Consider the following 112,013-nt stretch of genomic DNA (forward strand, 5'->3'; position numbering starts at 1 on the left):
TCAGCGCGTGCTTTTGCAGCAGCCGGTAAAACTCGGTGCGATTGCGCTGCGCCAGGCGCGCGGCATCGGCCACGTTGCCATCGGTCATCTTCAGCAGGCCCACCAGATACTCGCGCTCAAAGCGCTGGCGGGCCTCGGCAAAGCTCAGCACCTGGGCCGATGGAATGCGCAGGGCCCGCTGCACCATCGACAGCGGCACCAGCGGTGTGGTGGACAGGGCGCACACCTGCTCGACCACGTTGTAGAGCTGGCGCACATTGCCGGGCCAGGCGGCGGCCGTGAGCGCCTTGAGCGCTTCGGGCGCAAAGCCCGACAGGCGCTTGTCGTACTTGCGGGCCAGCTTGTCCAGAAAGTGGTTGGCCAGCAGCGCAATGTCTTCGCGCCGCTCGCCCAGCGTGGGCAGCTGCAGCGTCACCACGTTCAGGCGGTAGTACAGGTCTTCGCGGAACTGGCCTGCAGCCATGGCCACCTCCAGGTTGCGGTGCGTGGCCGAGACGATGCGCACGTTGATCTGGATGGACTGGCTCGCGCCCACGGGCCGCACGGCGCGTTCTTGCAGCACGCGCAGCAGCTTGACCTGCAGGGCGGGCGGCATGTCGCCTATCTCGTCCAGCAGCAGCGTGCCGCCCTCGGCCGCCTGGAACAGCCCCTTGTGGTTGCTCACGGCGTCGGTGAACGCGCCTTTGACGTGGCCGAACAGCTCGGATTCGAGCAGCGCCTCGGGGATGGCGCCGCAGTTCACCGCCACAAAGGGCTTGCCCGCACGGGGGCTGGCGCGGTGGATGGCCTGGGCCAGCAGCTCTTTGCCCGCGCCGCTGTCGCCCAGCAGCAGCACGCTGGCGTCCGATTGGGCCACTAGGTAGGCCTCAGCGAGCAGGTCGGTCATGCGGGCCGATCGGCTCACGATGTCGGCCCGCCAGGCCTCGTTGGCGTGGGCCTGGTGCACGGCGGGGGCGCTCAGGGCCAGGGCCTGGGCGACTTTCTCCAGCAGCTCTTTGCCGTCGTAGGGCTTGGTCAGGTAGGTGAAGACGCCGCGCGATGTGGCCTCGACCGCGTCGGGGATGGTGCCGTGCGCCGTGAGCAGAATTACTGGCAGCGAGGGGTGGCGTGCGTGCACCTCGTCAAACAGCGCCAGGCCATCCTTGCCGGGCAGGCGCACATCGCTCAGTACCAGCTGGGGGCGGGCCACGTCCAGCTGCGCCAGCGCGGCCTCGGCCGAGCCCACGGCCACCACCTCGTGCCCGGCGGCTTTGAGGCGCAGGGACAGCAGGCGCAGCATGTCGGCATCGTCGTCCACCACCAGGATGCGGTGGGCGGGGCTGTGGGCGGCGCTATGGGCGGTTGCAGGGCGCGTGGATGCGGTCATGGCGTGGTGCCTCAGGGTTTGGCGTTGCTGCTGCCCACGCCACTGGCAGCAGCGCCGGGGGGGCTTGTGGCCGGTGCTGTGGCGGCTGGGGCGGGGCGCGTGGTCAGGCTGCGTTCAATGGCGCGCACGGCCTCCAGGCGCTCGCTCAGCTGGTCGTTTCGGCGCTGGGCTTCGCGCAGTTGCTGGGCCTGGCGGTCCAGTTGGTCTTCCAGGCGGCGCTGCTGGGTCAGGCGCGCCTCCAGCAGGCGGGCCAGCGGGTGCAGCTCTTGGGCGGCAGGGTTGGCCAGGGTGCGCTGCACCAGGCCCAGGGCGCGGGCCGTGTCCACGGGCTGGCGGGTTTGGGCCAGCACCAGTGCCAGGCGCAGCGCACGCGAGGGCTTGCTCTCGTCCACGTCCGACAGCCGGGCCGTCTCACGCGCCAGGTCGGTGGTGCTGGCGCCCAGGGTGCGGTCGGCATAGGCCAGGGTGTCGCGCAGCAGGTCTTTGGGCGCCGTGGTGGGCTCGTCGCTTTCGGCGGCCAGTGGCTCGGGCAAGGCCGTGGCGGGCTCTGCGGCGGCCTCTACCGCGTGGGCCGCAGTCGCCGGGGCCGCATTGGGCGGTGTGGGGGCTGTGGCGCAGCCTGCCAGCCAGGCCGCGCACAGGTATGTGGCGGCAAGGCCCCAGCGGGCAGCCCAGTGCGCAGGGCGGAGGGTCGGCAGGGCTTGCGGTTCAGGAAGCATCGGGCAATTCGATTCGGAAAAAAGAGCGGGGGGCGTCGCCCGGCATCTGCAGCACCTGCACCCGCCCACCGTGGGCGTGGATGTATTCCTGCACGATGGACAGCCCGATGCCGGTGCCACGCACCGCGTTCTCAGGCTGGCGCTCGCCCCGGTAAAAGGGTTCAAACACATGGGCCCGGTCGGCAGGGGCCACGCCGGGGCCGTCGTCGGTCACATCCACCAGCACCTGGCCGGGCGCGCGCGACACAGCCAGGCGCACGGTGCCTTGATCGGGCGAGAAGCGGATGGCGTTGGACAGCAGGTTGCCCATGGCCGAGGTGATTTTCTCCGCATCCAGCAGCAGAACGGTGCGCTCGCCGCTCACCTCCACCCGCAGGCTGCGGGCCTGCCATTGCAGGCGCTGGGCCTCCACCAGGTCTTCCAGCAGGGCGATCAGATCGGTCTCGCGCCGCTGCAGCTGGCGGGCTTCAAAGGCGGCGGCGTTAAAGCGCAGCAGCGCCTCGATCTCGCTTTGCAGCACCAGGGTGTTCTGGTGCAGGATCTGCGTCACTTCTTTCTGGCCTTCGCTCAGCTCTCCGGTCACGCCGTCCTGCAGCAGGGCCACGCCTTCGCGCAGCGCGGCCAGCGGGGTTTTGAGTTCGTGCGAGACATGGCGCAAAAAGCGCGCCTTGTCGGCGTCCAGCTCCAGCAGCCGCAGGCGCAGCCACTCCAGTTGCTGGCCCACGCGGCGCACGTCGGCGGGGCCGGTGATGGCCACGGGTTGCTCCAGCTGGTTCTCGCCCAGGCGGCGGATGGCGCGCTCCAGCCGCTTGAAGGGGCGCGCCAGCCAGATGCCCAGCCACAGCGCCAGCACCAGTGCCAGCACAATTGCGCCCACCAGTTGGTGCATTACGGTGCGGCGGCTGGCGTCTACCCGCGCTTGCAGTTCGCTGGCCTGGCGGGCATTGAGTTCTTGCACCGATTGCGTGATGGCCGCGTGCAAGGTGTCGAGCGCTACAAACTCTTCGGCCACGCTGCGTTCGTTCTCCAGCGACTGCCAGGGCGGTGCGCGCAGCAAATTGCGCACGGTTTGCATGCTGGCCTGCCACTGCTGGGCTTGGGCGGGCGGCAGGCCCGCGTCGCTCAGCTGGCGCACGATGCCCTGGGCATCGGCCGCCATGTCATCAAAGCTTTGGCGCAGCAGGGGGTCGTTCAGCACCAGCGATTGCCGGGCCGAGCGTTCCATGGCTTGGCCGCGCTGGTTCAGAGCCTGGGCCGCCACGTTCAGCGCGGCCGCCTGGGCGGCGCTGGCCTGGCTTTGGCCCATCAGCGCTTCCAGCGTGAACACCGCCCGCAGGGCGCTGGCGCCCAGCACCCCCGCAATCAGCAAGAAGGCGAGCAGCAGCAGTTGCTGAAACGAGGGGCCGTGCGGGCGAGCCTGCGGGGGGCTCGTGGGGTGTGGGGCCATGCGCTGGGGTGGGGGTCAGGCGGTGAGGGCGGCGCCCTCGCGCACCAGCACTTCACCCCGCAAGGTGTAGGCCTTGGCCTCGGTGATGGTCACATCCACCATTTGCCCCACCAGGCGGGGCTGGCCCACAAAGTTGACCACGCGGTTGCATTCGGTACGGCCCATCAGCTCGGTGGCGTCGCGCTTGGAGGCGCCTTCCACCAGAATGCGTTGCACCGTGCCCACGCGGCTTTCGCTGATGGACTTGATGTTGGCGTTGATCACGCCTTGCAGGTGCTGCAGGCGGCGCAGCTTCACGTCGTGCGGCGTGTCGTCGTGCAGGCCTGCTGCGGGTGTGCCGGGGCGGGGGCTGAAGATAAAGCTGAAGCTGTTGTCGAAGTGGATGTCGTCGATGAGCTTCATCATCTTGTTGAAGTCGTCTTCCGTCTCACCGGGGAAGCCCACGATGAAGTCGCTGCTCATGGCCAGGTCGGGGCGGATAGCGCGCAGCTTGCGCACCGTGCTCTTGTATTCCATGGCGGTGTAGCCGCGCTTCATGGCCATCAAAATGCGGTCGCTGCCGTGCTGCACGGGCAGGTGCAAGTGGCTGGCCAGCTTGGGCAGCTTGGCATAGGCCTCGATCAGCCGGGGCGTGAACTCGTTGGGGTGGCTGGTGGTGTAGCGGATGCGCTCAATGCCGGGGATGTCCGACACGTATTCGAGCAGCAGGGCAAAGTCGGCAATCTCGGCCGTGCCCCCCATCTTGCCCAGGTAGGCGTTCACGTTCTGGCCCAGCAGGGTGATTTCTTTCACGCCCTGGTCGGCCAGGCCCGCCACTTCCACCAGCACGTCGTCAAACGGGCGGCTCACTTCCTCGCCACGGGTGTAGGGCACCACGCAGTAGCTGCAGTATTTGCTGCAGCCTTCCATGATCGACACAAAGGCCGAGGCACCTTCGACGCGCGCGGGCGGCAGGTGGTCGAACTTCTCGATCTCGGGAAAGCTGATGTCCACCTGGGGCTTGTCCAGGCGCTCACGCTGGTTCAGCATCTCGGGCAGGCGGTGCAGGGTTTGCGGACCAAACACCACGTCCACATAGGGGGCGCGCTTGATGATCTCGGCGCCTTCCTGGCTGGCCACGCAGCCGCCCACGCCAATCTTCACGCCGCGTGCCTTCAGGTGCTTGATGCGGCCCAGGTCGCTGAAGACTTTCTCCTGCGCTTTTTCGCGCACCGAGCAGGTGTTGAAGAGGATGAGGTCGGCCTCGTCCACGTTTTGCGTGGGCTCGTAGCCTTGGGCGGCATTGAGCACGTCGGCCATCTTGTCCGAGTCGTACTCGTTCATCTGGCAGCCGAAGGTTTTGATAAAGACTTTTTTGGCCATGGCAATTTCGCAAATAGCAAGCAAACACCGCCGCCCTGGGGCGCGGTGACTGGGATGGGGAGGGGCTCTGGAGGGCTGCTTCCAGAGCCAAAGGCGCTGCCGCCGTGGCAGCGCCAGGGGCGTTATTTCAGGACGTTGCCTGTGGACACGTTGCCACTGCCCGAGTTGATGTTGGTGATGACCGTGTCGCTGCCCTTGAAGGGCTTGGCGGCTTCGGCCTCGCTCAAGATCCAGGCCGAGTGCAGCATGCCGCTGCTGGCTTCGATCACGTAGTTCACCTTGTAGGTCTGGCCGATCACGGTGTGGCGCTGCACCAGCGAGTTTTGGGGGCTGAACAGGCGCATGCCAGGGGCCATGCGGATGTCTTTGCTGTTGAGCTTGGCCTCTTGCACGCTCACGATGGTGAGTGTGCCGCGCAGGGCGGCTTCAGGGAAATTGCGCACGTTGCCCAGCGGGTTGACCACCTGGGCCTGCACGGGCTCAAGCGCCAAGGCGCCCAGCAGGCCGGTGAGGGCGACTGCGGCAAGCAGGGGACGCCACAGGCGCGGGGTGCCAGCCTTTGGAAGGTCGGTGGTGGCAGGGTGGGGCAGGGTGCTGGGGGATGTGGTCATGGGGCGTGTCAGCAATTCGTGGTGTTCATCCAGGGGCTGGGGTGGCGATTTTACGGCGTTGGCCCTGGCGGGGGCGTTGTTTCGCGGCACGCAGGGGCTTTGTGCGCCGCTCTACACCCGCCACGCGGGCAACTGCCAATTGCGCCACAAGGCCAGGCCGCGCAGCCCGGCCGTCACCAGCACACAGGCCAGCAGCGGGCTCACCACGGCGCCATCGGCCTGGCGCAGCGCCATGTCGGCCCAGCCCCCGGCAAAGGCGCACAGGGCGTAGGGGCGGTGGTCGCTGAAGGCCTGGGGCACCTCGTTGCACAGCACATCGCGCAGCACGCCGCCAAACACGCCGGTGGTCACGCCCATCATCACGGCAATCAGCGGGGGCATGCCCACGGCGGCGGCAATGTCCACCCCCACGGCGGCAAACAGGCCCAGGCCGATGGCGTCGGGCAGCAGCATGGCGCGCTCGGTGGGCTCAAAGTGGCGCTGGCGCATGAACAGCATGGCCGCCATGCTCAGCCCCAGAATGCCCCAGACAAACTCGGTGTGGCGCACCCAGAAGAAGGGGCGCTGGTCCAGCAGCAGGTCGCGCAGCGTGCCCCCGCCAAAGGCCGACACAAATGCCACCACGCACACGCCCACGGCGTCAAAGCGCTTGCGCGCCGCCATCATCACGCCCGACAGGGCAAAGGCCACGGTGGCAGCCACTTCCAGCGCCAGGCGCAACAGTTCAATCCAGGGGGCATCGGTCCATTTCATGCCCGCGATTGTCGTGCGTCGCTGTGCTGCGTGGGCCTACCTTGCGGGTGTGTGGGTGGTTTTGCTATTCAATTTATAGCTGCTTGCGCTTTTTGGATAAGCGCTAGGGGCTGATTTGGTTTGATGTTTGCTCCGCTCCCCACTGGTAGCAGAGTGGCGCCCAGCGCCACCACGCAGCCCTCCACACCTAGCCAGTCCGCCCAGCCGTTTGGCCCGCCTCGGATTTACCTCTGCCAGGTCGGCGGGCATGTGGGAACAGAGCGGACTGAAGTCGCTGGGCCTACCAGTTTCGGTAGCTGCGATATGTAAACGAACTGTTACCATTTGTAGGGCCCGTTGGCTCGGTGGAGTTGAAGCCCGGGGCGGTGGCATTTGCTCCTTGGCTATAGCCGGATGCCCCCCGATGGGAGCCAGGACAACTGTCAAACCAATCTAGAGAGGAACAGCAAATGGATGAGAAGGTCTTTTTTCAGCACGACGGCGTCAAAGTCACCAACGCCCGCTTTGTTGTGGACGCGCAAACTTTTGCCATGAGCAATGTCACGTCCATCAAGCCTGCAACAGAGGCACCTAGCCGACTGATGCTGATCGTCGTGTTGATTGTCGGTCTCATGATTGCTTTGAATTACCTCTGGTTCGGCATTGCTGTGGTCGCTGTCGCCGCGTTTCTGCTCTACAACCAAAAGACCTATTTCCACATCTTTTTGAACACCGCAGGGGGCGAAACCAAAGCGCTTTCCACCGTGGACAAGGAGTACTTCAACCAGGTGATTGCGGCACTGAACCAAGCCATCGTTCATCGGGGCTGACGCGCATGCTCAAACATACACTGATAGCTGCGGCGGTGTTGCTCTGTAGCCAGACATGGGCAGTCAACAAATGCACTGGAGCGGATGGGCGGCAGGTCTATCAAGACGCGCCCTGTGCAGGCCAGGGCACAAAAATGGACATCCGCCCCTCCACTGGCACGCCAGACCCATCTCAACAAGCGGATGCCCAGGCCAAGCGCGCAAAGCTCAAGCTCGACAACGAGATGGCCGAGGCGATCCGCGCAAAGCGGCCGATGGTGGGGATGACGAGTGCGCAACTCCAGGAGGCCATGGGCCAGCCTACCAAGGTCAATGCCAACAACTATGGCGGCACGCAAGCGGACCAGGTGATTTACGAGCGCTCAAACGAGACTTGGCTGGTGTACACGCGCAACGGCGTCGTGGAGTCGGTGCAGCACCGGCCTGGAGCACCCATCGGTTCGGCCCCTGCGCGTGTAAGCGGCCCTTGTCCCTCGCAACACGATATCAACAACGCTATCACGGCTGCATCCAGCATCTCGCTGTCAGAAGCGGAGCGAGCCGAACGTTGGAGAAGTATTCGAGTGATGCAAGCGTGCGGGAAGTGATCTTCCTCAAAGTCGGGGCTCCTGGTGGCGCGAATCGGAATCGCGCCAAATAAAGTGGCGCGAAAGGAGTTTGCGCGCCACTTTAGAACCTGTTCAAGATCTTTTTGGGGTCGCACAAGTGCTTTGCCGGGATGGGCTGCTAGGCGCAGCGCGCCGCCAATAGCCCGTGCTATTGGCAAGCGGTGCAACAACGCAGACCGCCCGGCAAGGCACTTGCCCGAAGGGTTGGAGTGAAATCGGGCGATTGAATGTCCCGGCTGCTTGCATGGGCACGAGCCCATGCGGCACATCCGAGGCATCCACTCATCCCGATTGCACTCCAATGCGATCCTCCAAAAAGATTTGGAACAGGTTCTTAGGAGCCTACTTTCTCTGTACATGCATTGGCCAGGGCACGACAGCGCGGTCTGGGGTTTTGGGTTGCTATGAAATAAATAGCTGTTTGCGCTTGTTTTACAAGGCTTTCAAGCCAATAGGTAGCAGCGCGGCGCCCAGTGCTACCACGCAGCCCGCCACCCCCTGCCAGCCTAGCCGTGGGGCCCACAGGCGGGTGGCTGCGGGCCACTGGTTCATGGTCAGCACCAGGGCGCCGCCCAGCACCATCCAGGCGGCTGCGACCAGGGCGAGGGCATCCACCCACTGCCCCGTGGCCAGGGCGGTGCAGCCTTGGAGCAGCAGGGTGGCCAGCACCACGGCGCGGTGAAGGTGGCGGTTGCCGCGTGGGGCACCGGCAGGTTCGCCCCACGCCCGGGTCGGTGTGGCGCGCGCCCAGGCTGACAGCCCCAGCAGCGATGCCAGCACGGCACTCAGGTGTGCAAAGTCGGCCAGGGTCATGCGGTGCTTTCGGTGCCGGGGCTGGGGTTGGGCGCTGTGCCTCTCTGAAATGCGGCGCCAAAGCGTGCCCGCACAGCACCCATCGCCCACATGGGTTGCCACAGGCACAGCACGGCAGCCACCGCCCATTGCGGCAGGCCTGATTTGTGGGCCAGGCCCGCACAGGCAGCGCCAGCCAGCAGCCACAGCGCGGCGGCCCAACGGGGCCACCAGTGCCGCAGCGTGGCCGCTGGCAGTGCGAGGAAAAAGGCAATGAGCAAGCCTGCCATGCCTGAAGGCCGTGCCGCCCCGGTGGCCACGACATGCCCCAGCCGGAAGGATTCCAGCGCTACGGCAGCCACCACCACAAAAGGCCAGTGGGGCCAGCCAGCCATGCGCTGCCACCACGGGGCGCGCATGGGGGTGGCTGTCACTGCGCCTGCTACTGCGCGCACCGCTTTGCCTGCAGCCCGAGGCGCCTGAATGCGCGCCGGGGCCATCACCGCCGCCAGCCCCGCGCAGGCCAGCGCACAGGCGGCCAAGCCCGTCAGCAACGATCCCGCCAGCGAAGTACCCAGCGCCCACCCGCCCAGCCCCAGGGCCAGCAACGCGGCCCCTGCGGCCCCCATGGCCACGCGCCACAGGCCCAGTGGGCGCAGTGCCACCCCGGCGGCAGACAGTGCCAGCCACAGGCCTATCAAAACCCACACCGTCCAGACGGGGCGCTGCGCAAGGGCGGGCCAGTGTGCCGGGATGGGCCCCAGGTGCAGCGCCATGGCCCCCACCAACGCGGCGGCCAGGGTGGCGTGCAGTGCCAGGTAAAAGCGGGTGGGTCGGTTCATGGGGCCGTGTGCAGGGGCGATGTGTCAGGCGATGGATGGTCAGGGCGCGGCAGCGTCTGCCGTGGCACGCCCAGCGGTCCGTGCCGTGTGCGCAGGCACGGCGGTGCGGCGGCGCTGCTGGCGTGAATCCAGCCAGATCAGGGTGCCAGAGATGGACAAAAACGCGGGCGTCATGCCCAGCACAAAGTAGAGCCACTTCAGCGTGAGCCCGCCAAAGTCACCAAAGTGCAGGGGCTCCATCAAGCCATTGAACTGCGACCAGAACCCCTGGGTGCGCGGGTCGTGCACGCGGGTGATGGCGCCGGTGGCGGCATTGGCCTCTACCCTGGCCGTGCTCAGCAAATGCCCTTGCAGGCTGCCGGTGAAGGCCACGCTGGCGCTGGCAGTGCCCCAGCGCTGCAGCGATGCATAGCGCGCTTGCAAACCCGGGGCCGCTTGCTGCGCGGCGGCGTACAGCGCATCCAGCGACAGCATGGGCGCCGGGGCTGCCGCTGCGGCTTTGCGAGAGGCCGCTGCGCCGTCGGCCGTTGCCAGCGGTGTGGATGCGGGTGCGGTCAGGTACTTGAAGCTCTGCTCAAACAGTGGCGCCAGCCCCATCCAGGCGCCCGTGCCCGCAATCAGGATGTGAAAGCCCAGGCCCCAGATGCCCACGCATTTGTGCAGGTCCGACATCACCACGCGCAGGCTGCGGCCCCAGCGCTGGGTGAACAGCTCGGCCAGGATCTTGCGGTGGATGACGATGCCGGTGGCAATCAACACCAGCATGGCCGCCCCCAGAAACCCCACGATCCACCGGGGCCCGAAGAACAGGAACACATGCAGCATGCGCAGGTACTGGCCGAGCTGGCTGTCCACCGGGCCCACCACCGCGCCGGTGTCAGCGCGCAGCGCGACCTTGGTGCGGGTGGTGGCCGGTGCTCCAGGCTCGCGCACAAAGGCGAAGTAATGGGGGTTGATGGCATCGGGCAGCGCAATCGTCTCCACCATGGCGCCGGGGTAGCGGGCCTGCAGCTGCGCCAGCACGGTGTCCAGCGGGGCGGGCGTTTCAGCACGCGGCAGCTGCGCCAGCGAGGGGTTGGCCCACAGATCGATCTCGTTCTTGAACACCACCACCGCACCCGAGAAGCACACGATGAACATCAGCAACCCCGTGACGATGCCCGCCCAGGAGTGCAGGACAAAAAGGCGGTTCAGGGTGCGCTGGCTGGTCATGGGCGGCTTGCGGGCAGGGTCGGTCGCGGGCAGGGTCAGAAGAAGTACGTCAGCCCCACGCTGAAGTTGCGCGGCAGCGAGGGCGAGACCACGTTGGCGTTGATGGCGCCGTCGTAGTACGCCTTGTCGAACAGGTTCTTCACACCGGCTGTGATGCGATAGTTTTCGCCCACGTAGCTGACGGACAGGTCGGCCACAAAGTACGACGGCAGCGTGAAGGGGTAGGAGCCGATCTGCTCGCTCACATACCGCCCGCCCATGCCCAGCGTCACACGCGGGGCCTGCGGCAGCTTGTAGGTGGCCCAGGCGGTGAGCGTGTGGCGCGGCGTGAGGTTCAGCGGCAGGCCGACGATGGCAGCGTTGTTGTCGCGTGTGACCTTGGTCTGCGTGTAGGTGTAGGCGCTGGTGAGCTTCCAGCCGTTCTTCAGGTCGGCGCCCAGTTCGGCCTCCAGGCCGCGTGCTCGCTGCTGGCCCGTGGCCACGCTGAAGCCGGTGTTCACCAGGTCGGCCGTGGTCACGTTGTTGCGCACCAGGTCAAACACGGCGAGCGCGCCGGTGAGCTGGCCACCGGGCGCCTCGTACTTCACCCCGGCCTCCCACTGCTTGCCTGTCTCTGGCACAAACGGCGTGCCGCCAAACGTGAGGCCCGACACCGGAAGGAACGATTCACCATAGCTGCCATACGCCGACCAGCCGGGCTTGAACTCATACACCAGGCCCGCAGACAGCGTGGTGGCGCTGTCCTTTTGGCTGGTTTGTTTGGCGGCCACCCGGTCATCGATGTCGTTGGTCGACCAATCGCGGCGCAGGCCCACCAAAGCCGTCCAGCCCTGGCCGAACTTGATCTGGTCTTGCGCATACAGGCCCATCACGTTGAGCTTTTCGGGCGCATCGCTGGTCAGGTTGACGGGGCAGGTAGCGGCCACGCCGTAGACCGGGTTGAACAGGTCGAGCGCACCAATGGTGCAGCGGCGCTGCGCTTGGTAAGAGTGGCCGGATCGCACGTCCAGCCCCGTCACCAGCTGGTGCTTTACGCCCAGCGCGTCAAAGTGCGACAGCAGCGAGGTGTCGGTAGCCAGCAGGTCGTAGTCCAGGTACTGGCGCGTCGCCTGGCGGTTTTGCAGCCGCTGGTTGGCCTGCAGCGCCAGGTTCGAGACAAAGTTGCCCGTGCCCTTCTCGCTCTCGTAGCGCACGTTTTGGCGAAAGGTCATGGTGTCCGACAGCTTGTGCTCCAGCGCATAGCCCACGGTTTTGCTCTCCACGTCGTACCCGCCAAAGCTCGGGTCGCCCGTGAACAGGGTGCGAGACAGGGTGCCGTTGCGGTTGGGCAGCACAGTGCCGTAGGGCGAGATGCCCTGCTGGCGCATCCACTGGCTTTGGCTGTAGGTGGCGAACAACACCAGGTCGGTCTGCGCGCCCAGGTCGACGGAGAGCGACGGCGCAAACCACCGGTCCTTGCGGTAGACGAACTGCGTGGGGTCGTCGGCATTCGAGACTTGCGCATTGATGCGCAGCGCCGTCTTGCCCGATTCAGACAGCGGCCGGTTGATGTCGGCCTGCAGCGTGCGCTGGCCAAAGCTGCCCACCTCCACGCCCACTTCGCTCAGCGCCTCTTTCTTGGGCCGTTTGCTCACCGCGTTGACGATGCCGCCCGGCTGCACTTGGCCGTAGAGCACCGACGCAGAGCCCTTGAGCACCTCAAAACGCTCGTACCCATAAGGCTGCAATTTGGCCCACATGCCCGGGCTTTGCACCAGGCCATCCACCAAGATGGATTCGGTAGAGCGAAAGCCCCGAATGTTCAGGTCATCAAACCCCCGGCGCCCAAAGTTGACAGGGCTCACGCCCGCCACGGTTTGCAGCGCTTGCTGCACATTGGTGACCTGGCGCGACTCCATCTGCTCGCGCGTGACCACGCTCACGGACTGCGGCGTCTCCAGCCGCCGCATGGGCGCCTTGCTGGCCGTTTGCGCCTCCACCGGAGCAAAGCCCATGTCTTTTTCGGTGCTGGCGTTGATGCGGACTTCCTGGAGCTGAGGGGCAGCGTCGGTGGGCGGTGTCTGTGCTAAGGCGACTTGCGCCAGGCACAAAGCGATGGGCGTCAGCGCAAACCGGCGCGCGATGCGGGAAGGCCGAAGGGCCAGAGGAGGCAGGGACATGAGCGGTTCCGAGGCAAGAGCGAGATCGCGGGCTTGCGTGGTCGGAACGCTGGCTGGCGGGACGGAGCGCGAAGGGTGAAAACCCTGCGCTAAAGGGAGTGCGCGATTCTATCTTTAATTGAGAATGGTTCTTGTTGTTGGTCTTTGGAATGGCTGGGAGGTGGACTGCGCTGAGGCAGAATTCGGCCAGAAGCAGTCCTAGAGTCCTGTGGATTTCATGCACGAACATCGGTACAACAAAGAGCAGCGATTGCAGCAACTTTCGGAGTTGCGGCTGGCTCTTAGAGACTTGATCGGTGTCGTTTCAGTGCGGCCCTCATTCGCGCATTTGAAGTCTGCATATGAAGCGGCTCTCGCTGATGTTGAAAATTTGCAGCTGCACGGCTTTGAGCAAGAACACCTATCCGCACTTAGCCGAGCCATACCCGATGCCTTCCATAGACACAAGGAGTGGATACCACCGCTGGAGCGTGACGCGATTGGCACCCTAATCGAACCGGAATGGTTCTTGAGCCTGGAATCGAAGTTGCAGCCCGTCCTCAGCAAGGCGAGAGTTTTGCGCGAGTTGGGCTACTACTGAGAGACGGCTTAGGGCCCATTGCAGGCTTTCGCTTTGCTCCGAAGCGGTCACTTTTTGAAGGTTAGCAATCAATCCCTCGCAGACGCAGAGCCTTGCAGATGCTTTCCAAACGGGGAGCAGTTTCATCGTCGCTGACGAAATACTGGCCTTGCGTCAGCGCCGCCACGCCCGAAGGAAAGGCATATAGAGGCGGATCGTAGTTTCTGATCGAGCCCTCAAGGTAGTAGTCGAATTCGTTAACGCTGCCAGGTTTGTTTGAGAACACGCACGGTCGTTCCTTCAACCATTTCGCGAACGCTCGGCTCACAGAGTCAAGTTTAGGAAATTTGACCTTTAGGGGTGTCGGCAGGAAGTGCACTTCGCCAACCGTCCACAGAACTCCTCGCTTCACCGTCGGGCTGAAAACCGTGACGACCGGCGAATTGATCTTGTCAGGGGTCCCGTCCGGCATAGAAACGACCGGCCCCAAGTCCTTGAAATGGAAGACGGTCGAATTTGGGGTGCGCATCTCTGTGGGCGACGGTGTAGCCGCCCTGAACCACTCAAGAACAGGCGACGGTTCAGCCGGGTCGACGATGAATCTGTAGCTAGTGCCCATCTGGTTCTGGTAACGGGGTAATGGCAGGTTTTGGCCGAATTCTGCCTCACGGCTCGCATAAACCAAGGCTTCCTCCGATGGCATCATAGGCGCAGCCAACGCGGTTCCAAGGCCCGTTGGCGCAATACGATGGCAAGGGCTGAAGCGCCTTTTCAACGGGCCCGGTCAGATCAGCACCTTGCGTGCGTCGTTGGCCTTGGACCAGTGCAGGATCTCGTAGCTCTGGCGCAGGCCTGCCGTAAAAAATGGGTCAGTCTGAAGCAAGGCCTCGATCTGGGCTTTGGATTCGGCCTCTGCGAGCCACAGTCCGCCCTTCGGAACCGCCCCGGGCTTGGCGCGCAAGGAGCCGCCCACGGGGATGATGTCTTGGTGCGCCTCCAGCCATGCAATGTGCGCTGGGAGTTGGGCGGCGCGGATATCGCCACAGCCGGGCTTGTCGGTGAAGATCACGGCAAAGAGCATGGGGTGCGGGTGGGTTGGCGAAGCAGCTGCGGCTTGGCAAGCCAGGCGGTGTTGATTTGCTATTGAAAATATAGCTGCTAGCGCTTTTTAGATGCGCCCTAGAGCCTATTTTTGTCTGAATGATTGGCATGGGCAGGCTCACCGCTTTCCCCCGCCTCTTCCACCCCGCCATACCCCGGGTACGCCGCGCCTGATGCATGCAGCGCCGCGCTCTCCTGCCGCTCTTTGGCCATCTGCTCGGCCAGTTGGCTGCGGCCTTCGCGGGCCACGGCGATGTATTTGGCCTGGTCTTTGTGGTGCGGGTACATGCGGTCGGCCAGGGCGATGTTGTGTTTGCGAAAGCGGTCGGTGAAGGTGGTGGCCTCGGCGGCGGAGAGGCCCATCAGCTCCAGCACGGTGTGCGCGCTTTTGAGGCTGGCCTCGAACAGCTCACGCTGCACCAGCGTCACGCCCAGGTCGCGCAGCTTGTTCCAGTGGCTGATGTCGCGCGCGCGGGCCACGATCTGCAGGTGGGGGAAGTGTTCGCGCGCCAGCTTGGCGATTTTGAGGGACTGCTCGGGGTCGTCCACCGCCACGACCAGGATGCGGGCGCGCTCAGCGCCTGCGATGCGCAGCAGATCGAGCCGCGTGGCGTCGCCATAAAACACGCGGTAGCCAAAGGTGCGGGCCACCTCCAGCATGTCCACGCTGTGGTCGAGCACGGTGGTGTGGATGCCTTCGGCCAGCAGCACGCGCGAGACGATCTGCCCGTAGCGGCCGAAGCCCGCAATGATGATGGGCGCCTCTTGCGGCTCGGAGATTTCTTCGGCCTGGGGCGTGATCTTGAGGCGGGCGTAGCGGCGCAGCAGCACGCGGTCCAGCAGCACCAGCAACAGCGGGCTGATCAGCATCGACAACGCCACGGCGCCGATGAGCAGCGAGGCGGTTTCTGCCGCAAACACGTTGGCACCAGCGGCGGCTTGGAACACCACAAATGCAAACTCGCCGCCTTGGGCCAGCAGCAGGGTGAACACGGGGCGCTCTTGGTAGGGGATGTTGACCAGCTTGGCCAGCGTGTAGATAACGATGGCCTTGGCCGCCAGGAAGCCGACCAGGATGGCCGCCATGAGGGCTGGCGAGCGCAGGATGACGCCAAAGTCGATGCTCATGCCCACGGCGATGAAGAACAGCCCGAGCAGCAGGCCTTTGAAGGGCTCAATGTCGGCCTCGAGCTCGCGGCGGTATTCGCTGTCGGCCAGCAGCACACCGGCAAGGAAGGCCCCCAGCGCCATCGACAGGCCCACCAGCACCATCAGGTAGGCGATGCCCACCACCAGCAGCAGCGCGGCGGCGGTGAAGATTTCAGGGGTTTTGCTCTTGGCGATCCAGCGCAGCAGGGGGCGCAGCAGCAGGCGCCCGCCCAGGATGATGGCGCCGATCACGCCGACGATCTTGAGGGCCTCCAGCGCCACATCGGTGGGTGTGTGGCCCGCGCCTTCGCCCGCCGCTGCGCCCAGGATGGGCAGCATCGCCAGGATGGGGATGGCCGCCACATCCTGGAACAGCAGGATGGAAAACCCCGCTTGCCCGCTGCTGGTGCGCATGAGGTTGCGCTCTGCCAGCACCTGCAGCGCAATGGCGGTGGACGACAGGGCCAGTCCCAGCGCGCCCACCAGACTGATGCGCCAGGGCAGCCCCGCCAGCCAGCCCAGTGCAAACAGCGCCGCCGCGCAGCCCAGCACCTGGGCGGTGCCGGTGCCAAAAATGGGGCGGCGCAGCGCCCACAGGCGGCTCGGTTGCAGCTCTAGCCCCACCAAAAAGAGCATGAGCACCACGCCAAACTCGGCAAAGTGCAGGATGTCTTGCACATTGCTCACCAGCCCCAGCCCCCAGGGGCCGATGGCAATGCCTGCGGCCAGGTAGCCAATGATGGAGCCCAGGCCCAGCGCCTTGGCCAGGGGCACGGCAAGGACGGCGGCGCTCAGGTATAAAAAGCCGTAGGTGAGCCAGGTGGGTGCGTGTTCCATGGGGCGGGCGGTGGTGTGGGTGGAAGGGGCGGGTGCTGCAGAATTTTGGCATCTGCGCAGCGTGGTGATTTTCTGCTATTTATTCAGTAGCGTTTCGCGCTTTGCTGGCTTGCTGCAAGGCGGATTTTGATCCTGGTCTGGATGCGCCAACTGGCGCTATGATGCAGCCCCTTCATCCCCCTCATTGCGGTGCACCCCATGGATTTGCAAACCTGGCTGGCTTTTTTTGCGGCGTCTTGTCTGATTGCGGTGTCGCCGGGCTCTGGCGCGGTGTTGTCGATGAGCCATGGCCTGTCGTTTGGAGTACGCAAGACCAGTGCCACCATTTTGGGCCTGCAGCTGGGCTTGCTGCTGATTTTGCTGATCGCCGGGGCGGGCGTGGGCTCGCTGCTGCTGGCGTCTGAGGTGGCCTTCAGCGTGGTGAAGGTGGGCGGCGCCTGCTACCTGATCTGGGTGGGCCTGAGCCAGTGGCGCGCGGGCGACCGCTCGCCCATCCACGGCGACGAGGCGGCACCCGCAGGCCCTTGGACCAAGCGCTGCCTGACCGGCTTTTTGACCAACGCCACCAACCCCAAGGGCATCATCTTCATGGTGGCCGTGCTGCCCCAGTTCATGACCGACACGCGTCCGCTGTGGACGCAGCTGCTGGTGATGGCCGTGACCACCATGGCCGTGGACGTGGTGGTGATGCATGGCTACGCTGCCGGGGCCAGCGCGCTGCGCCGCCTGATGCGCAGCGCCCGCGCTGTGCGTGTGCAAAATCGGGTGTTTGGCGGCCTGCTGATGGCTGTGGGCGCGGGGCTGTTCTTCGTCAAGCGCGGCGGGCAGCACGCCTGAGGCCTGGGAGGCCCCTGCCATCAGTGGCTTGGGTGTGTTTTTGCTATTGATTTGGTAGCTTCTAGCGCTTATGTATAAAGCGCTAGCGTCGAATTTGTTTGTTATTTTTCGCATCCCGTCACAAGGAGATCGATATGCCAGTGGTTGTTGTTGCCAATCCCAAGGGCGGTGTGGGCAAGTCCACCCTCTCGACCAACGTGGCGGGTTACTACGCCAGCCGGGGGCACCCGGTCGTGCTGGGGGACATTGACCCGCAAAAATCTGGCCACCTGTGGCTGAGCCTGCGCCCCGCCAACGTGGCCGCCATTGGCCGCTGGGATACCGATGCCGACGCGCCGGCCAAGCCGCCCAAGGGCACCACCCATGCCGTGCTGGACACGCCTGCCGGCCTGCACGGCAGCGCCCTCAAAGACGTGCTGAAGATCGCTGACAAGGTCATCGTGCCGCTGCAGCCCAGCATTTTTGACATCTACGCCACCCAGGCGTTTTTGGACAAGCTGCGCGAGCACCGCCATGCAGCGGGTGTGCAGGTGGGCATTGTGGGCATGCGCATTGACGAGCGCACCCGCTCGGCCGAGCAACTGCACCATTTTGTGGAAGGCCTGGGCCTGCCGGTGTTGGGCTATGTGCGCGACACCCAAAACTATGTGCACCTGGCTGCCCAGGGGCTGACGGTGTTTGACGTGGGCAGCACCACCCGCGTGGCGCGCGACCTGGAGCAGTGGCAGGGCATTTGCAACTGGCTGGACGCCTGATGGAGGTTGGAGCGCTGAACAGGGGGCAGGCCAGCCCTGCGTTCCTGTCGCGTGGCAGACAAGGGCCGTAGAAGGCCAGCGCTACATTGGGGCGATGAAAATCTTTCGCTCTTACACCGAAGTCAGCGCTTGCGTGGGCCAGGAAGTGGCCGTGACCGACTGGATCACCATCACGCAAGAGCAGGTCAACCTGTTCGCCCAGGCCACGGGCGATCACCAGTGGATCCATGTGGACCCTGAGCGCGCCAAGGCTGGGCCGTTTGGCGCACCGATTGCGCATGGCTTTCTCACGCTGTCGTTGATTCCGAAATTTTTTGAGCAGGGCCTCACCATCGAAGGCGCCCGCATGGGCGTGAACTACGGGCTCAACCGCGTGCGCTTTACGGCGCCCGTGCCGGTGGGCAGCCGCTTGCGGGCCCGCTTGGTGCTGCAGGCCGCCGAGCGCATGGAGCCGGATGGCATGCAGATGACCTGGCTGGTGACGGTGGAGCGCGAGGGCAGCGACAAGCCTGTGTGCGTGGCCGAGTCGCTGGCGCGCAACTACGGCGCAGCGCCTTGAGGCCATTAGTCTTGGCGACTGGGCCGCTGAGCAGTTAATCCGTTGAGCGTTGGCCTGCGGGCCAAGGTCGCAGCGCTCGCTCACACAGCAAAAAGGCCTGCCGGGCAACCCGGGCAGGCCTTTTTGACGCTGGGGCAGTGGTGTGGACCGTTTGTGGGCAAATGCTGCGCCGGTCCTCGACTGCGTTGGCGTTGGCGTTGTGCGTTGGGCGCTTATTCAGCGCTGGAGGTACGGCCCGCCTTGGCTGCGGCCATGGCGTCGTTGCGTGCATCGGTGCGGGCCAATGCAGAGCCGTTGACGTTCAGCGGCGCAGGCACGTTGTACCACTCGGAGTCTTGGGGCAGGGTGCCTGCGGCGCGGGCGGCCACCAGCTCGGCCACCACGGCTTCGCGGGTCAGGGTGCTGCTGGCTTGGGCGCTCAGGGGGTAGTTGTTCCAGTTGCCATCGCTGGGCAGGGCCGAGTCGGCTTGTGCTGCAAAGGCGCTCAGGGCGAGTGTGACGGCGGCGAGGGTGCGGTACGTGTTCATGAGGATTCCTTCAAAAGTTGGGCTTTTCTCCAGACCCACCCCGGTGCACAGTGCGCCAGCGGGGCCTGCCTCGGTGAGTGTCCGTAGCGGTGTCGCTCATCGATGGGGTGAACTTTATCTAGGGTTATCCCTTTGAAAAATAGCATCCTTGGCAATGAATAATTCGCAAAACAGAAATAATCCAACCTTTGGCTAAAACATAATTTCCCAAATGGATAGGCTTCTGACCATGCGTGTTTTCCAGGCCGTTGTGGACGAAGGCGGCTTTGCCGCTGCCGCACGGTGGCTTGAACTGTCGCCCCCGGTGGTGACGCGGCTGGTGGCTGACCTAGAGCAGCACCTGGGCACGCGGCTGCTGCAGCGCACCACGCGCAAGCTGGCCCTGACCGAGGCGGGCGACGCCTACCTAGCACGGGTGCGCAGCATCCTGCATGAGATTGAAGACGCCGAAGCGGCAGCGGCCGCCAGCACGCGCGACCTGCGCGGCACCATCCGCATCGTGGCGTCGCCGGTGCTGGCCACCAACTTCCTGGCACCACTGCTCAGCGAGTGGCATGCGCTGCACCCCCGGCTGATGCTGGACATTGATATCGACGCCTATGCCTCCAGCCGGGTGGATGAGTTTGATGTGACCTTCATGGTGGCGGCCGAGAACTTCGATGCCAACATCGTTGCCCGCCCCTTGATGCAGGGCGAATCCATCGTGGTGGCGGCCCCAGGCTACCTGGCGCGCAAGGGCTTGCCGTTGCCTGGGCAGCCCCAAGACCTGTTGCAGCACGACTACCTGCGCGATTCGGGCATGGCAGCGCGGGCTCACCCAGGGTTGGGTCGCAAACTGCGGCTGTCGCATGTGGATGGGCTGCAGCCCCCGCAAGAGCTGGACGTGCCGTCGGTGGTGCTGCAGTCGATCAGCACCGAGGTGCTGATGCGCGCCGCGGTGGACGGCATGGGTGTGGCTGTGGCGCCGCGCCTGCTGGCACACGAGTACCTGGCCCAGGGCGAACTGGTGCAGTTGCTGCCGGGATGGATCTACGCACGCTACACCGTGTATGCCGCACTGCCTTCTGGCCGCATGCTGCCTGCGCGCACCAAGGTGTTTTTGGATTTTTTGAGCGAGCAGGTGCGCAAGTCCATGGCAATGCGCAAGCAGATCGAGAGCTACCCCGGGCTGCCCGCTGGCGAGGCGGCTTAACTTCCGGCGGCCACCTCTGGTGCGGGGGGCTTGGGCATCGCAAACTGGTTTTGCCGCCAGGCCTCAAACACCGTCACTGCCACTGCGTTGGAGAGGTTGAGGCTGCGCTGCCCGGCCACCATGGTCAGGCGCAGGCGCTGGCTGGGGGCAAAGGTCTCGCGCAGCTCGGGCGCGAGGCCACGGGTTTCCGAGCCAAACACCAGCCAGTCGCCCGGCTGAAAGGCCGTGTCGTGCACGCCCTGCGTGCCCCGCGTGGTGAGTGCGAACATGCGGGTCGGGTCGGGCTTGGCATCGCTCAAAAACGTGGCCCAGTCGCGGTGCTTGAGCACCTGGGCGTACTCGTGATAGTCCAGCCCTGCGCGGCGCATGAGGCGGTCTTCCATGGAAAAGCCCAGCGGCTCCACCAAGTGCAGCGTGCACCCGGTGTTGGCCGCCAACCGGATCACGTTGCCGGTGTTGGGCGGGATTTCGGGCTCGACAAGAACAATGTGAAACATGCCGCTATTGTCGTTGCCTAGGAGTCTGCGTGGCAGAAGGCATCGAAGCGAAACGCGCGAAAACCGAGGATCGCGTGGCGCTACCGATAAGCCCAGGGTGGCCCCCTGGGCGCCGGAGGTAGTACCGCGCGAGACCGGTTTATCGCACGTTGCAGCCGATGCTCCTTCAGCCGCGCAGACTCCTAGCGGGCTGCCTCATCCCATGCGTCCCACTCAGGCCGTGAACTGCAGCTTGGCCAGCTGGGCATACACGCCCTGGGCGGCCAACAGGCTGGCGTGGGTGCCTTGCTCAACGATGCGGCCGTGCTCCAGCACCACGATGCGGTCGGCGTTTTGCACCGTGGCCAGCCGGTGCGCAATGACCAGGGTGGTGCGCTGCCCGGTGTGGCGCTGCATGGCGGTGTCCAGCGCGGCTTGCACCATGCGCTCGCTCTCGGCATCGAGTGCGCTGGTGGCTTCGTCCAGCAGCAGCAGGGGCGGGTTCTTCAAAATGGCACGGGCAATGGCGATGCGCTGCTTTTGCCCGCCCGACAGGCGCACGCCGCGCTCACCCAAAAAGGTGTCGTAGCCCTGGGGCAGGGCCAGGATGAAGTCGTCGGCAAAAGCGGCCTGGGCGGCGGCCTTCACTTCTTCTGGGGTGGCATCTGGCTTGCCGTAGCGGATGTTCTCCAGCGCCGACGCGCCGAAGATCACGGCGTCTTGCGGCACGGTGGCAATGTGGCTGCGCAGCGTGGTGAGTGCCAGGTCGCGGATGTTCACCCCGTTGAGGAAAATGCCCGACGGCGCCGCGTCATCGTGCGGAGCTTGCGCGTCGTAGAAACGCTGCAGCAACTGAAACACCGTGGTCTTGCCTGCGCCGCTGGCGCCTACCAGGGCCACCGTTTCACCGGGTGCCAGGGTGAGTGAAAAATCGGCCAGCGCAGGCTGGTCGGGGCGCGACGGGTAGCGAAACTGCACCGAGGCAAAGTCAACCGCCAGGCCCCGGCCGGTGTGCGGTAGTGGCAGGGGCGATGCGGGCTCTGCCACAGGCGATTGGGTGGCCAGCAGCTCCATCAGCCGTTCGGTGGCTCCAGCGGCGCGCAGCAGGTCGCCATACACCTCGCCCAGCACGGCCACGGCGCCTGCCAGCAGCATCACGTAAACCACGGTTTGCCCCAGGTGCCCAGCGGTCATCTGGCCCGCCAGCACCGCCTGTGTGCCACGGTACAAGCCCCACAGCAGCAGGGCTGCGTTGGCGATGATGATGAAGGCCACCAGCACGGCGCGTGCGCGGGTGCGCTGCACGGCGGTGGAGAAAGCGCTTTCGGCCGCCCCCGCAAAGCGGGCGGACTCGCGCTGCTCTGCGGTGTAGCTTTGCACCACCGGGATGGCGTTGAGCACTTCGGCCGCAATGGCGCTGGAGTCGGCCACGCGGTCCTGGCTGTCGCGCGAGAGCTTGCGCACGCGCCGCCCAATCCACATGGCGGGCAGCACCACCAGCAGCACGGCCAGCAGCACCACCGACATCACATAGGGGTTGGTCCACACCAGCATGCCCAGCGCGCCAATGCCCATCACGGCATTGCGCAGGCCCATCGACAGCGACGAGCCCACCACGGTTTGCACCAGCGTGGTGTCGGCCGTGAGGCGCGACAGCACCTCGCCGGTCTGGGTGCTTTCAAAGAACTGGGGGCTTTGGCGCAGCACGTGGCTGTATACCGCCTGGCGCAGGTCGGCCGTCACCCGCTCGCCCAGCCAGCTCACGGCATAAAACCGGGCGGCAGAAAAAACACCCAGCCCTACGGCCACCAAGAACAGCGCACCAAAGTGTCCGCGCAGTTCCATGGCTTGGCTGGCGCGGTCGCCCGCGACCAGACCTGTGTCGATCAAATCGCGTAACGCCAGCGGAAATGCCAGTGTGGCCAGCGCTGCCAGCACCAGGCACAGCAGTGACCACGCAATGCGCGCACGGTAGGGCTTGAGAAAGGGCACAAGCCCGGTGAGCGAGCGCGGTGCACCGCGTGCGTTGCCAGCGGGGGCAGTGGGTGTGGCCATGGGGTATGGGATGGGCAGAGGGGCTGTGAAGGGCGGGGCTGCGTGCCCCGCGTGATGGCGCATGGTAGGGCGATCAGGTGTTGCGCGGGTGTCGCCAGATATCGGTAGATGTCAATTCATGTCGCTATGTATCGCTGCGTGTCGTTGCCCATCGCTGTGGATTGGGGTGCGCTGGGCGCGAGGGTGAGGGCATAGGGTCTGTGTCTAGGCATTAATACATAGGCATTAGTACCAGTATCTGCCAACCACGGTCGGGGCATACGATGCACCACAGCAAAGCGGCTTCACGCCAGCCTTTGCGCAAGTCAGTTTTCATCCCGCACCATGGAGTGACCCAGGCGCAATGAGCGATGTGATCCTTGAAACCCAGAGCCTGACCAAAGAGTTCAAAGGCTTTACCGCCGTCAGCAATGTCAACCTTGCGGTGCGCCGGGGCTCCATCCATGCGCTCATCGGTCCCAACGGGGCGGGCAAGACGACTTGCTTCAATTTGCTCACCAAGTTTCTGGTGCCCACCTCCGGGGTGATCCGCTTCAACGGGCGCGACATCACGGCAGAGGCCCCTGCGCAAATTGCGCGCCGAGGGGTGATTCGCTCTTTTCAGATTTCGGCGGTGTTCCCTCACCTCACGCTGCTGGAAAACGTGCGCCTGGGCCTGCAGCGCAAGCTGGGCACGTCGTTCCACTTTTGGCGCAGCGAGCGCAGCCTGCAGCAGCTGGACGAGCGCGCCATGCAACTGCTGACCGAGGTAGGCCTGGACGACCTGGCCGACGAGGTGACCGTGAACCTGCCCTATGGCCGCAAGCGCGCTTTGGAGATCGCCACCACGCTGTCGATGGAGCCCGAGCTCATGCTGCTGGACGAGCCCACACAAGGCATGGGGCACGAGGATGTGGACCGGGTGACGCAGCTCATCAAAAAGGTCTCGGCCGGGCGCACCATCTTGATGGTGGAGCACAACATGAAGGTGGTCTCCACCATTGCCGACTGCATCACGGTGTTGCAGCGTGGCGCAGTGCTGGCAGAGGGGCCGTATGCCGAGGTCTCCAGCAACCCGCAGGTGATGGAGGCCTATATGGGCACGACAGATGGCCAACTCCAAGGGGCGCATTGAATGAAGAAGCTCCCCCTGAGTCGCTTCGCGCCTTCCCCCTCTCTCGACCCGCTGCGCGAGTCGAGAGGGGAACGCCCCCAGTGCACACAAGCGAAGCGCCGCCTGAGCAGCGCGACGGCCCTTGCGCGGCGGGGGCCCTGGCTTTGTGCGCGCCGGTTTCTACAGGCAGCGTGGAACGCAATGGACCACTGAGATGGCTAATCCTTCAAACAACAACGGCGTGCCCGCGCTGGAAATCAAGAACCTTGAAGCCTGGTACGGCGAGTCGCATGTGCTGCATGGGGTCGATATCGTGGTGCAACCTGGCGAGGTGGTGACCTTGCTGGGGCGCAATGGCGCCGGGCGTACCACCACCATGCGCGCCATCATGGGTCTCACGGGGGCCCGCAAGGGCTCGGTCAAGATCAATGGGGTGGAGACTGTGGGCATGCCCACCCACCGCATTGCCCACCTGGGCGTGGGCTATTGCCCGGAAGAGCGGGGCATTTTCTCCAGCCTTTCGTGCGAGGAAAACCTGCTGTTGCCACCGGCTTTGAAGACCGGCACACCAGGCATGTCGGTGCCCGAGATTTACGCCATGTTCCCCAACCTGGCGGAGCGGCGCAACAGCCAGGGCACGCGCCTGTCGGGCGGCGAGCAGCAGATGCTGGCCGTGGCCCGCATTCTGCGCACGGGCGCCAATTTGCTGTTGCTCGATGAAATCTCGGAGGGCCTGGCCCCTGTCATCGTGCAGGCCCTGGCCCGCATGATCACCACGCTGCGCCAAAAGGGCTACACGGTGGTGATGGTGGAGCAGAACTTCCGCTTTGCTGCACCGCTGGCAGACCGCTTTTATGTCATGGAGCATGGGCGCATCGTGGAGCAGTTTGGGGCCGAGCAACTGCAGGCCAAGATGCCCGTGCTCAACGAGTTGCTTGGGGTTTGAATTCCCCTGCCACCGTCCTTTTGCAGAGTCAACGTTCTCGTCACACCGTACCCCTCTATACCCACAGGAGACAAACCATGAAGAAGAGCAAACTGGCTACCGCACTGGCTTTGGTATTGGGCGCTGCAGGGCTGGCAGCCCCGTCTGTACAGGCTCAGGACAAAGTGAAGATCGGCTTCATCACCGACATGTCCAGCTTATACGCTGACGTGGAGGGAAAGAACGGAGCGCTGGCCATTCAGATGGCTATCGATGATTTTGGTGGCAAGGTGCTGGGCATGCCCATTGAGCTGATGAGTGCCGACCACCAGAACAAGGCCGACATTGCTGCATCCAAGGCCCGCGAGTGGATTGACACCCAGGGGCTGACGATGGTGTTTGGCGGCACCAACTCGGGCACGGCTTTGGCGATTGCCAAGGTGGCCGCAGAGAAAAAGCGCGTGTACATCAACAACGGCGCCGCCAGCTCGGCATTGACCAACGACCAGTGCACGCCCTATACCGTGCACTATGCGTATGACACTGTGGCCCTGGCCAAAGGCACGGGCTCCGCCATCGTGGACAGTGGTGGCAAGAGCTGGTACTTCCTGACAGCCGACTACGCGTTTGGCCACGCACTGGAGGCAGACACCAGCACCGTGGTGAAGGCCAAGGGCGGCTCGGTGGTGGGGGCTGTGCGCCACCCGCTCAATGCGTCCGATTTCTCCTCGTTCCTTCTGCAGGCGCAAAACTCCAAGGCGCAGATTCTGGGCCTGGCCAATGCCGGGGGCGACACCATCAACTCCATCAAGGCGGCCAAAGAGTTTGGCATTGGCAAGACCATGAAGCTGGCGGGCTTGCTGATCTTCATCAGCGACGTGCACAGCCTGGGCTTGCGCAACACCGAGGGCTTGCAGTTCACCACCAGCTGGTACTGGGACTTGAATGAAGAAACCCGCAAGTTCTCGGCACGCTTTTTTGAAAAGACCAAGCGTATGCCCACTGAAATCCAGGCGGCCGATTACTCGGCCACCATGAATTACCTCAAGGCCGTGGAAGCTGCCAAGAGTGCTGATGCCGATAAGGTCATGACCACCTGGCGGGGCATGAAGATGAACGACTTCTTTGGCTCTGGCCAGTTGCGTGCCGATGGCCGCTATGTGCACGACATGTACCTGATGGAGGTGAAGAAGCCATCGGAATCGACCAAGCCATGGGATTACTACAAGCTCATCAAGAAGCTGCCGGGGGACACCGTCTTCACCACCAAGGCCGAGAGCAAGTGCGCTCTGTGGAAGTGATGGCGTCCGTCTGGACGCTCCGCTGTTTCACGCACTGAATCCCACCCCCTTTCACCGGCGCTGCCTCCCATGGAAATTTTCGGTGTCTCCTTGCCAGGCCTGCTCAGCCAACTCCTTTTGGGGTTGGTCAACGGGTCGTTTTATGCCATCTTGAGTCTGGGCTTAGCGGTCATCTTCGGGCTGCTCAACGTCATTAACTTTGCGCATGGTGCGCTGTTCATGATGGGGGCCTTGGCGACCTGGATGGCCATGAACTACCTGGGCATCGGCTATTGGTGGATGCTGGTGTTGGCGCCGTTGGTGGTGGGTGTGTTTGGTGTGGTGATTGAGCGGCTGTTGCTGCGCTGGATCTATAAGCTAGACCATCTGTATGGGCTGCTGCTGACACTGGGCCTCACGCTGTTGATTGAGGGGGTGTTCCGCTCGATCTATGGGGTGTCCGGCCTGGGTTACGACACGCCGGAGTTGCTGGAAGGCGCTACCAACCTGGGCTTCATGATCATGCCCAACTACCGAGCCTGGGTGGTGGTGGCCTCAGTGGTGGTGTGCCTGGCCACCTGGTACGTGATTGAAAAGACCAAGCTCGGTGCCTACCTGCGGGCGGGCACCGAGAACCCGCGCCTGGTGGAGGCCTTTGGTGTGAATGTGCCTGTCATGATCACCCTGACCTATGCCTTTGGTGCCGCACTGGCCGCGTTTGCCGGTGTGTTGGCTGCGCCGGTGTACCAGGTCACCCCGCTCATGGGGCAAAACCTCATCATCGTGGTGTTTGCCGTGGTGGTGATCGGCGGTATGGGCTCGATCATGGGCTCGATCTTGACGGGACTGGGCTTGGGTGTGATTGAGGGCTTTACCAAAGTGTTCTACCCCGAGGCGTCATCCACAGTGGTGTTTGTCATCATGGTGATTGTTTTGCTGATCCGCCCTGCCGGTTTGTTCGGCAAAGAGAAATAAGGGGCCGGTCCATGAACTCGAAAAGAATCGCCAATTTGGGATACGGGCTGCTGTTGCTGGCTTTGTTGGCGGCGCCGTTTGCAGGCGCTTACCCTGTGTTTGTGATGAAGCTCATGTGCTTCGCCCTGTTTGCCTGCGCCTTCAATTTGTTGCTGGGCTACACCGGGCTGCTGTCGTTTGGACATGCGGCTTTTTTTGGCGGCGCTGCCTACGTGGCGGGGTATGCCGTCAAAGCCTGGGGCATGACACCCGAGGTGGGCTTGCTGTTTGGTACCGCCAGTGGTGGGTTGCTGGGTTTGCTGTTTGGCTGGCTTGCCATTCGCCGCCAGGGCATCTATTTTTCGATGATCACGCTGGCCCTGGCGCAGATGCTGTTCTTTGCTTGCCTGCAGGCGCCATTCACTGGCGGCGAGGACGGCTTGCAGGGTGTGCCCCGTGGCAAGCTGCTGGGGCTGATTGACCTGCAAAGCGATCTGGCCATGTATTACGTTACGCTGGTCATCGTGGTGGCCGCGTTTTGCCTCATTGTGCGCACCATCCATTCGCCGTTTGGCCAGGTGCTCAAGGGCATAAAGGAAAACGAGCCTCGGGCAATTTCGCTCGGCTACGACACCCACCGCTACAAGCTGCTGGCATTTGTGCTGTCTGCGGCCCTGGCCGGTTTGGCGGGTTCGCTGAAAACGCTGGTGCTGGGTTTTGCGACCTTATCAGACGTGCACTGGACGGCCTCTGGCCAGGTCATCTTGATGAACCTGGTGGGGGGGCTGGGCACCCTGTCTGGTCCGCTGGTCGGTTCGGCGGTGGTGGTGTTGCTCGAAAACAAGATTGGCGAGCTGGGCAATTTGCTGGCGGCACTCACAAGTGTGGAATGGTTCAAGACCCTGGGTGAGTCGGTCACCATGGTCACGGGGCTTATTTTTGTGGTGTGCGTGCTGGCGTTCCGCCGGGGCATCATGGGCGAGATCATTGCCCTGCAAGCGCGCTGGCGCAAAGGTACCTAGAGCGCGGCCTGACCGGGGTGGCTTGCTTGCCCTTACTCGCGCTCTGTGCGCGCCACGACCACTCCGGTGATGTGCGCCACGCCACAGGCTCTCAGCGCGCTGGCGGCGGCATCCAGTGTGGCGCCGGTGGTCATCACATCGTCCAGTAAGATCACATGGCGGCCCTGCAACGCGGCAGCGCAGCGGGGCTCCACCATGAAGGCGTTGCGCAGATTGCGCAGCCGCTGTGCCCGCGTCAGTCCGCTTTGGGCGGGGGTGTCGTGCAGGCGCAGCATGGCCTGGGTGTTTGTTTTGGTGGGGGTCAGCTTCTGGGCTATCAGTGCAGCCTGATTGAACCCACGCTCTTTCAACCGATGGTCAGACAACGGGATGGGGATGACCCAGTCTGCGGCTTCCAGCGCAGGTTCTATCCACGGCGTGCTGCGCAACAGCGTGGCCAGTGGCTTGGCCCAGCCAGGATCGTTGTGGAACTTGAAGGCTTTGATGGCCTGCGCCCAAGGGTATGCGTAAGGCACGGCTGCAAGGCAGGTGTCGATGGCGGGCGGCTCTTTCAGGCAGGCACCGCAAATTGGCACCCCACCGGGCACCACCAAGGCGCAGCGTGTGCAGCGGTGGCTGGGCTGCGCAAACCGCGCCACGCACGCGTTGCACACCCGCTGTGCGGGCCAGGCATGGCACACGGCGCATTGGCTGGGCACGAGTTGTGCCAGTTGGGTGATGGGCCTCAAGAGGCCTGACAAGCGCCTGAAAAGCATGGAATCAATATACTCGCCTGCCGTTTGACCCAGGTATCGAGCCCCATGCCCACAGAGCGCCCTCCCACCATAGACCCCGTTGCGGCAGCGCGTTGGCACGCCAGTGCGCCCGCCCAGTCGCCCTGGCTGCATGAAGAGGTGGCCCGGCGCATGGAAGACCGCTTGCAGTGGATTCGGCAGGCTCCGCAGGCGTGGTGCCACTGGGACGCCGTGCGTGGGGGGCTGCAGGGGCATGCGCTCGTCAGTGCGCGCTATCCCAAGGCCGACTGCGTGGTGGCAGAGACCTCGTTGACAAGCCAGGGGGCAGCAATCCAAGCCCTGGACAAGCCTTGGTGGAGTCCCACCCGCTGGACGGGCGGCGGCACGCGTGTGGAGATGCCAAGCGACGGTAGCGTACAGATGCTTTGGGCCAACATGGCACTGCACATGGCGGCCGATCCCCAGGCGCTCATCGCCCAATGGCACCGCGCTTTGGCTGTGGATGGTTATTTGATGTTCTCTTGCCTGGGGCCTGACACTGCGCAGGAGTTGCGCGCTGTGTATGCTGATCTGGGCTGGCCCCCGGCGGGCCACGCGTTTACCGATATGCACGATTGGGGTGACATGCTGGTGCAGGCGGGCTTTGCCGAGCCCGTGATGGACATGGAGCGAATCACCCTGACCTTTGCGACCCCCGAGCGCCTGCTGCAAGAGTTGCGTGAACTGGGCTGCAATTTGCACCCAGAGCGTTTTGGAGCGCTGCGCGGCAAGCGCTGGCGCCAGCAATTGCTCCAGGCCTTGTCCGATCGATTGGGTGATGCCGGTGATGGAGCGGGCAAGCCGCTCTCGCTGACCTTTGAAATCATCTACGGCCATGCCTTCAAACCCGCGCCGCGCGTGCGTGTGAGCCCCAGCAGCTCGGTCTCTTTGAGTGACATGCGCGCCATGTTGCGTAACGGCCCAGTTAATGAGTAACTCGTAACGCCGTGTCAATGATTTAGAACAAGGCAAGCTACAATTCTTGCCAGTTGGGATGTGAAATTTCGGGCATTTTCCCGCGCAACTTTGTCTGGCGTGCTCTGCAGGAGCGAGCAGAAGCCGCAGGCAATTTTTGTGAGTATTTCCGGTGGCTGGCTTGGTTCTGCGTTTTGCCACGGTGTCCGATCAGGACATCGCCTGGTGTCTCGTCCGGCATGGCTCGGTCAGCCCGGTGTCGCTCGGGTGGGTGCCCTTGTCACTGTGTTGTGTGTTGCTCGGTGTTGCCGCAGGCTTCTGGTTCCTCGGTGCTTACCCGATGTCGACCTTCATATCCCTGGAAATTGCTGTTGTCGGAATTGCATTTGCCATGTACGTTCGTCACGCGACGGATGGCGAAAAGATTTCACTGCAAGGGTCTCGCCTTGTGGTGGAGAGGGAGACAGCGGGCAGGCGTGAGCGGGCTGAATTTGACCGAAGCTGGGTTCGAGTAGAGCCCAAGACCGGTGACAGATCGCTCATCACCTTGTCTGCACGAGGCAGGTCGGTCGAGGTGGGGCGTTTTGTGCGCCCGGAGCTTCGTGCTGCTCTGGCGTCTGAGATCCGCATGGCCTTGCGGGCCGCCTGACCCCACGCAGGCGCTGCGGGGATTGGTTAATTTGAGGCATAGAAGTAAATGAGAACTATGAAGAGCATTCCCAACAAGCTGGCTTCTCTGCTGCTGATGGCCGGTGCATGGGTGGGCAGCGCCGCCCACGCCGTTCAGGACCTGCCCGGTGGGCCCGCCGTCAATCAGTTGAACCTGGCCCCGCCAGTCACCAAAATTGCCGAAGAGCAGCACTTCTTGCACTGGATGATGCTCATCATCTGCACGGTGATCTTCATCGCCGTTTTCTCCGTGATGTTCTATTCCATCTGGAAGCATCGCAAGTCCAAAGGCGCCAAGTCTGCCAATTTCCATGAGTCGGTGACGGTGGAAATCGTGTGGACGATTGTTCCGTTCATCATCGTGATCCTGATGGCTTTGCCCGCCACCAAGGTGCTGGTCGCGCAAAAGGACACCACAAATGCCGACCTGACGATCAAGGCCACTGGCTACCAGTGGAAGTGGGGCTATGACTACATCACGGGCGAAGGTGAAGGCTTGGCCTTCATCTCCACGCTCGACAGCAGCCACCGCGTCATGTCCGACAGTGGCAACGTGTCTCAGGCACCTGCGGACTACTTGCTCAAAGTGGACAACCCGATGGTGGTGCCCGTGGGCAAGAAGGTCCGCATCATCACCACCGCCAACGATGTGATCCATGCCTTCATGGTGCCCGCCTTTGGTATCAAGCAAGACGCCATCCCCGGCTTTGTCCGCGACACATGGTTTCGCGCAGAGAAAGTGGGCGACTACTACGGACAGTGTGCTGAGTTGTGCGGCAAGGAACACGCCTACATGCCCATCCATGTGAAGGTGCTGTCTGCGGAAGATTATTCGGGCTGGGTGGCGGAGCAAAAGAAAAAGGCGGCTGCCAAGCTGGACGACCCCACCAAGGTGTGGGCGCTGGCAGACATTCTCAAGCGGGGCGAAAAGGTGTATGCCGCCAACTGCGCTGCTTGCCACCAGGCCAATGGCAAGGGCGCTGGCCCTATCAAGCCGCTGGACGGCTCTGCCATCGTGCTGGATGCCGACCATGCCAAGCAGATTCAGGTGCTGCTCAACGGCGCAGCCAACGGTGCCATGCCTTCGTGGAAGCAATTGAGCGATACAGACATTGCGGCAGTGGTGAGCTACACCAAGAACAACTGGTCCAACAAAACCGGCCAGCTGGTGCAGCCTGCAGAAATCGTGGCCCAGCGTGGCAAGTAATCATCGCCCTATTGCATTGAGGAATTCACTATGAGCGCAGTTCTCGACAATCATGGGCATGCTGGCGATCACGCACACGATGGCCATGACCACCATTCACCCTCAGGCTGGCGCCGCTGGGTGTTCGCCACCAACCACAAAGACATTGGTACGCTGTACCTGCTGTTCTCCTTCACCATGTTGATGGTGGGGGGCATCTTGGCGCTGCTGATTCGCGCTGAGCTGTTCCAACCCGGCCTGCAGCTGGTGAACCCCGAGCTGTTCAACCAGCTCACCACCATGCACGGCCTGATCATGGTGTTCGGCGCCATCATGCCGGCCTTCGTGGGCTTTGCGAACTGGATGATCCCGCTGCAGATCGGCGCCTCCGACATGGCGTTCGCCCGCATGAACAACTTCAGCTTCTGGCTGATGATCCCTGCCGCGCTGATGCTGGTGAGCTCGTTCTTCATGCCCGGCGGCGCACCTGCTGCGGGCTGGACGCTGTATGCACCGCTGACGCTGCAGATGGGCCCCTCCATGGACGCTGGCATCTTCGCGATGCACATCCTGGGCGCCTCGTCCATCATGGGCTCGATCAACATCATCGTGACCATCCTGAACATGCGAGCCCCTGGCATGACGCTGATGAAGATGCCCATGTTTGCGTGGACTTGGCTCATCACCGCTTACCTGCTGATCGCCGTGATGCCCGTGCTGGCCGGTGCCATCACCATGACGCTGACCGACCGCCACTTTGGCACCAGCTTCTTCAACCCCGCCGGTGGCGGTGACCCGGTGATGTACCAGCACATCTTCTGGTTCTTCGGTCACCCCGAGGTGTACATCATGATCTTGCCGGCCTTCGGCATCATCAGCCAGATCGTGCCTGCCTTTGCACGCAAGAAATTGTTCGGCTATGCCTCCATGGTGTATGCCACCTCGTCCATCGCCATCCTGTCGTTCATTGTGTGGGCCCACCACATGTTCACGACCGGCATGCCTGTGACGGGCCAGCTGTTCTTCATGTACGCCACGATGCTGATCTCCGTGCCCACGGCCGTGAAGATCTTCAACTGGATCGCAACCATGTGGCGCGGCTCCATGACGTTCGAAACCCCGATGCTGTTTGCTGTGGGCTTCATCTTTGTGTTCACCATGGGTGGCTTCACTGGCCTGATTTTGGCCATGGCGCCGATCGACATCCAGCTGCAAGACACGTACTACGTGGTGGCCCACTTCCACTATGTGCTGGTGGCCGGGTCGTTGTTCTCCATGTTTGCGGCGTACTACTACTGGGCCCCCAAATGGACGGGCGTGATGTACAGCGAAACCCGTGGACAGATTCACTTCTGGGGTTCGCTCATCACCTTCAACGTCACCTTCTTCCCCATGCACTTCCTGGGCTTGGCAGGCATGCCCCGTCGCTACGCTGACTACCCCATGCAGTTTGCCGACTTCAACGCGATCGCATCGGTCGGCGCGTTGGGCTTTGGTCTGATGCAGGTGTACTTCTTCCTGTTTGTGGTGGTGCCTGCCATGCGCGGCAAGGGTGCCAAGGCTCCGCAAAAGCCTTGGGAGGGTGCTGAGGGCCTGGAGTGGGAAGTGCCGTCGCCAGCGCCATTCCATACCTATGAAACTCCCCCCAAGCTGGATGCGACGGCAACGCGCGTCATTGGCTAAGGAGCGTCGTCATGACCCCCGAGCAAAAGAAAAGCAACCTGCGGATGGCGCTGGTCCTGGCGTCTGTGGCAGCCACTTTCTTTGTGGGCTTCATGGTCAAAGTCGTGCTGCTGTCACGCTGAGACCATTGCCATGAGCCTGCACCGCGAAAACGCCAAGATGGTCGGCAAGCTGCTGGTGATTGCAGCGGGCATGTTTGCCTTTGGCTACGCGCTGATACCCATCTACAAGCACATTTGCGAGATGACGGGCATCAACATTCTGTCGCTGTCAGAGCGGCAGGTGCCCGGCAACGGGTCGGCGGGCAAAGATGCCAAACTGCCCGCCAATACCCAGGTGGACAAGAGCCGCACCATCACGGTCGAGTTCGATGCCAACGCACGCGGGCCTTGGGACTTCAAGCCCGCGCAGCGCTCAGTGAAAGTGCATCCTGGTGAATTGACCACCGTGATGTACGAGTTTCAGAACGTGCAGAACCGGCGCATGGCCGCGCAGGCCATTCCCAGCTATGCCCCTCGCCAGGCAGCAGCGCACTTCACCAAGCTGGAGTGCTTTTGCTTCAACCAGTACACCCTGGAGCCCGGCGAAAAGAAGGAATGGCCGGTGGCGTTTGTGATCGACCCACGCTTGTCCAAAGACGTGTCCACCATCACGCTGTCCTACACCTTCTTTGAGGTGGGCGGTAAGACACCTGCGGCACCCCAGTCTGCAGCTGCAGCCGTGGCCGGGCAGGAAGGGGCTGGCTCATGAGCGCAGCCAAGCCTTCTTCCCCCAAGGTAACGCCGGTACAGCGCAAAGGATCATTCTTGCGCACGGTGCGTGCCGTGGCTTGGTCTTTGATCGGTCTGCGCAAAGGTTCTGAGTACGCGCAGGATGTAGAGAAGCTCAACCCCATCCACATCATCGTGGTGGGATTGGTGGCCGTTTTTTCGCTGGTGCTGGCGCTCATTGCGCTGGTGAACTGGATTGTGTGACGCAGTGGGCTCGCCCCCCGAGACAGATAACAACGATTTAGAGAGTCAGGAGCTGAAATGAGTGCATCAACACACGGCACAACACCGTACTACTACGTGCCTGCAGAGTCTCGTCACCCTGTGATGGCCGCTGCTGGGCTGTTTTTTGTGATCCTGGGTGCAGGCCAATGGATCAATGGCCATGACTGGGGCAAGTACTCCCTGGCGCTGGGCATGGTGTGGTGGCTTTTTGTCTTGTACCAGTGGTTCCGCGATGCAGCCCGCGAAAGCGAAGGCGGTCTCTACGGTCACAAGATCGACCTGTCTTACCGCTGGAGCATGAGCTGGTTCATCTTCTCTGAAGTGATGTTCTTCGGCGCCTTCTTCACGGCGCTGTGGTGGGCGCGTTCGCACTCGGTGCCCGCGTTGGGCAGTCTGGACAACGCACTGCTCTGGCCCGACTTCAAGGCGGTGTGGCCCAGCCTAGCGGCAGGGGTGACCGCGTCGCCCGCTGGCATTGTTGAGCCCTTCCAGACCGTCGGCCCATTCTGGCTGCCCACCATCAACACCGCGTTGCTGTTGACCTCTGGCGTCACGCTGACCATTGCCCATCACGCACTGCGTGAGAACCAGCGTGGCAAGACCATTGCCTTCATGTGGGCCACCGTGCTGCTGGGCATCGTCTTCTTGATCGTGCAGGGTTACGAGTATTACCACCTCTACACCGACCTGAACCTCAAGCTCTCGTCCGGCGTGTTTGGCTCCACCTTCTTCATGCTGACGGGCTTTCACGGCTTCCACGTGTTTGTGGGTATGTTGATGCTGCTGTTCATTACCCTGCGCCTGCAAAAAGGCCACTTCACGGCCGAGAAGCACTTCGGCTTTGAAGGTGCAGCCTGGTACTGGCACTTTGTGGACGTGGTCTGGTTGGGCCTGTACGTGCTGGTGTACTGGATGTAAATCTGGCTGGCCACATTAAAAAAGCGCCGTAAGGCGCTTTTTTTGTGGGTGCTAGGACCGTTGTGTTGCAGCCCAGTTCGAGCGGCGATCAGCGAGTGGCTGGCAACCCCGTGGGTTGGATGTAGCCCAATTGCCAGGCCACCAAAATGCAGACAAACAGCACAATGGACAGACCCACCCGCACCGCCAGTGCGTGGGCCATGCGCTTGCCTTTGGCGGCATCGCTTTGGCCATTGCGCATCATGAAGAACAGCGCCGAGCCCAGGCTGGCCACAATGCCGATAAACGCCAACACGACAAGATATTTCATGGAGCCCATTATCCCGTGACACCCCGCCCGCGTGCACAGCGTGTGCTTTTTGTTCTCATTACCCTGGCCGCCTTGGTGGGCATGGGGGTCACTGCGTCGTTAGGGCGCTGGCAACTGGGGCGGGCGGCTGAGAAGGTCGCCTACCAGGCCACCTTGGAGGCCCGTGCCGCCATGCCCGCGCTGGACGGCCAGGCCTTGCGTGACAAGCTGGGGGAGGGCGGGGCTATGGCTGCAGACGCAGAGGCATTGCTGCACCGCGCGGTGACGCTGCAAGGCCGGTGGCTGCCTGAGCACACGGTGTACTTGGACAACCGCCAGATGCAAGGCCGCCCAGGCTTTTATGTGGTGATGCCGTTGTTGTTGCCCGATGAAAAAACCGTGGTGCTGGTGCAGCGTGGCTGGGTGCCCCGCAATTTCCAAGACCGCACCCAGGTGCCCAGGGTAGACACCCCAACAGGGCCGGTGCAAGTGCAAGGCCGTGTGGCGGCCTTGCCTTCGCGCTTGTACGAATTCGTTGCGGGGGATAGCGCTCAGGGGTCTTCCCGCATCCGGCAAAATCTCGACTTGGCGGCCATGGGTGCAGAGGTGCAGCGGCCCATTCTCACGCTCTCGGTGGTTCAGTTGGGTGATCCCAGTGAAGGCCTGTTGCGCGACTGGCCTGTGGTCTCGTCGGGCGTCGATAAACACTATGGTTACGCATTTCAATGGTTCGGGCTTTGCGGCCTGATTGCACTCCTTTATGTCTGGTTCCAAATCGTCCGACGCTTCTTTCGCCCACGCCGCCAGCGTGCCCCCAGCGGTGGCGGCTGAGCACCCTTTGGGTCTGACCATCCACACGCTGCCCGAAGCGGGCGGGGCCATGGATGCTGCGCAGCGCACCCGCCATGGGCGCTGGAAGATGCTGGCGGTCATGCTCATTTGCGCGGCTCCGGTCATTGCGTCTTACTTCACCTACTACGTCATCCGGCCCGAGGGGCGCAAGAACTATGGCGAGCTGATTGAACCCCAGCGCCCCATGCCCACATTGCCCACGACGGCGCTGGATGGCAGCACAGGCACGCTGCCAGACCTCAAGGGCCAGTGGCTGCTGGTGAGCGTGGCGGGCAGCCAATGCGACGCAGACTGCCAAAAGCACCTGTACCTGCAGCGCCAGTTGCGGGAGAGCGTGGGCCGCGAAAAAGACCGGGTGGACTGGGTGTGGCTGGTCACTGATGGGCAGACCCCACCCGTAGCGCTGGCCCCGGCCCTCCAGCAGGCGCAGGTGCGCCGTGTGGACGGTGCTGCGCTCGCCCAGTGGCTGGCGCCCGCGCCCGGGCATGCACTGCCCGACCACATCTACGTGGTGGACCCACAGGGTCATTGGATGATGCGCTTCCCGGCCCTCATGGATGCCGCAGGCGCCGCCAAGGCCAAAAAAGACCTGGAGCGCTTGCTGCGTGCATCGGCCTCCTGGGACGAGCCCGGCCGCCCCGGAAAGCCCTGACATGGATGCCCAACCGCTGTACGACCTGGCTCCGTTGACAAGGCTCATGCTGCTGGGCTTGTTGATTGCCCTGGGGCCCCTGGCCTGGGTGCGCTGGCGCAACCGTGGGGCATCGCCCATGCGCCGCCTGCAAGCTTTGACGGTGCTCACCCTGTTCTTGACCTTTGATCTGGTGCTGTTTGGCGCTTTCACCCGCCTCACCGACTCGGGCCTGGGTTGCCCCGACTGGCCTGGCTGCTACGGCAGCGCCAGCCCGGTGGGGGCCCAAGCAGAAATCACCGCAGCCCAAGATGCCATGCCCACTGGGCCGGTCACCCACCGCAAGGCCTGGGTCGAGATGATCCACCGATACCTGGCCACCGGGGTGGGCGTGCTGATCATTGCCATGACGGCTTCTGCCTGGGCGCAGCACCGGGCTTGGCGGCACGCCAAGGCATCAACGGCCCATGCGGGGCCCGCGCCGGGTGGCAGCCCATGGTGGCCTACTTTCACTTTGCTGTGGGTGTGCCTGCAAGGGGCTTTTGGTGCGCTCACCGTCACCATGAAGCTGTTTCCGGCCATCGTCACCTTGCACCTCATCGGTGGCTTGGTGCTGTTGGCCTTGCTGTGCGTGCAGGCCGTGCAGCACACGCGTGCGGCGCAGGGCGTGGCGCGCGTGGGCTTGCCGGGGCCGCTGCGCGCTGCGTTGTGGGCCACGGCCGCACTGGTGTCTGCACAGGTGGTGTTGGGCGGCTGGGTCAGCACCAACTACGCTGTGCTGGCCTGCACCACCTTCCCCACCTGCCAGGGCAGTTGGTGGCCAGCCATGGATTTTGCACAGGGCTTTGAGGTGTGGCGCGAGTTGGGCCTGCTCAAAGACGGCTCCCACATCAGTTTTGCGGGGCTCACGGCCATCCACTACGTGCACCGCCTGATGGCCTACCTGGTGCTGGCAGCCTTGGTGTGGCTGGCCTGGCGGCTGCGCCGCGTTGCTGCGCTGCGTGCACAGGCGCAGTGGCTGGCCGGGCTGGCTGCGCTGCAGCTGGCCACCGGCCTGTCTAACGTGGTGCTGGGGTGGCCGCTGGTGGCTGCCGTGTTGCACACTGGCGGCGCTGCGGCGCTGGTGGTGGTTTTGACCTGGGCCCTTGCCGCCAGCCGTGCTGCAGTGGGCCAGCCTGAGATGTCTGCGCCATTGCGCGCGCCGAGAGTGATTGCATGAGTGTTGCTGCCGTTTCCCCCCCTTCGCGATTCGCGCAGTTTTACGCGCTGACCAAGCCGCGCGTGGTGCAGTTGATTGTGTTTTGCGCCCTGATTGGCATGGTGCTGGCAGTGCCCGGCCTGCCCAGTGGCGCGCAATTGGGCACCATGGCGCTGGCCTGTGTGGGCATCTGGCTGGTGGCCGGGGCCGCTGCAGCGTTCAATTGCATCGTGGAGCAGGGCATTGATGCCAAGATGAAGCGCACCGCCTGGCGCCCCACCGCCAAGGGCGAGCTGTCCAACCAGCAAACCCTGCTGTTCTCTGCGGTGCTGTGCGCTGCGGGCTCGGTGCTGCTGTATGTGTGGATCAACCCGCTGACCATGTGGCTCACCTTTGCCACCTTTGTGGGCTATGCCGTGATCTACACCGTCATCCTCAAGCCGCTGACGCCCCAAAACATCGTGATTGGAGGCGCATCGGGCGCCATGCCGCCGGTGCTGGGCTGGTCGTCCCTCACAGGGGATGTGGGGCCCGAGGCCTTGATCCTGTTCCTCATCATCTTCTTGTGGACGCCCCCGCACTTCTGGGCGCTGGCCTTGTACCGGGTGGAGGACTATCGCAAGTCTGGCTTGCCCATGCTGCCCGTCACCCATGGCAACGAGTTCACGCGGCTGCAGGTGTTTCTGTACACGCTGATCCTGTTTGCAGGCTGCCTCATGCCGTTTGTGTACGGCATGAGCTCCTGGATTTACCTGGCCTTTGCCGTGGTGCTGAGTGCCGGGTTCTGTGGCTACGGCTTTGCGCTGTGGCGCAACTACTCAGATGCCTTGGCCCGCAAGACCTTCCGCTTCTCCCTGATTCACCTGAGCGTGCTGTTTGCCGCGCTGCTGGTAGACCATTACGTGATGTGACCCCATGCAAAAACGAAATGCTATAAAAATAATAGCTACTAGCGCTTTATTGGTAAGCGCTACGGCACTTTTTTCTGCTTGTGCTGAGAAGAAGGCCGAGTTCAAGGGGGTAGATATCACCGGCGCCGAGTACGCCCGTGACCTGCCCCTGACCGACCACAACGGCCAGCCGCGCCACCTCAAAGACTTTGCTGGCAAGGTGGTGGTGGTGTTTTTTGGGTTCACCCAGTGCCCGGACGTTTGCCCCACTTCCATGCAGGAGCTGGCCGAGGTCAAGCGCACGCTGGGTGCGGATGGTGAGCGCCTGCAAGGCATCTTCGTGACCGTAGACCCCGAGCGTGACACCGCCGAAGTGCTCAAGGCCTACATGGCCAACTTTGACCCCACCTTCCTGGCGCTGCGCGGCAATGCGCAAGAGCTGGCCGCTGTGGCCAAGGACTTCAAGATCTACTACAAGAAGGTGGATGGCAAGACGCCCACCAGCTACACCATGGACCACTCGGCCGGCAGCTACGTGTACGACACTGCAGGCCGCCTGCGCGTGTACCACCGCTACGGCAGCGGCGCCGCGGCCCTGGCGGCGGATGTGGCCACCTTGCTCAAAGAGTCAAAGTAGGGCGAAAGCAGGTTGGCACAGCGTTGGTAGCGGGGTCTGCCTATCGGCATGGCCCCACCGGACTACCGGGCTCAATCTGCCTTGATGCCCCGTTGGGCAATGATCTGCCCCAGGGTGGCCGTATCCGCCTTGATGCGATTGGCCAGGCCCTCAGGGGACGTGCCAGCCACTTGCCAGCCTTGCTGGAACAGCTTGGCCCGCACATCCGGGGTGCGTGCAATCTCTGCCAGTACGGTGGCCAGCCGCACCTGCAGGTGCTTGGGCATGGTGGCAGGGGCGGCAAAAGCATTCCAAATTTCCAGCTCAAAGCCCTGGATGCCCGCCTCACTCAGGCTGGGTACATCGGGCGCCAGCGCGCTGCGGCCTGCCGATGTCACCCCAATCGCCCGCAGCTTGCCTGCCTTGACTTGCGCCTGCGCCAGCGCCGGGGGCAGCAGCGCCATCTGCAGTTGCCCGCCCAGCATGGCGGTGGCCACCTGTGGGTAGCCTGCATAGGGCACATGCACCGGGTTGATGCCGCTGCGCGCTTTCAGCAGCTCTGTGCCAATGTGGCCCACTGTGCCCACGCCCGGCGTGCCGTAGCTCCATTTGTCGCCTGCGCTGCGTGCAGCGGCCATGAACTCGCGGGCGTCGGCGGTGGCCGACACCCCGGGCTGGCTCAGCGGGGCCGTCAGCACCAGGGGCGATGTGCCCACCAGCGTCAGCGGTGCCAAGTCCTTTTGCGGGTCATAGAGCACAGCGGCATTGATCAGCTTGGCAATCGTCATGTTGCCATTGATCATCAAGCCAATCGTATGGTCATCCCGTGCCTTGGCCACCGCATCGGCCCCAATGTTGCCGCCTGCGCCCACCTTGTTTTCCACCAGCACCGGCTGCCCCAATGCCTTGGACAGAGGCTCAGAAAAAGTGCGAGCCGTCAGGTCGGGCGAAGAGCCCGGAGGGAAGCCGACCACAATCTTCAGCGGTTTGGTAGGCCAGGGGGCCTGGGCTGCAACGGCGGGGGCCTTTTGGGCCAGAGCGCAAGACGAAGCCAATGTCGCCAATGCCAGGACAACGGCACTGCGGCGAGAGAACACGGGATGCATGGGGCTCCTTCCAAGGTGTATGAACCTGCGGCACACGGCAAAGCGCCTTTGCACCGCAAAAAGAAAAGCCCGCCAAATCTGTTGACCTGCTTGCGAAGCCACCACGCAGGGGTATCGCAATCAGCATCAACAGGTTCCTGGCGGGCCCTGTGTGGGGTTTATCGGCAAGGCTCGCAAATGGTAGCGCGGCTGCACGCCCGGTTGCGCCCCATTTGCACCTTGCTTCAACGGCTTAGGAGGGTTCCGTCAAAGCCTTCTTCATTTTCTTCATCGCAGCCACTTCAATTTGCCGAATGCGTTCAGCGCTCACACCGTACACCGCTGCCAGTTCGTGCAGCGTCATCCCGCCTGAGCCATCGTCGTTCACCTTCAGCCAGCGCTCTTCCACAATACGGCGGCTGCGCTCGTCCAAGCTTGCCAGCGCATTGGCAATACCGTCAGACGCCAGCACATCGCGCTGGCGCGACTCGATCATGGCCGTGGGCTCATGCGAGGCATCGGCCAAGTAAGCAATCGGGCCAAAGGCCTGTTCGCTGTCGTCCGAAGGGGTGGGGTCCAGCAGCACATCGCCACCCGACATGCGCGTTTCCATTTCAATGACTTCTTCGCGCTTCACGTTCAACTGCGCTGCCACCACATCGATTTCGTGGTCAGACAGCGTGTCGCGGTGCGTGGCAGCATCGGCTGCGCTGGCATCGGCCTTGAAGCCCTGCTTCATCGAGCGCAGATTGAAAAACAGCTTGCGTTGGGCCTTAGTGGTCGCCACCTTGACCATGCGCCAGTTTTTCAGAATGTATTCATGGATCTCCGCCTTGATCCAGTGCATGGCGTAGCTCACCAGCCGAACGCCCTGGTCAGGGTCAAAACGCTTGACGGCCTTCATCAGGCCGACATTGCCTTCCTGGATCAGATCGCCATGGGGCAACCCGTACCCCAGGTACTGGCGTGAAATGGAAACCACCAAGCGCAGGTGCGACATCACCAGGCGGCCCGCAGCGTCCACATCGTTGTTTTCTTTGAGTTGGCGGGCGTACGTCTGCTCTTCTTCCTGCGTCAGCAGGGGCAGGCGATTGACCGCCGAAATGTAGGCGTCCAAGTTACCCAGGGCCGGTACCAGCGCCCAGGGGCTGGTGGGTGTCACAGCAGTGATTGCGGTTCCAGATGAGTGTGTCATGCCGGGAATCCTTTCCTCAATGGCATCATGTTAGCACTCTCATAGATAGAGTGCTAAGGCCAAAGTTCCCACCCGCAGTTGGCATATGGGATTGCGGCGAAGGCTGTTGTCGATGTTCATGTCGTGGCGCGGCAAGTCTTGTACTTTTCTCGCAAAGTTTTGTATTCCTGGCTCTCGCTGGTCGCCAGGTGCCGTCGCCCAGTCCTGACGGTCGCGTGCAGATCAAGCGCTGGCGCGGCTTCGACGGGCCGCGAGGTAGTTGCAGCCTTTTGGCCGCTTGGGGCCCCGGCTGGCCAACGGCAGGGAAAAGTACAAGACCCAGTGAAAAACACCCAGGGAAATACAAAACTCAAGGAACACGGAGTACAAAACTGGGTGATGCAGGCGCTTCTAAGTCATTGATTTGTCGTGGTCGAGAGTTCAGCGGCCAGTAAATATCGACAGTTCACTGTTGTCGATTCTCGGGGAGTTTTGTATTTTTCTCACTGAGTTTTGTATTTTTTGGTTTGCAAAAAATCTCGTAAGTTATTGATTTGTATATTTTTTATGGATTTCTAGGGCGTTGTTGCTAGCGAATTTGCTTAAATTTTGGGCAATTTTTCAGCAATCCTCGTATGCCCCGCCTGAAATGACATGCATGTCAAACCCCTTGGTTCAAGGCATCCAAACGGCTTCCCATGAGCGCGTTTTTCCCGCTTCTCAAGGGCGCTGAAAATGCGCACCTCCGCTTGTGGCGTGCCTGAGCGATATCGCCACAGCATTTTGTAATTGGGTACTGGCTTTTGGATGTGTTGATGGCTGCTTCAGGCTGATTGCTGAAGTTCACCAACGACAGCTTTGCGAACTTTTAGTCCTGGGCGGTGAGTTCAAGGGCAAAGTCCTCGCTCGTCTTATTAGGCCGCCAGCAGAAACCCCGACTTGCACGACCAGTAGCCACAGAACCTATTTGCTGCGCCTAACCGCAACTGGAGAATAAGCCCTTCCCGCTAGCCAGGGCTTATGGCACGCTCCAAGATGTCCAGCCTTCCTTGACTCGGTTTCGCAATGTCTTCCAGTCCTCATTCGGCTGTGCCGCTGCTGTCCAGAACTCGCAGGCATCCCATGTTTGGTGTGATGCGATGCGAGCGCCAGACCTGCCGATGACTTGGTAGAGCGCTAGCTTCTCGAGCGTGTCCAGTCCGTCTCGAACACATCCACTTAGACGTTCAAGGGGCAGCCAAGATTCGTCAATGGCCTCACCCGCACGGCGGACTAATTCAGGAAGTGATGCGATGTACGCGATGTCTGGGAGAACTCGCAGTACGAAGTCCCGGCTGTTCTCACACTTATTGAGCTTCGTTAGGGAAGGGTTAAAAACCTTCTCCATGGCCGTGAACGGCTTCCCGGCCATCCAAGCTTCGAGGAGCGGTAGAAGTCTCGGAATGGCAAATGCCCCTCGCTCCTCGGGCGTCGTCAGCGCAGTAAATTTGCTGCCGAACAAGGTTTCAAGCCCCTCCTGACGAGTCATCTCAATAAAGGCCCTCGGTTCCGACTTCAGCCAATCGAAGAGCCATCGAGTCCAACCGTGTACTGAAGTGTCACTCGGCGGTGTCTGGAGGTGCACTTCTAACGAGCGAAGCGTGGAGGCCTGAATGCCGAATTTCGCCGCGAGCACATTCGACCAATCGGAATCTTCATCCGGGTCTGCAAGCTTCTTTTTGGCCGCGATTGCCGCAGCTACGCGAGACTCCAGCCAACTCTGGTCACCGGAGAGACCTTTGATATATGCGTTGAAGGTTCGAGCCAATATTGCGCGAGACTTCGTCTCCGTCTCTTCATCCGATTCGCCGACAGGAAGGCGTCGGAGCAAATAGTCGGCTGCAACGTTACCTTCCTCATGCGAGTGTATTGAGTCGAGAATCGGCGCGAGCGGGTCCTCGATTGCGAGGCATTGGTCTGATTGAGAGAAAATTTCTTTAAGGCTCGTCCAATGGTCATGGATGAGGCCGACCGAATCGTCGAAGAAAACCACTTTGCTTGGGATGACAAGAACGAACCCATACGAACTCTCGCCGGCTCGTCCTGCTCGACCCGCCGCATTCAGCAGTTCGTGGGCCTGCAGACGTTCGAGTTGGTTGTTTGCCGCGTCGAAGCGGCTGTCGCCTGCAATCAGAACAATCTGACTAGGCAGATTCATTCCCTGAGCAAGCGTCGACGTCGCGGCCAACACATGGATGCCATCTTGGCGTCGATACAGCGACTCGTGCAGGTGCCGCTCTGCAGGTAGAAGCCGGGCGTGATGCGGTAGCGCTGATGAAGTCACTTCCTTCTCGGAGGACACTTCAATGTATAGGCTGTCTGCGCTTCCAACTTCTTGTAAGGCAAGGTCGAAGAGTTGATTCTCCTCAGCGCTCAATTGGATTGCGTTCTTCCCCAGCCGCTCCCTGGTGTACTCGGCAGTGCTGTTTGCGTTAACTGTCGTCTGGCAAAAGATGAGGGTCTTGAGCACACGAGAGGAACTGTGGTCGACGGCGGCAGACCCAATCGCCGACGCAACGTTGTTCGCGTTGGGCGTCAGTTTCCAGTACTTGCTGAGCGCCAATTGAACCGGCCGGTCAAGCAAGGGAAGCAGTGCGTAGTCGACGCGGTTCGTCGTGTCCCAAGTCTGCTTCAGACCGAAGAAGCCTTGTGGCCGAGCCAGCATCTTTCGCTTTGCCATTTCAGACGGCGCGTTGGTCGCCGCAGAGGCCTTCAATGACCTCGCGAGGGTCGTCAATGCGTCGACCTCGGAACGCGGATACACCAAGCAGCCGCGCACCTGTCGAGTCGGCTTCCAACTCATGGAGAGTGCAAGACATTGCCGATTCATGACGCTCTGGAGCCATCCAGCAATTTGAGTTGCGTTGCTCATCATGGCCGACAGCATCAGCATGTCGGCCTTTGGAGCAAGCTCCACGGCATTGAGCACGCAGAGCATGGAATCGACGGCACGCTTCCCCCTCTCTGTGTCGATGGCATGCAGTAGGTGGCATTCGTCAAAGACGATGAGGCCAACGTTCTCGAACAGTTTTGGCTCGAACCCCATCAGAGCGAGGCATCGCTCTGGTGTCATGACGGTGATTGGGGGAAGACGTACAGAGTTGAATCCGAATGGGTCGTCACTCGCGTACTCACGTTCGACATCTGCGTCAGGGAACGCTGCGTCTAGGACTCGTGCCGTTTGGTCGACGAGTGATAGCGTCGGAGCCAGAAAAACAACATCCAGCTGCTTGCTTAGTGTCGCAAGTATTTTCAGTTCGGATAGCGTTGATTTACCTGCTCCGGTTGGGAAACTGATTGCTGCTGATGTTCCGAGGTCTAGGTAGCCGCTTCGAATGGCGTCGAGGTGGTTCGGCCAAAGGTACGGCCGACGGCCCGAAATATGGCGAACTCCGCGCTTCCACCTAGCAGGGTCGCTGCCGTTAGGAGGACTGAGATTGGCGACACTAGCCTGCGGAAAGTCCCCGGCGAGAATCTTGAGCAACACGGCTAAATGTCGCGGCCCAGCAAGGACCCGAACTATAGTTTGACCTTGATACGGGCTACTGATTGTTCGGCTGCAAAGAGCTTCCACTCGCGCAAACTCTGCCTCGCTACTCGAATCCGCATCGCCGAGCATCTCCGCTGCTAGGGCAGCCAGCCCGTTGTAGATCAGGTGGTATAGCGCATCAATCGCCCCCCCGATGCTCGGGCGCCCCTCACCGGCGGTACTTATGAAATCGGACTGCGGCTGAATGTTGCCAAGCTCTCCCTTAGCGAATCGACGAATTGCGGCCAAGAGCGAAGCCCGATGGGGATTCGACTGAGAGAAGTCTTCTTCAATCTCTCCGGCCATCTCGGCGGCGTCAGCACTCGCTCCAGCAATCATGAAGAGCACAGTCGCAGACACCTCAGGCGAGACGTAATCCAGCTCAAGGCGGGAGACCACCTTTTCCCCAAGGATGCGTTCTGCCTGCAAAAGAACGTAGTGCGCAGTACCAGCGACGAAAGCCGCCGAGCGTCTGTCTTCGCGAGAAGGGCTCACGGAGATGAGAGCTTCCTGAGTGCTTGCAAGCTCCCTGAGGAACTTCATCTCTTTGGCGACGCTTGAAAGCGTCGCTGCCCGTGACTCATCTCCTTCGTCGGGTTGTGCTGCCAAGTCACGTAGCCGCATGCGCGCAGCCACGATGGTTGTATATATCCGGGTGAACTCTTTTGAGAGCTGGTTGTTATCCAATCCATCAAGGGTGGGAGCGTGCCGAATCAGCTCTTCGGTAGTAGGGTCAAACATCGCAAAGACCTCCCGAACTTAGAACTTGGCCACTTGAGCGATTGCTTTGGTGGCGAGATTCGCCATCCACGCTCTAACGTCGTTGACCACGAAAACTTCTGCCCTTCGACGGACAATGCTCCCCTGAACCTTCGTGTCGTAGTCCTTAAAGAGGCTTTTCCGAGAATCTGGCGTGCTTTCGCTTGCGGTAATACTGATGCGATAGCGCCTAGTCGCATTCCACGAAATCTTGTTGACGGCAGCAGTCGGGTTCGGGTGATTCGCCGCAGCCAAAATTCCAGAGGCTTGTTGCGTGAGTCTGTTTACCCCATGTCCCGACTCAAATTTGACGAACTCCGGCCAAACACCATCGCGAATTGTGTCTCGCGGGTTTGTGGTCGCCTTGTCCTCGAAAATAATGGTTGCGACAACGTCCTGCGACGCATCAAGCAGTATTTCGAGGCCGTCGAGACCCTTCTCGGCGTGAATCAAGTGCGGAAGCGCAATACGGGCACCTGGCGTGTTCACATGGGCCGCGAGCCACGACATAACCTGGAACATCCACCCATCTCGGTGCCATGGGTCGGCGCCTTTCTGGGTGAGGAGTTCCACGGCGTCTAACTTCGCCGCGTCGTTCGTGGGTGGGGTTCCGGTGGGGGTCGCCGCGTGAAGAATCTCTGCGACGTGGAGCGCTTGGCCAATGGCCACCCACGCAATCCACTTAGCAAGGACGTCTTCGTCAGGGACAACCCACGTGTTGCCGGTCCACAGCGAGTCTGTCGCTCCGAACGGATTTAAGTTGATTGGCACACGACCTCCCTGACCGCGTTTGATTTTGTAAGCAAGTGTCTAATGTTACAGACACACGAGGCAGGAGATAGGGACGGTGGCTTCAGCTTGCGCGGCGCGCTTGCACCCCGGTGAACTGTCCTCGGTTTGGCGGGGACAAATTTGCTCAAATCAGACATTCGTGGCATGACCAGGCCGTAGGTGATGGCAATTGACCTGTGACGCCGGAGACTGGAGCAGTGTGAGCCGCTCAGGATTTCCTCGCCGAATGTGAGCAATGGGCAGGCCCGCAATTGCATGTTGAATGGCAGCTAACGTGTACCAAGTTCGGGGAAGCGAGAGACCGCAACCGCTGCGAAGCAGCCCCTCGACATGGCGCAAGCCGATCGTCTGTTTGATCTAAATCGAGGTCAGTGGTCGCCCTCAGGACCCGAGAGACATCATGAATATAGATCGCTTCTCCAAGGCCTATTCTGCCGATCCACTAAATAAAACCCTGTTGTGCAGGTCAACTGTATAAATTCCTGCTGCGCATCAATACTGCATTCACGATGTCGAAATGGACGGTAGGTCAATGTCAATTTGGACGCTATCTCCAGCTGCCCAATTGGCCATCTCTGCCTGAGTTCCATTGGTCTAGTTCTGCGAGACCACCAAATTGAGAGCAAGTGACCGCTGTCTGGATTGCTTTCAGCGCGCATCCCCCATACGCTTGGGTGAGCACTCTCTGGAGCCAAACCGTGTCCATCAGTCCTTCGAGCAACCTGCGATCCCCCATTCACTCCAAGGTGTTGTACACAACCACCATGGTGCGAGGGGACAAGGTTCACCTCCCCCCACAACTCTCCGGCTTCAAAGTGGGGCAACGGGTCTTCTTTGCAATGCGAGACGGCGAGATCCGGATCCACCCCAAGCCCGTCAGAGTCGTTGGTGGGAGATTGCTTTCCAGCCGTGTGCGCCATGCTGTGCGGTCACATGCCATGTGGGGCCCCAGAAAGCGTGTTCAGTGAGCGCTGGCTGTAGCCTCAACGCTCACCGGCCCGCTGTAGGCAAGAACTCCACGCCAGTACGCCGCACCAGCTCACGGTAGCTGATGGGGGCTGACACTCGCTCTCCCTCCCGGTTCTCTTGCCAGTGGGCCCAGCTGCGACCCGTCGTGGCGTCGTACACCAGTTTGAAGAGGTAACGCGGTACGCGCACTCGCCCCTCTCCAATCGTAGACGCGTCGGGCTCAAACACTGGCCCCGTGATTACATACACATCACCGCTGGCACGCAAAACGTACTTGCGGGTGTCTTGTTCAATCCTTGCCCAGGAACCACCGTTTTGTTGTGCGTTCTGGGGAACCATATTCGCCAAAGAAAAACTCTGCGCCATGGACGTGGGGGTGGACATATCGCCAGCCGGTGCCATGTGCCCTCTCGAATATCCCGAATGCTTGTAGTCGCTGAGCTCGGCACGCTCCGCCGCAGGCAAACGTGCATCCGCAAAGAACTTGTCTGCTCTGCGTTCGTGCGCATCTTCAATGCTCTTACGGTTGAGCCTCTGGGCGACATAGACAGGCGTCTTGGTCTCCCCACTGTGTAGGACCGCAAACGCTGCGTAGCAAAGCTCACGCAGTGCAGCTCTCTTGGGAACCACCGGTGGGCGCCCGTCTGCAAAGAACTGACGGCATTCAGAAAAGCTCGTGGGGTGTGGAACCGTCAGCGGTGCTTGATCACTGAAGTGGCCACGGGCCAGGGCGGGAAACGAAACAGACAATGCCAGCGCAAGGACAAGCGCTGGTCGGCAAACAGAAATATTCACAGGGTCTCGGGTTTCAAAGGGGCGCTGATTTGACCACCTTCCCAATTGGAAACGGGTGGATACACTGGCACGAATGGGGGTGAACATGCGAGTGCAGGCGTATGACAAGTGACCAAGTCTTGACCAAAGGCGCTTTGAGAGCGGGCGAGCAGCTGGGCTTGACCCATGCCGAACTCGCCCAAGTGCTGCACCTTGATGCGCAAGCGATCTCCGCCATGGAGGCAGGCGTCGAACATCTCCGGGCAGACACACCCACTGGGCAACGGGCCATCACACTGATCAAGCTCCACCAAGCGTTGGCGGCCAACGTGGGCTTGGACGAACAGGCCGGAAAACGGTGGATGGCCTCGCACAACACAGCGCTTGCAGGAACCCCGGCCTCGCTCATACAGACCAAAGACGGACTTGGAGCTGTCCTGACATACCTTCAGATCATGGAAGCTCCGCAAGGGGCTTGACGGCTGTGAGCAGCACTGGCTCTTGTCCCTACCTCCCAGCTTCGCCACCGCGCAGCGCCGACGTGGTGTTGTATCTGGATCTGGACGGCGTGGTGCACCACGAGAAAGTGCTGTGGCATCCCGGCAAAGGGATCTTCATGAGCCCATACGAAGCAGCGGGGCACGCTTTGTTTGAGTGGGTGCCGATCCTGGAGGCAGCCCTTGAGCACTACCCAGCGGTGGCTCTGGTGCTCAGCAGCACCTGGTGTATCCGGCCTGGCTACAGCGCAACACTCAAGCGGCTTCCATCCTCCTTGCGCACCCGCTTCATTGGCGGGACTTACCACAAGCGGGTTCATGGCGTAGACCCATGGAACCAGTCCATGTTCCGAAACATGCCACGGGGCGTGCAGGTGCAAGAAGATGCACAGCGCAGGAAACCACGGCAGTGGCTTGCTCTGGATGACGATGTGCAGGACTGGCCCGATGAATCAAGGCAGAACCTGATCGCTTGCGAGGGGAGAACAGGGCTGTCAGATCCGAAGGTTCAGAGAGAACTCGGGGAGAAGCTGCAGCGCTGTCATGCGGCGTTGGCTAAACAATAACGCTCCAGCGGGTCTACTGAAGTCCCGACGGGCTGAAACTTAGCCCGTCGACCCTGCTGCAAATCCTGGGGGGCAGCTTCGCATACGAGGAGCCACTGCTTGGCCCATAACATGCGCATGTTATCTACCAAGCGCATGTACAAGCCCCGGGCAACGGGTCTAGCGAATCAGCATCGCCTCCCCGTTCACAACAGCAACACAATCAGGTCCAAAAACGATAGTTAAGTTGCTTGTCAAACGACCTGCGCTACAGCTCAGAGCAACTGGCGCATCTTGTCCAGCAATCGCTCTCCGGCTGTTACGGTGAGTCCCGTTTTGCCATCCACCAAGAACAGCGACTTGCAAAACGGCCGAAACAACCATGAGCGGTCATCCAAGGCCAGCCAGGGCAGATAGGACATGCCGTTTGCCCTGAGCCACGCATGACACTCGGCCTCCCGCTCGTAGCTCACAAGGGTGGAAGGAACATCAACCAGAGTATTGAAGCGTGGTGTGTCTCCTATCACTCTGGCAGCGATGTCCGCAGAAAACCGCTTACGCAGTTGATCTAGCGGCTTTTGCAGCCGCCAGGTGCTGGTAATCACCACCTGCAACTCGGGCATTTTCCGGAGTGCGTCTTCCAGAACCGGTAGGCAGCTGAAATGCTTGGACTCGTGGCAATGCTCAGGGTGCAGGACCCCATCAAAGTCCAGAAACAGAATAGCCATGGTGATACCTCTGAAGGCATCCTACAAGACGGGGATGACCAACGGAAAGTAACCGAACGAAGCGCGCTGAATGAACGTCAGTGTGGGTTGACATGCGAAGCAGCGGACCCTCCGTAAAGTACATCGGAGCGGAGGACATACTTGACCCCTTCGGCAACGGCAACACCTTCGTGCCAGGTGTCGTGGACGAACAGAAGTGCGGTCCCTGTTTCTGGACGGATCTTGAACTGTCGGAAATCCGTTTCACCTCCAGTAAATGCCTCATTGAGGTAGACGAGAAACGTCAGACGACTCACGCGCCCACCCTCGCTCCATGGTCCGTCTTTGTGCATCTTGAACCGCTGGCCGCATGAGTATTTGTAAAAGCGGATGTCTTTCGGCAAGCCTACGGGAACTTCACTTTCAAGCGAGGGCAGTCCAGCGGACGAAAGTCTGAGCCATAGCGCCTCAACCCATTCACCGCTCTCGACCATGACTCGTTCGTTGTTGCGAATCGCTGGCATCGCCGCTTGCCCTGCAGCGGTCCGAACTCCGGCAGAAGTGAAACCGGCCCCCTCCGCAAGAGCTATGAGGTCCAGACATTCTGCAGAGTTTAGAAACGCTGGAATGCTGAATACACGGTCCGAGTGAGCTACAAGCTTCATGCTGAGAAACTATTTCTGGTGCTGCACGGTGTGCGGAGCCATAGACTGCGCAAACCCTCGATTAGCAGCTCCTCCCGTGACGTAAGGAAGCAAGGACTTGACAGGTCAAGGGCGAGAGTTTTCCATGCGTCCCCCTGGACCAGCGCCTTGGTTTCCGGCACGCACTCCGCAAGTGTTTGCAGCATGCACTCGATCAGATTTTCATGCGGCTCTACTTTGATAATCCAATTTCGCAGCCATTCGCCGGCGATTGCTAAGCAAGGCTGCTCATTTGCCCCGCCCGAATTCGCCTTGAGCGCAATCAGTATTAAACACAGCGCGTCTGGCTCGGCGACGTGACGGAGAGCTACGACACTTTTTGGAGCTTTCCACAAGGGACCGTGAAAGCGATGCAGGCTTATCAAAGCTTTCATTGGCATCGTGAGTGACAAGAGCTCATTGGTGACGCGATTTAGCGTATGTATGTCGCGGGAAAACTGAATTAGTGTGTCTGGGTCGTGGCCCAAAGTAAGCAGCTCGAATAGGGGCGACTCATATGTCCGCGCAAATGCCGGGTGGTGCTTTAGAGCCCAGCGCACCGGGCTATGTAGTGCAGTCACGCCTCGAGGCGCTTGGTCTGCCTTGCGGTATCGAAGAAAAGCGTCAGGTTTGCGAACGCCCCGCTCCAAGCGTTCAGGCGCTACCGCAGCGATATAAGTTCGCTCCAGCGCGCCCCACGATAGACCGCTGGCGCGCTGCATTGAAAGCAATGCCCATGCTGGGCGCAAGCGCTCCAAGGATGTCTGTTTGGGCCTGCCTCTTGGGCGACGAGGTGGTCCGGGTGTCATGTGACTCCTCCCATGCGAAGAACGTCGAATAAATCGAGATTATTTGTTTTTTTCACGGGCTAGTCAGAAGCACAACAAAACCAAACAATTTGGGGGCTTTTTCATTGCCCTCATGAAACCTTCTCACCCAGCGATCAATTCCTCGGCTGCAAACCTGAATCCAATCACCGACGACAAGCCTCTCCTGACTGAAGAGGAGGCTAGGCTTCGGCTGAGGGCAAAAGGCGTCAATATTGCGGAGTGGGCAAGAGAACGGGGATTCAGCGTCGAATTAACCCGCATGGTGCTTGCCGGGAAGAGAAAGTGTCTACGAGGGCAGTCTTATTTGATCGCCGTCGAGCTGGGCATCAAGCCCGGCCCTCAATAGACGACCAGTACGCACAAAGACTCCGCGCAACTCACATTCAATCAAATCAAGAGGGAGAAATACGCCCAAAAAGCAAAAAACCGACCACCCTTTCGAATGATCGGCATCGCCGGCGACAGTAGTAACCGCCACCTCAGGTTTGAGCTCCTTGAGGCAAATTTACTCCTGTGGCAGTGGTGCGGTCAAGCTGCGAGCACAACTTTTTTGTTGCGTTCGTGGCCCGTCAAATCTCCGCACAGGTACATATGCCAAAAGAGAAATCAGCTGCCGCGCTCGATCAAAGCGCCGAGGCTCCAACCGTGCGCAAAGTCGTGACCCGTTCCCCTGGGCACACGGTGCGCGCCATCAATCTTCCTCATCTTCAGCCAAATGCCATTGAGGCGGACAGCTCACTCGAGCGCGATTTCGTCTACTTAGTGCTGGGTTTCCCGTTTCTTAAAAAGCTCGTTCATCAGCCTTTTCAACTGAACCTGGACGCCGGTAATTACACGCCTGACTTCCTCGTCGAATTCAAAGACGGCTCCCGAACCGTTGTCGAAGTGAAGCCCGAGTCCAAGATGGAGGGCTTCGCGGAAAAACTTGCGCAAGCAGAGCACCAAATTCGCGATCGCGGAATTGAGTTTGTGGTCGCCCACGACACACTACTTCGACACGACGACCTGGAGGCCCGCGCTAAGCGGATACGCAGGTACGCAAAAGGGCAGTACCCAACTTCAGAGCAAGAACTGGTCATTCAGTCATTGCTGTCATCCCCGCGAGGCCTGAGCTTCAAATCACTCATCCGCTTGGGCGCGCAGAAGGTCACCATCCTGCACATGGTCAGCCATCAGAAACTGCAGGTGAATTCCAGCCTAGACATCGACGACGACGCTGTTGTGCAACTGCCCACCACTTTTAATGAGGAGGGCAGCCATGCGATTCGCTTTGCAAACTGGCTTAACGCTTAGATCTGGCCAGCGCACCTTGGAGCTGGTGCGAGAGCTGGGTGATGGATGCTACGTCCTCGAAGACGTGCTGACCAGGCGCCCTGTCGAGTACACCCGCCAGCGGCTTGTCGACGATATTCACAGCAGACGTCTAATCGTCATCGTTGGAGAAAAGCCAAGCAGCGCGGCATCTGGTAGTGACGACGCGGCGACGGCGGTGCTAGATGTCTCTTCTTTGACGGAGCGTGAGCGATCCCTGCTTGAATACAGACTGCTGCACGTAAAAGCGCTTGAGCGCCACCGTGTCCGCCGTGGACAGCGCAAGGAGGTGGAGCGCATTATTGAGATCGTTTCGAGGTCAACCGGCGTTGCTAAACGCCCAGCCGCTACCACTGTGATGCTATGGGCACGTAAGTACCAGAAAAGCGGAATGAATCCGCTCGCGTTAGTCGACGGACATCGCGTGCGGCGATCTCCTAAGCGCATACACGAGACCGTAGAGAAGTTGGTCTGGAGGGTACTTAAGCGCTCCTACTTCACCACCGCGTGCCGCTCACTCCGGTTCGCACATGACGATCTCAAGCGTGAACTCAAGCTTGCGAAGGAAAACAGGCTCATCGGGCCAGAGGATGCTGAAGTTGCCTACGCCACTCTGCAGCGTCGGGTCGACGGCGTCGACCTTTATCAAAGGGTGGCGTCGAGGGAGGGGGTTGCCCGAGCCAGAATAGTCTGCCGAACGTCATTCCCCGACGGGCTACCCACGGAAGCAATGGAGCAAGTCCAGATCGACCACACCCCTTTGAACTGGGTCGTGATCTGTGATCGGACAGGCCTACCTCTAGGTCGCCCCTTACTTACAGTCGCCATCTGCGCTTACAGCGGATACGTCCTGGGCTTCTACCTTAGCTTTTATGGCCCTGGAGTTTCATCGGTCTCGGGCGTGTTGCGCAGCGTGATACGCGTCAAAGACAAGATGGTTGCCAATGCTGGTCTGAAGCATCCCTGGCTCTCGTATGGCCTGCCAGATGAGCTAGTTGTTGACAACGGACTGGAGTTCCACTCATTCGCCTTTAAAACCATGGCGATGACCCTGGGCACCGATATCACCTACTGTCGTGTGCGGACACCTTGGCTCAAGCCCCATGTAGAGCGGTTCTTCTCCACGTTGAACACGCTGACATTGCTGAAGGGGCGAATCACCAAGACGGTCGCCAACGTGATGCGCATCGACCCCTACAAAGATGCCGCGATCACGTTCTCTGATTTGGTCCAGGGCCTGCTAATGTTCTGTGTGGACGTTCATGCCCATGAGCCGAACTGGAACAAGATGGCGACCCCGTTTGAGCTGTTCGCAGAGAGCATTGCACGAATCCCCCCGGTCGCATTTCCCCACGACCTTCAACAGCTTACGCTGGCGACTGGCATGAGCAAGGAACTCACGCTCAGTCAGGGTGGGATTCAGATGCTAGGGCTACCCTACGGGTGCGTAGATTTCAAGACCATCGTCAACAAGCACGGTCACGGATTGAAGCTCTTGTGCAAGTGGGATCCAGATGACATTTCCAAACTCTATGTCAGGGACCCTGACAGCTTGGCTTGGTACACCGCAGAGTGCCGTTGGAAGAACTATGCGCAAGAGCTCAGCTACAACCAGCACCGTCTGATTCGCGAGTTTCGCAAGCGAGACCTGAAGTCACCGGAGCGCGAGGAAAGCCTTCTCGAGTCACGACTTGCTCTGCACAACCACTGGCTCGACTCCACCAGCAGTCGAGGACGGGCCGATGCATTGAAAGCGGGACGCTATCAGGACCTTACATCTCACAAGGTGTTGTCAGGCACAGACTCCGCGCCAATCGCGCCGCCCATTTCGCAGCTGGTCGCTCCCGCTGAGATCGAATTGGGCGACGTCGATATTCCGAGCTTTGACTCGTTTTCTTTCGCCTAAGACCTGAGCAGCAATCTTCTCAGCTCTTCGTTGCCGTCATTGCATCCGATGCCAAAGGCTGTATTGGCCACTTTTTACAGCCCTTGGCGACAGCAAAGACAACAGTTAGCTCACTCCAATGGAGCAGCGCTGCCTGCTTCAAAACCAATTTCTAGATCATGAAAAAGCAACGCTCAACGCCCTTCACCGAATCACTTGCTCTCGATGGCCCCGACAACAATGAAGCAGAGATCCACGCTCGGCGTCTACAAACCTACTCCGTCGATGCGCTTCGTGTAGCCACGCAAATCGAACGCCAGTATGTGAATCACCCCGAGTTCGCAAATGGGTTGCGGATGCTTGATCGACTGTTCCAGCTCGGCACAGAGTTGGAAACACCACAAGGCCACCGGCTTATCGGTCCGCCCGGTAGCGGAAAGACTGCATTGTTCCGCTACTTCCGCGAGTCACTGCCATCTTCGTCGCTGTTTTCAAGCAGTCTAGGAGCCATTGGCCTGCGCGTGCCCAAGAGGCCTCTGCCAGGTCTTTTGATCCGCGAATTCCTACGAATACTGAAGTACCCCTTCGCTGGAGGCTCGTACAAGCAGTTGTACGAGCGTAGGCAGCTGGTATTTGAAGCCCTGCGCTCAAACGGGACCCGACTCGTATGGTTGGATGAGGCCCACCATCTTTTGCCCAAGCATGCATCAAGACAGATCGAAGATGACGAACCCGAGGCGATCGAACTGCTTCGAGAACTCATGGACGAGTGCAAGGTTAGCCTCGTCCTTGCAGGATCAATTGAACTAGACAACTTGAAGTCAGTAGCTACGCACTTCAGCACCCGCGTCGCTGGTCGCGAAGCCCTCAGTGCCTTCGCGTTAGATGCCAGCTGGCTTGGGTTTCTCAAAGCATTCTCAGCTCAGTCTGCAAGCTTTGATATAGGACTGATTCAAGATCGTTCGATGGCGAAGCTCCTGCATATGGCGACTGGGGGCAATCTTCGTGCGTTCAAACAGCTGATCTTGGAGGCCGTGCTGATTGCACACGACGCAAACGAGATGCACCTCACGCAGGATCATCTGCGAAAAGCATTCGACCTTGTTTTTGGCAAGGCATGCACGAGGAGTAATTCCTTTGCATAAGCACTGCGAACCGCTACCCATCGCCCTGGAGCCTTACATTGGCGAGTCGGGCATCGGCTTTTTGCTGCGGCTAGCCTCGACCAACGGGATCAACATGCACAAGCTTCGTCAGCTTGTGGGCATGACCGAAATCGAGACTTTCACCGCAAAGTACGCAGATGACGTATTTGCACTTGCTGGGTTGGCGGGAAAGGATCAATTTGAGCTACTGCCGCAGTGGACACGGGGCGGAGGTGCCTGCTGCTATGGACACCGTTTCAGAGTGAGAACGATGCTGCGATTCAGACGACCGCAGTTTTGTCCTGCTTGCATCAGGGAGACGCGGCGGTGTGCCGCCCACTGGGATCTCTCTGTATCAGTGGTCTGCCTGAGGCACCAATGCTTCCTTCAGGATCACTGTCCCACGTGTCGAAAACAGATTCGCTGGAACCGCCCCTCTGTCGAATGGGGCCACTGCAAGCATCTTTTGGCGGGAGGGGCTTTTCAAGGTGACGTTCCAAAGATGCTCCTTTCTGTCCAAAGAATCACGGAAGACTTGATGAAGAAGCAGCCGACGGATTTCTCCTCCGTGGGTCTTTTTTGCCAGTCGCTTTCGCTGGATGCGTGGGGTAGCTTTCTGTGGGCGCTCGGTGTCATCGAATCACCCTATGCTGTTCCCACACCGGCAGTCATTACAAAAGCGCCATCCTCCTCTGAGGCGCGTTCCATTGTTTTGCGTGCTGTCACTCGGCTTCGCTCATGCTTCGAGAAAGGGGGGCGCTTTTCCGACTTGGCTCCTGAGGTGGCTGCAGCGCCCTTGGTCGGAACAATTCTCGATCCAGCAGGGGATCTAGATCGCACTGTGTTCTTGAACTGGTTCGGTGCAATTTTTGGAGAGCGCGAAGTGGCGGCCCTTGTGCGTCGGCATCGCGTGCTGTCTCAAATGAGTCTCTTCTGAGGGCAGCATGAGGCTCGTTGATGTACCAAACCATGAATTCATGGAAAGCCCGTCATCTTGGCTCACACGCCTTGCCCTTCGGCAAGTCGTGTCGCCCCGAGAGCTCGCAAGCTATCTTGATTTGAGCATCAGGGTCGATTGCGAAATGGCGCTTGCGAGAACTTCATTTGAAGAATTGGCGAACAGGATCGCAGAGGCACCTGGCTCGTTCAGGATGGTGGATGCAGTGATGCAGCGCCTGCGAAAAATTGATCCGAACGGTGATCGGTTTCTCCTGCGGCGTCGATCCGTTGCGTATCACAGGTACTGTGCGGCGTGTCTGGCAACCGACAGGGTCAAGTACTTCCGTCTCGAATGGAGATTCAAATGTTGGCGCTGGTGTCCCATCCATGTCTGCTTGCTCCAGGAGCGCTGTCCGCACTGCAGCAAAGAGGTCATGCTGCCGGGCGATATGTATTGCGCAGGTCCTGATGGGCTGGGGATAGCGACGTTGGATAGGTGTTTGCACTGCGCAGAGCTCCTCACGACTGGCTGGCAGACGTACGTGGGTAGCCTTGAAGAAGACGACCTTACAACCCCTCGGGAACAGGCACTTACCAGTAACGGGCGTTCTGTTTTGGCAGCGTTGCTATGCGGCAGACTTCGCATGAAGGGAGTGCCGAAGATATATAGCTTCAAGCAGCTCAAGAACATTGAGCTTCTCGGCTATTTGCCCCATGTGAATTTTCAGCTTACCCACGAAGAACTGCATCGTCGCAAAAAGGGGGAATCACATGCCCATGTCGGTACAGGCGTGCAGAAGAAAAAGTTAAGCGCACTCAACGTAATTCATCGGCAGAACATAACCTCAGATGCCTAGTGAAATCTCCAAAACAGCCCTCCCCGAATATGCAAATGGGTAAGCCGACAGAACAAGGTGTGGCCGCGATGGCACGAATGTTGGAAGCGATGTTGCTGATGCCACTGCACACGTTGGCACAGGCCCGCAAGCAAGCTATCCCCAGCCTGCTGCATGACATCACGGGTCTTTCGAAGGCTCGAATCTCGAAAGGGAATCGGAATGCCCTCCGGCCGTCAACTCAGGCAAAAGTAGTCCAGCACATGGAGGCATTGCTACAAGAGCACTTCGAGGATGACACAGAAGGGTTGCAAAACTTTCGTGGCTGGATTTCTGCAGCGCCATCCACAAGGTCTGGGGCACTTGCACCGTTTGCATCTTGGGTCTATCAATTTGAAGTTTTGCCGCCGCTTCGCCTACCGATCACCAAAGACGTCGCACTGACTATCGATGAGCTGCTAGAGGCACTGCATACCTGCTGTCGCAACGAAGATTTTCAAAACTTCAAGAGTCTGCTGTTGGCGCACGTTGAACGCCATGGGCGCATAGTGCGGTCGGCAGAACTGGGCACTCCAGACGCTATGCCGGAGGAAGAACTGGCGGCTCTGTACGTCGCCTCGAACTGGGAGCAAGCCGAGCGCTGGGTCAGGAATCTCTTGGAGCAGCTGTATTGGGACCTAATCAGCACCTTGGATGCCGAGTGGAGCAGTCACTACTTTTCGGGTCGAAAAATCAAGCCGCTTTTTCCGTTGGTCATGGTTCGTCCTCAGGAAGGACTGATGGAAAGCATGAAGGTTACATCTCGGAAGAACATCTACTTCAAACCAGTCCGCAGGCTCTTGGAATTTCTTTATGCGCTGGCCTTCTACCGCCGGTATAGGCGCTGGCCCTCCAAGGCACCAAAGCCTGCAACACTGGCAGGAATTCTCTATCGCCCAGGTTCAGATGAGTTGGCGGACGAAAGCCTGATCAGCAACTACTTTGACGGGACGACCAAAGTCACGCTGGACCTGGTCCAGGAACACTGGCAGCAACTGCTACAGCACTTCATGCAAAAGCGCCCGGAAAATGAAAGACCGACTGCTCCATTCCCGATGATCATGCTTGCCTTGCAGTGGCAGGCCTTGCTGGTACTGGACAGTGGTAGATCGTTTTTTATGCCGGACATGATGAACTACGGATTCGTTTGGAGGTTTCGTCGCAGGCAATGGGAAGCTCTGCAGGCCCAATACGATTCAGGGTTCTCCAGCTCAGGCCAGCGTGTGGATGAAACCATGGACTGGCCTGAATGGGCGGTCGATCAGTCTTCCTCTTCTGTCTGAGCAAGATGATCTTCCCAATCATCGGGACGGCCGTCCTCTCCGCGCGAATGCCAGTATTCGTCATGATTAGGGTTGAGCTGGTTGCTGTGATTGTCGTTGTTGGGTTGACGGGACATATTGGATCCTTATCAGGGTCTACAGCGTGGGCTACTTTGTTGCCTTGGCGGCTACCGTCTGCTGCATGCGCCCGACATAGGCCCCTTTGGGAACACCACCGCAGTTCTGTTGAGCCACTGCACGTTGAATCCGGGCAACAGCCTCCGGGGTGGTGGGAGATTTGGCAGTAGAGCGGGGAGCAGATGAGTTGCCACGAGCAGACTTGGACATAAAACCTCCATTGGATTGAGATACATGCCTTCGGTATTGAAGACATGAGTTCAATGTAGGCCGCTGGCCCGTGTGTGTTCATCCAAAAACGTTCACTTTCGGCGAATTCCAGACGGGGTAATTCGATGAGCCTGAGCTGAATTGCTGCTCAGCGGAGGTCATGGAACTCATTTGTTCAGCCCAAAGTCAGTTCTTCAGCGGAAGTTGCCGTTGGCATATCCGGTCGGCGAAGAGGCCGGTCGTAACATCCGCTCGTGGCTATCCATGTATAGGTCACCCTTACATTCAAAGCGAGAAACAACCAGTAATGCTGACAAAGACAGCGGTCTCTACCACCGCTCCCGTACCGCCGCTCCCCGTCGACGGCCAGCAGCTCTACCAACTGCTGCTTGACCGCGCAGTAGATCCCACAAAGCAGCGCGTGGTGCTGTATCGGCACAAAGATCAGAAATACCCGCTAGTCAAGCACATCGGAACACCTGCGCTTGCGCTTTACCAGGCTAACCAGAAGAACCCGGAGAAGGTCGGCACGCTGGTGATAAGCTTCTTTGGGCATCGCGACCACTACGGCCTGCTGCTCGGTGCCTGGCAGGTCACTGGAGTGATGCCAACGATCAAGGCTCGCAGCATGGGCCTTCTAAATGGCACCTTCGAAAAGCTAGGGGATGAGCCGAGCTACTTCCACACACTGCAGGAAGTCGATCTTCTGAAGGATGAAAGACTCAAGCTCGAGGTCTACATCGGTCCTCCTGCAATCGTTTGGCGCCGCGTTCTCAAGCTGAGCAACTCTTATCCGGTGCGACTTCTGCCGGATTGCCCTGTTCCATTTCCAGGGCTGGACAACGTCAGTGTGGTGATGAGCGAGTTGCGCATTGCGCTGCCCGATCCTGTATGGCAGCGCGAGCTAGCGGCAATCTCCGCAATCTACCTTATCACCGACGAGCAGAGCGGCCGGCAGTACGTTGGCTCTGCATACGGCGGCCTCGGTCTGTGGCAGCGATGGGGTGACTACGTGCGTACCGGCCACGGGGACAACGTTGAGTTGATCCAGGTTTTGATGGAAGCACCTGGCCGGGAAAACGAGTTCCGCTTCACTCTACTGGAAGCCCTGCCTGCCTCAACAGAGCCAGCTGCGGTGATCGCTCGCGAAAGCCACTGGAAGGTCGCGTTGGGTTCCCGGACCCACGGTCTGAACAGGAACTGACAGAGTCAACAAAGAAGGCGACGCTTCACATGAGCCCGTGGCCTGCTACGTCGCTGTGCGAAGCCTTATTTGCACTGTAACGCCTGCAACCAGCCTTTAGTCGCAATATCAGTTTTCCCTCTGACCGCTCGCGGCTCCATGAACGTCGAATCCGCTGCTCTCAGTTGACCCGTCTCAAGAGCAACTGATCAGCGATTGCAACAATCTCTTTTCGCATCGCCAACCTCTCCAACCAGCGAGGAGGAATGCCATACGCACCATAGAAAGCACCTGCCAGCTGTCCGCAAATTGCAGCAGTCGTGTCAGCGTCATCTCCAAGATTTGCGGCAAGTAGCACTGCTGCCTCAAACGTCTCGGTCATCGCAAAGCACCATAAGGCGGCTTCCAAGGCCTGCACGCAATATCCCGAGCCTCTGATTTCCTCTTGGGACTTTGTGCGATATCCACCCAACGCAATTGCTTCAACGGTCGCACATAGATTTTCGCAGAGCCCGGCCGCCAGAACCTCGTCCCTCGATCTGCCCAGAAGGGCAGCGCGCACCTGCAGTCCAAACACCTTGGAGCACTCTATGGCCTCGCGTGCTCCATGGGTAGTTCGAGTGCTTTCTCCAGCGAACTTCACAACAGCTTCAGAGCTGTCGCGGAAGTACATAGGCACGGGGGCAAGCCGCATGAGTGCTCCATTGCCGGCGGTCCGAGGATCCGGACTACCGGCATAAGGATCGCCATTTAGGAGAAAACGATCCAACGCCGCGGCCACTGTCATTCCGATATCAAAACACCGACCGTTGCTGCTCATGTATCCGACACTGCGCCAATTGCAGTACCGATTCATCTGATCTACCGCATCAAATCCACCTCGGTAAACGAGGCTGTGGGCAAGACACAAAGCCATGGATGTGTCGTCCGTCCACTCCCCAGGGTTCAAACCAAAAGGACCGCCGCCCACCATGTCGTTGATGGGCTGGAATGTTCCTCGTGACATGAACTCGACAGTCGTGCCGACGGCATCACCACAAGCCAGGCCCAGCAAACAGCCACGATATCGATCAGTCTCAGTTAAATTGTTCATCATTGGTTCAATCCAGGAAGGCAAGCGGACTCACAAGACGTGTGTCTATGGCGGAATTCAACGACTCGCCACAAAATTCCGGCCACTCACTCACTCAAGCTCGGGGGCTGCATCTCGCGGACTGAAGGTGCGAGGAAAATGGGTCGCATGCGAACGGTCTACCAACCGGTACCCCATGGCGGGACGGCCGAGTCCACCGCTCACCATGCCCGCTTCTGCCAGGAACCCTCCGTCCAGCATGCGTTTGCGAAAGGCGCTTTTGTCGACTGGCCGCCCTAGAACGATTTCGTACATGTGCTGCAGTTGTGGCAGGGTGAAGGGCTCGTCCAGCAGAAATGCAGGCAGCGAGGTGTATTCCACCTTGCCTCTGAGACGAGCGAGCGCGGAAGCCAAAATTTCGCTGTGATCAAACGCCATTCGCTTGCGCAGCGCAGCTTCTGCATCGACCCATTCCACATGAGCGGCGTTTGCACCCTTCGTAAGCGCAAGTTCACGCCCTGGCATTAACGCGAAAAACGCGTTTGTCACGGACCAGCCCCGGGGATCCCGCTGGGAACCGCCCCAGCTTCCCAGTTGCTCAAGGTAGGAGGCTTCCACCCCTGTCTTTTCGCGCAGCTTGCGCAGGGCGCAGTCAAGCAAGCTCACATCCTTGTCGACATCGATAAACCCACCCGGAAGCGCCCATCGGTTGGGGAAGGGCTCACTCAGGTTGCCTGGCCGCTTGACCAGCACAACCTTCAGAGCACCCTCAAGGACGGAAAAGATCACGATATCCACCGTCACCAAAGGCCGGGGAAATTCCAATGCAGGCAATTGATTATCTGAATTCATGGTTGACCCTGGGTGCTAGATAGTTGTACTATACAACCCAATAAGTTGTACAATGCAACTTATTCATGAAAAAACAATAACAAGGAGAAATACCATGGATCGTTCCTCGCAGGCTGTTACTGCTGTTAGCAAATTCCTGAGCTTGGTCCTTCGACACGAGCCACAGGCGATTGGCTTGTCTCTGGACTCCGCCGGTTGGGCCGACGTCAACGAGCTGCTCTCAAAGGCGGCACTGCACAAGAGACACCTCTCGCGTGAGCTCCTGCAAACGGTGGTCGAAACAAGTGACAAGCAGCGTTTTGCGTTAAGTGCTGACGGAACGCGAATTCGTGCCAACCAAGGTCATTCGATAGATGTTGAGCTGGGCTTGGCCGCAGCGGTCCCGCCAGCTGTTCTCTACCACGGTACGGCGAAGCGCTTCTTGGATTCCATACTCACTCAGGGCTTGACCAAGCGGCAACGCCACCATGTTCATATGACTGAAGATCAAGCTGTTGCGATAGCCGTAGGGAGTCGCTATGGCAATCCAGTCTTGTTGTCGATCGATGCTCAGCGCATGGCCGAAGACGGTTTGATCTTTTTCTTGGCGGCCAACGGTGTGTGGCTCACTGACCAAGTACCAAGCAGCTATGTGTCTGTGCTCGGGTGACAGGAGTTCCAATGAAACTTGCGATCAAAGCGTACCAAGAGCAACGCCGGGAGTGGCCTGCAGAAGGCCGTCATGTCCTAGCCCACTACGACGAAAACACCGTGGTGGTATATCAAGCCTATAGACCTTCCATTGCCGAATTCGCGATCCGCAACGGCAGGTTCGGCGGGCCGGATTTCAGCTTCACACGCATGAGCTGGATAAAGCCGAATTTCCTTTGGATGATGTACCGATCCGCTTGGGCCACGAAAGAGGGCCAAGAGTATGTCCTGGGTCTAAGGCTGCGTCGCACGTTCTTCGACAATCTCTTGATGACGGCAGTTCAGTCCACGTTCGATCCCGAAATCCACGCAAATGTGGAGGCATGGCGGTCTGCAGTTGCAGATTCGGAAATCAGGAGCCAGTGGGATCCGGATCATTCACCATCGGGAAACAAGGAAAGCCGCAGAGCCATACAGCTGGGATTGCGTGGGTTGGCATTGCAGAAGCTCGCCAGCGATGAGCTTCTGGAAGTTATTGATATGACACCTTTTGTCAGGAGCCAGAGGCCGAGCGCTCAAGACGATAACTCAGCGCTTCTCACTCCCTTGGAGACCGTGTATCCATGGCCCGCACATCGTTGAGTAAGCCGATCATTGCGCTGGACGCCGATGGGGTCTTGCTGGACTACAACGCAGCCTACGCGAAATTGTGGGGAAAAGTCTTCGGCATGCTACCCACAGAACGTGACCCAAACGCTTACTGGGCCATGGACAGGTGGTCGGTGGAGAAGCTCAGTGGGTCTAGACTGGAGATATTCAGGGGATCTTTCGACGCACAGTTCTGGTCTCGGTTGCCGGCAGTCGCATCGGCGCTGGAGGCCTGCTTCTCACTGAGTGATGCGGGCTACTCGCTCGTTTGCGTCTCGGCATTGCAGCCCCGATTTGAGAGCGCGCGGCTTCGCAACCTGAAGGACTTGGGTTTTCCGATAGAAAGGGTGATCGCGACTGGCGGCAGCGATGCCGCTGGAAATTCCAAAAAGGCTGCCGTTTCGATGCTGGGATGTGTGGCGCTGGTCGACGACTACCTCCCCAATCTGGCTGATCTTGGGCCGACTGTGCACACGGCGCTGATCACTCGGCAACCGAACGGCAGTCCCAATACCGGACCGGCACTGTCGCATGTGAACTCATCGCATGCGCAGCTCGCTGATTTTGCGAGCTGGTGGATGCGTTCTGCTGGTTGGCACCCTGGTGGCGTCAGTTCTTGACGTTCGGTAAAGCGCCCGGTGATGCTTTTCACCGTCTGAACTAGATCTCAGCCGCCACTCCAGCTTCCGATCACGAATGACTCAGACCAGACTGAAGCTGCCGACTGGATACCAGTGGACAACTATGCAGCGTTTGCGGTCGTCCAAAGTTTTTCTGCTAACGCGTTCTATCGGCCAAGAGCGGTCGGTTGCAACGCCCACCTGCCGGGTTGAAACAGCATCCGAGGAAATTACCGTGACCTAATGGCAAACTCCGGCGTATTGAAGTCGAGACGCAGAAGCTGCTCTGTTTTGTATTTTTCGGCGAGGTGATGAAGAACTGGATCGTAGAGAGAGAAGGCCTGCGTGAACTCCTGTTCCCGTCTTTCAACCTCGGGGTCGGGGATATAGGCCCGACCGGCTACTTCTTCAACGATCGGGTCTAACACATCTTGACCAAATGGCAGCAGGAACTCGGATGCTTTGAGTTTTTGATAGCGCGGCGAATAAGGATTGAGGCAGATCTTCAATATCGTTTTGCCGTCGTGCGCCCGCACATGACCGACGATTGCCGCATCGGTCTCCTGCCTTCTGTAGAAATCGCTGTTCCTGTAGAAGTAGCAAGGCTTGGGTTGAGGTGGTTTGCCATATTCGATTACGCTCGTTCTACCGTACAGCGTATCGACCAGCTGCTCACTTACAACACGAGCATTGATGCAATCCATCAGGACGAAAAGAACCTTGAATTCAGCTTCGACTCCTTTGTCGGCTCTCAACTGCTTTGAGCCGTGCTGAACTATGCCCGAGAGGGTCTCGTCTCGACCGAGCACGTGATCGGAGACGTAGACCTCGCCGGCACCCAAGGCTCTCTCCCGCGCGGCGGCCTTTTTAGGATCGTCGACCTTGAGCTTGGCTTCCACAAAAGCGCTAGCGGGACCATGCCTAACGAGAAAATCCGGCATCTTCTTGCCGCTTTCCGTGGATTCTGGCAGTTTTTCTACGCTGAAACCTAGCTGCGTCAGCGCATCTTCGGCTACGTCATCAGATTTCAAAACATTTCCCCGTGTAGATATTTCGTATTAAGCCGCTTTTCTGTGCCCCGTTAATGCACCGGGTCAACTGCAGCGGCGGCCGCTTCTGCTGGAGACTTCTTCTTCCAGAACTTTGCGTAGGACGGACTTTCCGACTTGGGTGGGTACTCTGGTTCAGTTACCTTGATGGGCGTGGGCATTGGGAAGTCGACGCCGACGAGGATTGCCTCCCCTTGTCCCAGCGTGGGCAGGAAGGCTGCTGCGCTGCCGTCCAGATTGCCACAGGCCTTCTCGACGATGTCGCGGTCGCGCTCGTTTATCAGGCGGTGCACGATGAACATACCCATCTGGCTCAACACATCTTCGGGGATGTCACGTGGTCGCTGCGTTGCAAGCAAAGTCGTCAGACCGTACTTTCGACCCTCTTTCGCAATCAGGCCGAACGCGTCGAGCGACACGCGGTTGGCTTCGTCACCGATGGACTTGCTCAAAAATTGGTGGGCTTCATCGAGAACCACCACAGTGGGCATCTCTTGGAACGCCCCATTCCGAGCCAGTCCAAGAAGATACCGCCCGATGGCGTTAATGAGCAGTTCACGCGCATGGTGCTCGAATGGCAAGTCAGCCAAGCTGATTCTCAGCACGGAATCGTCGGACGCAAAGAAGGATTGAATCTCTTCCGTCAACGGGGCGAACTGCTCCGGCGCGAAGAGGCATCGAAGCGCTGGCGACCGGGTGATGCTATGTATCTTGGACACCAGCGTGTCGCAGTAGCCCCGAATACGTTCGTCGGGAGCACCCCATACCGAGTAGTCGGGTTCACGCGCTGTGCCCCCACTCTCGTAGACACACTCTTCGTACACCTGCCTTGCCAGGTACTTGATTAGATACTTCGCACCCTGCGCCTCGACCTTGGCCTCATTCTTGTTCACGGCAAAGTTGAAGTCCTTCTTCGCCGCGTTTGCCTTTGCGTACAGATGAGGCTCTTGGTCGCCGTGCAGGACATAGTTCAGTTTCAGGCTGCGCAGGGCTTCACGCAGTTTCGGGACCTGTGCGCCAGGTGACGGTTGGAAAATTGCGAACAGGTCCGTTTCGGTAAGGTCCCAATACGGGAAAGCAACAAACTTGCGAGTGTCCTCAGCACCCTTAGGTGCGCCGCCGAGATGCACAGAGCGAACCCCCTTGGTGAACGTGTGGAATTCGCCACTGGGGTCAACGAGGAGAACTTGTCCTCCAAGCCTTGCTGCTTCTTGAATGATTCGAGCGACGGTCCAACTCTTTCCGCCCCCGGTTGCACCCAGGACTGCGCAGTGACGGCCAAACAAGTGGGCAGGGCTCACATTGACCATTGTGCTCGGGTCATGCGGAATCGTGGCGAGCTCGACGGCTCCCGCGCTGGAGACAGGCTGCCCCTCGACGATGTGCTTCACCAAAAGTGGGTGAGCCGAGAACACGTGCTGCCCGATGCGGGGATGGAAAGGAATCCCTGAGATGACCTTGGCGGTCGGAAGCTCGAGAGTCGTCAAGAGCTGGACAAACCCGATGGGGTTGGCGTCTGGGGGGGCGCCCAGGGAGGGCTCGGCTTTGAGCCGTTCGTTGTCTGGTAGCTTCACCTCGGTGATGCGCCCCAACACTGCAACGCCTTCGCCCTCGATGAAGATGAACTCGCCGACCTGGCCGCCGAGCACTGCATATCCTGAGTATTGCCGAGGAGCGACACTCGCAGCCTTCGGCAGATTGATGCGAGCGCTGTCCGGCCCCACAAAGGTGACCGCTCCAATGTAGCGGCTGGGGTCGAACGGGCTTGTTGCGAGCCTCCCGGTCATCCTGCCTCCCGCATCAGTCGGATGCGCTCGTAATGCTGCTCGAGATCGGTTTCAGCCGCGATGTCCGGCATCAACGGAACGGCTTGCTGAAAGGTAGCAGAAATGAGCGCCAGGCGGGCATCGCCGTGCTCAATCAAGTACCTGAGCTTTGACAGGTAAGGGTGCTTCGCATCGTTGCCATCCTGGACACCGTTGTCCTTGTGTTCCCATGGACCAAGGCCAGGGTCACAGACCACGACCTTGAGATGTAGATTGGAGTTAATGGCCGACAGTATTGGCTCAGCCAAATGGTTGTCATTGAATCCAAATCCCAGAACGAGAAGGCCGGTATCCGGTTGCCGCAATGCAGTTTGGAATGCCGACATCATCTCGAGGTACGGTTGCTCGAATGACAACTCGTATTTCGTATTTCGGGGATAGATAAGCAGCGGCGATTCGGAGGTGGGGTCTTTTTCAATCTCCCCGGATTTCTTGTTCTTCGTCCAATCTACAGAGCCGTGCAGCTTGTAGAGATGGAAGACGTTCGGAATGAAATCGTGACTGTCTGGGCTGCTTTCCCGTTTCACGATGTCGTACGAGAAGTAGAGCGAGTCAAAGACTTGTGGCGTTGTATGAGAAAAGCCGTCAACGATTACGTAGCGCCCTTTGCGCGCGGCGTACTCGAAGCACAAGTCATAGTTGGTTGTAAAGACTTTTGTGCGCAGCTTTCGCGTGGACCGGCGGACCAACCGGCGAAGAAAGTCGGCATGAAGGCCGACTTCGTCTTCAACATCCAAGAAGCGCACGCAATCACGCACTGTCTTTTCGGCCGTGGCGATGAATTCCGTTACTAGCGCTTTGTCGTCCCCGTCTCCAAGGAACTCTTCGGCAATCTTGCAGTGCGATAGCAGCGCTTCGATGTTCTCTCCCTTTGCCGCCGGGAAATGCGTGAGCGCGATGACCTTGTCGAAGCGGTCCCCGCAGTTGACCTTGCACTCCATCCACAGGTCAGCCATCGTGGGGGCGATGCGCTTGCCAGGCTGTGCTGCACGTGGACCAGACTCGCCTGGAGCTTTCGGCTGCACGTTCACATGCAAGGATGTACCGAGCCCGGTGAGAACGACAAGGTTGGTGCACCTGAAGCAATCGGAAAGGTTGCGGTTGATTTCTGCCAGTGCAGGGTCTGGAATGGTGCGCCCGTTGCCATCCTCTTGGGGGTCTTTAACTTCGCGCCACGCTCCGCCATTCCGGTAGGTCAATACCTGCATATCTTAGTAAGCGTAAAGAGTATTCAAGGTTTCTGCGGGCACCTGAGGGCACAACGCGGGCTGCTGCCGATAAACGCCAGATATCCGCATGGTAAGACACATTGGCAAGAGTGCGCAGGTTCAGGCAGCCTTGGATATTCTTGAACACGACTGTCAGCCGCATGTTCTGAGGCCTGACTGGGCGCTTCATCAAACGCTATGAACCGTTTTCGTTGTTTTCAATGAGAGTGGCTCACAGCTCGGCCGCTGAGGCAACAAAGTGGAGGACGTACCCGGCTCAAAGCCACTCACCGCTTTACTACAAGGTGACGTTGAGCCTTACCTAGCGTGTGTTCCCGCTTGTCTCGCATCTTCGCCAGTTTGGACCGTCTCATGCGAGGTACCACTTACGGTGACGGAATTTTGGGGCAGCGTTCACGCTCAAACTCGCGGCGCAAAGGATTCCTAGGAGCAGCGTCCAAATTGACATTGACCTACCGTCCATTTCTACATCCGCGGCAAGCGTCGGTAAAACGCTTGCCGCGAGAGTCAAGGCACGTGCTGGTCCTCACCGGGGCGCATCAGGCTTGTGGTTTCAATCCATCGAGGCGATCCAGCTTATCGGTCATGGCGTCAGCGGCGGTGTCAAAAACGGATGGACTTTGTGCGTCCAGATCCCTAGGCAGAATATGTCGCAGTACCAAGGAAATCAGGTATTCGAAGTAAGAACGCTCAGCTTCGCCTTCGAAGTTCAGGCCGCGAAGCATATGCTCCAACCGGTGATGCAGCGGTAGGTGCGTTGTCGGTTGCTTCGCCGTGTTTTCGCCCTTCACGAGGTATGAACTCAGAAGCGCAGCGAGAATTGCCCATCCTTTTGACAGCTTCTCCGTGTCACCAAGCATGGGATTGACCAATGCCTCAAACGCACCGTTGTCGGCATCCTTCTCAAGTTCAAGAATCACCTCTTCAGGAGGGTTGGCAGCCCGGATGTCGAGGTGCCTCTGTTCAGCGTGAATGAACTCGTGAACCAGCATGAAGCTGGTGGCTTCCTGAAAGACAAGATTCGCCTTCTCGCCGTACCAGCGTTCCTCACTGCTTCGATAATTCTCCGGCGACGGCAGATGCGCGGGCCATGGGGTATGCGAGGCGCGTAAACCGAGCGCCCATTCAAACAACTCGCGCGCGCGACTCAGAAGAGGCGTACGGTCATCAATCTGCGCCGGTGACTCTCCTCGCAACAGTGGTTTTTGTACACCCTCCTCGTACAAGATCATCCAGGCATAGATGAACGCCCAAAGAATCTCCAGATAGGTGACATGCAGCCGTATTGCAGCAGCGGAACCCCGGCTTTCGCGCGAAATCTTCGGCGCAACCGGAATCCCTGGTTGCTCATCAAGCTCGATCTCAGGGCTGAGGCGGCCCTGCTCTACGGCGGCTTGCAGCCGTGCCTGGAAGCTCTCATTGGCTTTCTCAAATGCACTGAGGATGTTGTACCGAAGCGCGAGTACGGGAGAAGTGGACTCACTCATTTCTCGTTGGTTTGTACTGGCTGGGAGGCCGCATCCCAATCTGCGAGCATCAGCCTGTATACCAACATCTGCGCGTTGGCATCAGTGATCTCGTTGCGAAAGAGGGGGGCTTGGTCCTGCGCAACGGACGGGCCGGCGCCCTTCTCTTGGACCTGGCTAATTGCCTTCTGCGCACACTCGACGAGAAACGTGCCCGCGGCCCCTATCACGTCATCGTTGTTGCCTTTGCTGAGCGTCAGAAAACTCTCCACACGACCTGCAAGCGGAGCCACGAGTTCGTTGAGGTAGTCCGCTTCCTCGGAGTTCAGGTCCCGATCAAGGCCCGTCATCACCGCAGAAATACTGGTGCAGTCGCTAAGAATTCTGTCGAATTCTGCAGTCGCAACGTCATCGAGCAGAGGATATGGAAGCAGCGCTTGCCATTCTTTCGCGAACTCGAATTGGGGAAAGACGGTTGAAATCCCGCCTATAGCAAACCGAGTTGCAACCTTCCCGCGTAACAAAGGAACTGCTACGCGGTAATCAGGGCCGTCCCAGGCGTGCTCATTTACAAAACGGTCGATCGCTTGAAGAAACTCCACGATTTCGTTGCATGGCAAAAGAATCGCGAACGATGCGGGAGGCCACAGGTGATCAAACGGGTCATTGCGGGCCACAACCACACATCCAGGCTCAGCCATTTGAAACTGGACTTCGAGCTCGCGACGACGCGCCTCAATCAGGACTTGACCACGGGAGAGGGCCAGCGCACTAGCGGCGGCAAGAGCTGAGTGCTTGCGTGATCGTTTCGATAGCGCGGCTCTACTGGAGTGCGACTCGGAGGGGCACGTGTGCATATCCGCCAGCACGTGGGAAATCTCTTTGAGCAACTGGGCAGCGCCCTCGAAGTCGACATCGCTTGCTAGGTCCGTATACCGCCAAAGCTCAGAAGCGGCTACTGCACGCATCTTTTTTGAGAGCTCTATCGTGTTGATCGCCTTCAGCAGGGGGCGCTCGACCTTGCCTGACACGAGGTCTTTTGTGATTTCCTGGATTCCCTGCACCACATCGGCGACGGTATCTGAAGTGTCGTAACTTCCTTTGTCCAGAACTCCGGAGACGGACGAGCGAACGCGACCAGGGAGGATCATCCCCGTAAGAACCTGTCGGATTGAGGCAAGCGCATGCAGCTTCGAGGGTGCTGGCTCCAAGCGGCAGAAGCACTCTGCGGCGCGGCGCAAATGCGAAAGTGTCTCGCTAAGCGCTATCGCCAGGCTATTGGCGCGGGCCGTTTCCCCGCCCGTCTCCTGAACCTGCTGAACGCTACGAAGCTGTGCCCGGTTCCAAGCCACCCGCGCCGTAACGACTATGCGACTGCGGTCCAATCGGACGTCAGCCACCGGATAGTCACCCACCTTCAGAACGCTGCCATCTCCGAGCACTGCTGAGACGGCGGCCGCTTGCGCAACTGGCTCGGCGGCAATGAGCAAGTCGCAGATTGAAACCGCGCGTTCGCGCAGATTAGACTGGACTGCATCGTTGACCAAGCGGATGTTGGCCCGGATGACAGATACACCGTCGTCATCATTTTCAAGGGTGGGCTTCGTCAGCCACGCTGTGTCACTGTGCAATCTCTCGAGTAGATGAGCCGAACCGCCCTGGGTTGTGAGAGCTTCGGCAGCAAGCTGCTCACTCAACTCGCGCAACACGCCTATAAAGCCAAGCACCTGTGAAGCCGATGCGGGCTCGCTGAAAGGGGTGCCTACCAGCCACTGGGGGGTGGTCGGCGGTTGCGTTGTGCCATGTAGGGGCATGAGTGCAGCTGCGAGCTCGACCGCCTGCGGCAACCCCCAGGAGGGAGGTAGCGGCGAGCTGGAGAGCTGCATTGACAACTGCAATCGCTTATCCGGTATGCCGATGCTCGAGAAGCGGCTCATCGCACCGCGAATCCTCTCCCAAAAGTCCATCCCTTCCAGGTTCGCATTCGCTGTAGCGAGCCCGAATACCGTGTGCGCGAAGCGTTCGTCGATCTTCTCGTCCCTGCAGATCTCCATCCAAGCCTTGCCGACGAGATCGCATGTGACCAATCCCAAGCCGTGAAATGCCGCAGTCCACGCCTCAATCTTGGAGCCTGGGAGCAAGGACGCCAAGTCTTGTACTACAGCGTCATGAAAAGTGGGCAGCTCGCGATAGAGACTGGCAATGAAGCTGGCGAGATCCTTGAATCTGATACACGTCAGGGCCAGGTGCAAAGAGGACAGCTCAGTCTGATGTGTTATCTCCCGAAGCAGGATGTCCAGGTACCGTGACCTGATTTCATGGAGCCCGCCGATGGAGTCGTCGTCCACTAACCCGATGGCGTGCTCCTGAACCAAGCGGTTTAGAGCTCTGGCAAATGCGATTGGAGTCAGGCCAGTCTTTTCACGTAGACGCTCCTTCTCGATAGCTGCGGAGAAGCGTGATGCAAATGAGACTGCCTGCAAGATCAATAGCTCATCGTCACGAGCCTCCTTGACGCGCTGGCGCACCTGGTCGCGAAGCACCGCTTCGAGCCTTTGCCCTTGGGTCACCAAGTGCGTGAATTCGAGTAGCAGCCCCTTGCTCTCTTCGAATGGTTCGCGCCAGTGATGAAAGCGACGCGCCTCAGGCGATGGCAACTGGGTGAAAAGCCGAGTCGCGAGTTCTTCGTCCAGCTGTGGCCTGACGACCGTGGTGCTCCGAAGGTCAGCCAGGAGATCGAGGTCTTCTTCTCGAATTGTGCCAATCAGGATGACGCCTTCAGACTCCCCGGCCATGCGGACCACCTCGTCCCAGGTGTCAGCGAAGTTTCTGCCTACGTCGTCCAGGATGAATCCGACCCTGCGAATGCGACTCGCCTCATTGGCCTTCGCAAGACGCAGCAAAAGAGCGGACTCACCCGGCGCGAGTCTCGCAACTCGGTACCAGATCACATCGTGCCGCCTAGAGTTCGCATACAGCCATGCGCTGGCCGACTTTCCGCTGCCTGATTGGCCGGTGATGAGGGTCGCTCTTCCGCTTTCGACAGCGGTCTCGACCTGCTCATTGACGGCTGGACGCTCGAACACCAGGCCGGCCGCAACATGGCCAGCTACTACGTTCACGCCTGCGTAGAACGCTTCGTCATGAACCCTGATGGAGAAGTCGACGAATTCACAGATGCCGCCCTGGATGGCGCGCTGCAGTCCGCCTTCCTGAGTGGCGAGCAGAACACGCTCCATTGCCCCTGCCACGTCGGCAGTCGTCATGTTTGCGGCGTTGGATGCCTTAGCAAGATAGTTCTCATCAGAGCAGCGGCCGGCGTCCACGCGAAGTTGTTGTGCCACGAGCCTGCAGGCGAAGGCGGGCGCGCCTTGCTTTTCGTTTAGGAGCTGAACGCAGCACTCAATTGGAGTGCTCTTGACCAGGAGAAATGAACGCTCGAGCAACTGCTCCACTGTGAAGTTTCTCGCAGAGGGAGGCAGCGCGTCTAGGGCCTGGCGGACTTCCGCAACATCCTCGTACGATGACAGAGGCACCTCCCATCCTTTGGCATCCAGCCCGATGACTGGGCGCTCAAGGATCACTGCGATGCGCACACTGCCTTGAGCCCATTCCTCCTGCGACAGTAGCGCCGCAGTCTTCTCCAGGTACTCGGCGAGTTGCAAAGCGCGAAACATGCCTTTCGGATCGTGCATAGACTTCGCCTGGATTCGGGTCTCTAATCCGTCAACAAACAAAGTCAGGTCGTCCAGACCTTCAGGCACGAGTTTGGCAGTCGTGCCCCGACTCCAATGCTCCACAAGTAGGAAGGCTGCGGCAGCGTCCTGATAACGAAAGCCGCGGCCGGCACGTGCTCCGGCGCGTGTCTGCTTCCAACGTGGGTCTTCTGGAGTGTTCATCGAAGCCCATTTTCGTACGTATGGTGCATTTTCGAGCGCCTCGCTCCGCAGCGGCTTTCGCGACTTTGGCTGTGTCGGAGTAGGGACGGCCTCTGTGCGGAGTGGCGGGGGGTGACGGAGCCAAGCAGATGGTCCGTGGCTTGAGTAAGGCAGAGTCGGCGATCAATCACCAACCCTAACTCCGAGCAGTGATGGTGCGTCGTTAGCCCGCATGCGTTCAAGGTGGAGACTGACGTCTGACTCGGACAAATCGCGATCGCTCGTACAGCCCGTCGCCCAACGTCCGGTATCGGCAACCGCAGACAGTGGAAAGCTCCAGCCTGATCGGCCGCACCCAGCCTGATTAAGACTTTAAATCGACTCGGGTAAAACCGGGTAGAAGCATGCGCCTGCCTCGAACTCAGTTTCGAGGCGTAGCGCACTTCGTCCATGCAAAGTGGCCTCGCAGTGGATCTGAAGTTTGGAGGAGTGCAGGTGTCATTGCGACGCTTTGGCAACCACGACTGGCATCGTGCGCTGGTCTGGTCGGTCAGGTAGAGGTGGAACGCGTGGTCACCTTGCCGTGGGCTCAGTGGTCAAGTGCATCTGGTTTCTGCAGTTCTGCGTGTTTCGCCGGGCTGGATTGAAACCGAGGCTTCGGTGATATTCGCCGAGCGAATGGGAGCCGAGGCGGGCACGGACTACGAGGGCGGGAAGAAGATGGTGATGGACTGGCTCGGCGGAATTCCGGTCGGGCGGCCTGCCACGCCAAAGGAAGTTGCCGACCTGATCACCTTCCTGGTGTCTCCTCGCGCAGCATCGGTGTCGGGCTCGGAGCACGTGATCGATGGAGGGACGGTTCCTACCGTGTAAACCCCTGATAAGGCGCAACAGTGAGGTCCACAGGTTTACAGACTGGTGGGCCTCTTGATTTCTATGGCCTGGACTCCGGAATGAGGCCATATGACTGTTCAACGCTGACCCGCGATACGCGAATTCCGGGCATTGCTTTCAGGCTTGAACCGCCTTGCTCTCACGGAGTACGGATGTGCAGCGGTTGCAGACTATTGATGGCGGTGCGCGTATTTCCGGTTTGCCCCATTAACCAGACGCTCGCACGAGCGCCTACCTAGGTTGCCAAAGCTCCCCAAGAAGCGCCACACCAGCCGACGCGGCGATCGCGTCTGCAAACTGCTCCGAACCCACAGCCCGCGCCAGCGTGACGGCCCCAACTAATGCCGAAAGTGCTGAGCAGGCTCCAGCCTCGTCACGGGGTGCCTTGGGAGACTTGGGGCCCGAGAGGATTGCGGCAGAGACTTCCTTCAGGCCGCTTTCGAAAGCTTCTCTGACTTCAGGGGAAGCCCGGGCCACCTCAGGAGAAAGCGCTTGCAAGCCGCAGCTTTCTGCCAGGTCACAACGCCGCTTGGCGCCCAGATAGAACTTCACGAACTCTGGCCACCACAAGCTTCCATGCGTCTGTTGGTAGTGCAGCACACCGGCCTGCAGATCCGCCATCCCGTGCACCACGGCCTCATGAAATGCATCCGACTTCGAGCCAAAGTGCCCGTAGAAAGCTCCAGACGTAACCCCTGCCTCCTTCGCCAGTCCATCAACACCAACACCGCCAAATCCGCCTTTGCGAAAGCTGCGGCCTGCAGCTTCCACGATGCGTTGACGTGTCTGGGACTTCTGCTCAAGACGGGACATACGGAACTTCTCCTGCCAGGGAATGGAATGCGGAAATTGTAGTTGACCGGATAACGATCGTTATTTACCATTCGCATAACGATCGTTATTCAAACGACCGAAGCCGCCTGGACGCAGGATGGCGTCCGGTCTTTTTTCTCAACATTTTTGGAGTCTTCACATGCCTCTCACCCTCACATTGACCGAAGGAGTTCTCCCCAAAGGCCAGGAGAAAGTTGCGTTCTCGCGCCTTTCTGAAGCCATGCTCAAGTGGCATGGACTCAAGGGCAATCAAACCATGACATCGAATGTCGTCGGGTCGATCCACGTCCTGCCCCGGGATGCCACTTTCACTGGCATGCAGGAAACGCCGGTGGTGTTCATCGAGTGGAAAGTGCCCTCATTTGCCTTCGCCAACCGCGAAGTGCAGATCGGGTATTTCGACGAGGCCACCGCCATCGTTCATGAGCTGTCTGGCTCCCGGCATCCCAAGGACAAGGTCTACATCAACGTGGTGCACGCGGTTGATGGCGCCTGGAACTGGGGCGGGAAGTCCCTGACCAATGCCGAAATCGGCGAAGCAATAGCAAAGGGCTAACCGCATCAGATTGCTGGGCCACCTCAGTGCTGACGAGGTGGCCTTGCGAAATCCAAGGATTCAAAAAATGAGCACAGAAACACATTCCGAAGAAGCGCTCACCCCTTCCGCGCTGCTTCACACCATGCTGCGTGTGAGCAACCTGGATCGGTCGATCGCCTTCTACGTCGGACTACTTGGCATGACGCTTTTCCGCAAGGAAGAGTACCCCGAAGGACGCTTCACCTTGGCATTTGTCGGGTACGGCAATGAAGAACTGTCTTCAGCCATTGAGCTCACCCACAACTGGGACACACAGGACTACGACCATGGGTCGGCGTTTGGGCATGTTGCCCTGAGGGTCGCGAACGTTGAGCGGACCTGCAGGTACCTGGCCGAGGCCAATGTACAAGTCGTCCGCGCGCCTGGTCCCATGACGCATTCAAGCCCGCAACGCCAGGCTCCAGAGAACATTGCATTCGTTGCAGACCCTGATGGTTACCGACTTGAACTGATCGAACATCCATGCGCATGTTGACACGATTAGGTCATTCGTCCTACGATACTAGGACAAATGACCTAAAATTGTGGAGTCTTGCATGCATGAGCTTTTTGCCCCCTTCATGCTGAGCGACATGTTGCTCGGCAACCGGATCGTCATGGCGCCGATGACGCGCAACCGTGCAGCACCCGAGGGCGTACCGTCCCCTCTCATGGCGATCCACTACGGACAGCGTGGTGACGCCGGGCTTGTGATCTCCGAATCTGCTCCCGTGTCGGCTCAGGGGGTTGGATATCCCGGAACGCCCGGGATCTACACGGAGGAACAGGCGCAGGGATGGCGGAAGGTCACTGACGCGGTCCATGCCAAAGGCGGGCACATCTTTGCCCAGCTACAGCACTGCGGTCGTATCTCACACCCCAGTCTTCAGGTGAACGAAGAGATGCCCGTCGCCCCTTCAGCGATCAAGCCCGAAGGCTTGGCAGTCTCATACGGAGGGATGCAGCCGTTCGTGACGCCAAGAGAGCTGGCCACTGCGGAGATCCCCCAGGTGGTGGACCAATTCAAGAAGGCCGCCGCAGTGGCAAATGCTGCAGGCTTCGACGGCGTCGAAATCCACGCCGCGAATGGGTACCTGATTGATCAGTTCCTTCGGAATGGAAGCAATCAACGAGGCGACCGGTATGGAGGATCACCTACAAAGCGGTTGACGTTTCTGCTGGAGATCGTGGCTGCCGTCAGCGAGATCTGGCCGAAGGGTCGCATCGGGGTGCGATTCAGTCCAGAAAACCGCTTCAATGACATGCACGACAGCGACCCGGCAGCGCATTTTGGGTACTACGCCCAAGAGCTTTCCAAACTACACCTGGCATATCTACATGTGCTGGAGGGGGATATGTCGGCCACTGTCCCGGCGATGGACTATCGCGAACTACGGCGCCGCTTTGGCGGCACCTACATTGCCAACAACGGTTACGACAGAGCCCGAGCCATGGCAGCTATCGAGCAAGGCTCTGCCGACTTGATTGCCTTCGGTAAGCCGTTCATTGCCAATCCGGACTTGGTCACACGGCTGCGTCGAGATCTTCCTCTCGCGTCCTCCGATCCGGCCACGTTCTATGGCGGAGACGAGCGTGGATACACGGACTATCCAACGGCCACTGAGCAATCGCTCTCAACAATGGCGGCAGCATGAAATCCACCGACCCCAAACCCAGTACACGGCAGGAAATCGTCGAGAAAGCCGATCTTCTGTTTTATCAACGTGGCTTTGAGAACACTTCGTTCGCGGATATTGCCGATGCAGTGGGTATCTCGCGCGGCAACTTCTATTACCACTTCAAAACCAAGGACGACATCCTCAAAGAAGTCATTGCCTACAGAGCCGCCAAAACGCAGGGGATGCTGGACGCCTGGGCGCTCAAGGGGCGCACGCCCATCGAGAGGCTGAAGTGCTTTGCGCAGATGCTGATCGACAACCGCAAGGACATTCAGCGCTTCGGTTGCCCAGTGGGAACGCTGTGCGCCGAACTGGCAAAGCTCGAACATCCCTCACAAGGCGAGGCAGGAATGATCTTTGGCCAGTTCAGGCGCTGGCTGGCGCAGCAGTTTGTAGAGCTGGGCCGCATCAAGGATGCTGACGCGCTGGCGATGCACCTGTTGGCGCGAAGCCAAGGCATTGCTTCTTTGGCCAACGCCTTCCATGACGAGACCTTCATTCGCCATGAGGTCAAGCGGATCGAAGCCTGGGTGCTGGATGCGGCGGGTCAAGGCGCGCCGCAAAAGTAGATCCCAGATTCCAACGCTGATATCGCTATCAATAGGAGAGAGTTCTCATGCACATTGTCTTGCTCAAGTTCGGGCCCAATCGTTCGCAAGCCGCGCAGCGGATGGCGGGGCACAAGGAGTGGATTGAAAAGGGGATCAGCGACGGGGTGTTTCTGCTCGCAGGTTCTCTGGAGAACGCTCAAGGCGGTGCGCTGCTGGCAGTAAAGCTCAGCAAGGCCGAGGTGATAGCCTTGGTGGAAGAAGACCCGTTTGTGAAGCACCAAGTCGTGGAGCCAGAGATCATCAGCGTTGCGCCGTCGCGCATGGCTATAGGGCTGGCTGAGCTCGTGGGATGAGGGAGTATTAGCTCGCATGTCTGAGAACCAGACTGTCGAAGACTACCCGTGCCGACGGTGTCAGGTCTTCATCGGCGAAATCGTTGCGAGCTTGAACATCGATGACAGCTTTCAGTGTGAGCGGACATTCGCGCACGGTGTATTGGGCGGCGGCAACCAGCCTCAAACGGTCGATTAGGCAGTCTGAAATCAGAGATTCGGTAGGCCAGGAGCGCCCAGCTGAAGATTCCAGGATGCAGCGCGTTCCACGCTGACTTCTAAGGCACACATGGTGCTTTCCTCACAGCCATGCCCAAATACGGCGCAAAAACGCAGGGGTGGGTCGTGCGGGCCGGAATACGTAGCGGCAGGGCTTGTCCATGGCATTCTCCTCGTTTGTCTCAATATACTGTATATAAAATCAGTATTTCGTGCAAGAGCGTCCCAACACCCCTCACTTCCTCGCAAATTTCTGCAGACTTCGCGCGCTAGCGTCTTTCGTCCCACCTGATGTCCCCAGCCCCGACACCCCCCGAACTCCGGGGCTTCCTCCTCACCCGCAACTGGCGCGATCTGCCGGACGGCACTGAGATCGAATACTGGCTGGCCACCGACCAGGGGCCGAAGAAAGTACTTCTGAAGCAGCAGACTTCAGTCGCCTTCCTCCCGGTCCGATACAGGGCAGCTGCACATGTCCCGCTGGCGAGCCTGCAGGACCTAGAGGTCAAGGAGTTCGGTCTGAAGACGTTCGACCAGGATCCTGTCATCGGTGTCTACGCCCGCAGGTTCCGCGATCTCGGCAAGCTGGCGCGCGCACTCCAGCCACTGGGGATCCCGCTGTACGAAGCGGATGTGCGGCCGCATGACCGCTACCTGATGGAGCGGTTCATCACAGCTGGTGTCCTCGTGGAGGGAGGCCAGCGCGAAGACTCGACCATCATCGACGGCAGATTGAAGCCCGCGTCCGGTTGGCGCCCGGTGTTGAAAGTGGTGTCGCTGGACATCGAGACGAGCGCTACCGAAGAGCTGTACTCGATCGCACTGGATGGCGCGGGTGACCGGGTGGTCTTCATGCTGGGGGAGGCGCCAGTGCCAGCTTCAGAGTCGACGCCAGCTTTATCGCCGATGGACTTCAGGCTTGTGTACTGCCCAACTCGCCAGGAGATGATCGAGCAGCTCAATGCCTGGTTTGATGCCCATGACCCGGACGTCATCATCGGCTGGAACGTGATCCAGTTCGATCTGCGGGTACTGCAGAAGACTGCCGATGCAAACTCCGTGCAACTGCTGCTCGGACGTGAACGGCGTCCCATCGCGTGGCGGACACACCCCGGCCGGCAAGGCTACCTGTTCGCTCCAATGCCCGGACGTGTCGTCGTCGATGGCATCGAAGCGCTCAGGGCGGGCATGTGGAGCTTCCCGTCGTTCAGCCTCGAAGCGGTCTCTCAGAAACTGCTCGGCGAGGGCAAGGAGATCGGCGATGCCTACGACAAGATGGCTGAGATAGAGCGGCGCTACCAGGAAGACAAGCCCGCGCTAGCAAGCTACAACATCCGCGACTGCGCCCTCGTCCTGCGCATCTTCGACAAGCTGGAGTTGCTGCCGTTCGTGCTGGAGCGAGCCCAGACGACAGGCTTGCAGATAGATCACTTCGGAGGCTCCATCGCCGCGTTCAGCCATCACTACCTGCCACGCATGCACCGCCTGGGCTACGTGGCGCCGAACGTGGGTGACATCGCCGCCAAGGCCTACCCCGGCGGCTATGTGATGGACTCCACCCCAGGCTTCTACGACTCCGTCGTGGTCCTGGACTACAAGAGCCTGTACCCCTCCATCATCCGGACCTTCCTGGTGGATCCCGTGGGCCTGGCCGAGGGAGAGAGTGCCAACATCCAGACCGGCTTGGTCCAGGGGCCGCAAGGCACGCTGTTCTCGCGCGAGAAACACTGTCTGCCCGACATCGTGACCACCCTGTCAAATGCCCGGGACGAAGCCAAGCGGGTGCGAAACCAGCCCCTGTCGCAGGCCCTGAAGCTGCTTATGAACTCCTTTGCCGGTGTGCTGGGCGCGTCCGAGTGCCGCTTCTTCAATCCCAAGCTGGTGTCTGCCGTGACCCTGCGGGGCCACGAGGTGATGAAGCTCACCCGGACGTTCGTGGAGCAGCGCGGATACCAGGTCATCTACGGAGATACCGACTCCATCTTCGTCTGGCTCAAACGCACCCATGCCAACGCAGAGGCGCACGCCATTGCAGCCGAACTGGTGAAGGAGATCAACAGCTGGTGGACAGGCAAGCTGCGGGACGAGCAGCAGCTGGAGAACTTCCTCGAGATCGAGTTCGACACCCACTACGCCAAGTTCTTCATGCCCACCATCCGAGGCTCGGATGTCGGCAGCAAGAAGCGCTACGCTGGCCTGAGCGTCGATGAAGAGGGACGGGAGGAGATGGTCTACCGTGGGCTGGAAATGGCCCGCAGCGACTGGACCCCGCTGGCGCGCCAGTTCCAGGAGGGCTTGCTGTCACGCATCTTCCACGGAGAGCCCTATCGGGCGTTCGTCGCCGACTATGCGCGATCCATGCTGGATGGCCAGATGGATGCGCTGCTCCTCTACCGCAAGCGTCTGCGCCACCGGCTCGATGCCTACGAGGTCAATGTACCGCCGCAAGTGCGCGCAGCGCGCATCGCTGACGCACATAACGTGAAGTTGAACCGGCCACAGCAGTACCAGCGTGGTGGCTGGATCGAGTACGTGATGACGCAAAGCGGCCCCGAGCCTCTGGAGGCCCGGCATTCGCGCATTGACTATGAGCACTACTTCGTCAAGCAACTGCAGCCCATTGCTGATGCGATTCTTCAGCCGTTGGGGGAAAGCTTTGTGGCATTGACGAGCGCGCAGAAGGCGCTTTTTTAGGGCAGGGGACCAATGTTCACCACAACGATCGAACTGCCGAGCGCGTGTGTGGTGACGTGTTAGCTGTTCGCCGTTTCGACGAACGGCACATTTGACTGACGGTTTCGGCCCATCGCAACTGCAGAAAGGTCGCCCTGCAGCGGTTTAGTACTTGAAGTATAAAGAATGTATATGTATTTCATGCATGAATTGAAAATTAGTTTATACTTTGGATATACTTTAGTGGAGATGGCATGGCTCAAGATAACTCGGCGGTTTCAGTATTCACTGCGCGCGGCATTGACCGAATTTTGTCTGAAGGGGGGTCGCAAGCTTGGGTCCTTGATGCACAAAGGGCCGCTAGTTGTGGGTACCTTGTTTGCGTCCAAAACCGTGGATTCGCAGATGATTGGGGGCAGGCTTCAGCTCCCCACAAGGAAGCATTTTTAGTAGGAAGGGTCAGTAAAGTTGTGCCTTCCACTGAAGATCAAGCGGAGTCAGATCGAAGCATCATCATGATCAGCCATTACGCGGAAATTTCTGTTCCGGAGGCATGGCCGGGCAACAGAAATCCCGTCCGGTACACGACCTTGGATGAAATTGGCATCAACGTCGACACCCTAGATTTCAAACTTATGCCGATGCTGGAAGCCCCTCTCAAGAAGGAGGCAAGCTCAATGGCGCGTAATTCTCGGACAGGACTGAGTTTGGAAGAAGCAAAGACTGGTATTGCGCTTCGTTTTGGCGTTAAGCCTGAACAAGTTTTGATCACAATCAATGGCTGAAGAGTTCGACTAGTCCCGGAAATCCGGGTTGTTGCTGCCCACATCCTTGCACAAGAAGACGTCCCTGGCGAGACCAAGGCTGCCAAGTCAAGCACAGACAGAGGACGCGATTTAATCGCCCTTGTTCTTCATTGTCCCGCAGTCGGCTGGGTCGTGGTCTCGTTCACACTAGCAGTGCTTGCGTAGCTGGCGCTTTTTGTCGCAACGGAGTTCGAGATACCTACGCCGAATCTGGTTTGACATGTGCTCGATGCCCCAGCATGCGGCAATCCCAGCATGTGTCTTATCTTGTTCGCGGTGACCTTCGGTATTGGCTGGGCATTGCTGGTTCTTGTCCAAAAAACGGTCAACGTACGCCACGTTTGGTTTACTCAAGATACCCTCCGGTGCGCGCCATTGCGTGGAAATCGCAGTTGGTCATCTCCTGAATGGCAGTAACCTCGACACGCACGGCGGCTACAGTGCAGGCATTTTTGGATCGGATGACACACAGGACTTCACGCCCAAAATCAACTACGAAGACTTTCTCAACTCTTGCAATACCAGAGGGATCAGCGGTCAGAGCTAATGCAATCACCCTGGATGCGAAACCAAGCGACTTCGAGGACTTTGAATGTCAAGAAATCAAAGAAGGTTAATTTGTGGTGGCTGCGGTCAATCGATATCTTCTGGCAGAGACGAACTATTGGTTTGGACTTCACCCGGTTCAATAGACACCTATCAAGGTCGAAATTGAACTGGAGAGTGAGAAATGAAGAGAGTGCGATACCCGGCTGAGTTCAAGGCAGAAGCCGTCAAACAGGTGACCGAGCGTGGTCATGGGGTAGTGGATGTAGCCAATCGATTGGGCATGTCAGACAAAAGCCTGTACCTGTGGGTGCGGCTTGCCAAAGAGCAATCGAGCGCAGGGGGGGCAGAGACAAGCCAGCTCAAGGCCGAGGTATCCCGGCTCAAAGCGGAGCTCAAAAGGGCCAATGAGGAGCGCGACATCCTAAAAAAGGCCGCAACGTACTTTGCCAAGCTGTCCGGGTGAAGTACGCATTCATGGCCGAACATAAAGGCCAGTTCCGGCTCAGCAGCATGTGCCGCGTTCTGCGCGTACAGCGCAGTGGCTATTACGCTTGGAAGGCCAATCCAAAGTCCAAACGCGCCTTAGCCGATGATGTTTTGCTGGCAAGCATTCGGCAATCCTTTGACGACAGCCATGGGATTTATGGAAGCCCACGCATCCTGCGGGACTTGCGAGAGGACGGTATGGCGTGCGGTCAAAAACGTGTAGCACGCCTGATGCGCCAGGCCCAACTGCGCTCAGTGCGTGGTTACAAGCGGCCACGCTACCGAGTCGGTCTTCCTGCGACTGCCGCACCGAACCGGTTGCAACGTGAGTTCACGGTCACGCTACCGAACCAAGTGTGGGTCACCGACATTACCTATATCCGAACCCATGAGGGCTGGTTGTACCTAACGGCCGTAATTGACCTGTACTCGCGCATGGTGGTCGGCTGGGCGATGAACTCCAGCATGGCTACAGAGTTGGTGTTGGATGCGCTCACGATGGCAGTGTGGCGCAGGCGCCCAACGGGTCCAGTGATGATCCATTCCGACCAAGGAAGTCAGTTTGGCAGTGACGACTTCGCCCGCTGGTGCAAGGACAACCAATTGGTGCCAAGCATGAGCCGACGTGGAAACTGTTGGGACAACGCGGTAGCAGAGTCCTTCTTCAGCAGCTTGAAGAAGGAGAGAGTCAAACGCCATATCTATGCCACCAGGCAAGACGCCAAGTCAGATGTGTTTGACTACATCGAAGGTTTTTACAATCGAATCCGTCGGCACAGTCACCTAGACCAACTGAGTCCGCTGGCATTCGAACAACTTCGAAACGGAAGTTGAAATATGTCTACGAAACCGGGTGAAGTCCAACACGCAGGTGCAAATCATGGTCGTCGCCACATCCGAGTGGTGCAGGAGTTCCAGCACGGTTCGGCTGTCGCAGCCGGCCTGCAACAAGTGCGTGGCGAACATGTGCGCCGTCGCGAGCAACTGATACATACGACGCTTCCGAACGACGGTAGCGCGTGCAGTGCGACTCCCGGGAAGTTTCAGACGAGGACAGTATTTTGAGGCGGAGAATCACTAACGATGAGGACGCTAGGCCCTCGCCGACGAGGGCCACGCAACGCCTAGTACTGAAACGCAGGTTGCGCGCCCAAGGCTCTCCAGCTCGACGCAAGTCGGCAGTCCGGCTTCGGCGACGACAAATCTTGCATAAAGTTGGGTCAGGTACGATCCATTCCCCATGATCGGCAGACCCTTATTCTTCTTTTGTGACGCCAACACCGTCGTCTACGACACGCATCTTCTGGCAAAGAAGGGCGGGCCAGAGGTTGTCCGCTTGCTTCGCGCGTTGCGAGCTCAGATTGCACTGCCCGAGGTTTCGCGGGCGGAGTATTTGTCCAACTACGCAAAGGTCGCGTCGTCAGCGCACGAAGATGCGGAGGCCGTGCTGTCGAAGCTGGAAACGTTGAGCGGACATAGGGTGACGGCAGCCCTGCCGCAGGCCAAATTCTGGGAGGCGCACGGCCCCAAATTTTTGGGCGACCTGAAAGATATCACCTTCGAAATTAGTGCCTCGGCGGATCTGAAGGCAGCCGCGCTTGACCGGGCGGTCGAGGGGCGCAAGCCCGCTATGAAGGCAAATCAGGACATCAAGGATTGCTTGATCTGGGAGTGCCTGCTGAGTTTGCCGGCAGGGTCGGAGCTTGTATTTGCGTCTCGCGACATGCGGGCGTTCTATCGCGACAGCAAGTTTGATGACGCCCTGCTGAAGGAGGCAGAGAACCGAGACTTGCTCATTACGCCTGTCGACTGCGGCCCGCAGAATTTACACGCGGCAGTCAGTCTTCTGAAGGTGCGGCTTGCCGCCGCAAAGGCGCTGGAGCCAGGTGACCTGAGGTTGGGCGACGAGCCCGATGAGCCGACGGCGGCCGGTGACGAAGGGCCCGTTGTGGCGCCAGTTCTGCCTGGCGACATCAAGCAGAACGTGCCCGATGTACCGACCGTAGCAGCCCCCCCTGGGGAAAGACTGGACGTTGTAGCGCCAGCTAGGGATTTCTTCCGGTCGTTGGAGGAAAAGGCTCTTGGATTAATCAGCTATCTGGGGAGAGCTGGCAAACAGGAGGCGATCAATCTGCTCGTGCAGTCGGGAGCAGCGGTCGATGCTGCGCGAAATGTCCTCGAGCGGCTGGCGCTGGCCGGAATGATTCGGGACACCGGCAACAACTACCTCCGCGTGGACGGCGTCCACGCTCAGCGAGCAACGGAGCTCGTCGAGGAAGAGATGATCAAGCTCACTGGGCTGGGAGGCTGACACCGTGGATTCCGCAACGCGCATCAAGGTGCTGGAGCGTTTGGCTCAGTCGCAAACACCTGCTGCTGAAGAAGCGGTTGGACGAGCCTGCGCAGAAGCCTTCGCCGCGCTGCTCGAAGGCTCGCAGTACGACGCGCTTGAGTTTGCGCTCGAAGTCCTCGCCATCGTGGGATCTCGACGAAGCAAGGATGCGGTGGCTGCGCTGAGCCAGTTCTTGCGCATCGTGGAAAGCCGTGAGTTGCAGCACCCAGAAGAGTTCAGTGGCTGGGGCGAGTCCTTGAGCAGGTACCGCGGCGCTCACACCCTGATGATCAAAGCCATCACGGTCATGTCCGGCCTCAGATACCTAGAAACTGCAGCTGTCACCGATGTTCTTCTCTGGGCAGAGGCCCACTCGGAAGAGTCCGTGAGGAAAGCTGCGAGCGACGCTTTGCGCAGTCTGGCGCAGTACAACTTGTCCGTCTTCTATGGTACTGAAGAGGGCCGCCGGCGAGGCATCGGTGCGGCACCTCAAATGGAGATCATCGACACCCTTGAGGGAAAAACCGACGGCTTCTTGCTGGAGCATTTGAGCGGCGTCCTTACGCTGCTGGAGGGTTTGCTATCAACTTCGATGGAATCAGCCCGTTGGTCGTCAACAGCGGTCACTTTATCGCGTGCGGTTACCCCTGCAGCTGGTGACGTCCCGACGGTGAGGCGAAGGAGCGTCGACCTTCTCAAGAGAATCTACGGCTTCGCCGAAACTAAGCGCCAGAAGCTCTCTGCGATTAGGACGCTGAATGCAGCGGCTCGTGCAGACATTCGCTCTGCAGTCGACAAGCAATACGTGGAGATGATCGCGGCGAACGCGCAAGAAGTCCTGGATCTGTTTGCACGTATCGCTGCACGTGAGTCGGACCTACAGATAGTCCAGAAGATTGAGCACGACAGCTACTGGATTCATTATCACAGCCGCTCGGATGAGGTCAGGTCTTCCGCTCTTGCGGTCAAGGCAATCATCGATGCCAACGGCGAGTACACCATCTACAAGACCCTCATCGGATTTGAGGGAGTCTTCGGGGAGTGGACCGGGCCTGGAGGAGATAGTTCGTACATCACTACAGCACAGAAACGCAGAGCGGCGGATGCAGATGTTTTGGTGGTGCGTGTTCAGCAAGATGGCTTTGATGTCTGGAAGCAGCGAATCCTGACGTTCGCTCAGACCGAGTCGACCGACATGGCGACCTTCCCGGTCTTCTACGAGTTCCTAGCAAACGTCGCTGGTTCCTATCCGAACTTCGCGCTGGACCTCCTGGTCAACGAGTCGGACCGGCTGTCGGCCTTCCTGATTCCAATTCTTCGTGGAGTGTGGGACAGCGACAAGAAGGCTGAACTCCTTCCAATCATGCGCGGCTGGATCGAGCATGCGACTTCTGAAGCCAAGTCGCCCCTGTACGCCTGTGCGAAGTTGTTCTTGTCGACAAAGAGCGTCGACCTCGAAGTGGTTGAGCAGATTCTCGCCAAGGCCGTCCAGCTTCAGGACGCCTTTGTGTTGCGCCAGGTCGCGGCGGTCGGAATTGCTCGGTCGGATGACGACGGACAGCGGGAACCACTCAAGAACTTGTTCCTGCACTCACTACGGGAGCTGACCGCGCTCAAAGACTCTCGCTGGGTTAGTGACATCTGGTACCGGAAGGAAGCGAAGGAAGTTGTTGCCCAGCTCACCCCAGCCGAGCGGAAAGAGGTCTTGGGGAATCTGCGCTTCCTGCCGGTCATCGATTACCAGGCAGAGGACGTCCTTGCTGTCATTGCGGAGCACGAACCAGGCGACGTTGTCGACTTCCTGTGCGCAAGGGTGTACGAGCCGGATGAGGGTACTCACGCAGCGGGGCATGAGGATGACGGCGGCTACGATGAGCTGCCGTACCAGTTCCACTCTCTCCATGAGCCATTGGCAGCAAATGCACCGATGGTCGTGCAGCGAGTCTTCGACTGGTACAGCAAGGACCAATCGCTATTTCAATATCGAGGGGCCAAGCTGCTGCAGCTAGTCTTCCCAAAGTTCCCTGAGGCGTTCCAAGATTCGCTGGTCAATCTGATTCGAACAGCGCGTGAGGCGGAGCTGTACTTCGTATCTAGCGTCCTTCGCGCTTACGACGGGCAGAGCTTCATCCACCCGGTTGCTAAACATCTTATCCAAGCGCTTCCTCCAAGCAGCGAGCTACTTCACGAGGTGTCGATAGCTCTCCAAAGCACGGGAGTGGTTTCCGGCGAGTACGGGATGTCTGAGGCCTACGATAAGAAGCGCCTTGAAGTCTTGGACTGGTTGGAGGACCCACGCGAGCGCGTCCGGGCGTTTGCTGCCAAGTACATCGCCGAACTGGAAGCAATGCGGGACAGTGAGCGTCGCCGCACCGACGAGTCGATTGCTCTTAGGAAGTTTGAGTACGGCGAGGAGTAGAGACCGGTAAGGCGTCCGATGGGGCACCGCGTGCCGAGGTCGCCTATACCTCCGTGGGAAATCGGCCGTCAGGAGCGCGCGCTGCTGCAATCATGTGCCGACGCCCCCGCGAGCCACGCGAGTAGCTCTATACCCACACCCCTGTTAGCTGCGGGGGCGCAACAAGTGGCGCAGTCGAAGGTCGGCGCGGTGGCTCACTCCGGTCTCGGCGGCAGCAAGCCTGACCGTCGGCATCAGTCTGGTCCAGCCCAAGGCGCGACCAATCAGCCTTCGCGCAAGGCGGTTGCCTCAACCCGGTGTCTGCCCCGACTTGGTAGGCGCCGCGGGCTTCACCAGCCGCGTGATCTCACCACCGCACGCACTGAAGTTGCTGGCGTATTCCTCTGGGCTATCGAACTGCACCTGGGCTTGCATCAGGCGGCTGAGTTCCTGTTTCGCGTAGACCAGGATGCCCGCGCTGCTGCCGCCCGAGGCCCAGGGATAGTCCAGCTCGCGGAACTGGCGCGCGATGTCGCGGTGAATGCGCACATGGGTCTGCTCGTGTTTCATTACGTGTGCATAAGCACAGCTGCCCGGCGGGATCTCGCTGGCCACGCGCAGCACCGGTTTGATGTAATCCAGCCGCACGACGACGCCCTGGCAACTGGTCTGCGGGATCACCGCCAGCTTGGTCTCGACAACGACGTGGCCGAGTTGCGTACCGCTGCGGCCGGCGCCCGCGCCGATCTTCGTCAGTTCGGCGGCCGGTTTGGCGTTGTCCACTTCCGGGTCGGCGAACCAAGCCGCACTGAAACGCACCGCCTTGTCGCAGGGAGGCAGGTCGGCGGACTGCGCCTGAAAGCAGGCGCTGACCAGCAGCAGAGCGAGGAGGCTTTTCATCGTAACCTTCTCGTTATCGGCAAGACGCGCTCGTCCTGAAGCGGTGGCCGCAAGGCGGCTAGGCTGACAGGGGCGCACGAGCATGCCCGGCGCCGGCTGGTCGCCAGTTGGCGTTTTTCAGCCTCCGATCGCATTGCCTGAAATCGTATTCGATCTGGTTTGGCATCGACGCAATGACTCGCATCCCGCCCAGCTTTGGTTCAGAGTGCTAATCGCAGAGTGCTTGGCATCGTTGTGACCACATACCCTGAAGCTCGTGGATAGAGGCGCCGCGCTGTCGCCCAAACGCTATACGCGACGCTGTAAACCGAATGGCAAATGGAGCGAAACCTACGGCGCTTGACTCGTCATGCGAACCCAGGGACTGCTGCTGCCAGTGAATGCAAACATTCGGCGAGTGCTTTCTCAAACCGACAGCGGCAGCTCTTGCCCGATAGTGCGCCTTAGATGGCACGGTTTGGATAACAGCAATCGCTGCAGCGCTGACCTGGGCTGCTGCAGGTTCCGTTGACACCGCCCCAAGCTCATCGAGCGTCCTTTAAACCTGCAGCAACTCAGTCTCCGCCTACTGATACTCCCCGTAGTGCTCACTCAGTACCAAGCCTTCAAAAGCGGCTTGTGTCTGCGGGCGGCCAAAGAAGTAGCCCTGGAACGCCTTGCACCCGTGGTACAGCAGAAACTGATGGTGTGCCTCGGTTTCCACCCCCTCTGCGATAACCGACAGGCCCAGGCTGCCCGCCAGCGCGATGATGGAGCGGGCGATGGCTGCATCGTTGGGGTCCACCAGGGCGTCTCGCACAAAGCCCTGGTCAATCTTGATTTGGTCCAGCGGCAGTCGTTTGAGGTAGCTGAGCGATGAATAGCCGGTGCCGAAGTCGTCGAGCGAAAAACCCAGGCCGTAGGCCCGCAGTGCGCGCATGGTGGTGATGACGCTGTCCACGTTTTTGAGCAGCAGGCTCTCGGTCAGCTCCAGCTTGATGTGGGTGGGGTCGGCGCCGGTGGTGTGCAGCAGGTTCAGCACCTGGGTCACAAAATCGTCCTGGTGGAACTGGCGCGCGCTGACGTTGATGGCAAGGGTGAGGTGTGCAAGGGCCGGGACGTTGCGCCATTGGGCTTGCTGGCGCAGGGCGGTTTCCATCACCCACAGGCCCAGGGGCACGATGAGGCCTGTGTCTTCTGCCAGGGCAATGAACTCACCGGGCGGCACCATACCGTGCTCGGGGTGCTGCCAGCGCACCAGGGCTTCGGCGCCCTGGATGCGGCCGGTTTCATCGACCTGGGGCTGGTACAGCAGCAAAAACTGCCCTTGTTTGAGGCCGTTGTGCAGCTCGGCTTCCAGCGTGGCACGGCGGTTGACGGCCTGCTGCATGTCCGGGTCAAAAAAGCGCAGCGTGTTGCGCCCCGCGTCTTTGGCGCGGTACATCGCCATGTCGGCCTGTTTGAGGATTTCGTCCACCGTGGTGCGCTGTCCGTGCAGCAGCGTGATGCCGATGCTGGCAGAGCAGTGGTGCTCATGCCCGGCCAGGTCGTAAGGCTGTGCCAGGCGGGCGCGCAGCATGTCGCCCAGCATACGGGCCTGGTCGGCGGCCTCGGTGGGGTCCGTGCCCAGGTTTTGCAGCACCACCACAAATTCATCGCCGCCTAGGCGTGCCACGGTGTCCAGCTCACGTACATGGCTTTGCAGGCGGCGTGCCACCTCGGTCAGCAGCATGTCACCCACCTCATGCCCGCGGGTGTCGTTCAGCGTTTTAAAGTTGTCCAGGTCTACAAACAGCACGGCCGTGGCCATGCCGCTGCGGGTGCTGCCTGCCAACACTTGCTGCAGCCGGTCCACCAGCAGGCGCCGATTGGGCAGCTCCGTCAGGGCGTCGTAAAAGGCCAGGTAACGGGCTTCGTCTTCGGCGGCTTTGCGGCCAGAGATGTCGATGTCGATGCAGAACATCTCGGGGGGCTGGCCGGGCACCTGGATGTAGGCATGGCTGGAGAACACGTCGACCAAGCTGCCGTCTCTGCGTTGCAGTTGCAACTCTCCCGCCGGGATCACCTCTCCGGTGGCAAACATTTGCTCCACATGGGTGCGCACGGTGTCGCGCATCACGGGCGGGATGATGAGCTCAAACAGGTTGCTGCCCATGGCCTCTTGTGCGGTGTAGCCGTACAGGGTTTCCGAGGCCTTGTTCCAGTAGCTGGTGGTGCCATCGGTCAGGTAGCCCTGCACCGAGATGGACGGTATGTTCAGCAGCAGTGAGCGAAACCGCAGCTCGGATTCACGCAACGCCGCCTCCGCCTGCTTGCGTGCAGTGATGTCGCGCGCCAGCAGCACCACCGCCTTGTCCCCCTGCACGGGCACCCCCAGGGGTTGGGTGCGCCCCTCGAATTGGCGAAGGCCGTCGAGGGTGCGAATTTCGTATTCGAGCGTTTGGGTGTGGCCCGTGCGCAGGGTTTCCTGGATCAGCCGCAGATACAACTGCGTCTGGTCGGGCGGCAGCACATCGCTCAGCTGCTTGCCTAGCAAGTCCTTGGCGCTGGCGACCAGGGCCGTCTTGTCGTTGGACAGCACTTCCAGGTAGCGCCCGTTGCGGTCCAACACCAGCAGCACGTCGGGGATGGCCTGCGTGATGGCGCGCAGCCGGGCAGAACTCTCGCTCAAGGCCCTTTCGGTGTTCAAGCGCTCTTCCACGTCTTTCAGCAGCATGCCCAGCAGCAAGGTGGCCACGGTGAAGATCAGCACGAAGGGCAGTGCCACGGTCTGGTTGATGCGTTGCACCGCTGGCTCTGGCAGCAGCTGAAATGCCCCCACCACAGCCAGGTGCACCAGCAGCCCAAAAAGCAGCAAGGTGCGCGGCTCTACATCCAGCTTGCCGCGCTGGCGGGCCTGCCGGTACAGCAGGCCCAGCGCCACACAAATCACCACCACCAGCAGGCCCACGCCCATGCCCGCACCGCCAATCCACAGGCGCCAGCCCATGGTCAGGGTGCCCGCAATGATGGCGACCACAGGCCCGCCAAACAGGCCCGCCATACACAGCACGACCGAGCGCGCATCAAAGATCACGCCGGGCATCAGCACCACGGGCAGCAGCATGCCCACCACGCAAATGCCGCCAAACAGGGCGCCCGACACGATCTGCCCGATCAGGGGCTTTTGTCGCCAGACACGGATGTTGACGCCATGCAAAAAGCACAGCGCCAGAAGCAGTGCAACGCCTTTGACCAGTTCAAGGAACATGGGCCTCCGCCGGAGTAGGTGGAGGCCCATCATCCGGGGGTTGCAGCATTTTGTAAACGGGATTTGTACCCGCACCGTGGCGGCGGGCACTTCAGGGCGCCCCATGGGCACCCTGAATGGGGGGAAGGGATCAGGACAGCAGCGCTTGCGCAAACTCGCGCGCGTTGAAGGTCTCCAGGTCTTCCAGCTTCTCGCCCACGCCGATGAAATACACGGGGATGGGGCGCTCTTGCGCAATGGCGGCCAGCACGCCGCCCTTGGCTGTGCCGTCCAGTTTGGTCACGATCAGCCCGGTCAGTTGCAGCGCGTCGTCAAATGATCGCACCTGCGCCAGCGCGTTCTGGCCCGTGTTGCCGTCAATCACCAGCAGCACCTCGTGCGGGGCGGTGCCGTCGGCCTTGGTGACCACGCGCTTGATCTTTTTGAGCTCTTCCATCAGGTGCAGCTGCGTGGGCAGGCGGCCAGCGGTGTCCACCAGCACCACGTCTTTGCCCCGGGCCTTGCCTGCCGTCACGGCGTCAAAGCTCACGGCGGCGGGGTCGCCGCCTTCCTGGCTCACGATTTCCACGGTGTTCCGGTCGGCCCACACGCCCAGTTGTTCGCGCGCAGCAGCGCGGAAGGTGTCGGCGGCGGCCAGCAGCACGCTGGCGCCTTCATTGGCCAGGTGCTTGGTCAGCTTGCCGATGGAGGTGGTTTTGCCCGCGCCATTGACGCCTGCCACCATGATGACGGTGGGGGTGTGCTCGCCAATCACCAAGGCCTTTTCCAGGGGGCGCAGCAGCTCTGCCAGGGCATCGGCCAGCAGCCCTTTGACGGCGGCGGGGTCGGTGGTCTTGGTCTCCTTCACGCGGCGCTTGAGGTCGTCCAGCAGGTGCTGGGTGGCCTTGACGCCGGTGTCGGCCATCAGCAGGGCCTCTTCCAGCTCTTCGTAAAGGGCATCGTCGATTTGCGTGCCAGTGAACACCGTGGCAATGCTGGAGCCCGTTTTGCGCAGGCCCGCTTTGAGGCGATCGAGCCAGCCCTTGCGTTCTGCCGCTGCGGGGGCTGGCGCTGGGGCTGCGGGAGCGGAGGCCACGGCTGGCGCAGCAGCGGGTGGGCTGTGCACCACGGGTGCCTGCGGTGCTTTTGCCGCTGGCGCAAGGGACGCTGCCACGGGCGCAAGGGGCGCTGCCTGCGTTGCGTGTGCTGCATGCGTTACGGGGGGTTGTGCCTTCAGCACCGGGGCAGGGGATGCTGGCGGGGCGGTTTGTACAGGCGCTGCCGGGGCATAGGCGGCCACCGGCGCAGCAGTCACTGGTGCAACAGTTTCCGGTGCCGAAGCCGGTGGCTGTGCGGCTACAGGGGGACTGGCAGGCGCTGGTGTGGGGGATGGTGCTGCTGGTGTTGGCGCCGCTGCGGTGGCTGGCCCGGGCGTTGGCACCGGCGGCTTGGCCGCAAACGGATTGCGCAGCCAGCCAAAGCCAGGGGCTGCAGCGGGGGCGGGCGCCGTTGGCGCGGGCGTATCGGGGGCATGGGGCGCCGAAGGTGCGGGGCTGGCCGCAGCTTCAGGCGTGGCGACGGGCGCGGGGGCTGGTGCTGGGGCATCAGTCGTCGCGGGCGAGGGGGTGGGCTTTTTCTTGAAAAAACTGAACATTGGCGGGTTCTTAGAATCACTGCATTCTATGAAACGCGCTTTCACCCTACTGGGCCTTCTGGCCTGCCTCAGTGCCACAGCCGTCACCCACGTGATGGCTGCGGGTTTGGATTCCTCTGCAGCCCCTGTGGCTGCGCCCTCTGCGGGGCGAGCGGCAGGGGCCTCTGGCCCACATGCCAAGGTCGCCCAGGCCACCAACGCGGCCGGTGCCCAGCTGTTCACGCTGGCCAATGGCATGCAGCTCATCGTGCAGCCCGACCACCGCGCGCCCACGGCCGTGCACATGGTGTGGGTGCGTGTGGGCTCGATGGACGAGGTGGACGGCACCTCGGGCGTGGCCCATGTGCTGGAGCACATGATGTTCAAGGGCTCCAAAACCGTGCCGCCGGGCGACTTTTCGCGCCGCGTGGCTGCTTTGGGCGGGCGTGAGAACGCCTTCACCAGCCGTGACTACACCGGCTACTACCAGCAAATCCCGGCCCAGCGGCTTGAAGACGTGATGCGGCTGGAGTCCGACCGCTTTGCCAACATGCACTGGCCCGACGAAGAGTTCAAGAAAGAGCTGGAAGTCGTGAAAGAAGAGCGCCGCCTGCGCACCGAAGACCAGCCCCGCGCCATGCTGGCCGAGCAGCTCTTTGCCACCGCCTTCAACGCATCGCCCTACCGCCGCCCCATCGTGGGCTGGATGAGCGACCTGGACGCCATGACGCCGGGCGACGCGCGCGCCTTCCACCGCCAGTGGTACACGCCCGCCAATGCCGTGGTGGTGGTGGCCGGTGATGTGGACGTGGCCAAGGTGCGCGCCCTGGCCGAAAAGTACTACGGCAGCCTGCCCGCGCACGCCGTGCCCGAGCGCAAGCCCCGCACCGAACCCGTGCAGCAGGGCTTGCGCCGCGTGGCCGTGAAGGCCCCGGCAGAGCAAGCCTATGTGGCACTGGCCTACAAAGTGCCCTCGCTGTCGCGCGTGCAGGACTTGCAGGCCTCTGACCGCGATGCCCTGGCCCTGCTGGTGCTGTCGGCCGTGTTCAGCGGCTACGACGGCGCGCGGCTGGAGCGCGCCCTGAGCCAGGGCGAGCAGCCCGTGGCCGACAACGCAGGCAGCTCGGCCATGGTCACGGGCCGTGGGCCGTCGCTGTTCATGCTCACCGGCGTGCCCGCTGCGGGCAAAACCGCGCAGCAGGTCGAAGAAGCCCTGCGCGCCGAAGTGGCCCGTGTGGCCCGAGACGGCGTGAGCGAGGCCGAGCTGGCCCGCGTCAAAACGCAATGGATTGCCTCCACTGTGTACGAGCGCGACTCGGTGCAAAACCAGGCGCAGGAGCTGGGCGGCAACTGGGTGCAGGGCTTCCCGCTCGATGCGGAAGAGCGGCTGCTCACACTGCTGCGCACCATCACCCCCGAGGAGGTCAAAGCCGTGGCCGCCAAGTACTTTGGCGACGACCAGCTCACCGTGGCCACCCTGCTGCCCCAGCCCCTGGAAGGCGCCCGCCCACGTCCCGCCTTGCCCGCCGGGGCGATCCTGCACTGACATCAGCTTTGGATATTTACATGATTGCTATCAAAAAAGTAGCTTCCAGCGCTTGTCTGGTGTGCGCTAGCGTGGTTTTTTATGCTGCGCCCGCCTGGGCGCTGCTCCCCATCCAGCACTGGACAGAGCCCAGCGGCGCCAAGGTCTGGCTGGTCGAAAGCCCCGTCATCCCCATGGTGGACGTGCAAATCGACTTTGACGCAGGCAGCCGCCGCGACCCGGCGGAAAAGTCCGGCCTGGCCAGCGCCTTGGCGCTGATGGCGGCCAAAGGTGTCAAAGGCCAGGGCGCCGAAGCCGCGCTGGACGAAAACGCTCTGGGCGAGGCCTGGGCCGACCTGGGCGCAGGCTTTGAAGCCGGGGCCGACAACGACGCCCTGCGCTACTCGCTGCGCTCTTTGACGGACGCACCGCTGCTCGACCGCGCCGCCCGCCTGGCCGCCCGCCAACTGGCCGAGCCCAGTTGGCCCGCTGACATCTGGGCCCGCGACCGCGCCCGCTGGTCCGCCAGCCTGCGCGAGGCCGCCACCCGCCCCGCCAATGTGGCGGCCGAGGCCTTTGCCACCGCCGTGTACGGCAGCCACCCCTACGGCCTGCGCACCACGCCTGACACGCTGGCCCGCATCAGCGTGCAAGACCTGCAGGCCTTCCATGCGCAAACCGTGGCGGCCTGCCGCGCCCGTGTCAGCATCGTGGGCGCCGTCAGCCGCAGCCAGGCGCAAGAGCTGGTGACCAAGCTGCTCGCCCGCCTGCCTGCCACGGGTGCCGAATGCGCGCCCCTGCCTGCGGTGCCTGAGGTCGAGCCCCTGAAGGCGGCGGCCGAGCAGGCCATCCCCTTCGCCTCTGCCCAGGCCCACGTGCTCATTGGCCAGCCCGGCTTTCCGCGCCGCGATCCGGACTTCCTGGCCCTGCTGGTGGGCAACCACATCCTGGGCGGCGGTGGCTTTGTCTCGCGCCTGACAGAAGAAGTGCGCGAAAAGCGTGGCCTGAGCTACAGCGTCTACAGCTACTTTGCGGGCGGCCTTCACGCTGGCGCCTTCACCATCGGCCTGCAAACCCGGCCCGACCAGGCAGCCCAGGCCGTGAAGGTGGCGCGTGACGTGGTGCAGCGCTTTGTGGCCGAAGGCCCCACCGAGGCCGAGCTGCGCGCCGCCAAGGACAACCTGATCGGCGGCTTTGCGCTGCGCATCGACAGCAACAAAAAGCTGTTGGGCAACGTGGCCAACATCGCCTGGAATGGCCTGCCGCTCGACTATCTGGACCACTGGACGCAAAAGGTGGAAGCCCTCACCGTGGCCGATGTGCGCACGGCCATGGCCAAAAAGCTGCAGCCTGAACGCATGGTGACTGTGGTGGTGGGGGGCAAGCCATGAGCCGCTCGACCCTGAAAACCACCGCCATCAACGCCGAAATCCGCAAGGCCCAGGCCGCTGCCGCAGCGCCTGCCGCCCCGGCAGGCAAAAAGGGTGCCGCCAAAGACAAGCCTGCCGCTGCGGCCCCCAAAGGCGCGGGCGAGGTGCGCATCATCGGTGGCGCCTGGAAGCGCACCCGTCTGCCCGTGGCCCAGCGCCCCGGCCTGCGCCCCACGCCCGACCGCGTGCGCGAAACCCTCTTCAACTGGCTGGGCCAGGACCTGAGCGGCTGGCGCTGCCTGGACGCCTTTGCAGGCACCGGCGCGCTGGGGTTTGAGGCCGCCTCGCGCGGCGCCGCCAGCGTGCAACTGGTGGAAAGCGATGCCGCCCTGGTGGCCCAGCTGCACACCCTGCAGCAGCGCCTGCAGGCTACCGCCATGCGGGTGCAGCGCGGCGATGGCGTGGCGGCCCTCAAGCAAGCCGCGCCGGGCAGCCTGGATTTGGTGTTGCTCGACCCGCCGTTTGGCAGCGACTTATTCACCCCCGCCCTGCAAGCCGCCGCCCAGGCAGTGTCTGCGCAAGGCTTTGTGTACCTGGAAGCCCCCCGCGCCTGGGCCGACGAGGAGCTGGCCGCCTGGGGGCTGGCAGTGCACCGCCACCTCAAGGCCGGGGCGGTACACGCGCACCTGCTGCGCCGCGCCGTGGCGCTGTAATTGCGCTTGATTTGCGATTAGATTGCTATTGAGTTGATAGCTGCCAGCGCCTGTTTATCAAGCGCTGGCAGCTATTTTTATGTGAATTGCCAAGTGGCCTGGGCTGGCCGCTGCCATCCATGTTGCAGTGCACTCTGCATAATGCGCCCACGCGGCCCGGCACAGGGCCAACGACCATTCCGTCAGCACAGGAGACAGCCCGCCATGGCCCACAACGTCCTCGCCGTTTACCCCGGAACCTTCGACCCCATCACCCTGGGCCATGAAGACGTGGTGCGCAGAGCCACCCAGTTGTTCGGCCAGGTCATCGTGGCCGTGGCCGCCGGCCACCACAAAAAAACCCTGTTCAGCCTGGAAGAGCGCATCGACATGGTCCGCGAGGCCACGCGCCAATACCCACAGGTGCAGGTCGAGAGCTTCTCGGGCCTGCTGCGCGACTTTGTGGTGGCGCGCGGCGGCAAGGCCATGGTGCGCGGCCTGCGCGCCGTGACCGACTTTGACTACGAGTTCCAGCTTGCAGGCATGAACCGCAGCCTCATGCCGCAGGTGGAAACCGTCTTCCTCACCCCCAGCGACAAGTACCAGTTCATCAGCAGCACCTTTGTGCGCGAGATCGCGGTGCTGGGCGGAGAAGTGGACAAGTTCGTCTCGCCCGCCGTGCAAGAGCGCTTGGCGGCGAAGGTGCGGGGGATGGCGGCGGGGTGACGGGGCCCTGTTGCTACGAAGCAGCCCCACCCTGCGATGGGCGATGGGCCGAGCGCCACGCGGCCAAGCGTGGCGTTATAAAACTTTGAAGAATATTGTTTGGCCTTTTTATGTGTTTGGCCATATACTAGACGCCGTTGTATCGACAGGGCGGCGGCAAGCCGCGCCGTCTTTGCAACGCTAGCGCGGCGGTTTTTCACCAGCGCGCGCTAGCCGCCTTTTGCGACCCTTGTCGCCCAGCTGGACGGTAGAGCTACCGCCAACTGTGTTCCCTTGAAGCTCACGCAACCCGGTCCGGGTATGCGTTTCCCCTGAATGCACCAGATTTCCAAGACAGCCATTTCCATGGGCCAGTACGTCGTTTCGCCCGCGACACACCCGACCGACTGTGGCCGCTTTCGCGCCTCCTTCTCGGTCCACCGGTCTCAAGGCAACGGCAGCTACTGCCGCGTGTTCCGCTTTGACAAAGCCTTTGCTTCGCCCGAAGCCGCCCGTCTGTTCGCGGTGACCCAGGGCTGGCTGCAAGCTTGCATGCCGCACCCCCCGGTGTGCTGACCCATCAGCCCACTGCCGACCCCCTCTTTGCCATCGCGGCGGACTCTCAAGTTCGCACACCGATTCTTCCCCGTGCGCCGTTCGCTGCGCGCCCCTCACCAGAAAGACTTCTCCATGAGCACCAAAATTTATGTGGGCAACCTGCCTTATTCCGTGACCGATGCCAGCCTGCAAAGCAACTTTGCCGAGTTCGGCGGAGTCTCTTCCGCCAAGGTCATGATGGACCGCGAAACCGGCCGTTCCAAGGGTTTTGGCTTTGTGGAAATGGCTTCGGCAGAAGTCGCTCAGGCGGCCATTTCTGCATTGCACGGCATGTCCGTGGATGGGCGCTCGATTGTCGTGAACCTGGCCCGCCCGCGTGAGGCCGGTGGTGGCGCCGGGGGGCATAACGCTGGCGAGTACACGTCGAACAAACGCTCCGACGTGGGCTATGGCTCGGGTGGCTTCGGCGGCGGTCGCTACTGATTGCTGCGCGGCTTCCTGCGCTCCCAACGAAAACCGGCCCTTGAGGCCGGTTTTTTTCGTCTGTGCTTGCTGCACTGGGCTACATGCATTCGGCAGCACTGTTTAACGCGACAAACGCGGTGGTCGCAGTCATTGCCGTGCCGCCTTGGGCTTTAGCGGATGCGAAGCAGGGCAATTTGCTATGAAAAGTGTAGCTGCTTGCGCTTGTTTTATAAGCGCTAGACCTGTTTTTTGCCGAAGGTACGTCGCTACCTCAGGATGTCTATGGGGCCAGCAAGCGTTGTAGCGTTGCGGTGACTTCTTGGGCTTGCTCCTGCAAAGACTGCACCAGTGGCTGGGCTTCCGGCAGCGCCGGGCGGTACAGCGGCAGCAAGGCGTTGACGCTGAACGGCACGGAGAACCCCAGCCTGCGCACCACCAGCCCTGGCCCCGCCATGGCCAGGGCCGTGAGCGGGTTGACGATGGCCAGCCCCAGGCCTTGCTGCACCATCGCGCACACGGCCACGGCGCTGTGGGTTTGCAGGTGCAACTGGCGCGCCACGCCCGCTTGGGCAAAGCGTTCGTCGATCTGGCGGCGGTAAGGGTCGTCGGCAGACAGGCTCACAAACGGCTGGCCTGCAAAGTCCTGCAAACGCAGAACGGCTTGGTTCGCCAGTGCGTGCCCGGCGGGCAGCACGGCCACTTCGTCCAGCGTCAGTAACGGCACGGCTTGCACGCCGGGGGGCGTGGCGGCTTGCTCGCTCAGGCCCAGGTCAAAGCGCTGGGCGCTCATCCATTCCTCCAGCAGCGGCGATTCTTGCGGCGTGATGGACACGCGCAGGTGGGGCTGCGTTTGCAGCAGCCGGGCGATGGCACCGGGCAGCAGGGCGTGGGCGAGGGCGGGCAGGCACAGCACCGAGAGTTGGGCCTCGTGCGATTGGCCCAGGGCCACGGCCCGCTCCACCACGCGCTCCAGCCCCTGCCACGATCGCTGCACCTCATCCCACAGGGCCAGCGCACGGGCGTTGGGGCGCAGCCGGCCCTGCTGCCGCTCAAACAGCGGGTAGCCCAGCAACTGCTCCAGCCGGGCCAGCTCGCGGCTGACGGTGGGCTGCGAGCTGGCCAGCAGGGCGGCGGCCTGGGTCACGCTGCTGGCCGTCATCACGGCGCGAAAGACTTCGATGTGCCGGTGGGTGATGAGGGCGCTGCGCGCGGGGCTGGTGTTTGAAGCAGGGTGGGTGGGCATGTTCAAAGCATATCTAAAATGAATTGACTATGGAAAAATTGCCATTGGACTGGATGGATGGGCCGCGGCATGATGCGCAGGCTGCTCACCTTATGGCGGGCCATGGTGTCTTTTGTTGTTCGTTTTCCTTGCCGTGGATCGGCATTCCTGGAGCCCTGCATGTCCAACCCCTTTACCCCCGCCCAGTTGTGGTCCTTGGCCGACGCGTTTGGCACCCCGCTGTGGGTGTACGACGCGGCCACCATCCGCCAGCGCATTGCGCAGGTGTCCAACTTCGATACGGTGCGCTTTGCACAAAAGGCCTGCTCCAACATCCACATCCTCAAGCTCATGCGCGAGCAGGGCGTGAAGGTGGACGCCGTCTCGCGCGGTGAAATCTTGCGGGCGCTGGCGGCGGGCTTCAAAGCGGGTGGTGAGCCGTCTGAAATTGTGTTCACCGCCGACCTGTTCGACGCGGCCACGCTCGATTGCGTGGTGGAGCATGGTGTGCCCGTCAATGCAGGCTCCATCGACATGCTGCGCCAGCTGGGCTCCCGCTCCAAGGGCCACGCCGTGTGGCTGCGCATCAACCCCGGCTTTGGCCATGGCCACAGCAACAAGACCAACACGGGCGGCGAGCACAGCAAGCACGGCATCTGGCACACCGACCTGCCGCTGGCGCTGCAGACGATCCGCGAGCAGGGGCTGACGCTGGCGGGCCTGCACATGCACATTGGCTCGGGCGTGGACTACGGCCACCTGGCCGAAGTGTGCGGTGCCATGGTGGAGCTGGTGCGCACGGCACATGCGGCGGGGCATGACCTGCATGCCATCTCGGCCGGTGGCGGCCTGTCCATCCCCTACCGCGCGGGCGAGCCGGTCATCGACACCCAGCACTACTACGGCCTGTGGAACACCGCACGCCAGCAGGCCGAGGCCATCGTGGGCCACAAGCTCGGGCTGGAGATTGAGCCCGGCCGCTTCCTGGTGGCCGAATCGGGTGTGCTGCTGGGCGAGGTACGCGCCACCAAGAATGCGGGCAACAACCACTTTGTGCTGGTCGATACCGGCTTCAACGAGTTGATGCGCCCCTCGATGTACGGCAGCTTCCACGCCATGAGCGTGCTGCGCCGCGATGGCAGCCAGGGCGCCAGCCAGCCCACCGTGGTGGCTGGTCCGCTGTGCGAGTCGGGCGATGTGTTCACCCAGGGCGACGGTGGCGTGGTGCTGCCGCGCGACCTGCCCGCCGCGCAGGTGGGCGACCTGGTGGTGTTGCACGACACGGGGGCTTATGGCGCCTCCATGTCCTCCAACTACAACACCCGTCCGCTGATTGCCGAAGTGCTGGTGGACGGCGCTGAGCACCGCCTGATCCGCCGCCGCCAGACGGTGGACGAGTTGCTGGCGCTGGAGTTGGGGCTGTAACACCTCGGCGAAAAAGAAAGGGGGCCTTGGCGGCCCCCTTTTGTTTTCGTGATTAAGCGGCGGTTCTTTTAGACCTGCTCTGAGGCCGGGCCGCGCCCCATCAGCCTTGCCACGGCCTGGGCTGGGGTCATGCCCCCGTCCAGCAGCGCCACCACGGCCTGCGTGATGGGCATGTCCACGCCCAAGCCCGCTGCGCGCTGCGCCACAGTGCGGGCGCAGTAAACGCCCTCGGCCACATGGCCCAGGGATTCGACGGCTTGCTGCAGCGTTTTGCCCTCGGCCAGCAGCAGGCCCACCCGCCGGTTGCGCGAAAGGTCGCCAGTGGCTGTCAGCACCAGGTCGCCCATGCCCGACAGGCCCATGAAGGTCTCTGCCCGCGCACCCAGCGCCACGCCCAGCCGGGTCATCTCGGCCAGGCCCCGGGTGATGAGTGCGGCGCGGGCGTTCAGGCCCAGCTGCAGCCCATCGCACAGGCCGGTGGCAATGGCCAGCACGTTTTTTACCGCGCCGCCCACCTCCACGCCCACGATGTCTTCGTTGGCATACACCCGCACACTGGGGCTGTGGAAGGCGGCCACCAGGGTGTCGCGCACGGCCGCGTGTTCGCTGGCTGCGACCAGCGCTGTGGGCTGGTTGCGGGCCACTTCCAGCGCAAAGCTGGGGCCGCTGAGCACACCCGCGCGCAGCGCGGGCGCCACCTGGGCGCACACCTCGTGCGCCAGCAAGCCTGCGGCAGAGTGCGCGCCGTGAGCCGCCTCAAACCCTTTGCACAGCCATGCCACAGGGGCGGCGCTGCCCTGCAATTGCGTGAGCATGCCGCGCAGGGCGGCCATGGGGGTGGCCACGATGATGAGGTCTGCCTGCGCGCAAGCGGCCAGTGCGTCGCCACTGGCCAGTTGCAAAGAGGGGGGCAGTGCAATGCCGGGCAGGTAGTGGCGGTTTTCATGCAGTGCCTGCATGCTGCTGGCCTGTGGTGTGCTGCGGGCCCACAGCGTGACCTGATGGCCCGCAGGGTGCTGCGCAGCGCTCAGTGCCACGGCAGTGCCCCAGGCGCCTGCGCCGAGTACTACGATTTTCATAGCTGCTTACGCCCTTGTATCAAGCAAAAGGGGCCCGAAGGCCCCTTGTTGGTCTGCAAATCCAATCTGCAAAACGAATCGCAAATGGGTGCCAATGCAGCGATGCCGGTGGCTTACTGGGCCACGGCGGTGTCGGCCGCTGCGGCTTGCTGTTGTTGCTCGTACATGGCCTGGAAGTTGATTTCGGCCAAGTGAACGGGCGGGAAGCCAGCGCGGTTGATCAGGTCGGCCACGTTGCCGCGCAGGTAGGGGTACACGATCTGGGGGCAAGCGATGCCCATGATGGCGCCCATTTGGTCTTCAGGGATGTTGCGCACTTCAAAGATGCCTGCTTGCTTGGCTTCGACCAGGAACACGGTCTTTTCCTTGATCTTGGTCTGCACGGTGGCCGTGACGCAGATTTCGTAGATGCCATCGGCGACGGGGGCGGCTTCCACGCCCAGCTGGATGTCCACGCTGGGTTGCTCTTGTTCGAGCAGGATGGCGGGGGAGTTGGGCTGCTCGAGCGACAGGTCCTTCAGGTAAACGCGCTGGATCTGGAAAACGGGGGTGTCTTGATCGGCCATGGGTTAAGTCTCTCTACTTACGATTTACGTTTGCTCAAACTGAAGTTGCTTGCAAAACAAAACCCGCCGGGGATCAGCTCCCGCAGCGGGCACATGGGGCTGCATTATGCAGCGCCCGTAGGTGGGATTGCCAGAATCAGGCAGCGCCCAGCAGCGGCATCAAGCCCCCACGTCCATCCAGTGCCACCAGATCGTCGTGGCCGCCCACATGGGTGGTGCCAATGAAGATTTGCGGCACGGTGCGCCGGCCGGTGATCTCCATCATGTGGTTGCGGGCTTCGGGGTCCATGTCGATGCGGATTTCCTCAATCTGCTCCACGCCTTTGGATTTGAGAATCTGCTTGGCGCGAATGCAGTAAGGGCAGACGGCGGTGGTGTACATCTTGACGGGTTGCATGGTGCTCTCCTGCAGTAAAGGGGCGTTCAGGCTTTTTCGACGGGCATGCTGGCATCGCGCCAGGCTTTGAGGCCGCCGGCCAGGGCTTCGGCTTTTTCGTAGCCCAGTTTTTTGGCCACAGCCGCCGCGCGGTTGGCACGGGCGCCAGAGGCACACACCAGCACCACGGGCAGGCTTTTGTTCTTGACGAGGCTGGGCAGGCGCTCTTCGAGTTGGCCCAGGGGCACGTTTTTAGCGCCACCCACGTGGCCTGCGGCAAATTCCTCGGCTTCGCATACGTCGATGACGACGGCTTTTTCCCGGTTGATGAGTTGCACGGCCTGGGCCGGGGAAAGCGAGCCAGCGCTAGCGCTGCGCAGTGTGGGCCACAGCAGCATGCTGCCCGATGCGAGGGCTACGACGAGCAAATACCAGTTGTCGATGAAGAATTTCACGAAGATTCCTTGGGTTGGCAAACAGAGCAATTTTAGAATGTAAGGTTTTGACCCGCTCTTTCTAGGGAAACCATGCACAAACTCGTTCTGATCCGCCACGGCGAATCCACCTGGAACCTTGAAAACCGCTTCACCGGCTGGACCGACGTGGACCTCACCCCCACGGGCGTGGACCAGGCCAAGAACGCCGGCCGCCTGCTCAAGGCCGATGGTTACGAGTTTGATGTGGCCTACACCAGCGTGCTCAAGCGCGCCACGCGCACCCTGTGGCATGCCCTGGACGAGATGGACCGCACCTGGTTGCCCGTGGTGCACAGCTGGCGCCTGAATGAGCGCCACTACGGCGCGCTGCAGGGCCTGAACAAGGGCGACATGGCCAAGCAATATGGCGATGAGCAGGTGCTGGTGTGGCGCCGCAGCTACGACACCCCCCCGCCAGCGCTGGAAGCCACCGACCCCCGCAGCGAGCGCAGCGACATCCGCTACAGCCAGCTCAGCCCCGAGCAAATCCCGCTGACTGAGTGCCTCAAGGACACCGTGGCCCGCGTGCTGCCGTTCTGGAACGACACCATGGCCCCGGCCATTCGCTCGGGCCAGCGCGTGGTGGTGGCTGCGCACGGCAATTCCATCCGCGCCCTGGTCAAGTACCTGGACAACATCTCCGACGGCGACATCGTGGGCCTGAACATTCCCAACGGGATTCCGCTGGTTTACGAGCTGGACGAGAACCTCAAGCCCATCCGCCACTACTATCTGGGCGATGCAGAAGCTGCGGCCAAGGCCGCTGCAGCCGTGGCTTCGCAAGGCAAAGCGTAAAGACGCTGTAAATCTGCGGGAAAATCCCTCCAGATCCTGCCAAAGTGAGCGCCCGCGCGGAACTGCGACGGGCGCGGCCCTTCCAAGGTGTATATTGAAGCGGTAAAAGGTGTTGTATGGGCCAGAAACTCAAAATTGCAGGATGGGTGTCGGTAGGTGTGGTGGCCGGTGCGCTGACCACCGTGTCATTGCAGACCGTGGCACGCGGTGCCATGGTGCCGCTTCCGCTGGAAGAAATGCAGCAGCTGTCTGCCGTGTTTGGCCTTGTCAGGACTGACTATGTCGAGCCTGTGGATGACAAGAAGCTCATGACCGATGCCATCTCGGGCATGGTCTCCAGCCTGGACCCGCACTCGCAGTATTTCGACAAGAAGTCGTTCAAGGAATTCCGCGAAGGCACCACGGGCCGCTTTGTGGGCGTGGGCATCGAGATCACGCAGGAAGAGGGCCTCATCAAGGTGGTGTCCCCCATCGAGGGCTCACCTGCCTTCCGCGCCGGGCTCAAGACCAACGACCTGATCACCAAGATCGACGACACCGCCGTCAAGGGCCTGTCGCTCAGCGATTCGGTCAAGCGCATGCGGGGCGAGCCCAACACCAAGGTCACGCTCACCATCTTCCGCAAGGACGAAAACCGCTCCTTCCCGGTGACCATCATCCGTGAAGAAATCAAAACCCAGTCCGTCAAAGGCAAGGTGATGGAGCCAGGTTACGCCTGGATCCGCTTGTCTCAGTTCCAGGAACGTACGGTGGACGACTTTGTGCGCAAGGTCGAAGACGTCTACAAGCAAGACCCTAACCTCAAGGGCCTGGTGCTGGACTTGCGCAACGACCCCGGTGGTTTGCTGGATGCGGCGGTGGCGATCTCGGCAGCTTTCTTGCCTGAGAACGTGACCGTGGTCAGCACCAACGGCCAGTTGGCTGAGAGCAAAGCGACCTACAAGGCGTCGCCCGAGTTTTACCAACGCCGCAGCGGCAGCGACCCTCTGCGCCGCCTGCCCGCAGGGATCAAATCGGTGCCCCTGGTGGTGCTGGTCAATGAGGGGTCCGCCTCTGCCAGCGAAATCGTGGCCGGTGCGTTGCAAGACCACAAGCGCGCCACCATCATGGGCAGCCAGACCTTCGGTAAGGGCTCGGTGCAAACGGTGCGGCCTTTGGGGCCGGACACGGGCATCAAGCTCACCACCGCCCGCTACTACACCCCCAGCGGCAAGTCCATCCAGGCCAAGGGCATCGTGCCTGACGTCATGATCGACGAGTCGGAAGAGGGCAATGTGTTTGCCGCCCTGCGCATGCGTGAAGCCGACCTGGACAAGCACCTGGGCAGCGGTCAAGGCGAAGAGCAAAAGGATGAGGCCCGCGAAAAGGCCCGTGAGGAAGCGCGCAAGCGTCTGGAAGAAGAAGCCAAAAAGCCAGCGGCGGAGCGCAAGCTGCCCGAGTTTGGTACCGACAAGGACTTCCAGCTCACCCAGGCGCTCAACAAGCTCAAGGGCCGCGAAGTGCTGGTGAGCAAGACGCTGACCGAGCGCAAGGAAGAAAAGAAGGAAAACTAAGCCCCGCTTGGTTTTCTGTGTGAACAAGGCCGGGCTCCCGCAAGGAGCCCGGCCTTTTTAACGTGGTGGATGACAAACAATGACCGATGAACAGCTGCTGCGCTACTCGCGCCACATCCTGCTCGATGAGGTAGGGATTGAAGGACAGGAGCGGGTGCTGGCCGCGCATGCATTGGTCATTGGTGCCGGTGGGTTGGGCTCGCCAGCCGCCTTGTACCTGGGCTCTGCCGGGGTGGGGCGCCTCACGCTGGTAGACCACGATGTGGTCGACCTGACCAACCTGCAGCGGCAGGTGGCCCACACCACCGACCGGGTGGGGCAGCCCAAGGTCGCGTCGGCTGCGCAGGCGGTGCACGCCATCAACCCTGATGTGCACATCACGACCTTGCAGCAGAAGGCCGATGAAGCGCTGCTCGACACCTGGGTTCCCCAGGCCAGTGTGGTGCTGGACTGCAGCGACAACTACACCACACGCCATGCCGTCAATGCAGCCTGCATTCGCCATGGTGTGCCTTTGGTGGCGGGGGCGGTGATCCGGTTTGATGGCCAGATCATGGTGTTCGACCCACGCGATGCGGCGTCGCCCTGCTACGCGTGCATGTTTGCGCCGGATGCAGAGTTTGAAGAGGTGCAATGCTCCACCATGGGCGTCTTTGCGCCGCTGGTGGGGGTGATAGGCGCCATGCAGGCGGCAGAGGCGCTCAAGCTGGTGTCGGGGGCTGCGCCAGCGATGACGGGGCGGCTCTTGATGCTGGACGGACGCAGCATGGAGTGGAGCACGATGAAGGTGCCGCGCGACAGCGGCTGCAAGGTTTGCGGCCATCGCGGCCCGTAACGACAGGCCTGCCGATTGGGCAGGGAGTAGGAATATTCCTACGGTCTGCGCCAGTGCTGGCTGGCAAAATTGTAAAAAAGATGCACGTACAGTAAGGGCTCGGCCGCACCTCGTTTGTGGGAGGCCAGAGCATTGGGCCAGCCTGTGAAACTCCGTACCTACATTGTTGAAGACAACGCCACCATCCGAGAAAATCTCATTGGCACTCTGGAAGAGCTTGCGTCGATAGAGCCTGTAGGTTTCGCCGAAACCGAGGACGAAGGCAAGACCTGGCTCACAGAGCGCGCAGCCCAGTGGGACTTGGCGATTGTGGATCTCTTCTTGCGCCAAGGCAGCGGCCTGGGTGTGCTGGAGGCTTGCCGTGCACGCAACCCCGATCAAAAAATGGTGGTGCTGAGCAACTACGCCACCCCTGACATCCGCATGCGCTGTGCCCAACTGGGCGTGGATGCGGTGTTTGACAAGTCCAACGAAATCGATGCGCTGGTGGATTACTGCATGGAACGCAGCCGCCCTTGAGGTGCGCTTTGCAGTGATCGTGCGGTGGCGCTGACTGTGTTTTTGCGCTGCCGCCCACGCGGTGGGGCCCATCGTTGGGAGCCGCTTTCCTCACGCGCTGGAGACTCTGGTATGGCGGCTTGCGTGCTTGTGGCAAGGCCTAGGGCGCGGCGCAACCCTGGCCCATCGGGCAGGCAAAGCCTGCCCTCCCTCTCAATCAATCAGCTGGTTCTTGAGCGCGTAGTACGTCAGGTCGCTGTTGGACGAGAGTGCCATTTTCTCCATCAGCCGCGTGCGGTAGGTGCTGACGGTTTTGACGCTCAGCGACAAGTCTTTGGCAATGTCTCCGGCGGTTTCGCCTTTGGCCAGTTTCAAGAAGACCTGGAACTCGCGTTCGGACAGTTGTTCATGCGGCGGGGCATCGTCCTTGCGGTTGAGCTGCTGCGCAAGCAGGTCTGCTACGGTGGGAGTGAGGTAGCGTTTGCCCAGCGAGATGACGCGAATCGCCTCCACGATCTCGGAAGGCTCGCACTCCTTGTTCAGATAGCCGCTGGCACCCTGGCGGATGAGGTTGATGGCGTAGTGTTCTTCAGGGTAGCCGCTCAGGATGAGGATGCCCATGTCTGGCGCCTTGGCACGCAGCATGGCCAGTGCATCCAGGCCGCTTTGGCCGGGCATCGACAGGTCCATCAGCAGCACGTCGATTTCATGGTTGCGCACCAGGTCGATGGCTTCACGGCCGTTAGACGCTTCGCCTTCCACCCGCAGATCAACATGCTCCGACAGGAACTGGCGCAAGCCGGTGCGAACAATTGCGTGGTCATCCACAATGCCAATTTTGATCATTGAACGTTCTTTCAAAAGGGCGGACAAGCCGCCTGCGGTGAGATGTTGAAACCCTGCGGTGGGTGCTGTTTGGCCGGTAGCGCGCAGCACGCAGACCATGAAACTCTATCCTGATTCCAATCTATGACACTGCAAGCAACCTTTCAGCGCTGGCTTCCCAAGGTGCGGCGCATGGCGCTGAGCCTGCCCATGGCCCTACTCGCCGCCGCAGTATTGGTGGGTATCAATGAAACGGGGCACATGCGCTCGCAGGATGCCGTGCGCCAGATGAGCCAGTGGCAGGTAACGCGCGGTGCAGTCAACAGTTTGCTGCAAAGCATGCTGGACGCGGAAACGGGCCAGCGGGGTTATCTGCTCACGGGCAACGACACCTACCTGGAGCCCTACGACAAGGCCATGACGGCGGTGCAAAGCCATCTGGATACGCTGCGCAACCAGTTTGTGGATTCGAAAGAAGATTTGCAAGAGGTGGCCCACCTGTCGCGCCAGGTGTCGCGCAAGTTGGCCGAGATGGAGCTGAGCCTGCGGCTGCGCAGGCAAGGCAATGAAGATGCCTGGAAGTTCGTCTTGCACACCGACATGGGGCGCGAGAACATGGACGAAATCCGAAAGCACGCGCATGCGCTGATTGAGCGCAGCTCGGCTAAGGTCCAACTGGGGCAGGAGCAGATTCTGCAATCGCTGATGCTCTCGCGCATTGGCATTGCGACGGTGACGGCAATTGGCCTGCTGGCGTTTTTCATGTACCTGCGCCAAGCCCATGCGCTGCTGTTGGTCAACCAGCGCGAGCAGGCGTTGCTGGAGCATGAGCGCGACCGGCTGGAGGGCCTGGTGCGCGAGCGCACGGCCACATTGTCAGAACTGGCCAACCACCTGCAGCAAGTGCGCGAAGACGAGCGCGGCCACCTGGCCCGCGAGCTGCATGATGAACTGGGTGCATTGCTCACGGCCGCCAAGCTTGATGTAGCGCGATTGAAGTCCAAGATCGACGCCACCGTGCCGGATGTGGCAGAGCGCTTGAAGCATCTGACCGAAACGCTCAACAGCGGCATCGCCCTCAAGCGCCGCATCATTGAAGACCTGCGCCCGTCGTCCCTGTCGCACTTGGGGCTGACGGCCGCGCTGGAAATTTTGACCCGCGAGTACGCACAGCGCGCTGGCATCGAGGTGGAAACCAACCTCGAGCAGGTGGAGCTGCCTGGGGGCGCGCAGTTGACTGTTTACCGCATGGTGCAAGAAGCGCTGACCAACATTGGCAAATACGCCCAGGCCACCAAAGTGCTGGTGTCTGTGCACGCCCACCCCAAGCATGTGGCGGTGCAGGTGCATGACAACGGCACGGGCTTTGACCCCGCCAGCGTGCGCGTTTCCTCGCACGGGCTGGCGGGCATGCGCCACCGGGTGGAGGCTGCCGGCGGGCGCCTGAGCGTGCACTCCAGCCCAGGCAACGGCACGTTGCTGTCTGCTGTGCTGCCCCTGCAGCGTTGATCGCTGCTGCTGGCCTGCCAGAGGGCTCCTGGCAGGCCCAGCAGGCCAGCGGATCGCACTTCGCGGCATCGCGGCGTATGGCCCGGCCGTTGCCCGCGATGGCCCTGGCGTGCCGTCATCGACGGCATGGCAGGCTGCACTCTCTGGGCACTTTCGGGCCTAGCGCAGGCCTGAGCCATCGCCCAGGCCCAGGCCCAGGCCGTCAGGCGCCGTCCTACACCGCCCCCGTCTGCGCACTGACATGCGGCTGCGCCAGCCACCGGCACGGGCAGGCCGCTTGAAAACCTACAGTGGAACCCAGCGAGTTGCTCCACAACTCTCTGCACATCAAACAGAACGGGCCGGGCCTACCGGAAAGACTGGGCAGACAACAGGCATGGCCTGACGCTGCCGAGCCGTGTGCAGTGACCTGTGGCCCATCACGCCAAGCGCCGAGATGGCGGCGCGCTCTTCAACCGCCGGTGATCCGCTGGCACTTTCTGGGAGAAGTTCATGTTGCATTACGCCGTTGTGTTTTTGGTGATTGCGCTGGTTGCCGCCCTGTTTGGCTTTGGTGGCATCGCAGCTGGGGCCGTGGGCATCGCAAAGATTCTGTTCTTTGTGTTTGTGATCATGGCCGTTGTGACCTTCGTGTTTGGCTTGCTCAAGCGGGGCTGAGCTTCAAGGCCTACCCGCCTGCAGTGCACCGCCACCCGTGTCCTTCACTGTCACATCCACTGTTACCACTGACAAGGAGTTACCGATGAGCATCCAAACGAGTACCGAGAAGTTGAGCCACACCGCCCGTAATCTGGCCGATGACGTGCTGCAAAGCGCAGAAGAAGCCGTCAAGGCCACCCGCACCAAGGCCGATGCCTCTTTGAGCCTGGCCGAAGGCAGGGTGCGCCAGTTGCGCGAAGATGCCAGCCCCGCGATTCAAGACCTGGCTTCCCGTGCACAAGACATCGCTGCGCGCAGCATTGAGTACTGCGCTGAAACCAGTGACCGTGCCCGCCGCCAATTGCGCCATGCCTCTGAAGCCACCTCGCGCTATGTGGCAGAGCAACCCGGCAAATCGGTTGCGATTGCTGTGGCCTCGGGGGCCGCATTGGGGGCGTTGGCCCTGTGGTTGTCGCGCCGCAACCGCATGCATTGACTCTGATTTTCTGCGGGCGCAGGGGCGGGTGCCATGCCTGGCACGCACCTTTGCGCCAGCCTCAATCCCTTGGCCACGGAGGGTGCAACAGGCCAGTGGGTTGATTGTGTTGTCAG

At 60.8% G+C, this 112,013-nt stretch carries 105 protein-coding genes and 2 pseudogenes (1 of these 107 only partly in view); 64 read left to right on the top strand and 43 right to left on the bottom strand.

Translation table 11 applies throughout. The annotated features are described in order from the left end of the window. From CLU86_RS01005 to CLU86_RS01030, 6 genes are all read right to left on the bottom strand, one after another. Positions 1–1,366, bottom strand: partial view of a sigma 54-interacting transcriptional regulator gene (locus CLU86_RS01005; protein WP_099740266.1) — the 5' portion only. The gene continues 65 nt to the left of window position 1, outside the view; only the first 1,366 of its 1,431 coding nucleotides appear in the window; the start codon lies at positions 1,364–1,366; its stop codon lies beyond the left edge, outside the window. 11 nt (positions 1,367–1,377) lie between these two features. Then, on the bottom strand, positions 1,378–2,085 hold the full coding sequence (locus CLU86_RS01010) for a hypothetical protein (protein ID WP_233194721.1): 708 nt from the start codon (positions 2,083–2,085) through the stop codon (positions 1,378–1,380). Beyond that, positions 2,075–3,532, bottom strand: coding sequence for a HAMP domain-containing sensor histidine kinase (locus tag CLU86_RS01015; protein ID WP_099740267.1), 1,458 nt, complete (start codon positions 3,530–3,532; stop codon positions 2,075–2,077). Before CLU86_RS01015 ends, CLU86_RS01010 begins: the two co-directional genes overlap by 11 nt. A 15-nt stretch (positions 3,533–3,547) precedes the next feature. Further along, entirely contained in the window at positions 3,548–4,894 is a 1,347-nt protein-coding gene (gene miaB, locus CLU86_RS01020) for a tRNA (N6-isopentenyl adenosine(37)-C2)-methylthiotransferase MiaB (RefSeq protein WP_099740268.1), read from the bottom strand. Between the two features lie 122 nt (positions 4,895–5,016). Continuing rightward, the gene (locus CLU86_RS01025; RefSeq protein ID WP_369803796.1) at positions 5,017–5,505 is read right to left on the bottom strand and encodes a hypothetical protein; all 489 of its coding nucleotides are present in this window, start codon (positions 5,503–5,505) and stop codon (positions 5,017–5,019) included. A gap of 111 nt (positions 5,506–5,616) precedes the next feature. Next, on the bottom strand, positions 5,617–6,258 hold the full coding sequence (locus tag CLU86_RS01030) for a trimeric intracellular cation channel family protein (RefSeq protein ID WP_099658206.1): 642 nt from the start codon (positions 6,256–6,258) through the stop codon (positions 5,617–5,619). A gap of 449 nt (positions 6,259–6,707) precedes the next feature. On the opposite strand from CLU86_RS01030, the gene CLU86_RS01035 reads away from it, so the two are divergent. After that, positions 6,708–7,067 (top strand): DUF6232 family protein, encoded by a 360-nt coding sequence (locus CLU86_RS01035; protein ID WP_099658207.1) that lies wholly within the window; start codon positions 6,708–6,710, stop codon positions 7,065–7,067. Positions 7,068–7,201: 134 nt separating this feature from the next. Beyond that, positions 7,202–7,654 (top strand): hypothetical protein, encoded by a 453-nt coding sequence (locus CLU86_RS01040; RefSeq protein ID WP_099740269.1) that lies wholly within the window; start codon positions 7,202–7,204, stop codon positions 7,652–7,654. 453 nt (positions 7,655–8,107) lie between these two features. Here CLU86_RS01040 and CLU86_RS01050 read toward each other — a convergent pair whose 3' ends face one another. The 4 genes from CLU86_RS01050 to CLU86_RS01065 are packed head-to-tail and all read right to left on the bottom strand — an operon-like array spanning position 8,108 to position 12,680. Continuing rightward, positions 8,108–8,488: a hypothetical protein gene (locus CLU86_RS01050; RefSeq protein WP_099740270.1), complete on the bottom strand. Its 381-nt coding sequence runs from the start codon at positions 8,486–8,488 to the stop codon at positions 8,108–8,110. Next, positions 8,485–9,309 carry a hypothetical protein gene (locus CLU86_RS01055; RefSeq protein ID WP_099740271.1) on the bottom strand — a complete coding sequence of 275 codons (825 nt, stop codon included), beginning with the start codon at positions 9,307–9,309 and terminating at the stop codon, positions 8,485–8,487. Before CLU86_RS01055 ends, CLU86_RS01050 begins: the two co-directional genes overlap by 4 nt. A gap of 39 nt (positions 9,310–9,348) precedes the next feature. Beyond that, positions 9,349–10,521 carry a PepSY domain-containing protein gene (locus tag CLU86_RS01060; protein ID WP_099740272.1) on the bottom strand — a complete coding sequence of 391 codons (1,173 nt, stop codon included), beginning with the start codon at positions 10,519–10,521 and terminating at the stop codon, positions 9,349–9,351. Between the two features lie 35 nt (positions 10,522–10,556). Further along, positions 10,557–12,680 (bottom strand): TonB-dependent siderophore receptor, encoded by a 2,124-nt coding sequence (locus tag CLU86_RS01065; protein WP_099740273.1) that lies wholly within the window; start codon positions 12,678–12,680, stop codon positions 10,557–10,559. A gap of 208 nt (positions 12,681–12,888) precedes the next feature. Here CLU86_RS01065 and CLU86_RS01070 point away from each other — a divergent pair, with 208 nt between their 5' ends. Then, complete coding sequence (locus CLU86_RS01070; protein WP_199175072.1) at positions 12,889–13,260, top strand: hypothetical protein; 372 nt, start codon at positions 12,889–12,891, stop codon at positions 13,258–13,260. A gap of 61 nt (positions 13,261–13,321) precedes the next feature. Here the strand turns inward: CLU86_RS01070 and CLU86_RS01075 are convergent, their stop codons facing one another. The 3 genes from CLU86_RS01075 to kefC all read right to left on the bottom strand — a co-directional run bounded on the left by CLU86_RS01075 (position 13,322) and on the right by kefC (position 16,326). After that, positions 13,322–13,945 carry a hypothetical protein gene (locus CLU86_RS01075; RefSeq protein WP_099740275.1) on the bottom strand — a complete coding sequence of 208 codons (624 nt, stop codon included), beginning with the start codon at positions 13,943–13,945 and terminating at the stop codon, positions 13,322–13,324. Between the two features lie 78 nt (positions 13,946–14,023). Next, positions 14,024–14,320, bottom strand: coding sequence for a YciI family protein (locus CLU86_RS01080; RefSeq protein WP_099740276.1), 297 nt, complete (start codon positions 14,318–14,320; stop codon positions 14,024–14,026). Between the two features lie 98 nt (positions 14,321–14,418). Then, positions 14,419–16,326, bottom strand: a complete 1,908-nt coding sequence (gene kefC, locus CLU86_RS01085; protein WP_099740277.1) for a glutathione-regulated potassium-efflux system protein KefC — start codon at positions 16,324–16,326, stop codon at positions 14,419–14,421. A gap of 198 nt (positions 16,327–16,524) precedes the next feature. Here kefC and CLU86_RS01090 point away from each other — a divergent pair, with 198 nt between their 5' ends. The 3 genes from CLU86_RS01090 to CLU86_RS01100 all read left to right on the top strand — a co-directional run bounded on the left by CLU86_RS01090 (position 16,525) and on the right by CLU86_RS01100 (position 18,477). Beyond that, a complete protein-coding gene (locus CLU86_RS01090) occupies positions 16,525–17,163 on the top strand; it encodes a LysE family transporter (RefSeq protein ID WP_099658217.1) in 639 nt (212 codons plus the stop codon). 134 nt (positions 17,164–17,297) lie between these two features. Beyond that, positions 17,298–17,918, top strand: a complete 621-nt coding sequence (locus CLU86_RS01095; RefSeq protein WP_099740278.1) for a ParA family protein — start codon at positions 17,298–17,300, stop codon at positions 17,916–17,918. Positions 17,919–18,012: 94 nt separating this feature from the next. Then, entirely contained in the window at positions 18,013–18,477 is a 465-nt protein-coding gene (locus CLU86_RS01100; protein ID WP_099658219.1) for a MaoC family dehydratase, read from the top strand. Between the two features lie 212 nt (positions 18,478–18,689). On the opposite strand, the gene CLU86_RS01105 is transcribed toward CLU86_RS01100, so the two are convergent. Then, positions 18,690–19,004: a DUF4148 domain-containing protein gene (locus tag CLU86_RS01105; RefSeq protein WP_099740279.1), complete on the bottom strand. Its 315-nt coding sequence runs from the start codon at positions 19,002–19,004 to the stop codon at positions 18,690–18,692. Between the two features lie 229 nt (positions 19,005–19,233). Here CLU86_RS01105 and CLU86_RS01110 point away from each other — a divergent pair, with 229 nt between their 5' ends. After that, positions 19,234–20,196: a LysR family transcriptional regulator gene (locus tag CLU86_RS01110; protein ID WP_369803797.1), complete on the top strand. Its 963-nt coding sequence runs from the start codon at positions 19,234–19,236 to the stop codon at positions 20,194–20,196. Here CLU86_RS01110 and CLU86_RS01115 read toward each other — a convergent pair. Together CLU86_RS01115 and CLU86_RS01120 are read right to left on the bottom strand one after the other, a co-directional pair. Then, positions 20,193–20,693, bottom strand: coding sequence for a tRNA (cytidine(34)-2'-O)-methyltransferase (locus tag CLU86_RS01115; RefSeq protein ID WP_099740281.1), 501 nt, complete (start codon positions 20,691–20,693; stop codon positions 20,193–20,195). The genes CLU86_RS01110 and CLU86_RS01115 overlap by 4 nt on opposite strands. 213 nt (positions 20,694–20,906) lie before the next feature. Continuing rightward, positions 20,907–22,727, bottom strand: coding sequence for an ABC transporter transmembrane domain-containing protein (locus tag CLU86_RS01120; RefSeq protein WP_099740282.1), 1,821 nt, complete (start codon positions 22,725–22,727; stop codon positions 20,907–20,909). 343 nt (positions 22,728–23,070) lie between these two features. Here CLU86_RS01120 and CLU86_RS01125 point away from each other — a divergent pair, with 343 nt between their 5' ends. From CLU86_RS01125 to CLU86_RS01145, 5 genes are all read left to right on the top strand, one after another. Next, on the top strand, positions 23,071–23,841 hold the full coding sequence (locus CLU86_RS01125) for an ABC transporter ATP-binding protein (RefSeq protein ID WP_099740283.1): 771 nt from the start codon (positions 23,071–23,073) through the stop codon (positions 23,839–23,841). Between the two features lie 193 nt (positions 23,842–24,034). Continuing rightward, entirely contained in the window at positions 24,035–24,766 is a 732-nt protein-coding gene (locus CLU86_RS01130; RefSeq protein WP_099740284.1) for an ABC transporter ATP-binding protein, read from the top strand. Between the two features lie 77 nt (positions 24,767–24,843). Then, positions 24,844–26,046, top strand: coding sequence for an ABC transporter substrate-binding protein (locus CLU86_RS01135; RefSeq protein ID WP_099740285.1), 1,203 nt, complete (start codon positions 24,844–24,846; stop codon positions 26,044–26,046). Positions 26,047–26,115: 69 nt separating this feature from the next. Then, positions 26,116–27,000 carry a branched-chain amino acid ABC transporter permease gene (locus CLU86_RS01140; protein WP_099740286.1) on the top strand — a complete coding sequence of 295 codons (885 nt, stop codon included), beginning with the start codon at positions 26,116–26,118 and terminating at the stop codon, positions 26,998–27,000. Positions 27,001–27,011: 11 nt separating this feature from the next. Then, positions 27,012–28,001 (top strand): branched-chain amino acid ABC transporter permease, encoded by a 990-nt coding sequence (locus CLU86_RS01145; RefSeq protein ID WP_099740287.1) that lies wholly within the window; start codon positions 27,012–27,014, stop codon positions 27,999–28,001. Between the two features lie 32 nt (positions 28,002–28,033). Here the strand turns inward: CLU86_RS01145 and CLU86_RS01150 are convergent, their stop codons facing one another. Further along, positions 28,034–28,756, bottom strand: a complete 723-nt coding sequence (locus CLU86_RS01150) for a ComF family protein (RefSeq protein ID WP_099740288.1) — start codon at positions 28,754–28,756, stop codon at positions 28,034–28,036. Between the two features lie 45 nt (positions 28,757–28,801). Between CLU86_RS01150 and CLU86_RS01155 the strand changes: the two genes are divergently transcribed. The 8 genes from CLU86_RS01155 to CLU86_RS01185 all read left to right on the top strand — a co-directional run bounded on the left by CLU86_RS01155 (position 28,802) and on the right by CLU86_RS01185 (position 35,140). Beyond that, positions 28,802–29,710, top strand: a complete 909-nt coding sequence (locus CLU86_RS01155) for a biotin synthase (RefSeq protein WP_099740289.1) — start codon at positions 28,802–28,804, stop codon at positions 29,708–29,710. A gap of 151 nt (positions 29,711–29,861) precedes the next feature. Next, positions 29,862–30,338, top strand: coding sequence for a DUF2244 domain-containing protein (locus CLU86_RS01160; protein WP_099740290.1), 477 nt, complete (start codon positions 29,862–29,864; stop codon positions 30,336–30,338). Positions 30,339–30,395: 57 nt separating this feature from the next. After that, on the top strand, positions 30,396–31,565 hold the full coding sequence (gene coxB / locus CLU86_RS01165) for a cytochrome c oxidase subunit II (protein ID WP_099658232.1): 1,170 nt from the start codon (positions 30,396–30,398) through the stop codon (positions 31,563–31,565). Positions 31,566–31,595: 30 nt separating this feature from the next. Continuing rightward, on the top strand, positions 31,596–33,227 hold the full coding sequence (ctaD, locus tag CLU86_RS01170) for a cytochrome c oxidase subunit I (protein WP_099740291.1): 1,632 nt from the start codon (positions 31,596–31,598) through the stop codon (positions 33,225–33,227). Positions 33,228–33,238: 11 nt separating this feature from the next. Further along, on the top strand, positions 33,239–33,349 hold the full coding sequence (locus tag CLU86_RS22970; RefSeq protein ID WP_233194722.1) for a cytochrome oxidase small assembly protein: 111 nt from the start codon (positions 33,239–33,241) through the stop codon (positions 33,347–33,349). A gap of 10 nt (positions 33,350–33,359) precedes the next feature. Next, positions 33,360–33,977, top strand: coding sequence for a cytochrome c oxidase assembly protein (locus tag CLU86_RS01175; RefSeq protein ID WP_099740292.1), 618 nt, complete (start codon positions 33,360–33,362; stop codon positions 33,975–33,977). Further along, positions 33,974–34,201: a DUF2970 domain-containing protein gene (locus tag CLU86_RS01180; RefSeq protein WP_099658235.1), complete on the top strand. Its 228-nt coding sequence runs from the start codon at positions 33,974–33,976 to the stop codon at positions 34,199–34,201. Before CLU86_RS01175 ends, CLU86_RS01180 begins: the two co-directional genes overlap by 4 nt. Before the next feature lie 57 nt (positions 34,202–34,258). Beyond that, positions 34,259–35,140, top strand: coding sequence for a cytochrome c oxidase subunit 3 (locus CLU86_RS01185; protein ID WP_099658236.1), 882 nt, complete (start codon positions 34,259–34,261; stop codon positions 35,138–35,140). Between the two features lie 88 nt (positions 35,141–35,228). On the opposite strand, the gene CLU86_RS01190 is transcribed toward CLU86_RS01185, so the two are convergent. Next, positions 35,229–35,450 carry a twin transmembrane helix small protein gene (locus CLU86_RS01190; protein WP_099743207.1) on the bottom strand — a complete coding sequence of 74 codons (222 nt, stop codon included), beginning with the start codon at positions 35,448–35,450 and terminating at the stop codon, positions 35,229–35,231. Positions 35,451–35,465: 15 nt separating this feature from the next. Between CLU86_RS01190 and CLU86_RS01195 the strand changes: the two genes are divergently transcribed. From CLU86_RS01195 to CLU86_RS01215, 5 genes are read left to right on the top strand one after another with little or no spacing between them, the layout of a single operon-like run. Then, positions 35,466–36,260, top strand: a complete 795-nt coding sequence (locus CLU86_RS01195; RefSeq protein ID WP_369803798.1) for an SURF1 family protein — start codon at positions 35,466–35,468, stop codon at positions 36,258–36,260. Then, a complete protein-coding gene (locus CLU86_RS01200) occupies positions 36,190–36,933 on the top strand; it encodes a hypothetical protein (RefSeq protein WP_099740293.1) in 744 nt (247 codons plus the stop codon). The genes CLU86_RS01195 and CLU86_RS01200 overlap by 71 nt, the downstream gene beginning before the upstream one ends. A gap of 1 nt (position 36,934) precedes the next feature. Further along, the gene (locus tag CLU86_RS01205) at positions 36,935–38,131 is read left to right on the top strand and encodes a heme A synthase (protein ID WP_099740294.1); all 1,197 of its coding nucleotides are present in this window, start codon (positions 36,935–36,937) and stop codon (positions 38,129–38,131) included. Next, positions 38,128–39,021, top strand: coding sequence for a heme o synthase (gene cyoE, locus CLU86_RS01210; RefSeq protein ID WP_099740295.1), 894 nt, complete (start codon positions 38,128–38,130; stop codon positions 39,019–39,021). The genes CLU86_RS01205 and cyoE overlap by 4 nt, the downstream gene beginning before the upstream one ends. A gap of 4 nt (positions 39,022–39,025) precedes the next feature. Continuing rightward, positions 39,026–39,637 (top strand): SCO family protein, encoded by a 612-nt coding sequence (locus CLU86_RS01215; protein WP_099740296.1) that lies wholly within the window; start codon positions 39,026–39,028, stop codon positions 39,635–39,637. A gap of 71 nt (positions 39,638–39,708) precedes the next feature. Here CLU86_RS01215 and CLU86_RS01220 read toward each other — a convergent pair whose 3' ends face one another. The 5 genes from CLU86_RS01220 to CLU86_RS01240 form a co-directional block, all read right to left on the bottom strand. Beyond that, the gene (locus tag CLU86_RS01220) at positions 39,709–40,722 is read right to left on the bottom strand and encodes a tripartite tricarboxylate transporter substrate binding protein (protein WP_099740297.1); all 1,014 of its coding nucleotides are present in this window, start codon (positions 40,720–40,722) and stop codon (positions 39,709–39,711) included. A 232-nt stretch (positions 40,723–40,954) separates the two neighbouring features. After that, a complete protein-coding gene (gene rpoH / locus CLU86_RS01225; protein WP_099740298.1) occupies positions 40,955–41,896 on the bottom strand; it encodes an RNA polymerase sigma factor RpoH in 942 nt (313 codons plus the stop codon). 997 nt (positions 41,897–42,893) lie between these two features. Continuing rightward, the gene (locus CLU86_RS01230) at positions 42,894–46,184 is read right to left on the bottom strand and encodes a DEAD/DEAH box helicase (protein ID WP_099740299.1); all 3,291 of its coding nucleotides are present in this window, start codon (positions 46,182–46,184) and stop codon (positions 42,894–42,896) included. Between the two features lie 18 nt (positions 46,185–46,202). Further along, a complete protein-coding gene (locus CLU86_RS01235) occupies positions 46,203–46,775 on the bottom strand; it encodes a hypothetical protein (RefSeq protein WP_143226633.1) in 573 nt (190 codons plus the stop codon). Between the two features lie 1,209 nt (positions 46,776–47,984). Next, positions 47,985–48,845, bottom strand: a complete 861-nt coding sequence (locus tag CLU86_RS01240) for a DNA/RNA non-specific endonuclease (RefSeq protein WP_099740301.1) — start codon at positions 48,843–48,845, stop codon at positions 47,985–47,987. A gap of 71 nt (positions 48,846–48,916) precedes the next feature. Between CLU86_RS01240 and CLU86_RS01245 the strand changes: the two genes are divergently transcribed. Together CLU86_RS01245 and CLU86_RS01250 are read left to right on the top strand one after the other, a co-directional pair. Beyond that, a complete protein-coding gene (locus CLU86_RS01245; RefSeq protein ID WP_158236286.1) occupies positions 48,917–49,216 on the top strand; it encodes an antitoxin Xre/MbcA/ParS toxin-binding domain-containing protein in 300 nt (99 codons plus the stop codon). A gap of 62 nt (positions 49,217–49,278) precedes the next feature. Beyond that, positions 49,279–49,800, top strand: a complete 522-nt coding sequence (locus tag CLU86_RS01250; RefSeq protein ID WP_099740303.1) for an HAD domain-containing protein — start codon at positions 49,279–49,281, stop codon at positions 49,798–49,800. Between the two features lie 254 nt (positions 49,801–50,054). Here the strand turns inward: CLU86_RS01250 and CLU86_RS01255 are convergent, their stop codons facing one another. After that, positions 50,055–50,507, bottom strand: coding sequence for an HAD domain-containing protein (locus CLU86_RS01255; RefSeq protein ID WP_099740304.1), 453 nt, complete (start codon positions 50,505–50,507; stop codon positions 50,055–50,057). Positions 50,508–50,584: 77 nt separating this feature from the next. Beyond that, positions 50,585–51,151 (bottom strand): 2OG-Fe(II) oxygenase, encoded by a 567-nt coding sequence (locus CLU86_RS01260; RefSeq protein WP_233194723.1) that lies wholly within the window; start codon positions 51,149–51,151, stop codon positions 50,585–50,587. Positions 51,152–52,090: 939 nt separating this feature from the next. On the opposite strand from CLU86_RS01260, the gene CLU86_RS01265 reads away from it, so the two are divergent. From CLU86_RS01265 to CLU86_RS01295, 8 genes and pseudogenes are all read left to right on the top strand, one after another. Next, positions 52,091–52,345: a DNA-binding protein gene (locus CLU86_RS01265; protein WP_099740306.1), complete on the top strand. Its 255-nt coding sequence runs from the start codon at positions 52,091–52,093 to the stop codon at positions 52,343–52,345. A gap of 215 nt (positions 52,346–52,560) precedes the next feature. Next, positions 52,561–53,292: a TnsA endonuclease N-terminal domain-containing protein gene (locus tag CLU86_RS01270; RefSeq protein WP_143226634.1), complete on the top strand. Its 732-nt coding sequence runs from the start codon at positions 52,561–52,563 to the stop codon at positions 53,290–53,292. After that, positions 53,258–55,216, top strand: coding sequence for a DDE-type integrase/transposase/recombinase (locus CLU86_RS01275; protein ID WP_099740308.1), 1,959 nt, complete (start codon positions 53,258–53,260; stop codon positions 55,214–55,216). The genes CLU86_RS01270 and CLU86_RS01275 overlap by 35 nt, the downstream gene beginning before the upstream one ends. A gap of 158 nt (positions 55,217–55,374) precedes the next feature. Further along, complete coding sequence (locus CLU86_RS01280; protein WP_099740309.1) at positions 55,375–56,340, top strand: TniB family NTP-binding protein; 966 nt, start codon at positions 55,375–55,377, stop codon at positions 56,338–56,340. Continuing rightward, positions 56,333–56,716: pseudogene (locus CLU86_RS23260) on the top strand (TniQ family protein); the annotation flags it as partial. The gene CLU86_RS01280 and the pseudogene CLU86_RS23260, both read left to right, overlap by 8 nt. A gap of 162 nt (positions 56,717–56,878) precedes the next feature. Then, positions 56,879–57,277: a hypothetical protein gene (locus tag CLU86_RS22975; RefSeq protein ID WP_233194724.1), complete on the top strand. Its 399-nt coding sequence runs from the start codon at positions 56,879–56,881 to the stop codon at positions 57,275–57,277. 7 nt (positions 57,278–57,284) lie between these two features. Further along, on the top strand, positions 57,285–58,136 hold the full coding sequence (locus tag CLU86_RS01290; RefSeq protein ID WP_099740311.1) for a TniQ family protein: 852 nt from the start codon (positions 57,285–57,287) through the stop codon (positions 58,134–58,136). A 35-nt stretch (positions 58,137–58,171) separates the two neighbouring features. Beyond that, on the top strand, positions 58,172–59,437 hold the full coding sequence (locus CLU86_RS01295; RefSeq protein ID WP_143226635.1) for a hypothetical protein: 1,266 nt from the start codon (positions 58,172–58,174) through the stop codon (positions 59,435–59,437). On the opposite strand, the gene CLU86_RS22880 is transcribed toward CLU86_RS01295, so the two are convergent. Next, on the bottom strand, positions 59,416–59,553 hold the full coding sequence (locus CLU86_RS22880; protein ID WP_199175073.1) for a hypothetical protein: 138 nt from the start codon (positions 59,551–59,553) through the stop codon (positions 59,416–59,418). The two genes, CLU86_RS01295 and CLU86_RS22880, sit on opposite strands and share 22 nt — an antisense overlap. A 518-nt stretch (positions 59,554–60,071) precedes the next feature. Here CLU86_RS22880 and CLU86_RS01305 point away from each other — a divergent pair. Beyond that, on the top strand, positions 60,072–60,968 hold the full coding sequence (locus CLU86_RS01305; protein WP_099740314.1) for a GIY-YIG nuclease family protein: 897 nt from the start codon (positions 60,072–60,074) through the stop codon (positions 60,966–60,968). Between the two features lie 160 nt (positions 60,969–61,128). On the opposite strand, the gene CLU86_RS01310 is transcribed toward CLU86_RS01305, so the two are convergent. Continuing rightward, positions 61,129–62,040 carry an ADP-ribosylglycohydrolase family protein gene (locus CLU86_RS01310; protein ID WP_099743209.1) on the bottom strand — a complete coding sequence of 304 codons (912 nt, stop codon included), beginning with the start codon at positions 62,038–62,040 and terminating at the stop codon, positions 61,129–61,131. A 90-nt stretch (positions 62,041–62,130) separates the two neighbouring features. Then, positions 62,131–62,871 carry an NUDIX domain-containing protein gene (locus tag CLU86_RS01315; RefSeq protein WP_099740315.1) on the bottom strand — a complete coding sequence of 247 codons (741 nt, stop codon included), beginning with the start codon at positions 62,869–62,871 and terminating at the stop codon, positions 62,131–62,133. 94 nt (positions 62,872–62,965) lie between these two features. On the opposite strand from CLU86_RS01315, the gene CLU86_RS01320 reads away from it, so the two are divergent. From CLU86_RS01320 to CLU86_RS01330, 3 genes are read left to right on the top strand one after another with little or no spacing between them, the layout of a single operon-like run. Next, a complete protein-coding gene (locus CLU86_RS01320; protein WP_099740316.1) occupies positions 62,966–63,520 on the top strand; it encodes an RNA 2'-phosphotransferase in 555 nt (184 codons plus the stop codon). Positions 63,521–63,531: 11 nt separating this feature from the next. After that, a complete protein-coding gene (locus tag CLU86_RS01325) occupies positions 63,532–64,143 on the top strand; it encodes a DUF4291 domain-containing protein (protein ID WP_099740317.1) in 612 nt (203 codons plus the stop codon). After that, complete coding sequence (locus CLU86_RS01330) at positions 64,125–64,769, top strand: HAD family hydrolase (RefSeq protein WP_099740318.1); 645 nt, start codon at positions 64,125–64,127, stop codon at positions 64,767–64,769. The genes CLU86_RS01325 and CLU86_RS01330 overlap by 19 nt, the downstream gene beginning before the upstream one ends. Before the next feature lie 230 nt (positions 64,770–64,999). Here CLU86_RS01330 and CLU86_RS01335 read toward each other — a convergent pair whose 3' ends face one another. From CLU86_RS01335 to CLU86_RS01355, 5 genes are all read right to left on the bottom strand, one after another. Then, positions 65,000–65,800: a hypothetical protein gene (locus CLU86_RS01335; RefSeq protein WP_143226636.1), complete on the bottom strand. Its 801-nt coding sequence runs from the start codon at positions 65,798–65,800 to the stop codon at positions 65,000–65,002. Positions 65,801–65,850: 50 nt separating this feature from the next. Then, positions 65,851–67,605, bottom strand: coding sequence for an ATP-binding protein (locus CLU86_RS01340; protein WP_099740320.1), 1,755 nt, complete (start codon positions 67,603–67,605; stop codon positions 65,851–65,853). After that, positions 67,602–68,852 (bottom strand): SIR2 family protein, encoded by a 1,251-nt coding sequence (locus tag CLU86_RS01345; RefSeq protein ID WP_099740321.1) that lies wholly within the window; start codon positions 68,850–68,852, stop codon positions 67,602–67,604. Before CLU86_RS01345 ends, CLU86_RS01340 begins: the two co-directional genes overlap by 4 nt. A gap of 560 nt (positions 68,853–69,412) precedes the next feature. After that, positions 69,413–70,360 carry a phage exclusion protein Lit family protein gene (locus CLU86_RS01350; RefSeq protein ID WP_099740322.1) on the bottom strand — a complete coding sequence of 316 codons (948 nt, stop codon included), beginning with the start codon at positions 70,358–70,360 and terminating at the stop codon, positions 69,413–69,415. Continuing rightward, positions 70,357–74,103, bottom strand: coding sequence for a hypothetical protein (locus tag CLU86_RS01355; RefSeq protein ID WP_143226637.1), 3,747 nt, complete (start codon positions 74,101–74,103; stop codon positions 70,357–70,359). The genes CLU86_RS01350 and CLU86_RS01355 overlap by 4 nt, the downstream gene beginning before the upstream one ends. A gap of 732 nt (positions 74,104–74,835) precedes the next feature. Between CLU86_RS01355 and CLU86_RS01360 the strand changes: the two are divergent. Then, a pseudogene (locus CLU86_RS01360) lies at positions 74,836–75,090 on the top strand (SDR family oxidoreductase); the annotation flags it as partial. Positions 75,091–75,342: 252 nt separating this feature from the next. On the opposite strand, the gene CLU86_RS01365 reads toward CLU86_RS01360, so the two are convergent. Next, positions 75,343–75,924 carry a TetR/AcrR family transcriptional regulator gene (locus CLU86_RS01365; RefSeq protein ID WP_099740324.1) on the bottom strand — a complete coding sequence of 194 codons (582 nt, stop codon included), beginning with the start codon at positions 75,922–75,924 and terminating at the stop codon, positions 75,343–75,345. Positions 75,925–76,084: 160 nt separating this feature from the next. Between CLU86_RS01365 and CLU86_RS01370 the strand changes: the two genes are divergently transcribed. The 10 genes from CLU86_RS01370 (at position 76,085) to CLU86_RS01425 (ending at position 88,568) form a co-directional block, all read left to right on the top strand. Further along, positions 76,085–76,501 (top strand): 4-oxalocrotonate tautomerase, encoded by a 417-nt coding sequence (locus CLU86_RS01370; RefSeq protein WP_099740325.1) that lies wholly within the window; start codon positions 76,085–76,087, stop codon positions 76,499–76,501. 67 nt (positions 76,502–76,568) lie between these two features. Continuing rightward, on the top strand, positions 76,569–77,018 hold the full coding sequence (gloA, locus tag CLU86_RS01375; protein ID WP_099740326.1) for a lactoylglutathione lyase: 450 nt from the start codon (positions 76,569–76,571) through the stop codon (positions 77,016–77,018). A gap of 61 nt (positions 77,019–77,079) precedes the next feature. Next, on the top strand, positions 77,080–78,177 hold the full coding sequence (locus CLU86_RS01380) for an alkene reductase (protein ID WP_099740327.1): 1,098 nt from the start codon (positions 77,080–77,082) through the stop codon (positions 78,175–78,177). Beyond that, positions 78,174–78,770, top strand: coding sequence for a TetR/AcrR family transcriptional regulator (locus CLU86_RS01385; protein ID WP_099740328.1), 597 nt, complete (start codon positions 78,174–78,176; stop codon positions 78,768–78,770). Before CLU86_RS01380 ends, CLU86_RS01385 begins: the two co-directional genes overlap by 4 nt. A gap of 47 nt (positions 78,771–78,817) precedes the next feature. Then, a complete protein-coding gene (locus CLU86_RS01390) occupies positions 78,818–79,105 on the top strand; it encodes a YciI family protein (protein WP_099740329.1) in 288 nt (95 codons plus the stop codon). Positions 79,106–79,594: 489 nt separating this feature from the next. Further along, on the top strand, positions 79,595–81,997 hold the full coding sequence (locus tag CLU86_RS01395; protein WP_099740330.1) for a DNA polymerase II: 2,403 nt from the start codon (positions 79,595–79,597) through the stop codon (positions 81,995–81,997). A 233-nt stretch (positions 81,998–82,230) separates the two neighbouring features. After that, the gene (locus tag CLU86_RS01400; RefSeq protein WP_099740331.1) at positions 82,231–82,761 is read left to right on the top strand and encodes a hypothetical protein; all 531 of its coding nucleotides are present in this window, start codon (positions 82,231–82,233) and stop codon (positions 82,759–82,761) included. Between the two features lie 751 nt (positions 82,762–83,512). Then, positions 83,513–84,651, top strand: a protein-coding gene (locus CLU86_RS01410; protein ID WP_369803799.1) for an IS3 family transposase whose coding sequence is annotated in 2 segments (ribosomal slippage) — positions 83,513–83,762 and positions 83,762–84,651 — 1,140 coding nt in all. Because the reading frame shifts where the segments join, the coding sequence is not laid out codon by codon here. 406 nt (positions 84,652–85,057) lie between these two features. Next, complete coding sequence (locus CLU86_RS01420) at positions 85,058–86,128, top strand: PIN domain-containing protein (RefSeq protein WP_099740334.1); 1,071 nt, start codon at positions 85,058–85,060, stop codon at positions 86,126–86,128. A 4-nt stretch (positions 86,129–86,132) separates the two neighbouring features. Further along, complete coding sequence (locus tag CLU86_RS01425; RefSeq protein ID WP_143226638.1) at positions 86,133–88,568, top strand: hypothetical protein; 2,436 nt, start codon at positions 86,133–86,135, stop codon at positions 88,566–88,568. A gap of 288 nt (positions 88,569–88,856) precedes the next feature. On the opposite strand, the gene CLU86_RS01430 is transcribed toward CLU86_RS01425, so the two are convergent. The 3 genes from CLU86_RS01430 to ftsY form a co-directional block, all read right to left on the bottom strand. Beyond that, positions 88,857–89,447, bottom strand: a complete 591-nt coding sequence (locus tag CLU86_RS01430; RefSeq protein WP_099740336.1) for a hypothetical protein — start codon at positions 89,445–89,447, stop codon at positions 88,857–88,859. Between the two features lie 565 nt (positions 89,448–90,012). Next, a complete protein-coding gene (locus CLU86_RS01435) occupies positions 90,013–92,676 on the bottom strand; it encodes an EAL domain-containing protein (RefSeq protein ID WP_099740337.1) in 2,664 nt (887 codons plus the stop codon). Positions 92,677–92,806: 130 nt separating this feature from the next. Further along, a complete protein-coding gene (gene ftsY / locus CLU86_RS01440) occupies positions 92,807–93,970 on the bottom strand; it encodes a signal recognition particle-docking protein FtsY (protein ID WP_099743211.1) in 1,164 nt (387 codons plus the stop codon). A gap of 367 nt (positions 93,971–94,337) precedes the next feature. On the opposite strand from ftsY, the gene CLU86_RS01450 reads away from it, so the two are divergent. The 6 genes from CLU86_RS01450 (at position 94,338) to CLU86_RS01475 (ending at position 99,621) form a co-directional block, all read left to right on the top strand. Further along, positions 94,338–95,834 (top strand): pitrilysin family protein, encoded by a 1,497-nt coding sequence (locus CLU86_RS01450; protein WP_099740338.1) that lies wholly within the window; start codon positions 94,338–94,340, stop codon positions 95,832–95,834. 20 nt (positions 95,835–95,854) lie between these two features. Further along, a complete protein-coding gene (locus CLU86_RS01455) occupies positions 95,855–97,204 on the top strand; it encodes a pitrilysin family protein (protein ID WP_099740339.1) in 1,350 nt (449 codons plus the stop codon). Beyond that, positions 97,201–97,896, top strand: a complete 696-nt coding sequence (rsmD, locus tag CLU86_RS01460) for a 16S rRNA (guanine(966)-N(2))-methyltransferase RsmD (protein WP_099658247.1) — start codon at positions 97,201–97,203, stop codon at positions 97,894–97,896. Before CLU86_RS01455 ends, rsmD begins: the two co-directional genes overlap by 4 nt. Before the next feature lie 204 nt (positions 97,897–98,100). Further along, on the top strand, positions 98,101–98,601 hold the full coding sequence (gene coaD, locus CLU86_RS01465; RefSeq protein ID WP_099658248.1) for a pantetheine-phosphate adenylyltransferase: 501 nt from the start codon (positions 98,101–98,103) through the stop codon (positions 98,599–98,601). Between the two features lie 315 nt (positions 98,602–98,916). Continuing rightward, positions 98,917–99,156, top strand: coding sequence for a hypothetical protein (locus CLU86_RS01470; RefSeq protein WP_199175074.1), 240 nt, complete (start codon positions 98,917–98,919; stop codon positions 99,154–99,156). 114 nt (positions 99,157–99,270) lie between these two features. Beyond that, positions 99,271–99,621 (top strand): RNA-binding protein, encoded by a 351-nt coding sequence (locus CLU86_RS01475; RefSeq protein ID WP_099740340.1) that lies wholly within the window; start codon positions 99,271–99,273, stop codon positions 99,619–99,621. A 262-nt stretch (positions 99,622–99,883) separates the two neighbouring features. Here CLU86_RS01475 and CLU86_RS01480 read toward each other — a convergent pair whose 3' ends face one another. Then, positions 99,884–100,846, bottom strand: a complete 963-nt coding sequence (locus CLU86_RS01480) for a LysR family transcriptional regulator (protein WP_099740341.1) — start codon at positions 100,844–100,846, stop codon at positions 99,884–99,886. Between the two features lie 159 nt (positions 100,847–101,005). Here CLU86_RS01480 and lysA point away from each other — a divergent pair, with 159 nt between their 5' ends. Then, entirely contained in the window at positions 101,006–102,250 is a 1,245-nt protein-coding gene (lysA, locus tag CLU86_RS01485; RefSeq protein ID WP_099740342.1) for a diaminopimelate decarboxylase, read from the top strand. Between the two features lie 68 nt (positions 102,251–102,318). On the opposite strand, the gene CLU86_RS01490 is transcribed toward lysA, so the two are convergent. The 4 genes from CLU86_RS01490 to CLU86_RS01505 all read right to left on the bottom strand — a co-directional run bounded on the left by CLU86_RS01490 (position 102,319) and on the right by CLU86_RS01505 (position 104,726). Then, positions 102,319–103,329 (bottom strand): NAD(P)H-dependent glycerol-3-phosphate dehydrogenase, encoded by a 1,011-nt coding sequence (locus tag CLU86_RS01490; protein ID WP_099740343.1) that lies wholly within the window; start codon positions 103,327–103,329, stop codon positions 102,319–102,321. Positions 103,330–103,442: 113 nt separating this feature from the next. Continuing rightward, a complete protein-coding gene (secB, locus tag CLU86_RS01495) occupies positions 103,443–103,895 on the bottom strand; it encodes a protein-export chaperone SecB (protein WP_099658252.1) in 453 nt (150 codons plus the stop codon). A 136-nt stretch (positions 103,896–104,031) separates the two neighbouring features. After that, positions 104,032–104,292, bottom strand: coding sequence for a glutaredoxin 3 (grxC, locus tag CLU86_RS01500; RefSeq protein ID WP_099658253.1), 261 nt, complete (start codon positions 104,290–104,292; stop codon positions 104,032–104,034). Between the two features lie 26 nt (positions 104,293–104,318). Beyond that, complete coding sequence (locus CLU86_RS01505; protein WP_099740344.1) at positions 104,319–104,726, bottom strand: rhodanese-like domain-containing protein; 408 nt, start codon at positions 104,724–104,726, stop codon at positions 104,319–104,321. A gap of 72 nt (positions 104,727–104,798) precedes the next feature. Here CLU86_RS01505 and gpmA point away from each other — a divergent pair, with 72 nt between their 5' ends. The 4 genes from gpmA (at position 104,799) to CLU86_RS01525 (ending at position 108,449) form a co-directional block, all read left to right on the top strand. Further along, on the top strand, positions 104,799–105,542 hold the full coding sequence (gene gpmA / locus CLU86_RS01510; protein WP_099740345.1) for a 2,3-diphosphoglycerate-dependent phosphoglycerate mutase: 744 nt from the start codon (positions 104,799–104,801) through the stop codon (positions 105,540–105,542). A gap of 116 nt (positions 105,543–105,658) precedes the next feature. After that, positions 105,659–107,095: a S41 family peptidase gene (locus CLU86_RS01515; protein WP_099658256.1), complete on the top strand. Its 1,437-nt coding sequence runs from the start codon at positions 105,659–105,661 to the stop codon at positions 107,093–107,095. 79 nt (positions 107,096–107,174) lie between these two features. Further along, positions 107,175–107,930 (top strand): molybdopterin-synthase adenylyltransferase MoeB, encoded by a 756-nt coding sequence (locus CLU86_RS01520; RefSeq protein ID WP_099740346.1) that lies wholly within the window; start codon positions 107,175–107,177, stop codon positions 107,928–107,930. Between the two features lie 144 nt (positions 107,931–108,074). Next, positions 108,075–108,449 carry a response regulator gene (locus CLU86_RS01525; protein WP_099659054.1) on the top strand — a complete coding sequence of 125 codons (375 nt, stop codon included), beginning with the start codon at positions 108,075–108,077 and terminating at the stop codon, positions 108,447–108,449. A gap of 192 nt (positions 108,450–108,641) precedes the next feature. Here CLU86_RS01525 and CLU86_RS01530 read toward each other — a convergent pair whose 3' ends face one another. Next, on the bottom strand, positions 108,642–109,274 hold the full coding sequence (locus CLU86_RS01530; protein ID WP_099658258.1) for a response regulator transcription factor: 633 nt from the start codon (positions 109,272–109,274) through the stop codon (positions 108,642–108,644). Between the two features lie 123 nt (positions 109,275–109,397). Here CLU86_RS01530 and CLU86_RS01535 point away from each other — a divergent pair, with 123 nt between their 5' ends. The 3 genes from CLU86_RS01535 (at position 109,398) to CLU86_RS01545 (ending at position 111,897) form a co-directional block, all read left to right on the top strand. Further along, positions 109,398–110,762 (top strand): CHASE3 domain-containing protein, encoded by a 1,365-nt coding sequence (locus tag CLU86_RS01535; RefSeq protein WP_099740347.1) that lies wholly within the window; start codon positions 109,398–109,400, stop codon positions 110,760–110,762. 492 nt (positions 110,763–111,254) lie between these two features. Continuing rightward, complete coding sequence (locus CLU86_RS01540) at positions 111,255–111,419, top strand: DUF1328 domain-containing protein (RefSeq protein WP_099658260.1); 165 nt, start codon at positions 111,255–111,257, stop codon at positions 111,417–111,419. An 85-nt stretch (positions 111,420–111,504) separates the two neighbouring features. Next, complete coding sequence (locus CLU86_RS01545; protein ID WP_099658261.1) at positions 111,505–111,897, top strand: DUF883 family protein; 393 nt, start codon at positions 111,505–111,507, stop codon at positions 111,895–111,897. Positions 111,898–112,013: the final 116 nt, after the last annotated feature.

This window comes from Acidovorax sp. 62 (assembly GCF_002754495.1).
In the GTDB taxonomy this organism is placed as follows: Bacteria; Pseudomonadota; Gammaproteobacteria; order Burkholderiales; family Burkholderiaceae_C; genus Acidovorax.

What these genes read in the sequence shown, in the direction of transcription:
- CLU86_RS01010 (WP_233194721.1), bottom strand. Translation starts at nt 2,085, where the DNA reads ATGCTTCCTGAACCGCAAGCCCTGCCGACCCTCCGCCCTGCGCACTGG.
- CLU86_RS01015 (WP_099740267.1), bottom strand. Translation starts at nt 3,532, where the DNA reads ATGGCCCCACACCCCACGAGCCCCCCGCAGGCTCGCCCGCACGGCCCC.
- miaB (WP_099740268.1), bottom strand. Translation starts at nt 4,894, where the DNA reads ATGGCCAAAAAAGTCTTTATCAAAACCTTCGGCTGCCAGATGAACGAG.
- CLU86_RS01025 (WP_369803796.1), bottom strand. Translation starts at nt 5,505, where the DNA reads ATGACCACATCCCCCAGCACCCTGCCCCACCCTGCCACCACCGACCTT.
- CLU86_RS01030 (WP_099658206.1), bottom strand. Translation starts at nt 6,258, where the DNA reads ATGAAATGGACCGATGCCCCCTGGATTGAACTGTTGCGCCTGGCGCTG.
- CLU86_RS01035 (WP_099658207.1), top strand. Translation starts at nt 6,708, where the DNA reads ATGGATGAGAAGGTCTTTTTTCAGCACGACGGCGTCAAAGTCACCAAC.
- CLU86_RS01040 (WP_099740269.1), top strand. Translation starts at nt 7,202, where the DNA reads ATGGACATCCGCCCCTCCACTGGCACGCCAGACCCATCTCAACAAGCG.
- CLU86_RS01050 (WP_099740270.1), bottom strand. Translation starts at nt 8,488, where the DNA reads ATGACCCTGGCCGACTTTGCACACCTGAGTGCCGTGCTGGCATCGCTG.
- CLU86_RS01055 (WP_099740271.1), bottom strand. Translation starts at nt 9,309, where the DNA reads ATGAACCGACCCACCCGCTTTTACCTGGCACTGCACGCCACCCTGGCC.
- CLU86_RS01060 (WP_099740272.1), bottom strand. Translation starts at nt 10,521, where the DNA reads ATGACCAGCCAGCGCACCCTGAACCGCCTTTTTGTCCTGCACTCCTGG.
- CLU86_RS01065 (WP_099740273.1), bottom strand. Translation starts at nt 12,680, where the DNA reads ATGTCCCTGCCTCCTCTGGCCCTTCGGCCTTCCCGCATCGCGCGCCGG.
- CLU86_RS01075 (WP_099740275.1), bottom strand. Translation starts at nt 13,945, where the DNA reads ATGATGCCATCGGAGGAAGCCTTGGTTTATGCGAGCCGTGAGGCAGAA.
- CLU86_RS01080 (WP_099740276.1), bottom strand. Translation starts at nt 14,320, where the DNA reads ATGCTCTTTGCCGTGATCTTCACCGACAAGCCCGGCTGTGGCGATATC.
- kefC (WP_099740277.1), bottom strand. Translation starts at nt 16,326, where the DNA reads ATGGAACACGCACCCACCTGGCTCACCTACGGCTTTTTATACCTGAGC.
- CLU86_RS01090 (WP_099658217.1), top strand. Translation starts at nt 16,525, where the DNA reads ATGGATTTGCAAACCTGGCTGGCTTTTTTTGCGGCGTCTTGTCTGATT.
- CLU86_RS01095 (WP_099740278.1), top strand. Translation starts at nt 17,298, where the DNA reads ATGCCAGTGGTTGTTGTTGCCAATCCCAAGGGCGGTGTGGGCAAGTCC.
- CLU86_RS01100 (WP_099658219.1), top strand. Translation starts at nt 18,013, where the DNA reads ATGAAAATCTTTCGCTCTTACACCGAAGTCAGCGCTTGCGTGGGCCAG.
- CLU86_RS01105 (WP_099740279.1), bottom strand. Translation starts at nt 19,004, where the DNA reads ATGAACACGTACCGCACCCTCGCCGCCGTCACACTCGCCCTGAGCGCC.
- CLU86_RS01110 (WP_369803797.1), top strand. Translation starts at nt 19,234, where the DNA reads ATGCGTGTTTTCCAGGCCGTTGTGGACGAAGGCGGCTTTGCCGCTGCC.
- CLU86_RS01115 (WP_099740281.1), bottom strand. Translation starts at nt 20,693, where the DNA reads ATGTTTCACATTGTTCTTGTCGAGCCCGAAATCCCGCCCAACACCGGC.
- CLU86_RS01120 (WP_099740282.1), bottom strand. Translation starts at nt 22,727, where the DNA reads ATGGCCACACCCACTGCCCCCGCTGGCAACGCACGCGGTGCACCGCGC.
- CLU86_RS01125 (WP_099740283.1), top strand. Translation starts at nt 23,071, where the DNA reads ATGAGCGATGTGATCCTTGAAACCCAGAGCCTGACCAAAGAGTTCAAA.
- CLU86_RS01130 (WP_099740284.1), top strand. Translation starts at nt 24,035, where the DNA reads ATGGCTAATCCTTCAAACAACAACGGCGTGCCCGCGCTGGAAATCAAG.
- CLU86_RS01135 (WP_099740285.1), top strand. Translation starts at nt 24,844, where the DNA reads ATGAAGAAGAGCAAACTGGCTACCGCACTGGCTTTGGTATTGGGCGCT.
- CLU86_RS01140 (WP_099740286.1), top strand. Translation starts at nt 26,116, where the DNA reads ATGGAAATTTTCGGTGTCTCCTTGCCAGGCCTGCTCAGCCAACTCCTT.
- CLU86_RS01145 (WP_099740287.1), top strand. Translation starts at nt 27,012, where the DNA reads ATGAACTCGAAAAGAATCGCCAATTTGGGATACGGGCTGCTGTTGCTG.
- CLU86_RS01150 (WP_099740288.1), bottom strand. Translation starts at nt 28,756, where the DNA reads ATGCTTTTCAGGCGCTTGTCAGGCCTCTTGAGGCCCATCACCCAACTG.
- CLU86_RS01155 (WP_099740289.1), top strand. Translation starts at nt 28,802, where the DNA reads ATGCCCACAGAGCGCCCTCCCACCATAGACCCCGTTGCGGCAGCGCGT.
- coxB (WP_099658232.1), top strand. Translation starts at nt 30,396, where the DNA reads ATGAAGAGCATTCCCAACAAGCTGGCTTCTCTGCTGCTGATGGCCGGT.
- ctaD (WP_099740291.1), top strand. Translation starts at nt 31,596, where the DNA reads ATGAGCGCAGTTCTCGACAATCATGGGCATGCTGGCGATCACGCACAC.
- CLU86_RS22970 (WP_233194722.1), top strand. Translation starts at nt 33,239, where the DNA reads ATGACCCCCGAGCAAAAGAAAAGCAACCTGCGGATGGCGCTGGTCCTG.
- CLU86_RS01175 (WP_099740292.1), top strand. Translation starts at nt 33,360, where the DNA reads ATGAGCCTGCACCGCGAAAACGCCAAGATGGTCGGCAAGCTGCTGGTG.
- CLU86_RS01180 (WP_099658235.1), top strand. Translation starts at nt 33,974, where the DNA reads ATGAGCGCAGCCAAGCCTTCTTCCCCCAAGGTAACGCCGGTACAGCGC.
- CLU86_RS01185 (WP_099658236.1), top strand. Translation starts at nt 34,259, where the DNA reads ATGAGTGCATCAACACACGGCACAACACCGTACTACTACGTGCCTGCA.
- CLU86_RS01190 (WP_099743207.1), bottom strand. Translation starts at nt 35,450, where the DNA reads ATGAAATATCTTGTCGTGTTGGCGTTTATCGGCATTGTGGCCAGCCTG.
- CLU86_RS01200 (WP_099740293.1), top strand. Translation starts at nt 36,190, where the DNA reads ATGTCTGGTTCCAAATCGTCCGACGCTTCTTTCGCCCACGCCGCCAGC.
- CLU86_RS01205 (WP_099740294.1), top strand. Translation starts at nt 36,935, where the DNA reads ATGGATGCCCAACCGCTGTACGACCTGGCTCCGTTGACAAGGCTCATG.
- cyoE (WP_099740295.1), top strand. Translation starts at nt 38,128, where the DNA reads ATGAGTGTTGCTGCCGTTTCCCCCCCTTCGCGATTCGCGCAGTTTTAC.
- CLU86_RS01215 (WP_099740296.1), top strand. Translation starts at nt 39,026, where the DNA reads ATGCAAAAACGAAATGCTATAAAAATAATAGCTACTAGCGCTTTATTG.
- CLU86_RS01220 (WP_099740297.1), bottom strand. Translation starts at nt 40,722, where the DNA reads ATGCATCCCGTGTTCTCTCGCCGCAGTGCCGTTGTCCTGGCATTGGCG.
- rpoH (WP_099740298.1), bottom strand. Translation starts at nt 41,896, where the DNA reads ATGACACACTCATCTGGAACCGCAATCACTGCTGTGACACCCACCAGC.
- CLU86_RS01230 (WP_099740299.1), bottom strand. Translation starts at nt 46,184, where the DNA reads ATGTTTGACCCTACTACCGAAGAGCTGATTCGGCACGCTCCCACCCTT.
- CLU86_RS01240 (WP_099740301.1), bottom strand. Translation starts at nt 48,845, where the DNA reads ATGTTCACCCCCATTCGTGCCAGTGTATCCACCCGTTTCCAATTGGGA.
- CLU86_RS01255 (WP_099740304.1), bottom strand. Translation starts at nt 50,507, where the DNA reads ATGGCTATTCTGTTTCTGGACTTTGATGGGGTCCTGCACCCTGAGCAT.
- CLU86_RS01260 (WP_233194723.1), bottom strand. Translation starts at nt 51,151, where the DNA reads ATGAAGCTTGTAGCTCACTCGGACCGTGTATTCAGCATTCCAGCGTTT.
- CLU86_RS01265 (WP_099740306.1), top strand. Translation starts at nt 52,091, where the DNA reads ATGAAACCTTCTCACCCAGCGATCAATTCCTCGGCTGCAAACCTGAAT.
- CLU86_RS01275 (WP_099740308.1), top strand. Translation starts at nt 53,258, where the DNA reads ATGCGATTCGCTTTGCAAACTGGCTTAACGCTTAGATCTGGCCAGCGC.
- CLU86_RS01280 (WP_099740309.1), top strand. Translation starts at nt 55,375, where the DNA reads ATGAAAAAGCAACGCTCAACGCCCTTCACCGAATCACTTGCTCTCGAT.
- CLU86_RS22975 (WP_233194724.1), top strand. Translation starts at nt 56,879, where the DNA reads ATGAAGAAGCAGCCGACGGATTTCTCCTCCGTGGGTCTTTTTTGCCAG.
- CLU86_RS01290 (WP_099740311.1), top strand. Translation starts at nt 57,285, where the DNA reads ATGAGGCTCGTTGATGTACCAAACCATGAATTCATGGAAAGCCCGTCA.
- CLU86_RS01295 (WP_143226635.1), top strand. Translation starts at nt 58,172, where the DNA reads ATGGGTAAGCCGACAGAACAAGGTGTGGCCGCGATGGCACGAATGTTG.
- CLU86_RS22880 (WP_199175073.1), bottom strand. Translation starts at nt 59,553, where the DNA reads ATGTCCCGTCAACCCAACAACGACAATCACAGCAACCAGCTCAACCCT.
- CLU86_RS01305 (WP_099740314.1), top strand. Translation starts at nt 60,072, where the DNA reads ATGCTGACAAAGACAGCGGTCTCTACCACCGCTCCCGTACCGCCGCTC.
- CLU86_RS01310 (WP_099743209.1), bottom strand. Translation starts at nt 62,040, where the DNA reads ATGAACAATTTAACTGAGACTGATCGATATCGTGGCTGTTTGCTGGGC.
- CLU86_RS01315 (WP_099740315.1), bottom strand. Translation starts at nt 62,871, where the DNA reads ATGAATTCAGATAATCAATTGCCTGCATTGGAATTTCCCCGGCCTTTG.
- CLU86_RS01320 (WP_099740316.1), top strand. Translation starts at nt 62,966, where the DNA reads ATGGATCGTTCCTCGCAGGCTGTTACTGCTGTTAGCAAATTCCTGAGC.
- CLU86_RS01325 (WP_099740317.1), top strand. Translation starts at nt 63,532, where the DNA reads ATGAAACTTGCGATCAAAGCGTACCAAGAGCAACGCCGGGAGTGGCCT.
- CLU86_RS01330 (WP_099740318.1), top strand. Translation starts at nt 64,125, where the DNA reads ATGGCCCGCACATCGTTGAGTAAGCCGATCATTGCGCTGGACGCCGAT.
- CLU86_RS01340 (WP_099740320.1), bottom strand. Translation starts at nt 67,605, where the DNA reads ATGACCGGGAGGCTCGCAACAAGCCCGTTCGACCCCAGCCGCTACATT.
- CLU86_RS01345 (WP_099740321.1), bottom strand. Translation starts at nt 68,852, where the DNA reads ATGCAGGTATTGACCTACCGGAATGGCGGAGCGTGGCGCGAAGTTAAA.
- CLU86_RS01350 (WP_099740322.1), bottom strand. Translation starts at nt 70,360, where the DNA reads ATGAGTGAGTCCACTTCTCCCGTACTCGCGCTTCGGTACAACATCCTC.
- CLU86_RS01365 (WP_099740324.1), bottom strand. Translation starts at nt 75,924, where the DNA reads ATGTCCCGTCTTGAGCAGAAGTCCCAGACACGTCAACGCATCGTGGAA.
- CLU86_RS01370 (WP_099740325.1), top strand. Translation starts at nt 76,085, where the DNA reads ATGCCTCTCACCCTCACATTGACCGAAGGAGTTCTCCCCAAAGGCCAG.
- gloA (WP_099740326.1), top strand. Translation starts at nt 76,569, where the DNA reads ATGAGCACAGAAACACATTCCGAAGAAGCGCTCACCCCTTCCGCGCTG.
- CLU86_RS01380 (WP_099740327.1), top strand. Translation starts at nt 77,080, where the DNA reads ATGCATGAGCTTTTTGCCCCCTTCATGCTGAGCGACATGTTGCTCGGC.
- CLU86_RS01385 (WP_099740328.1), top strand. Translation starts at nt 78,174, where the DNA reads ATGAAATCCACCGACCCCAAACCCAGTACACGGCAGGAAATCGTCGAG.
- CLU86_RS01390 (WP_099740329.1), top strand. Translation starts at nt 78,818, where the DNA reads ATGCACATTGTCTTGCTCAAGTTCGGGCCCAATCGTTCGCAAGCCGCG.
- CLU86_RS01395 (WP_099740330.1), top strand. Translation starts at nt 79,595, where the DNA reads ATGTCCCCAGCCCCGACACCCCCCGAACTCCGGGGCTTCCTCCTCACC.
- CLU86_RS01400 (WP_099740331.1), top strand. Translation starts at nt 82,231, where the DNA reads ATGGCTCAAGATAACTCGGCGGTTTCAGTATTCACTGCGCGCGGCATT.
- CLU86_RS01420 (WP_099740334.1), top strand. Translation starts at nt 85,058, where the DNA reads ATGATCGGCAGACCCTTATTCTTCTTTTGTGACGCCAACACCGTCGTC.
- CLU86_RS01430 (WP_099740336.1), bottom strand. Translation starts at nt 89,447, where the DNA reads ATGAAAAGCCTCCTCGCTCTGCTGCTGGTCAGCGCCTGCTTTCAGGCG.
- CLU86_RS01435 (WP_099740337.1), bottom strand. Translation starts at nt 92,676, where the DNA reads ATGTTCCTTGAACTGGTCAAAGGCGTTGCACTGCTTCTGGCGCTGTGC.
- CLU86_RS01450 (WP_099740338.1), top strand. Translation starts at nt 94,338, where the DNA reads ATGAAACGCGCTTTCACCCTACTGGGCCTTCTGGCCTGCCTCAGTGCC.
- CLU86_RS01455 (WP_099740339.1), top strand. Translation starts at nt 95,855, where the DNA reads ATGATTGCTATCAAAAAAGTAGCTTCCAGCGCTTGTCTGGTGTGCGCT.
- rsmD (WP_099658247.1), top strand. Translation starts at nt 97,201, where the DNA reads ATGAGCCGCTCGACCCTGAAAACCACCGCCATCAACGCCGAAATCCGC.
- coaD (WP_099658248.1), top strand. Translation starts at nt 98,101, where the DNA reads ATGGCCCACAACGTCCTCGCCGTTTACCCCGGAACCTTCGACCCCATC.
- CLU86_RS01470 (WP_199175074.1), top strand. Translation starts at nt 98,917, where the DNA reads ATGCACCAGATTTCCAAGACAGCCATTTCCATGGGCCAGTACGTCGTT.
- CLU86_RS01475 (WP_099740340.1), top strand. Translation starts at nt 99,271, where the DNA reads ATGAGCACCAAAATTTATGTGGGCAACCTGCCTTATTCCGTGACCGAT.
- CLU86_RS01480 (WP_099740341.1), bottom strand. Translation starts at nt 100,846, where the DNA reads ATGCCCACCCACCCTGCTTCAAACACCAGCCCCGCGCGCAGCGCCCTC.
- lysA (WP_099740342.1), top strand. Translation starts at nt 101,006, where the DNA reads ATGTCCAACCCCTTTACCCCCGCCCAGTTGTGGTCCTTGGCCGACGCG.
- CLU86_RS01490 (WP_099740343.1), bottom strand. Translation starts at nt 103,329, where the DNA reads ATGAAAATCGTAGTACTCGGCGCAGGCGCCTGGGGCACTGCCGTGGCA.
- secB (WP_099658252.1), bottom strand. Translation starts at nt 103,895, where the DNA reads ATGGCCGATCAAGACACCCCCGTTTTCCAGATCCAGCGCGTTTACCTG.
- grxC (WP_099658253.1), bottom strand. Translation starts at nt 104,292, where the DNA reads ATGCAACCCGTCAAGATGTACACCACCGCCGTCTGCCCTTACTGCATT.
- gpmA (WP_099740345.1), top strand. Translation starts at nt 104,799, where the DNA reads ATGCACAAACTCGTTCTGATCCGCCACGGCGAATCCACCTGGAACCTT.
- CLU86_RS01515 (WP_099658256.1), top strand. Translation starts at nt 105,659, where the DNA reads ATGGGCCAGAAACTCAAAATTGCAGGATGGGTGTCGGTAGGTGTGGTG.
- CLU86_RS01520 (WP_099740346.1), top strand. Translation starts at nt 107,175, where the DNA reads ATGACCGATGAACAGCTGCTGCGCTACTCGCGCCACATCCTGCTCGAT.
- CLU86_RS01530 (WP_099658258.1), bottom strand. Translation starts at nt 109,274, where the DNA reads ATGATCAAAATTGGCATTGTGGATGACCACGCAATTGTTCGCACCGGC.
- CLU86_RS01535 (WP_099740347.1), top strand. Translation starts at nt 109,398, where the DNA reads ATGACACTGCAAGCAACCTTTCAGCGCTGGCTTCCCAAGGTGCGGCGC.
- CLU86_RS01540 (WP_099658260.1), top strand. Translation starts at nt 111,255, where the DNA reads ATGTTGCATTACGCCGTTGTGTTTTTGGTGATTGCGCTGGTTGCCGCC.
- CLU86_RS01545 (WP_099658261.1), top strand. Translation starts at nt 111,505, where the DNA reads ATGAGCATCCAAACGAGTACCGAGAAGTTGAGCCACACCGCCCGTAAT.